At 72.3% G+C, this 83,107-nt stretch carries 80 protein-coding genes and 2 pseudogenes; 28 read left to right on the plus strand and 54 right to left on the minus strand.

From position 1 onward, the window contains the following. From IE321_RS41925 to IE321_RS12665, 8 genes and pseudogenes are all read right to left on the minus strand, one after another. Window positions 1-336 (minus strand): annotated as a pseudogene (locus tag IE321_RS41925) (SCO3242 family prenyltransferase); the annotation flags it as partial. Then, window positions 333-1,451, minus strand: coding sequence for an inositol-3-phosphate synthase (locus IE321_RS12635; RefSeq protein ID WP_190222913.1), 1,119 nt, complete (start codon window positions 1,449-1,451; stop codon window positions 333-335). The pseudogene IE321_RS41925 and the gene IE321_RS12635, both read right to left, overlap by 4 nt. A gap of 375 nt (window positions 1,452-1,826) precedes the next feature. After that, a complete protein-coding gene (locus tag IE321_RS12640; RefSeq protein WP_190222914.1) occupies window positions 1,827-2,834 on the minus strand; it encodes a sugar phosphate isomerase/epimerase family protein in 1,008 nt (335 codons plus the stop codon). A 32-nt stretch (window positions 2,835-2,866) separates the two neighbouring features. Further along, window positions 2,867-4,099 carry a Gfo/Idh/MocA family protein gene (locus IE321_RS12645; RefSeq protein ID WP_190222915.1) on the minus strand — a complete coding sequence of 411 codons (1,233 nt, stop codon included), beginning with the start codon at window positions 4,097-4,099 and terminating at the stop codon, window positions 2,867-2,869. A 79-nt stretch (window positions 4,100-4,178) separates the two neighbouring features. Continuing rightward, a complete protein-coding gene (locus tag IE321_RS12650) occupies window positions 4,179-5,222 on the minus strand; it encodes a substrate-binding domain-containing protein (protein WP_190222916.1) in 1,044 nt (347 codons plus the stop codon). Window positions 5,223-5,321: 99 nt separating this feature from the next. Further along, window positions 5,322-6,356, minus strand: a complete 1,035-nt coding sequence (locus tag IE321_RS12655; protein WP_190222917.1) for an ABC transporter permease — start codon at window positions 6,354-6,356, stop codon at window positions 5,322-5,324. Then, window positions 6,353-7,873 (minus strand): sugar ABC transporter ATP-binding protein, encoded by a 1,521-nt coding sequence (locus tag IE321_RS12660; protein ID WP_190222918.1) that lies wholly within the window; start codon window positions 7,871-7,873, stop codon window positions 6,353-6,355. The genes IE321_RS12655 and IE321_RS12660 overlap by 4 nt, the downstream gene beginning before the upstream one ends. A 319-nt stretch (window positions 7,874-8,192) precedes the next feature. Next, entirely contained in the window at window positions 8,193-9,374 is a 1,182-nt protein-coding gene (locus tag IE321_RS12665; RefSeq protein WP_190222919.1) for an ROK family transcriptional regulator, read from the minus strand. A gap of 282 nt (window positions 9,375-9,656) precedes the next feature. Here IE321_RS12665 and IE321_RS12670 point away from each other — a divergent pair, with 282 nt between their 5' ends. Next, entirely contained in the window at window positions 9,657-11,618 is a 1,962-nt protein-coding gene (locus IE321_RS12670; protein ID WP_190222920.1) for an acyl-CoA dehydrogenase family protein, read from the plus strand. Window positions 11,619-11,695: 77 nt separating this feature from the next. Further along, window positions 11,696-12,679, plus strand: coding sequence for a polyphosphate kinase 2 (gene ppk2, locus IE321_RS12675; protein ID WP_043221721.1), 984 nt, complete (start codon window positions 11,696-11,698; stop codon window positions 12,677-12,679). 46 nt (window positions 12,680-12,725) lie between these two features. Here ppk2 and IE321_RS12680 read toward each other — a convergent pair whose 3' ends face one another. Then, complete coding sequence (locus tag IE321_RS12680) at window positions 12,726-13,496, minus strand: MerR family transcriptional regulator (protein ID WP_190222921.1); 771 nt, start codon at window positions 13,494-13,496, stop codon at window positions 12,726-12,728. A 404-nt stretch (window positions 13,497-13,900) separates the two neighbouring features. Between IE321_RS12680 and IE321_RS12685 the strand changes: the two genes are divergently transcribed. Beyond that, window positions 13,901-15,130, plus strand: coding sequence for a serine hydrolase domain-containing protein (locus IE321_RS12685; RefSeq protein ID WP_190222922.1), 1,230 nt, complete (start codon window positions 13,901-13,903; stop codon window positions 15,128-15,130). 372 nt (window positions 15,131-15,502) lie between these two features. Here IE321_RS12685 and IE321_RS12690 read toward each other — a convergent pair whose 3' ends face one another. After that, window positions 15,503-15,820: a DUF6296 family protein gene (locus IE321_RS12690; RefSeq protein WP_229916379.1), complete on the minus strand. Its 318-nt coding sequence runs from the start codon at window positions 15,818-15,820 to the stop codon at window positions 15,503-15,505. A gap of 203 nt (window positions 15,821-16,023) precedes the next feature. Here IE321_RS12690 and IE321_RS12695 point away from each other — a divergent pair, with 203 nt between their 5' ends. Beyond that, window positions 16,024-16,602 (plus strand): HPP family protein, encoded by a 579-nt coding sequence (locus IE321_RS12695; RefSeq protein WP_190222923.1) that lies wholly within the window; start codon window positions 16,024-16,026, stop codon window positions 16,600-16,602. Between the two features lie 27 nt (window positions 16,603-16,629). Here IE321_RS12695 and IE321_RS12700 read toward each other — a convergent pair whose 3' ends face one another. Continuing rightward, window positions 16,630-17,451, minus strand: a complete 822-nt coding sequence (locus tag IE321_RS12700) for an NAD(P)H-binding protein (RefSeq protein WP_190222924.1) — start codon at window positions 17,449-17,451, stop codon at window positions 16,630-16,632. 87 nt (window positions 17,452-17,538) lie between these two features. On the opposite strand from IE321_RS12700, the gene IE321_RS12705 reads away from it, so the two are divergent. After that, a complete protein-coding gene (locus IE321_RS12705) occupies window positions 17,539-17,958 on the plus strand; it encodes a winged helix-turn-helix transcriptional regulator (RefSeq protein ID WP_043221730.1) in 420 nt (139 codons plus the stop codon). An 11-nt stretch (window positions 17,959-17,969) separates the two neighbouring features. On the opposite strand, the gene IE321_RS12710 is transcribed toward IE321_RS12705, so the two are convergent. Then, window positions 17,970-19,478, minus strand: coding sequence for a right-handed parallel beta-helix repeat-containing protein (locus IE321_RS12710; RefSeq protein WP_190222925.1), 1,509 nt, complete (start codon window positions 19,476-19,478; stop codon window positions 17,970-17,972). 298 nt (window positions 19,479-19,776) lie between these two features. Between IE321_RS12710 and IE321_RS12715 the strand changes: the two genes are divergently transcribed. Continuing rightward, window positions 19,777-20,994, plus strand: a complete 1,218-nt coding sequence (locus IE321_RS12715) for an RNA ligase (RefSeq protein WP_190222926.1) — start codon at window positions 19,777-19,779, stop codon at window positions 20,992-20,994. A 2-nt stretch (window positions 20,995-20,996) separates the two neighbouring features. Beyond that, window positions 20,997-21,911 carry a phosphatase domain-containing protein gene (locus tag IE321_RS12720; protein ID WP_229916381.1) on the plus strand — a complete coding sequence of 305 codons (915 nt, stop codon included), beginning with the start codon at window positions 20,997-20,999 and terminating at the stop codon, window positions 21,909-21,911. A 31-nt stretch (window positions 21,912-21,942) separates the two neighbouring features. Here the strand turns inward: IE321_RS12720 and IE321_RS12725 are convergent, their stop codons facing one another. From IE321_RS12725 to IE321_RS12810, 18 genes are all read right to left on the minus strand, one after another. Further along, window positions 21,943-22,503, minus strand: coding sequence for a dihydrofolate reductase family protein (locus IE321_RS12725; protein ID WP_190222927.1), 561 nt, complete (start codon window positions 22,501-22,503; stop codon window positions 21,943-21,945). 77 nt (window positions 22,504-22,580) lie between these two features. After that, window positions 22,581-23,207 (minus strand): hypothetical protein, encoded by a 627-nt coding sequence (locus tag IE321_RS12730; RefSeq protein WP_190222928.1) that lies wholly within the window; start codon window positions 23,205-23,207, stop codon window positions 22,581-22,583. Between the two features lie 9 nt (window positions 23,208-23,216). Continuing rightward, complete coding sequence (locus tag IE321_RS42815) at window positions 23,217-25,355, minus strand: hypothetical protein (protein WP_190222929.1); 2,139 nt, start codon at window positions 25,353-25,355, stop codon at window positions 23,217-23,219. A gap of 43 nt (window positions 25,356-25,398) precedes the next feature. After that, window positions 25,399-25,989 (minus strand): hypothetical protein, encoded by a 591-nt coding sequence (locus tag IE321_RS12740; protein ID WP_190222930.1) that lies wholly within the window; start codon window positions 25,987-25,989, stop codon window positions 25,399-25,401. After that, window positions 25,982-30,262 (minus strand): LamG domain-containing protein, encoded by a 4,281-nt coding sequence (locus tag IE321_RS12745; RefSeq protein WP_190222931.1) that lies wholly within the window; start codon window positions 30,260-30,262, stop codon window positions 25,982-25,984. The genes IE321_RS12740 and IE321_RS12745 overlap by 8 nt, the downstream gene beginning before the upstream one ends. Further along, window positions 30,259-31,584: a baseplate J/gp47 family protein gene (locus tag IE321_RS12750; protein ID WP_190222932.1), complete on the minus strand. Its 1,326-nt coding sequence runs from the start codon at window positions 31,582-31,584 to the stop codon at window positions 30,259-30,261. The genes IE321_RS12745 and IE321_RS12750 overlap by 4 nt, the downstream gene beginning before the upstream one ends. Beyond that, a complete protein-coding gene (locus tag IE321_RS12755) occupies window positions 31,581-32,285 on the minus strand; it encodes a hypothetical protein (protein WP_190222933.1) in 705 nt (234 codons plus the stop codon). The genes IE321_RS12750 and IE321_RS12755 overlap by 4 nt, the downstream gene beginning before the upstream one ends. Then, window positions 32,285-32,659 carry a hypothetical protein gene (locus IE321_RS12760; RefSeq protein WP_043221745.1) on the minus strand — a complete coding sequence of 125 codons (375 nt, stop codon included), beginning with the start codon at window positions 32,657-32,659 and terminating at the stop codon, window positions 32,285-32,287. Before IE321_RS12760 ends, IE321_RS12755 begins: the two co-directional genes overlap by 1 nt. Further along, window positions 32,659-34,404 carry a hypothetical protein gene (locus tag IE321_RS12765; RefSeq protein ID WP_190222934.1) on the minus strand — a complete coding sequence of 582 codons (1,746 nt, stop codon included), beginning with the start codon at window positions 34,402-34,404 and terminating at the stop codon, window positions 32,659-32,661. Before IE321_RS12765 ends, IE321_RS12760 begins: the two co-directional genes overlap by 1 nt. Further along, window positions 34,395-34,820, minus strand: coding sequence for a hypothetical protein (locus tag IE321_RS12770; RefSeq protein ID WP_043221748.1), 426 nt, complete (start codon window positions 34,818-34,820; stop codon window positions 34,395-34,397). The genes IE321_RS12765 and IE321_RS12770 overlap by 10 nt, the downstream gene beginning before the upstream one ends. Continuing rightward, complete coding sequence (locus IE321_RS12775; protein WP_229916383.1) at window positions 34,817-35,314, minus strand: hypothetical protein; 498 nt, start codon at window positions 35,312-35,314, stop codon at window positions 34,817-34,819. Before IE321_RS12775 ends, IE321_RS12770 begins: the two co-directional genes overlap by 4 nt. Before the next feature lie 34 nt (window positions 35,315-35,348). Further along, a complete protein-coding gene (locus tag IE321_RS12780) occupies window positions 35,349-39,836 on the minus strand; it encodes an AHH domain-containing protein (protein WP_190222935.1) in 4,488 nt (1,495 codons plus the stop codon). Further along, on the minus strand, window positions 39,833-40,036 hold the full coding sequence (locus IE321_RS12785; RefSeq protein WP_043221751.1) for a hypothetical protein: 204 nt from the start codon (window positions 40,034-40,036) through the stop codon (window positions 39,833-39,835). The genes IE321_RS12780 and IE321_RS12785 overlap by 4 nt, the downstream gene beginning before the upstream one ends. Window positions 40,037-40,058: 22 nt before the next feature. Further along, window positions 40,059-40,256: a hypothetical protein gene (locus IE321_RS12790; RefSeq protein ID WP_190222936.1), complete on the minus strand. Its 198-nt coding sequence runs from the start codon at window positions 40,254-40,256 to the stop codon at window positions 40,059-40,061. Between the two features lie 19 nt (window positions 40,257-40,275). Then, the gene (locus IE321_RS12795; RefSeq protein WP_043221754.1) at window positions 40,276-40,671 is read right to left on the minus strand and encodes a hypothetical protein; all 396 of its coding nucleotides are present in this window, start codon (window positions 40,669-40,671) and stop codon (window positions 40,276-40,278) included. A gap of 11 nt (window positions 40,672-40,682) precedes the next feature. Further along, window positions 40,683-41,999, minus strand: a complete 1,317-nt coding sequence (locus IE321_RS12800; RefSeq protein ID WP_190222937.1) for a hypothetical protein — start codon at window positions 41,997-41,999, stop codon at window positions 40,683-40,685. 66 nt (window positions 42,000-42,065) lie between these two features. Then, window positions 42,066-42,821 (minus strand): hypothetical protein, encoded by a 756-nt coding sequence (locus IE321_RS12805; protein ID WP_190222938.1) that lies wholly within the window; start codon window positions 42,819-42,821, stop codon window positions 42,066-42,068. A gap of 72 nt (window positions 42,822-42,893) precedes the next feature. Next, complete coding sequence (locus IE321_RS12810) at window positions 42,894-45,662, minus strand: hypothetical protein (protein WP_190222939.1); 2,769 nt, start codon at window positions 45,660-45,662, stop codon at window positions 42,894-42,896. A gap of 567 nt (window positions 45,663-46,229) precedes the next feature. Here IE321_RS12810 and IE321_RS12815 point away from each other — a divergent pair. Beyond that, on the plus strand, window positions 46,230-47,480 hold the full coding sequence (locus IE321_RS12815; RefSeq protein WP_190222940.1) for an MFS transporter: 1,251 nt from the start codon (window positions 46,230-46,232) through the stop codon (window positions 47,478-47,480). 184 nt (window positions 47,481-47,664) lie between these two features. Then, the gene (locus tag IE321_RS12820) at window positions 47,665-48,195 is read left to right on the plus strand and encodes a TetR/AcrR family transcriptional regulator (RefSeq protein ID WP_268257411.1); all 531 of its coding nucleotides are present in this window, start codon (window positions 47,665-47,667) and stop codon (window positions 48,193-48,195) included. Between the two features lie 74 nt (window positions 48,196-48,269). Here IE321_RS12820 and IE321_RS12825 read toward each other — a convergent pair whose 3' ends face one another. After that, a complete protein-coding gene (locus IE321_RS12825; protein WP_190222941.1) occupies window positions 48,270-48,875 on the minus strand; it encodes a dihydrofolate reductase family protein in 606 nt (201 codons plus the stop codon). 255 nt (window positions 48,876-49,130) lie between these two features. Between IE321_RS12825 and IE321_RS12830 the strand changes: the two genes are divergently transcribed. The 3 genes from IE321_RS12830 to IE321_RS12840 all read left to right on the plus strand — a co-directional run bounded on the left by IE321_RS12830 (window position 49,131) and on the right by IE321_RS12840 (window position 50,602). Then, window positions 49,131-49,517: a hypothetical protein gene (locus IE321_RS12830; RefSeq protein ID WP_190222942.1), complete on the plus strand. Its 387-nt coding sequence runs from the start codon at window positions 49,131-49,133 to the stop codon at window positions 49,515-49,517. Window positions 49,518-49,684: 167 nt separating this feature from the next. Beyond that, window positions 49,685-49,885, plus strand: coding sequence for a hypothetical protein (locus IE321_RS12835; RefSeq protein WP_190222943.1), 201 nt, complete (start codon window positions 49,685-49,687; stop codon window positions 49,883-49,885). A 105-nt stretch (window positions 49,886-49,990) separates the two neighbouring features. Then, window positions 49,991-50,602: an SMI1/KNR4 family protein gene (locus tag IE321_RS12840; protein ID WP_190222944.1), complete on the plus strand. Its 612-nt coding sequence runs from the start codon at window positions 49,991-49,993 to the stop codon at window positions 50,600-50,602. Window positions 50,603-50,668: 66 nt separating this feature from the next. Here IE321_RS12840 and IE321_RS12845 read toward each other — a convergent pair whose 3' ends face one another. The 5 genes from IE321_RS12845 to IE321_RS12865 form a co-directional block, all read right to left on the minus strand. Further along, window positions 50,669-51,226, minus strand: a complete 558-nt coding sequence (locus IE321_RS12845; RefSeq protein ID WP_190222945.1) for a hypothetical protein — start codon at window positions 51,224-51,226, stop codon at window positions 50,669-50,671. Window positions 51,227-51,475: 249 nt separating this feature from the next. Beyond that, window positions 51,476-52,063, minus strand: a complete 588-nt coding sequence (locus IE321_RS12850; RefSeq protein WP_190222946.1) for a 3'-5' exonuclease — start codon at window positions 52,061-52,063, stop codon at window positions 51,476-51,478. A gap of 158 nt (window positions 52,064-52,221) precedes the next feature. Continuing rightward, window positions 52,222-52,701 carry a hypothetical protein gene (locus IE321_RS12855; protein ID WP_190222947.1) on the minus strand — a complete coding sequence of 160 codons (480 nt, stop codon included), beginning with the start codon at window positions 52,699-52,701 and terminating at the stop codon, window positions 52,222-52,224. 115 nt (window positions 52,702-52,816) lie between these two features. Beyond that, on the minus strand, window positions 52,817-54,001 hold the full coding sequence (locus IE321_RS12860; protein WP_190222948.1) for an FG-GAP-like repeat-containing protein: 1,185 nt from the start codon (window positions 53,999-54,001) through the stop codon (window positions 52,817-52,819). A gap of 166 nt (window positions 54,002-54,167) precedes the next feature. Further along, window positions 54,168-54,707, minus strand: coding sequence for a hypothetical protein (locus IE321_RS12865; protein WP_190222949.1), 540 nt, complete (start codon window positions 54,705-54,707; stop codon window positions 54,168-54,170). A gap of 286 nt (window positions 54,708-54,993) precedes the next feature. Here IE321_RS12865 and IE321_RS12870 point away from each other — a divergent pair, with 286 nt between their 5' ends. After that, the gene (locus tag IE321_RS12870; RefSeq protein ID WP_190222950.1) at window positions 54,994-55,257 is read left to right on the plus strand and encodes a hypothetical protein; all 264 of its coding nucleotides are present in this window, start codon (window positions 54,994-54,996) and stop codon (window positions 55,255-55,257) included. A gap of 38 nt (window positions 55,258-55,295) precedes the next feature. Here the strand turns inward: IE321_RS12870 and IE321_RS12875 are convergent, their stop codons facing one another. Then, a complete protein-coding gene (locus IE321_RS12875; RefSeq protein WP_190222951.1) occupies window positions 55,296-55,784 on the minus strand; it encodes a hypothetical protein in 489 nt (162 codons plus the stop codon). Between the two features lie 579 nt (window positions 55,785-56,363). On the opposite strand from IE321_RS12875, the gene IE321_RS12880 reads away from it, so the two are divergent. The 3 genes from IE321_RS12880 to IE321_RS12890 all read left to right on the plus strand — a co-directional run bounded on the left by IE321_RS12880 (window position 56,364) and on the right by IE321_RS12890 (window position 59,330). Further along, window positions 56,364-57,119 carry a hypothetical protein gene (locus IE321_RS12880; RefSeq protein WP_190222952.1) on the plus strand — a complete coding sequence of 252 codons (756 nt, stop codon included), beginning with the start codon at window positions 56,364-56,366 and terminating at the stop codon, window positions 57,117-57,119. 315 nt (window positions 57,120-57,434) lie between these two features. After that, complete coding sequence (locus tag IE321_RS12885) at window positions 57,435-57,908, plus strand: YxiG-like protein (protein WP_190222953.1); 474 nt, start codon at window positions 57,435-57,437, stop codon at window positions 57,906-57,908. 762 nt (window positions 57,909-58,670) lie between these two features. Beyond that, entirely contained in the window at window positions 58,671-59,330 is a 660-nt protein-coding gene (locus IE321_RS12890; RefSeq protein ID WP_190222954.1) for a matrixin family metalloprotease, read from the plus strand. Window positions 59,331-59,482: 152 nt separating this feature from the next. Here IE321_RS12890 and IE321_RS12895 read toward each other — a convergent pair whose 3' ends face one another. From IE321_RS12895 to IE321_RS12910, 4 genes are all read right to left on the minus strand, one after another. Further along, the gene (locus tag IE321_RS12895; RefSeq protein ID WP_190222955.1) at window positions 59,483-60,298 is read right to left on the minus strand and encodes an alpha/beta fold hydrolase; all 816 of its coding nucleotides are present in this window, start codon (window positions 60,296-60,298) and stop codon (window positions 59,483-59,485) included. 81 nt (window positions 60,299-60,379) lie between these two features. Further along, on the minus strand, window positions 60,380-60,793 hold the full coding sequence (locus IE321_RS12900; protein ID WP_190222956.1) for a DUF5958 family protein: 414 nt from the start codon (window positions 60,791-60,793) through the stop codon (window positions 60,380-60,382). 208 nt (window positions 60,794-61,001) lie between these two features. Next, window positions 61,002-61,676 (minus strand): hypothetical protein, encoded by a 675-nt coding sequence (locus tag IE321_RS12905; RefSeq protein WP_190222957.1) that lies wholly within the window; start codon window positions 61,674-61,676, stop codon window positions 61,002-61,004. 138 nt (window positions 61,677-61,814) lie between these two features. Continuing rightward, entirely contained in the window at window positions 61,815-62,417 is a 603-nt protein-coding gene (locus IE321_RS12910) for a TetR/AcrR family transcriptional regulator (RefSeq protein WP_043221938.1), read from the minus strand. A 108-nt stretch (window positions 62,418-62,525) separates the two neighbouring features. On the opposite strand from IE321_RS12910, the gene IE321_RS12915 reads away from it, so the two are divergent. Further along, window positions 62,526-63,383 carry a haloalkane dehalogenase gene (locus tag IE321_RS12915; RefSeq protein WP_190222958.1) on the plus strand — a complete coding sequence of 286 codons (858 nt, stop codon included), beginning with the start codon at window positions 62,526-62,528 and terminating at the stop codon, window positions 63,381-63,383. A gap of 76 nt (window positions 63,384-63,459) precedes the next feature. On the opposite strand, the gene IE321_RS12920 is transcribed toward IE321_RS12915, so the two are convergent. The 3 genes from IE321_RS12920 to IE321_RS12930 all read right to left on the minus strand — a co-directional run bounded on the left by IE321_RS12920 (window position 63,460) and on the right by IE321_RS12930 (window position 66,234). Then, window positions 63,460-63,867 (minus strand): hypothetical protein, encoded by a 408-nt coding sequence (locus IE321_RS12920; RefSeq protein WP_190222959.1) that lies wholly within the window; start codon window positions 63,865-63,867, stop codon window positions 63,460-63,462. A gap of 112 nt (window positions 63,868-63,979) precedes the next feature. Further along, complete coding sequence (locus tag IE321_RS12925) at window positions 63,980-65,473, minus strand: phosphodiester glycosidase family protein (RefSeq protein WP_190222960.1); 1,494 nt, start codon at window positions 65,471-65,473, stop codon at window positions 63,980-63,982. Continuing rightward, a complete protein-coding gene (locus IE321_RS12930; protein ID WP_190222961.1) occupies window positions 65,467-66,234 on the minus strand; it encodes a peptidase inhibitor family I36 protein in 768 nt (255 codons plus the stop codon). The genes IE321_RS12925 and IE321_RS12930 overlap by 7 nt, the downstream gene beginning before the upstream one ends. 233 nt (window positions 66,235-66,467) lie before the next feature. Here IE321_RS12930 and IE321_RS12935 point away from each other — a divergent pair, with 233 nt between their 5' ends. From IE321_RS12935 to IE321_RS12960, 6 genes are all read left to right on the plus strand, one after another. Further along, window positions 66,468-66,815 (plus strand): VOC family protein, encoded by a 348-nt coding sequence (locus tag IE321_RS12935; protein WP_190222962.1) that lies wholly within the window; start codon window positions 66,468-66,470, stop codon window positions 66,813-66,815. 173 nt (window positions 66,816-66,988) lie between these two features. Then, window positions 66,989-67,369, plus strand: coding sequence for an Imm10 family immunity protein (locus IE321_RS12940; protein ID WP_229916387.1), 381 nt, complete (start codon window positions 66,989-66,991; stop codon window positions 67,367-67,369). Between the two features lie 40 nt (window positions 67,370-67,409). After that, the gene (locus tag IE321_RS12945; RefSeq protein ID WP_229916388.1) at window positions 67,410-67,856 is read left to right on the plus strand and encodes a hypothetical protein; all 447 of its coding nucleotides are present in this window, start codon (window positions 67,410-67,412) and stop codon (window positions 67,854-67,856) included. 142 nt (window positions 67,857-67,998) lie between these two features. Beyond that, window positions 67,999-68,628: a class I SAM-dependent methyltransferase gene (locus IE321_RS12950; protein ID WP_190222965.1), complete on the plus strand. Its 630-nt coding sequence runs from the start codon at window positions 67,999-68,001 to the stop codon at window positions 68,626-68,628. A 394-nt stretch (window positions 68,629-69,022) separates the two neighbouring features. Continuing rightward, complete coding sequence (locus tag IE321_RS12955; RefSeq protein ID WP_229916390.1) at window positions 69,023-71,140, plus strand: hypothetical protein; 2,118 nt, start codon at window positions 69,023-69,025, stop codon at window positions 71,138-71,140. A gap of 271 nt (window positions 71,141-71,411) precedes the next feature. Then, the gene (locus IE321_RS12960) at window positions 71,412-72,260 is read left to right on the plus strand and encodes a TauD/TfdA family dioxygenase (RefSeq protein WP_190222966.1); all 849 of its coding nucleotides are present in this window, start codon (window positions 71,412-71,414) and stop codon (window positions 72,258-72,260) included. A 75-nt stretch (window positions 72,261-72,335) separates the two neighbouring features. Here IE321_RS12960 and IE321_RS12965 read toward each other — a convergent pair whose 3' ends face one another. Then, window positions 72,336-73,100, minus strand: a complete 765-nt coding sequence (locus IE321_RS12965; protein ID WP_190222967.1) for a maleylpyruvate isomerase family mycothiol-dependent enzyme — start codon at window positions 73,098-73,100, stop codon at window positions 72,336-72,338. 257 nt (window positions 73,101-73,357) lie between these two features. Between IE321_RS12965 and IE321_RS12970 the strand changes: the two genes are divergently transcribed. Further along, window positions 73,358-73,699 carry a hypothetical protein gene (locus tag IE321_RS12970; RefSeq protein ID WP_190222968.1) on the plus strand — a complete coding sequence of 114 codons (342 nt, stop codon included), beginning with the start codon at window positions 73,358-73,360 and terminating at the stop codon, window positions 73,697-73,699. Between the two features lie 116 nt (window positions 73,700-73,815). Here IE321_RS12970 and IE321_RS42820 read toward each other — a convergent pair whose 3' ends face one another. The 3 genes from IE321_RS42820 to IE321_RS12980 form a co-directional block, all read right to left on the minus strand. Then, complete coding sequence (locus tag IE321_RS42820) at window positions 73,816-73,950, minus strand: hypothetical protein (protein WP_268257410.1); 135 nt, start codon at window positions 73,948-73,950, stop codon at window positions 73,816-73,818. A 147-nt stretch (window positions 73,951-74,097) separates the two neighbouring features. After that, window positions 74,098-74,475: a hypothetical protein gene (locus IE321_RS12975; RefSeq protein WP_190222969.1), complete on the minus strand. Its 378-nt coding sequence runs from the start codon at window positions 74,473-74,475 to the stop codon at window positions 74,098-74,100. A gap of 73 nt (window positions 74,476-74,548) precedes the next feature. Next, on the minus strand, window positions 74,549-76,024 hold the full coding sequence (locus IE321_RS12980; RefSeq protein WP_190222970.1) for an MFS transporter: 1,476 nt from the start codon (window positions 76,022-76,024) through the stop codon (window positions 74,549-74,551). Between the two features lie 151 nt (window positions 76,025-76,175). Here IE321_RS12980 and IE321_RS12985 point away from each other — a divergent pair, with 151 nt between their 5' ends. Next, window positions 76,176-76,742: a TetR/AcrR family transcriptional regulator gene (locus IE321_RS12985; protein ID WP_043221802.1), complete on the plus strand. Its 567-nt coding sequence runs from the start codon at window positions 76,176-76,178 to the stop codon at window positions 76,740-76,742. Window positions 76,743-76,842: 100 nt separating this feature from the next. On the opposite strand, the gene IE321_RS12990 is transcribed toward IE321_RS12985, so the two are convergent. Genes IE321_RS12990 through IE321_RS13000 form a run of 3 tightly spaced genes read right to left on the minus strand, consistent with a single transcriptional unit; the run spans window position 76,843 to window position 77,962 of the window. Next, on the minus strand, window positions 76,843-77,289 hold the full coding sequence (locus IE321_RS12990; RefSeq protein WP_229916392.1) for a hypothetical protein: 447 nt from the start codon (window positions 77,287-77,289) through the stop codon (window positions 76,843-76,845). A gap of 56 nt (window positions 77,290-77,345) precedes the next feature. Next, window positions 77,346-77,723, minus strand: coding sequence for a fic family toxin-antitoxin system, toxin component (locus IE321_RS12995; RefSeq protein WP_190222971.1), 378 nt, complete (start codon window positions 77,721-77,723; stop codon window positions 77,346-77,348). Then, window positions 77,723-77,962 carry a hypothetical protein gene (locus IE321_RS13000; protein WP_190222972.1) on the minus strand — a complete coding sequence of 80 codons (240 nt, stop codon included), beginning with the start codon at window positions 77,960-77,962 and terminating at the stop codon, window positions 77,723-77,725. The genes IE321_RS12995 and IE321_RS13000 overlap by 1 nt, the downstream gene beginning before the upstream one ends. A gap of 154 nt (window positions 77,963-78,116) precedes the next feature. Here IE321_RS13000 and IE321_RS13005 point away from each other — a divergent pair, with 154 nt between their 5' ends. After that, window positions 78,117-78,641, plus strand: coding sequence for a VOC family protein (locus IE321_RS13005; protein ID WP_190222973.1), 525 nt, complete (start codon window positions 78,117-78,119; stop codon window positions 78,639-78,641). Window positions 78,642-78,734: 93 nt separating this feature from the next. On the opposite strand, the gene IE321_RS13010 is transcribed toward IE321_RS13005, so the two are convergent. Next, complete coding sequence (locus tag IE321_RS13010) at window positions 78,735-79,613, minus strand: NAD(P)-dependent oxidoreductase (RefSeq protein ID WP_190222974.1); 879 nt, start codon at window positions 79,611-79,613, stop codon at window positions 78,735-78,737. 139 nt (window positions 79,614-79,752) lie between these two features. Between IE321_RS13010 and IE321_RS13015 the strand changes: the two genes are divergently transcribed. Continuing rightward, window positions 79,753-80,115, plus strand: a complete 363-nt coding sequence (locus IE321_RS13015; protein WP_190222975.1) for a winged helix-turn-helix transcriptional regulator — start codon at window positions 79,753-79,755, stop codon at window positions 80,113-80,115. Window positions 80,116-80,171: 56 nt separating this feature from the next. On the opposite strand, the gene IE321_RS13020 is transcribed toward IE321_RS13015, so the two are convergent. Then, complete coding sequence (locus IE321_RS13020) at window positions 80,172-81,428, minus strand: MFS transporter (protein ID WP_190222976.1); 1,257 nt, start codon at window positions 81,426-81,428, stop codon at window positions 80,172-80,174. Window positions 81,429-81,566: 138 nt separating this feature from the next. On the opposite strand from IE321_RS13020, the gene IE321_RS13025 reads away from it, so the two are divergent. Beyond that, window positions 81,567-82,448: a winged helix-turn-helix transcriptional regulator gene (locus IE321_RS13025; protein ID WP_190222977.1), complete on the plus strand. Its 882-nt coding sequence runs from the start codon at window positions 81,567-81,569 to the stop codon at window positions 82,446-82,448. A gap of 48 nt (window positions 82,449-82,496) precedes the next feature. Here the strand turns inward: IE321_RS13025 and IE321_RS13030 are convergent. Beyond that, window positions 82,497-83,107: pseudogene (locus IE321_RS13030) on the minus strand (long-chain fatty acid--CoA ligase); the annotation flags it as partial.

The following is an 83,107-nucleotide window of genomic DNA, read 5'->3' on the forward strand; positions in this document are numbered from 1 at the left end:
GGAGGGCAGGGGGCGGTGGGGGCGTTCGACGGCGTCCTCCGCGCGGTCGGCCCAGTCGTTGAGGGCCATGCCCGCCTCGTACAGGCAGAGCGACGCGCCGACCGCGTAGGCCGTCCCCCGGCCGGGGCGCAGGCCCGCGGCCGCGGCGCCGGCGAGGGCGTCCCCGGGCACGCTGAACAGCGCCGAGACGCGCAGCAGTTCGGCCCAGGCCCGGGTTCGGCCGCCTGATCCGCGGCCGGACGCGGGGGCGGCGCTCCGGGCGGCTCCGCGGCCGCGTCCCTCCGCGGGCCCGGGCGCGCGCCGCTCGGTGGGGTGCCGGTGGCCGGGGCGCGTCACTTCGCCTCCCGCAGCCGGTCGGCGAACGCCAGCAGTCCGGCGAACTGTTCCGCCAGGCCGGCGGGCCCGCCGTCCGGGTCCTTGAAGTAGAAGCCGAGTTCCGGGAGCGGCCCGGAGATCCCGGCCTCGTGGGCGCGGGCGACCAGGCGGGCGAGGTCGAGGACGAGGGGTGCGGCGAGCGCGGAGTCGCAGCCCTGCCAGATGGTCTGGAGGATCATCCGCGATCCGAGGAAGCCCTCGAAGGCGATGTGGTCCCAGGCGGTCTTCCAGTCGCCGAGCGCGGGGACGTCGTCGATGTGGACCCGGCCCTCCGGCCGGTGGCCGAGGGTGTCCGTGAGGACGCGTTCCTTTCCGGCGTTCTTCGCCGCCGCGGCGGCGGGGTCGGCCAGCGTCGCCCCGTCTCCCCCGCCCAGCAGGTTGGTGCCGGACCAGGCCCGTACCTCCAGGGCCCGCTGGACGAACATCGGGGCGAGTACGGAGCGCAGCAGCGTCTGGCCGGTCTTGCCGTCGCGGCCCGCGTGGCGCAGTCCGGCGGCGGCCGCGGCGGCGGACAGGTCCGGGGTGCGCAGCCCGGTGGACGGGGTGAAGTCGACGTACGGGCAGCCGGCCCGCAGGGCCGCGGCGGCGTAGAGGGAGCTGGGCGGCAGGCGTTCGGCGTCGGGTGCGGGCGGCGGCTCCGTGCAGGAGACGTTGACGACGACCACGCGTGCCAGCGCGTGGCGGGCGCGGAAGGACACGAGGTCGGCGGCGAGGTCGGCGATGAGTGCGGCGTCGGTGCGGCGGTCGTCCGGGAGCGGGCCGCCGGTGCGTATCTCCGCGTCGGCGGCGGCGAGTTCGGTGTGGACGGCGGCGGCGAGCCCGTGCGGGAGGACGCCGGCGCCGGCGAGGAGCTCGGCGCGCTTGGGGAGCGGGCAGGACGCGATGTCGTGGCCGCCGAAGACGAGTGCGTCCAGGGGCGGCAGGCCGGCGTCGGCGAACGCGGAGGTCTCGGTGACCATCCCGGTCGCCGGGTGGAGTCCGGCGCGGACGGCGGCGCATCCGGCGACGGCCGTGGTCGCCACGGAGCCGCGTGCTCCGGCGAACCAGACTCCGGTGCGTGCGTGGGTGTCAGTCACGGGCTGCCTCCTTGCCGGTCGGTGGGTACGGGGGGGGAGGGCTGGGGGTGCGGCGCCCCTGTGGTGCGGGCGGGGCGACGCGGGCCGCCCGGCGGTGAGGGGCGGGGGGCGCTGTGCGGTGCGGGGCCCTCGCTCGCCCCGGAGGGGGTTCCGGGGTGGGCCGGCCGGGGCGGGAGGGGGCTCCCGGGCCTGCTGTGCGGTGGGGGCGAGGGGCCGTGGTGGTGGGGATGTGAGGGACCGTAGCCCCGTTCGTCCGCGACGGAAAGCCCTTGCGCGGCAAAGGGTCGAACTTTCTCCTTCTTGAGGACAAAGCCGGGCGCGGGCAGGCCGGATCGCCCGGTGGCGCTCCTCGCCACCGGGCCCGACCGGGGAGTCCTACCGGTCGCCGCCGGAGAAGGCCGCGTCGAACGAGGCGGCCGGCGGGTCGAAGTCGAACCGCTTCAGATGGGCCAGCGCCTCGGGCGCGCCGGTGAGCCGGTCCATCCCGGCGTCCTCCCACTCGACGGACACGGGCCCCTGGTAGCCGATCGACCGCAGCATGCGGAAGACGTCCTCCCAGGGCACGTCCCCGTGCCCGGCGGACACGAAGTCCCAGCCGCGGCGCGGGTCGCCCCACGGCAGGTGGGAGCCGAGGCGGCCGTTGCGCCCGTCGAGGCGCTTGCGCGCCTCCTTGCAGTCGACGTGGTAGACCCGGTCCCGGAAGTCGTAGAGGAAGCCGACCGGGTCGAGGTCCTGCCAGACGAAGTGGCTGGGGTCGAAGTTGAGGCCGAAGGCCGGCCGGTGGTCCACCGCCTCCAGGGCGCGGCGCGTCGTCCAGTAGTCGTAGGCGATCTCTCCGGGGTGGACCTCGTGGGCGAAGCGGACCCCCTCGGCGTCGAAGACGTCGAGGACGGGGTTCCACCGCTCGGCGAAGTCCTCGTAGCCGCGCTCGACCATGCGCTCCGGCACGGGCGGGAACATGGCCCCCAGGTGCCAGATGGAGGAGCCGGTGAAGCCGACGACGGTGTCGACGCCGAAGGCCGCCGCGGCGCGCGCGGTGTCCCGCATCTCGGCGGCGGCCCGCCGCCGCACGCCCTCCGGTTCGCCGTCGCCCCAGATCCGGGCCGGGAGGATGCCCTGGTGCCGCTCGTCGATCGGATGGTCGCAGACCGCCTGGCCCACCAGGTGGTTCGAGATCGCCCAGCACCTGAGGCCGTACTTGTCGAGCAGCGCGTGCCTGCCCGCCAGGTACGACGGGTCGGCGAGGGCCTTGTCGACCTCGAAGTGGTCGCCCCAACAGGCGAGTTCGAGGCCGTCGAAGCCGAAGTCGCGGGCGAGCCGGCAGACCTCCTCCAGCGGCAGGTCGGCCCACTGGCCGGTGAACAGCGTGAACGGGCGCGGCATGAAGCCTCCAAACGGGGTGCGGACCGGGTCCTCTAGCGGACCTCGGCGGGCACTTCCTGGACGGGTGTGTAGACGGCGTTCTTGCGGGCGCTCTCCTCGACCGCGGCGAGCACCCGCTGCACCCGCAGCCCGTCGGCGAAGGACGGCGACGGGTCGGTGCCGGTGCCGATCGCGACGACCAGGTCACGGGCCTGGTGGGTGAAGGTGTGCTCGTAGCCGAGGGTGTGGCCGGGCGGCCACCACGCCTCCAGGTACGGGTGGTCGGCCTCGGTGACGAGGATCCTCCGGAAGCCCGCCGTGGCGGCCGGCTCGCCGTGGTCGTGGAAGGAGAGTTCGTTGAGCCGCTCCAGGTCGAAGGCGAGCGAGCCGCGTTCCCCGTTGATCTCCAGCCGCAGCTGGTTCTTGCGGCCGGAGGCCATCCGGCTGGCCTCGAAGGCGGCGAGCGCCCCCGAGGCGAGCCGTCCGGTGAAGACGACCGCGTCGTCCACGGTCACCGGCCCGCGCGGGACGACGGCGGCGCCCTGCCCGGACGGCGCCGCGAGGCCGGCCGCCGCCGTCGTGAGCCGGGGCCGTTCCCGTACGAAGGTCTCCGTCTGGGCGGACACCCCGGTGACCGGCTCCCCCGCGAGGTACTGCGCGAGGTCGACGATGTGCGCCCCGAGGTCGCCCAGCGCCCCCGACCCGGCGTGCTCGCGCTCCAGCCGCCAGGTCAGCGGGAAGTCGGGATCGACCAGCCAGTCCTGGAGGTAGCTCACCCGGACGTGACGCAGGGCGCCGAGCCGGCCCTCGGCGATGAGCCGGCGGGCGTACGAAAGGGCGGGGACACGGCGGTAGTTGAAGCCGACCATCGCCACCTGGCCGCGGGCCCGGGCGGCCTCGGCTGCGGTGGCCATGGCCTCGGCCTCGGCCACCGAGTTCGCGAGCGGCTTCTCGCACAGGACGTGTTTGCCCGCCTCCAGCGCCGCGATCGCGATCTCCGCATGGCTGTCCCCCGGGGTGCAGATGTCGACGAGCTGCACGTCGTCCCGGGCGATCAGGGCACGCCAGTCCGTCTCCGCGGCCGCCCAGCCGTGTCGCCGGGCGGCGTCCCGGACGGCGCCCGCGTCCCGGCCCGCGATCGCCGCGAGGACGGGCCGCAGCGGCAGGTCGAACACCCGGCTCACATTGCGCCAGCCCTGTGAGTGCGCGGCGCCCATGAACGCGTACCCCACCATGCCGACGCCGATTCCGGGCGGCGCGGTCGCGTCACTGTCCCACTGTTGCATACGGTTCCTCCTGGTCGGAGAGTCACTGACTCGTCGGTGTGCTGCGCGGCCGGGCGTCCCCCCGGGAGCCCGGATCCGGTCAGTTGAAGCCGGTGGGCAGGTAGTCGTCGACGTTCTCCTTGGTGACGACCGCGGAGTAGAGCGTCAGCGAGGAGGGGATCTCCAGCTCCGCGAGACCGCCCACGCCCTTGCCCTGGCCGAGCGCGCGGGCCAGGTCGATGGCGGACGCGGCCATCGTCGGCGGGTAGAGGACGGTGGCCTTGAGGACACCGGTCCCGGCCTTGATGGCGTCCATCGCCGACTTGGCCCCGGCTCCGCCGACCATCAGGAAGTCGTCACGGCCGGCCTGCGCGATGGCGCGGACGGCGCCGTCGCCCTGGTCGTCGTCGATCTTCCACAGGGCGTCGAAGGCGGGCTGCGCCTGGAGGAGCTGGGCCATCTTGGCCTGGCCCGACTCGACGGTGAAGTCGGCGGCCTGACGGGCGACCTTCGTGATGTTGGGGTAGTTCTTCAGCGCGTCGTCGAAGCCCTGGCTGCGCTGCCGGGTGAGTTCGAGGTTGTCCAGGCCGGCGAGTTCGACGACCTTGGCGTTCGGCTTGTCCTTGAGCTGCTCGCCGATGTAGGTGCCGGCGTTGAGCCCCATGCCGTAGTTGTCGCCACCGATCCAGCAGCGGTACGCCTGCGGGGAGGCGAAGACGCGGTCCAGGTTGACGACGGGGATGCCGGCCCGCATCGCCTGGAGACCGACCTGGGTGAGCGCCTTGCCGTCGGCGGGCAGGATGACGAGGACGTCGACCTTCTTGTTGATGAGGGTCTGCACCTGGCCGATCTGGGCGGCGGTGTCGTTGGAGCCCTCGGTGATCTCCAGGGTGACGTCGGGGTACGTCGCGGCACGGGACTTGGCGTTCTGGTTGATGGCGTTGAGCCAGCCGTGGTCGGCCTGGGGGCCGGCGAAGCCGATGGTGACGGCCTGGCCGGGCTTGTCGGCGGCGGCCGGGGTGCCGCCGGCCGGCTGGGCCTGCTGCTTGGGCTCGTTGCTGGTGCAGGCGGTCAGCAGGGCGCCGGCGGAGACGGCGGCGGAGCCGAACAGAAGTCCTCTGCGGCTGGGGGAGGTTCGGGACATGGCGGATCAACCCTTCGGCTGGGCGGGGCGGGTCGGGTCGGCACGAATCGGTGCGGTCGGCTCGGGCCGTGGGGAGGGGCGGGCCGGTCTGGGGAGGGGTCAGGCGTCGCCGCCGCGCAGGGTGCGGCGCTGGACGAGGACGGCGGCGACGATGATCGCGCCCTTGGCGATCTGCTGCACCGCCGTCTCCAGGTTGTTGAGGGCGAAGATGTTGGTGATCGTCGTGAAGATCAGGACGCCGAGGACGGAGCCGACGATGGTGCCGCGTCCGCCGCTGAGGAGGGTGCCGCCGATGATGGCCGCGGCGATGGCGTCGAGTTCGTACAGGTTGCCGTTGGTGTTCTGGCCGGATCCGGCGAGGACGATCAGCAGGAACGCGGCGATCCCGCAACACAGGCCGGACAGCAGGTACAGGTACAGGCGCTGTCGGCGGACGTCGATGCCCGCGAGCCGGGCCGCTTCCGCGTTGCCGCCGACGGCGACGGTGCGGCGTCCGAAGGTGGTCCGGTTGAGCAGCAGCCATCCGACGACGGTCACGGCGGCGAAGACGAGGACCAGCGGCGGGACCCCGAGGACGTAGGCGTCCTTGACCCCCAGGTCGAGGACCTCGGTCACGGTGACCATCTGGGTCCTGCCGTCCGTGATCTGGAGGGCGAGGCCGCGGGCGGAGGCCAGCATGGCCAGGGTCGCGATGAACGGCACCATGCCGCCGTACGCGATCAGCAGCCCGTTCACGAGACCGCAGCCGACGCCGACGAGCACCGCGGTGAAGAGGATGCCCGCGAAGCCGAACTCCTGGGTGGCCACGGTCGTCGCCCACACCGACGCGAGGGCCACGATCGCGCCGACCGACAGGTCGATGCCGCCGCTGGTGATGACGAACGTCATCCCGACGGTGACGACGCCGATCACCGACGCCTGTGTCAGGACGAGCTGGAGGTTGCTGGTGGCGAGGAAGGAGTCGGGCTGGGTGACGCCGCCGACGACGACGAGCGCGACGAGGACGCCGAGCAGCGACAGGCTGCGCACGTCCCACCGCACCAGCGCCGGTCGGCGGGTGCCCTTCCTGCCGGTGTCGGGAGTGGCGGCGGACGTCGGCGCGTCCTTCCGCGCGGCGGAGGCCGGCTGCGTCATGGCGTCGGGTTCCCTTCCATCACGAGATCGAGTACGCGGTGCTCGTCGAGCTCCCGGGCGGGTGCCGTGTGCACGACGGAGCCCTCGCGGAGCACCAGCACGCGGTCGGCGAGCCCGAGGACCTCGGGAACCTCGCTGGAGACGAGCAGCACCGCCAGTCCTTCGTCGGCCAGTCGGCGTATCACGGCGTAGAGCTCCGCCCGGGCGCCGATGTCGACGCCCCGGGTCGGCTCGTCGAGCAGCAGCAGCTTGCAGCCGCGCAGCAGCCAGCGGGCGAGGACGACCTTCTGCTGGTTGCCGCCGGACAGCGTCCTGATCGCCGCGTCCGGGTCGTCGGGCCGCAGCGACAGCTCGCGCACCGCCCGGTGCGCCGCGGCGCGCTCGGCACGCCGGTCGAGCCAGCCCGCGCGGGAGTAGCGGGAGAGGGTGGAGACCGAGACGTTGCCGCCGACGGACTCCAGCATCAGCAGGGCCTGCGCCTTGCGTTCCTCGGGGGCGAGGCCGATCCCGGCCCGGACGGCGGCGCGGACGCTGCCCGGGCGCAGCGGGACGCCGTCGACCAGGACGCGGCCCGCGTCGGGCCTGCGGGCCCCGTACACCGTCTCCAGGATCTCGCTGCGGCCGGAGCCGAGCAGGCCGGCGAGGCCGACGGTCTCGACGAGCCGCAGTTCGAGGTCGAGCGGGGCGAACTCCCCGTCCCGGGTGAGGCCCTCGACCCTGAGGACGGGGTCGCGGGCGGCCGCGGCGCCGGGGGGACGGTCGGGGAAGACGTGCTCGACGGTGCGGCCGGTCATCAGGGAGACGATGTCGCGGGTCGGGGTGGTGTCCGCGGGCAGGCCGCCGGCGACGGAGCGGCCGTCCTTCAGGACCGTGACCCGGTCGCCGATGCGGCGGATCTCCTCCAGCCGGTGGGAGATGTACACGACGGCGACGCCGTCCGCGGTGAGTTCGCCGACGATCCGGAAGAGGTTGTCGACCTCGTCGGGGTCGAGCGCGGCGGACGGCTCGTCCATGACGATCAGCCGCACCTCGTGGGAGAGGGCGCGGGCCATGGAGACGATCTGCTGCTGGGCGGCGGACAGCTCGCCGACGAGGCGGGCCGGATCGATCTCCGGGTGCCCGAGGCGCTCCAGCAGCCGTCCGGCGGCCGCACGGGCCCGGCCGCCGCGGACGACGAACCCGGCGGAGGTCGGCTCGTTCCCGAGGAACACGTTCTCGGCGACGGACAGCCCCCCGACCAGGTCCAGCTCCTGGTAGATGGTGGCGATCCCGAGCCGCATGGCCGCGATCGGCGAGCTCAGGGAGACCGGCTCGCCGGCCCAGGTGATCTCGCCGTCGTCGGGCCGGTGGGCTCCGGCGAGGACCTTGATCAGGGTGGATTTGCCGGCGCCGTTCTGGCCGAGGAGGCAGTGGACTTCGCCGGCGTGGACTTCGAGGTCCACGCCGTCCAGGGCGCGGACCCCGGGGAACGACTTGGTGATGCGGTTCATCGTGAGCAGCGGTGGGCGTGATGCCATCGGGATCCCCTCGGCGGTGGTGGCCGTGAGCGGGCAGGGCGAAGCGGGACACGGGGCGTGGCGTGGGAGAGGACGGAACGGGGGAAGGGCTCGGGTCCCCGGCGGCCCGGGACGTGGGGGCGCGTGCGGGGTGAGCGGGCATGGCTGACAGCCACGGGACCGTTGCGTGGTGCGGTGGGACGGTGCTGCGGTGAGTGGGCGGTGCGGTGACGCTGTGGGTGCGGTGGTGCTGCCGTGATGCCGGACCGTGCGGTGGTACGTGCTCCGGCGTGCCGCTGCCGGAGGAGTGATGGAGCCGGGCCCGGACGGGCCCGGCGGATCAGGCCGGTGAGAAGACGTGGTCGCTGATGAGACGGGCCGCGCCGATGACTCCGGCAGTGGGTCCCAGCTCGCCCAGCACGATGGGGAGGTTGCGGGTCGCGAGGGGCAGCGACTGGCGGTAGACCTGGGTGCGAACGCTGGCCAGCAGGGTGTGGCCGAGCCCGGTGACCCCGCCGCCGATGACGACGAGTCCCGGGTTGAAGAAGCTGACGAGCCCGGCGATGACCTGGCCCAGCCGCTGTCCGCCCTCGCGGATCAGCTCCAGGGCCACGGTGTCCCCGGCCGCCGCGGCGGCGGAGACGTCCGCGGCGGTCAGCTCCCCCGCCGCCTCCAGCCGCGCGGCGAGCTGCGCCGACCGGCCCGAGCGTGCCGCGTCCTCCGCGTCGCGGGCCAGCGCCGCGCCGCTGAAGTGCGCCTCCAGGCAGCCCAGGTTGCCGCAGGCGCAGGCCCGTCCGTCCGGCTGGACCTGGATGTGCCCGATGTCCCCGGCGCTGCCCGTCGTCCCTCGGTAGACCTGACCGCCGATCACGATGCCGCAGCCGATGCCGGTGCCGATCTTGACGCAGAGGTAGTCGCCGACGGAGCGGGCGACGCCCGCGTGCTGCTCGCCCATCGCCATGAGGTTCACGTCGTTGTCGACCATCACCGGGCAGCCGAGGTCCTGGCTGAGGGCCTCGCGGACGGGGAAGCCGTCCCAGCCGGGCATGATCGGCGGGGCGACGGGCACGCCCTCGGGGAAGCGGACGGGACCGGGCACGCCGATGCCCGCCCCGTCGAACCCCTCCGCGACCCCCGACGCCTTCAGCTTCTCCGCCATGGCGAGCACCCGCTCGAAGACGGCGACGGGGCCTTCGCTGACGTCCATGGGCTGGTTCAGGTGTCCCAGGACCTCCAGCTCGGCGTTGGTGACGGCGACGTCGATCGAGGTGGCCCCGATGTCGACGCCGAGGAAGCGCAGCGCCGGGGCGAGCCGGAGGTTGTGCGAGCGGCGTCCGCCGCGTGAGGCGGCGAGGCCGTCCGCGACGACCAGCCCCGTCTCCAGCAGCCGGTCCACCTCGACCGCCAGCTTGGAACGGGACAGGTCCACCAGATCACCCAGCTGGGCACGGGAGTTGGGGCCTCCGTCGCGCAGCAGGCGCAGCAGGCGCCCCTGGTGCGCGTTCGCGGGTCGAGCGGTCATCCGTCTCACGAATCCCTCCCCTCCCCCGCCTCCGGCTGGGGGCCCGAATGCCTGTCCGCGGCGGCCGATCCGTCGGGCTTTCGAGAGGAACGTAGCAGCGCTCCACCGGCCTGGGAACTACTTGAGCAGGAAACAGGCACGACTTCTTCCACTCCCGGGACAAAGAGTCGCCCCTGCGGAGCCGACGGACGCCGAGTCCCGGCCTGGAGGTGCCGCCGGCTGTGATCACCATCGGCGCCGAGGTCCCGGTATGACCGGGACGCCGCGGGGTAACGGAGGCCCATGGCACCCGATGACACTTCCGCCGCCGCGAGCGGCTCCGTACGGCCCGAGATCGACGTCGAGGCCCTGGCGCGGCTCCTCGACGGGGAGTACGCCGGGGTCCGCGACCTCGTCCGGACCAATCTGGCCGCCCATTCCTCCGTCCTGGAGGACGCCGAGCGGCTCGACAGGGAGGCGTTCCGCGAGCGGGTGCGGGACATCGCGGTCGCGATGGCGGGGACCGGGCAGACCGGGATGGGTTTCCCGGCGGCCCACGGCGGTGGGGACGACATCGGCGCCTCGGTCGCGGCCTTCGAGACCCTCGCGTTCGGGGACCTGTCGGTGCTGGTCAAGGTGGGGGTGCAGTTCGGCCTGTTCGGCGGGGCGATCCTCCAGCTGGGCACCGCCCGCCACCACGACGCCTACCTGTCGGACCTGGTGGCCGGCCGGCTGCTTGGGTGCTTCGCGATGACCGAGACCGGGCACGGGTCCCACGTGCAGGCACTCGGTACGGTCGCCCGCTACGACGCCGCCGCCGGGGAGTTCGTCGTCACGACCGAGGGCGACGCGGCCCGCAAGGACTACATCGGGAACGCCGCCCGTCACGCCGAGCTCGCGGTCGTCTTCGCCCAGCTGGAGGTCGGCGGCGAGGCCCGCGGCGTACACGCCCTGGTCGTACGGCTCCGCTCCGGCGGTGAGGTCGTGGACGGCGTGGAGATCGAGGACGACGGCCTCAAGATGGGCCTGAACGGCGTCGACAACGGCCGCATCCGCTTCCACGGCGTCCGCGTCCCGCGCGAGGCGCTCCTCAACCGCTTCGCCGACGTCACGCCCGAGGGCGACTACGTCAGCACCATCGACAACCCCGACCGCCGCTTCTTCACCATGCTCGGCACGCTCGTGCAGGGCCGGGTCTGCGTCGGCGGCGCGGGCGTGAGCGTGGCGAAGGTCGCGCTCACCCTCGCCGTGAAGTACGCCGTGCGCAGGCGTCAGTTCGAGGCGTCCCCGGGAGCCGGGGAGCGGCTGCTGCTGGACTACGGGCTGCACCAGCGCCGGCTGCTGCCGCTGCTCGCCCGGACGTACGCCCTCCACTTCGCGCAGGACACCGTGCGGGGGCAGCTTCACGACGTCTTCTCCGGCCTCGACGACTCGCCGCAGACGCGCCGGCGTCTGGAGTCACGGGCCGCGGGGACGAAGGCGCTCGGCACGTGGCACGCCACGCGCACCGTGCAGGAGTGCCGGGAGGCGTGCGGCGGCGCGGGGTACCTGGCGGTGAACCGCTTCGCCGCCCTCAAGGCCGACAGCGACGTCTTCACCACCTTCGAGGGCGACAACCACGTCCTGCTCCAGCTCGTGGCGAAGGGCCTGCTCACCGACCACGCCGGCGAGTTCGAGGACCTCGACCAGCTCGGTGTGGTCCGCTACGTCACCGGTCTCGCGGTCGAGACCGTCATCGAGCGGACCTCCGCCCACAAGCTCCTGGAACGGGTCCGCGACCTGCTGCCCGGGGGCGACCAGTGGGACCGGGAGGCCGGGCTGCTGGACTCGGAGTACCAGCTGGCCATGCTGCGCTACCGCGAGGAGCACATGCTCGGCGGCCTGGCCCGGCGCCTGAAGGCCGGCGTCGACAAGGGACGCGATCCCGGTGAGGTGTTCTCGTCGGTGCAGGACCACGTGATCGCGCTCGCCCGCGCGCACATGGAGCGGCTGGTGCTCGAATCGTTCGTCGACGCCTGCGAGGCACTTCCCGTCGACGGCAACAAGGTCGCGCTGGGCCTGCTGTGCGACCTGTACGCCCTGTCGGCGATCGAGGCGGACCGGGCCTGGTTCATGGAGCACGGCCGGCTGACCGTGCAGCGGTCCAAGGCGATCAGCCGCGAGGTGAACGACCTGTGCCGCAGGGTCCGTCCGCTCGCCGTCGACCTGGTCGACGCCTGGCGCGTCCCGCCGCCGCTGCTGCGGGCACCGGACCTGCTGGGGTGAGGGGCTGGTCGGACGGCCCGCGTCCCGTGCCCCTGATGGCGGCCATGCCGGAGCGGATCAGGGGGTAGGCGTGGGGTGTGGACGATCAGGAATCATCGCGGCCGGAGGCCGAGGACCTGCTGGCCGGGCTGAGCGTGGACGACCGGCGGCCCGAGCAGCCCGTCCTGCTGGACTCCTCCGGGAAGCCGATCCGCACCTGGCGGGAGAACTACCCGTACGACCGCAAGCTGCGCCGTGCGGAGTACGAGCGGAGCAAGCGCATCCTGCAGATCGAGCTGCTGAAGCTCCAGCGCTGGGTGAAGGAGACCGGGGCCCGGCTGGTGGTCATCTGCGAGGGCCGGGACGCGGCGGGCAAGGGCGGCACGATCCAGCGGTTCACCGAGCGGCTCAACCCGCGCGGGGCGCGGATCGTGGCGCTGGACAAGCCGACCGAGCGGGAGGCGGGGCAGTGGTACTTCCAGCGGTACGTCGCCCATCTGCCGGCGGCCGGTGAGATCGTCTTCTTCGACCGGTCCTGGTACAACCGGGCCGGTGTGGAGAAGGTGATGGGGTTCTGCACCCCCGAGCAGTACGCGCTGTTCCTGCGGCAGTGTCCCGGCTTCGAGGCGATGCTCGTGGACGACGGGATCCTGCTGGTGAAGTTCTGGTTCTCGGTCTCCCGGGCCGAACAGCGGACCCGTTTCGCGATCCGGCAGGTCGATCCGGTGCGGCAGTGGAAGCTGTCGCCCACCGACCTCGCCTCGCTGGACCGGTGGGACGCGTACACGAGCGCGAAGGTGGAGATGTTCCGGGCCACCGACACCGAGGCCGCGCCGTGGACGGTGGTCAAGAGCAACGACAAGCGGCGCGCGCGGCTGGAGGCCATGCGCAGCCTGCTGTGGCGCGTCGACTACGCCAGCAAGGACGAGGAGGCGGTGGGCTCTCCCGACCCCCTCGTCGTCGGCGCCGCCGACACCCTGCTGGAGGCCGGCGAGCAGCCCACCGACCTCTCCCCCACTCCCCTGACGGGTGCGCACGCCGGTCCGGGTCTGCACCCCGACCGTCCGGAGGGCCGTACCTGACGCAGGCCCGTGCCGGGCCGGCGGCCGTCCGGTCGGCGGCGTCCGGTCAGCTCCGAGGGACGTCGACGCCGGCCGCGCGCAGGTGCGCCGCGATCAGCGCGTTGAGGCGGGCGAGGGCGGGGGCCTCGCGGTGGTGGTCGACCAGGTCGTAGCGGGTGGCGGCGTCGGGCCGGGCGCGGAACTCCGGCGGCGGCTCCAGCAGGGACCGGTCGGCCAGGAGCTTGGCGGCCCAGACCCGGGCGAGTTCGGGGATGCGGGGGTCGGCGGGGTCCCAGGACGCCGCTTCGAGTCCGCGGCGGGTGAGGTCGACGGACTCCGGGTCGTCCAGGGAGCTTTCGAGCCGGGCCAGGAAGCGGTCGAAAATCTCCGGGACGCCCGCCCGGGCGAGGACGAGGGCCTCCCGCTGCGCGGCGACGTAGTCGGGGTCGAAGCCGAGGGCGGTGAGCCGCTCCAGCGCGGCACAGGCCCGGTCGGGCAGCAGGGCGCGGTCCCCGTGGTCGAGCCGGTGCAGCCGGTCGCGGCGGGCGGCCGGGGCCTCGATCTGTTCGGTGAGGCGCCGGTGGACGTCCTGGAGGGTGGCGGCGAAGTGTTCGGGGCCCGCGTCGAGGAGACCGCCGATCTCGGCCAGGGCCACGCCGGCCTCGGCGAGGGTCCGCACGCGCGTCAGGCGGAACAGGTCGGCCGATCCGTAGCGGCGGTAGCCGGAGCCGTCGCGGTCCGGTTCCGCCACCAGGCCGAGCCGGTGGTAGTGCCGGACGGTCTTGATGGTGACGCCGATGAACCCGGCCGCCTGCCCGATCGTGAGTCCCCCTGCCATCGGATCGGTACCCCTCCGTGTCGTCCGACTGTCCTGCGGTCCCGGGTCCGCGGGCGGGCTCGGGCCGCGGGCGCCGGTCTGTTCTCCCTCGCGTTTGGGGTGTCCCGGCCGCGCGTGCTCGCGCTCGCACGGGCGAGGGTAGCGCGCGTCCCGTCGCCTGTTCACGTGCCGCCTCCCTCGGACCGGCCCCGCTGAATCCGTCCGCCTGCCCGCTCGTGCGACCCCGCTGAATCCGTCCCGCCTCCCCACTCGTGCGGCGCCGGTGCCGGCGCCGAACGGCAGCTCCGGGGAACGGTCTTGACCTTGACCCTGGGTCAAGGCCTCAGGCTCCCGGTACGGCCTCCGCTCGGCGGCCGTACCGACCGGATCCGGGCCGCGCGCGGCCCCGAGCGAAGGAGAGACCCATGGCGGCACGGAACGGCGACGGCATCTCGGAAGCGGGACTGCGGCGGCTCCGCGAGGTGCTGGCGCGGCACGTCGAGTCGAAGAGGATCCCCGGGCTCGTCGCCCTGGTCGGTCGCGGCGGGCACACGCACGTCGAGGCGATGGGGACGATGCGCCACGACGGTGGTCCGCCCATGCGGCGGGACACCGTCTTCCGGATGGCGTCCGCCTCCAAGCCGGTGACGATGGCCGCGGCGATGGTCCTGCTCGACGAGTGCCGGCTGCGCCTGGACGACCCGGTCGACCCGTGGCTGCCCGAGCTCGCCGACCGGCGCGTGCTCAAGCGGCCCGACGGCCCCCTCGACGACACCGTGCCCGCGCGGCGGCCGATCACCGTGCGGGACCTGCTGACCTCGACCTTCGGGCTGGGCACGGACTTCGAGCTGCTGGACGCGCCGATCCGGGCCGCGCTGTTCGAGCGCACCGACTACAGCGTCGTGTCCGGCCCCGCGCCCGAGCCGGACGAGTGGATGCGCCGACTGGGCGAGCTGCCGCTGTCGTACCAGCCCGGCGAGCGCTGGCAGTACGACCTGAGCAACGAGGTCGCCGGGGTCCTGGTCTCCCGGGTCGCCGGCGTGCCGCTGGAGACGTTCCTGCGCGAGCGCGTCCTCGGTCCACTGGGCATGCGGGACACGGGGTTCCACGTGCCCCCGGAGAAGATCGACCGGCTGCCGACGCTCTACGGGCCCGACCCGCGGACCGGGGAGTTCCTGGTCTGGGACGAGGCGGCGGGCGGCCGGTGCAGCCGTCCCCCGGCGTTCCAGGGCGCCGGCGGCGGGCTCGTCTCGACGGTCGACGACTACCACGCCTACTTCCGCATGCTGCTCGCGGGCGGCACGCACGACGGCGAGCGGATCCTGTCCCGGTCCGCCGTCGAGCTGATGACCACCAACCGTCTGACGCCCGACCAGCTCGCCGCCCGCACCTCGATGTTCCGCGACATGGCCCACCTCGCGCCCGGCCAGGCACAGCACGGCGGCTGGGGGTTCGGGATGGCGGTGCGCACCCAGCGCGTCGACTACGCGCCCCTCGGCCAGTTCGGCTGGGACGGCGGCAGCGGCACCTCCGCGTACGCCGACCCGCGGAACGGACTGGTCGGGATCCTGCTCACCCAGGTGGGGATGTCCACGCCGGATTCGGCGCGCCTCATCCACGACTTCTGGACCACGCTGTACCAGGCGGTCGACTGAGGGGGCGGATCGCCGGGGCGCCGGAGGTCACGGCCGCGCGCGGCCGCGGGCGTGCTTGGGACCGCCCCGCGCGAGGGGGGGAAGACGCACGGGGCGGTCGCGCCGCGGCCGGCGGCAGGAGGGGAGCGCCGCCGGCGGGCGGGTGAGCGCGGGTGCCGCGCTCACCCGGCGGCTGCCCACGGCTCCCGCCCTTACTCGCCCGGCGGCGGAGAAACCGGAGGGCCGGAGCGGTGCGCCCGCGCGGGGCGGCGGCCCCGCACCGGAAAGGAGGGTGCGGGGCCGCCGGATCGCGACCGGCGGCGGGGTTGCCACCGGCTCGCGATCGAGTGCAGTCCCATGCGCTCACGGCGCGCGTACCCCCGTTTCCCCCGCTCACACCCCTCGATCCGACGGCCGAGGTGCTTCCGGTCGAGCCGCCTTGCCGGAGGGGCCTGAGGGATCTTGGGAATCGGCGGTGTCGGTGGGGGTGAGACGGCGGGCGAGTACGCGCTGGGCCGGATCCTGGTGGCCGCCCGAGGCGAGGATGCGGACCTCGTCCCGGTCGCTGATCTCCGCCCGGATGATGCCGGTGGGGTCCGCGTAGACCGGATGGCCGCCGGGTCCTTTGGAAGAGGTGCGCTCGACGATCGCGACGTCCTGGGCGGAACCCGTGTCGTCGGAGAACACCAGCTCGTATCGGACTGGGTTCATTCCACCCATCCTACGCCGACGGCCGGGACCCGCCCCCGGGCCCGGCAGCCGAGAACCCGCTGGTTAGAGTGGTGCGAGGCCGCGCCGCCGCACCAGGGTCGGGCGCGAGACCGGGCCGACTGTCGACCACAGGGTCCCGGGCGACCGACCGCCCCTCCCCCTCGTCCGGCCCACGGCCGCCTGCCCCGGAAACCCCGCATCACATGAGTACCGACATCGCTCCCCGTCCCGACCCCGCCCCGGCCGTGGGCGCCTCCGCCCCGGGCCCGAACCACGGGCGTCGGCGTCTGGCCCGCATGGCCGGCCGCGCTCCCGCCCGCCCGACGCCCGCGGCCGCCGCGCACAACGTCAGCGCCGCCACCGCGGCTCTGCTCGCGCTCGTCGGGATCGGCGCCGCGCTCCACGAGCCGGTCCTCATACCCCCGCTCGCCGCCAGCGCCGCACTGGTCCACTGCGCCCCCGCGCTCCCCCTGGCACAGCCGCGCAGCGTGGTCGTCGGCCATCTCCTCGGCACCGCCGCCGGATACCTGGTGGCCCTCGTGGCGGACGGCAGCGCGAGGGCCGCCGCCCTGGCCGCCGGGGCGACCCTCGCGCTGACGACCCTCGCCCGGACTCCGCACTCGCCCGCCTGCGCCACGGCCGTCGTCATCGTCCTCCAGGAACCCGCACCGGCCAGGTTCGTCCCCTTGCTGTTCGGCTCCACCGTCCTGCTCGTCCTGACCGCGTACGCCGCGTCCCGGGTGCGCCGCGCGGCGCCGAGGTACCCCGCCTACTGGTGGTGACCCACCGGCGCCCTGCCGACGGAGGGCCTACACGAGGGCTGCCGGTCGCGTGGCCGACGCGACGGCGACGGCCGTCGCCAGGGGGTCGCGGGGCGGGCGGCCGAGAAGGTCCGCGAGGTCGGTGGAGGTGCCGTCCAGGAAGCCGTGCCGGATGCCCGTGGCGATCGAGGAGAGCATCGGCGGCTGGAACGGCAGGAGCGAGGGCGTCTCCTCCAGGAGCCTGCGCCGGTACTCGCCCAGGCCGATGGTGCGGTGCGGGACGCCGAGCCGGTCGGCCACCTGCCCCGCGGTGATCGGCCTGCCGACGAGGTCGTGGACGCGCCCGTCGTGTCCGGTGGGATCCGCCGCGACGGTCGCGGCGGCCTCCGCGAGGTCCTCCCGTACGACCGCCGCCAGGGCACCCTCCCCGAAGGGGGACACCACGGCGCCGTCGGCCCACGTCAGCAGGCCGCCAAAGAGTTCGGCGTACAGGCCGTTGCGCAGGATGGTCCACGGCAGTCCGCTCGCCCGCACCAGGCGCTCGGTGGCACGGTGGGCCGGCGCGAATCCGAGGTGGTCGCCGGCCGTGGTCAGGCTCGTGTAGACGACATGGCCGACGCCGTCGCGGACGGCGGCTTCCAGGACCGCCGCGTGCCGGGCCACGACCCGGTCGTCCTCGGCGTATCCGGCGGAGACCAGGACGAGGGTCGACGCCCCGGTGAGATCGAGGCTCCCGCGGTCGTCGAAGTCCAGGTGCCGCGTCCCCTCGCCCGGCGTGCGGCTGCCGCCGGTCGCGGCGACGCCGCGGGCGCGCAGCGCGGCGAGGGTGGCAGAGCCGAGGTTCCCGTTCGCTCCCGTCACCAGGATCATGTCGATCGAAGCCTTCCGTCGTCGTTCCGTTCGGTCACTACGCTTGATCTTCGATCGCCCGTTCACCGGTCACAAGGAGGCAGTTCGATGTCACCCACGCACACCGCGGTAACCACCCCCGCCGCGCTCGAACCCTGTGGCCGCGAGGACCATCCCGACTGCGGCATCCGCGACCTCCAGGACCGCATCGGCGACAAGTGGTCGGTGTTCGTGATCGTGGAGCTCGCGAGCGGACCGCGCCGCTTCCGCGAACTGCAGCGCGCCGTCGACGGCATCTCCCAGCGCATGCTCACCCTCACCGTGCGCAGGCTCGAACGGGACGGCCTGGTGCTGCGCACGGTGTACCCGACGGTCCCGGCGCAGGTCGACTACCGCCTGACCGAGACCGGAGCCGGGCTCACCCATCTGGTCAAGGCCCTCGCCGACTGGTCCCTCGCCCACCGCGCCGTCATCTCCGACGCGCGCCGCGCGTACGACGAGTCCCACCCCGACCACGACATCCGCTGAGTCAGCGGGGGTTACAGACCCGGGCCGTTGTACGCGCCGCGGTGCGGCTTCGTCGACGTGGAGACCGGGTTCGCCCAGTAGTCACGACCGCCGTTGCCGGTGATGACGGAGCCGTTGTTCAGGGCGGGGGACGTGGCGCGGAGCTTGTAGCCGTCGACGGAGTGGATCGTGTCGCCGCCGGTGCCGGGGTTCACGAACCCCGGGTCGCCGACGATGCCGTTGGCGGTGGGCCGGGGCACGCCCTGGAAGACGTTCCACAGCCAGGTGATGCCGGGGCCGGTGGGGAGTCGGGAGTCGCCGGTGCCCACCCAGATGTTGTTCTCGACGACGCTCTCGTCGGGGAGCGTGATGTCGAACTTCCTGTCCGTGCAGTAGAAGACGTTGTTGTACAGGTGCAGTGCGGAGCGGCCGGCGCTGACGCTGCTCATGCGGCAGTCGTTCTCGGAGATGTTGTAGCGGATGACCTGCTTCGCGGCGCCGATGGTGCCGCACCCGTCGCAGTCGAGGAAGAAGCCGCCGATGTTGTCGCGGCTGAAGTTGTACTGGATCGTGCAGGTGCCGGTGTTGCCCCAGTCGCAGTCGAACGCCTGGCTGTCGGCCACGGACATGCGGGTGATGCCGTGGACGGCGTTCTTCTGGATGGTCGGGTTGTGGTCGCCGAGCACCCAGATCCCGGCGAAGTTGCCGCCGGAGAAGGGGTACACGCCGTTGCCGACGCCGGAGGCGTTGTTGTACTGGATCAGGGGCGCGTCGGCGTAGCTGGCGATGATGCCGTCGCCGCCCACGTCCTTGACGAGGTTGTTCTCGATGAGGACTCCGGTGCCCTTGACGGCCATGGCGCCGACGCGGATCTTCAGGCCGCCGCCGCCCGTGTTGCTGATCCGGTTGTCGTGGACGTGGACGTCGTGGAGCGTGGAGTTCGTACCGCTCGCGCCCGTGACGATGCCGGCGGACTGTACGAAGTCCTCGGTGGTGGGGCTGTTCTTGCTGGTCTGGCCGGCCACCCGGTCGATGACGAGGTTGCCGATGTCGTAGCCCCGGTGGGCCCTTCCGTCGGTGGCGGAGATCCGCAGGCCGGTGCGGCGGGCGAGGGTGGACGCGGGGTTGGTGAGCTTGAGGTCGCTGATGCGCCAGTGGTCCTGGTCGGTCAGGGAGACCGCGTCGGGGGCACCTCCGCCGTCGATCACGGGGAGGGCGCCGGTGCCGTACCGGGTGAGGGTGACGGGGGCGGCGGCGGTGCCGCTGCCCCGCGGGGCGAGGGCGCCGGTACAGGTGGTTCCGGAGGCGAAGGCGAGGGTGTCACCCGGGCCGTACGTCCTGCCGTTGGCCTGCCCGATGCTGTTGAAGGGCGCGGCCTGGCTGCCGTCGCCGGCGGTCGGGCGCGCGCAGTCGACGTAGGTGACGGCCGCTTCGGCCGAGGCGGGCGCGGGGGTGAGGGCGACGGTGCCGCCCAGCGCGAGGAGGGCCGCGGCGAGGCCGCGACCCGTCAACTGCCGTAGGGGGAAGGCTCTGTTGCTCATGGAACGGGTGCCCTTTCTGACGGTCCGGTGCCGCCAGAAGCTAAGCCTGGGAGATGATCGAGTCAATGCGATCCTGTCGATTGATCGAATTTCGATCACAGAGCGGGCGATTGGTCGAACTTCTCCATCACCCCCGGCGCCCCTACCCCATCCGCGGGGGCCGCCGTCGCCGTCCGTCGCCGGGCCCCCGTCACCGGCCCTGAACCGCGCGGCCGCACCCCTCGGCGACCGCTAATTCGCTGGTCGCGGCGGTGCGTGGCGGGGAAGGATGGGGCTCCACGAACCCAGGAGGGAACCCATGAGCCAGGCGTACCTGACTCTCGACGCACTGCTGCCGCCCCAGGAGCTGGCCGCGGCGGTCGAGGCCGGGCATGTGACCCGCAAGTCGCACCCCGAGCTGCCGCTCTCCCTCTACACGTACACGCGCAGCTGTCAGTACGAAGGCATCTGGAACACCGTCACCACCCGCTGCCGCGGACTCGTCGCCGACGACCGCACCGGCCGGATCGTCGCCCTGCCGCTGCCGAAGTTCTTCAACGTCTCCGAGCACGAGTCCGGCCGTCCCTACGCGCCCGCGCTGCCCGCCGAGCCGTTCGAGGTGTACGAGAAGGTCGACGGAAGCCTCGGCCTGGTCTTCCACTACGAGGGCCGCTGGCGGGTCGCGTCCAAGGGGTCCTTCATCAGCACCCAGGCGACCTGGGCGCAGCGCCGGCTCGACGCCGCCGACACCGCGCGGCTCGTGCCCGGGACGACGTACCTGATGGAGATCGTCTACCCGCAGAACCGTATCGTCGTGGACTACGGCGAGCGGCGGGACCTGGTCCTGCTCGCCGCGATCGGCCCCGACGGCACGGAGATCGGCCTCGCCGAGGCCGCGGCGGCGTGGCACGGCGTCGGTTCGGTCGTCACCGTGCACCCGGCGATGCCGCTCGACGCGCTCGTCAAGCTGACCGAGACGAACACCCTTCCCGACGGGGCCGCCGCCACCGGCACGGACGCCGAGGGCTTCGTGCTGCGCTTCGCGTCCGGGATACGGGCCAAGGCCAAGCTCGCCGAGTACGTGCGCCTCCACAAGGTCCTGACGGGCGTGACGGAGCGCGACATCTGGCGCGGGCACGGCATCCAGCGTTTCGCCGGCACGTCCGCCAAGCGCCTCGCCCAGGGCCTGGGCCTGTCGGTCTCGGAGCTCGGGGGCCTCCGCTCGAAGGGCGGCCGTCCCCTGGACGCCCTGCTGGAACAGGTACCGGACGAGTTCGACGCCTGGGTCCGGTCCGTCATCGCGGGACTGGAGGACGCGTTCGCGGCCCGCGAGCGCGCCATCGACGAGGCGTACGCCCGGCTCGCGCCGCTCGCGGCCGACCGGGGCGCGTTCGCCCGCGCCGTGAAGCGGGTGCCCGACCCCGAGCTGCGCTCCGCGCTGTTCCTGCGCCTCGACGACCGCCCCACCGACCTCTTCGTGTGGCGTAGCCTGCGCCCGGAGACCGCCGACCCCTTCACCCACGACGAGGAGAACTGACCGTGCCCGTGGTCCACGTGATGACCGGACTGCCGGCCTCCGGCAAGACGACGGCGGCCCGCGCCCTGCAGGAGCGGTCCGAGGGCCGGATGCGCCGCGTCAACCTCGACGACCTGCGGACGATGCTCGACCTGCCGAGCGGCGACCGCCGTTCGCGCGCCCACGAGCAGACCGTACTCGACATCCAGGACGTCGCGGTCCGCGGCGCCGTCGACGACGGCTTCGACGTCGTCGTCGACAACACCCACCTCACGCCGCACATCCCGCGGCGGCTGAAGGCGGCGCTGACCGGCCGTGAGGCCACCTTCGTCGTGCACGACTTCACCACCGTGCCCACGGACGAGTGCGTCCGCCGCGACGCGGCCCGCGAGCGTCCCGTCGGCGAGGAGATCATCCGCATCCTCGCCCAGAAGCACGCCAAGGCGACCCGCGGCGGCTGGCGGCTCACCGCCGACTGGCTCAACGACCGGCCCGCCGCCACCCCGTACGTCCCGGACCCCACGCTGCCGACGGCCGTCCTGTGCGACATCGACGGCACGCTCGCGCTGCGCGGGGACCGGGGCCCGTACGACTTCAGCCGCTGCGACCTCGACCTGCTCAACGTCTCGGTCCGGGACGCCCTGCGCGCCTTCCGCGGCGCGCACCAGGACCGCGTGGTGCTCCTGTCCGGCCGCAGCGAGGACCACCGCGCCCTGACGGAGGCGTGGCTGGAGCGGTACGAGGTCCCCTACGACGAGCTGTGGATGCGTGCCTCCGACGACGGCCGCTCCGACGACATCGTCAAGGCGGAGCTGTTCGACGCGCACGTCCGCCACCGCTACGCGGTCCGGGTGTCCCTGGACGACCGCGACCGGGTGGTCGCGGTCTGGCGCCGAATGGGTCTCCCCACCTGGCAGGTCAACTACGGCGCCTTCTGATCCGGTCCCGCCCGGCGGGAGCGGCCGGCCGTCAGGCCACGCGGTAGCGGAGGTGGACGACGTTCGACGGGAAGGTGCGGGTCTCGACGAGGGCGAGGTCCACCCGGCGCTCGTGCCGGGGGAAGTACGGGATGCCGCCGCCGACGAGTACCGGGTAGACCATCACCCGGTACTCGTCGATCAGCCCGTCCTCGGCGGCCTCGGCGGCGAGGTGCGCGCCGCCGATCGCGATCTCGCCCTCCCCCGGCTCGGCCCGCAGCCGCTCGATCTCCTCCGCCAGGCCGCCGGAGGCGAGGCGGGCCCGGCCCTCGACCGCCGACAGGGTGCGGGAGAAGACCACCTTCGGGAGCGGCTTCCAGAGCGCGGTCCATTCGCGCGTCGCCTCGTCGAGCCCGGGGTCCTGATCGGCGGTCTCCCAGTACAGCATCGTCTCGTAGAGCCGCCGGCCCAGCAGGTGCACGTCGACCGTCCGGATCTCGTCGATCCAGAACCGGAAGACCTCGTCGTCCGGCGCCGTCCAGTCGAACCCGCCGTCCGGTCCGACGATGTATCCGTCGAGCGACGTACTCATCGCGTAGGTCACCTTGCGCATCCGAAGTCCTCCTCGGTATCGGCCTCGACAGTACGACCGCCGGACGCCTCGGGACTCATCGCGACGCGCGGGAACGGTTACGACTGCTGTTCGTGCCGGGCGAAGGTCGCGCGGAGTTCGGACGCGTCCGCTTCCTTGGCCTTCTCGTCCTCGTACCGGCCCTTCTCGTCCCGGAGCGCCACGAGGGCCTCCGGGGTGAAGTCCCGGCCGAAGCCGTAGACGGCCAGGCAGTAGGCGAAGCCTGACTCGCCGAAGAGGTCCACGTCCTCCTGGCGGCAGTACTCCGCCAGACCGTCGGCCACGTGCCAGCGGGTGCCGTCGTACCAGAAGACGCCACCCGCGTAGTGGATCGTCCGGCCCGTCCCGGGATCCGTGAGGTTCAGCGACTCGTAGTTCTCGGGGCGGTCGCGGACGAGGGCGACCAGGGACTCGGGGACGCCCTCGTAGAAGGACTCCTGGAGCGCGAAGTCGTCCTCGGCGTACAGGTTCAGCTCGGACTCGTGGTCGAAGGTCAGCAGCAGCGCGCGGCCGTCCTCCGCGAAGTACCAGACCGCGGACTGGCCTCCGCCGTCGTTCCAGGCCAGGCGGCGTGCGCCGGGCACCGTCACCGGCTGGACGCCGACGAGGTCGTCCACCACGGCCGCGCGGCGGCGTACTTCCGGCAGGGGGGTCGCCGTCAGGGCGTCCCAGGTCGTGTCACTCATTCCCGCAGGTTATCCGGCACCTCCGACAGGGCCGGATGCCGGACGCGGTGGAGGCTCAGGAGAGCGGGGCCCGCGTCGGTCGTCCCACGGGTCCGGCTCCGCCGGGGCCGCGGCACGGGCGACGAGTGCGGAGAGGGAGAGGTCCACCGGCCGGCCGACGAGGTCGGGGTGGACCAGGAGGCCCTTCTCCTCGGCGGACTTGCTCGGGTCGGCGACGAGCGGGTGGGCCCGTGCCCAGTCGTCGCACCGGACTCCGGTGATCTGCCAGCAGACGTCCAGACCGGCCGCGCCACCCGCGATGTCGAAGCTGTGGTCCGCGAGGGGACGGCTGACGTGCAGGTCGGGGGCCGGCGCGCCGACGGCGGTGAGCTGGTAGCGGAACGACTCGTTCAACGACTCGAACCACTCGGGGAGTTCGATCGTGGCACGGCCGTGCTCGTCCAGGACGGCCGAGCCGTCGTAGACGTTCTTCAGCTCGGAGGACTCGACCGCCGCGTGGACCAGGAAGCGGTCCTCGGGCAGGGTCGGATGGTCGATCCGCATGAGGCTCGCACCGTCGAACACCGTCCCGGTGATCACGACGTCGCCGTCCAGGAAGGCGGCCTGCGACGTGCCCTTCGCGTACAGTCCGGTCGCGCCGCGGGCTTCGACGCCGTTGCCCTGGACGCTCCTGCCGAGGACTCCGGGCCCGAAGGTGACGGTGCCTTCGACGCCCGCCTTCCCGCTGCCGCCCTTGCCGAGCACCCCGACGTTCTCCGTGCTCGAACCGGACAGCCCGGGCCCGCCGCCGCCGGTGCCCTTGACGCCGGGACTCGCGCCGCCGCCCGTGCCGGACACGCCCACGCCCTGACCGCTCGTGCCCGAGACACCGGTGCCCCGCGTGCTCGACGCGGACACCCCCGCACCGCTGACGCTCTCGGCGAGGACAGCCGCTCCGCTGGTGCTGGTGCCCTGGAGGCCGGCGCCATCGGTGCCGGTGCCGAGGACTCCGGGCGCACCCGAGCCACCGGTTCCCGAGACCCCGGCGCCCTGCGCGCTGGTGCCCGACACACCCGGACCCGAGTCGCCGGCTCCCTCGACGCCGGCGTTCGCGCCGCCGCCCTTCCCGGTGACGCCGGCGCCCTGCTCGCTGCTGCCCAGGACACCTGTGCCCCGCGTACTCACACCGCGCACACCCGCGCCGGCCGAGCCGACGCCTTCGACACCGGCGGAGGTCCCTCCCCCGGTCCCGCGCAGACCCACGCCGGTGGCGCTGGTGCCCGAGACGCCGGGGCCGTCGGTGCCCGCGCCCGAGACGCCCGCGCCCTGGCCTCCCCCCTGGCCGGTGACGCCGTCGCCCTTCGTGCTGCTCCCCGAGACGCCGGGGCCGTCGGTGCTCGTGCCCGAGACCCCGGGTCCGGCCGGGGCCTTTCCCTCGACGCCCGCCGCCGTGCCGCCGCCCTGCGCGCGGACGCCCGGACCGGCCGTGCTCGTGCCCGAGAGTCCCGGACCGGCGGTCGCGGTGCCGACGACGCCCGCGCCCGTGGTGCCGCCCGTGCCGGTGACGCCGTCGCCCTGGGCGCTGACCCCCTGGACGCCGGGGCCGGTGACACCGGAGCCCTTGACGCCCGGGCCGGCGCCGGTGACCGAGCCGGAGACGCCGGGTCCGTCGGCGGAGGCCCCGGCCAGTCCCGCGCCGGAACCGGTGCTGGTGCCGGACACGCCCGCGCCGCCGGTGCTCCTGCCCTCCACTCCGGGGCCGTCGCCGCCGGAGCCGGCCACGCCGGGCCGCCCCCGGCCGCCCGTACCGGTCACTCCGGCGGCCTGGTCGCTCACGCCCTCCACGCCGGGCCCCCGGGTTCCCGAGCCGTGGACACCGGCCCCGGTTCCCCTGCTGCGGCCCGCCACCCCGACCCCGCCGGTGCTGAGACCGACGACGCCCGTGCCTCCGCCGACGTTCCGGGCGTGGCCCGCGACCCCGACGCCGCCGGACTGTTCGTGGACCCCGAGCACACCGGCCACCGGATCGTCGGGCGCGTCCGCGCTCCCGCCGCTGCTGCCGATGACGCCGCTGCCGGTCTCGCAGTCCCCCCAGACGCCGAACCGGTGGTCCCCGGGGTCGAAGTCGCTGGGGCCGTCCTGTGCTTCGGGGGGCTTCACGGGTGACATGGTCGTCTCCTCTCCCGGTGTGTCGAACGGGGCACCGGACGGGTCACTCGTAGACGAACTGGACGCAGAACACCTTGACCGGTTTGTTCGGTTCCGCGCTCGTCAGGTCGACCGTCAGGAAGTAGCGGAACGATTCGTTCGCGATCCTCACCTCTTCCGTCGGCTCGGCGGCGACGTCCAGCTTCGTGGAACTGAGGAGGATCTTGGCCCCGCCCCCGGTGTTGTCCGTCTTCCGGGCCTTGAGCGCGACCGTCAGCGTGGCGGAGGCGGACTGGTTCGCCCCGGTCATGAGCAGGGAGCGCACGAGGACGCCGTCCGGCAGCGCGATGTTCATGATGCCGTGGGCCTCGGTCGCGTTCGTCGCCTTCTCGACCATGTCGACAGCCTGCGACCAGGGCTGCAGCTCGGCTCCGGACTCGCTGTAGCGGAACAGGGTGGGAACGAGCGTGAGGTGCTTCGCCGCCGTCCCCAGCACGCCGAGGATCGGGTTGATCTGGTTGTCGGCGAGCCCCGCGAACTCGTCCTCCAGCTGGTGGAACCGGCTGTTGAGGCCGTCCGCTCCCCCCGCCTGGACGCGGTCCTGGTTGTCGATCCAGTCCTTGTGGCTGAACTGGGGGTCGTAGGGCTTAATCATGGCTGCCGTCCTTGCGTAGCCGGATGAAGGGGGACGAGAAGGGATCGGCGACGTGGTAGGTCGGGAAGGTGTACCGGCTCGGCCGGTCCGGTCCCTCAGGGTCGAGGCCGGCCAGGGCCCGCAGGCGGTCGGTGCGGCACTCCACGCCGAGGGGGTGGAACCAGTTGAGGACGTTGAGGATCAGGTCGTACTGCTCCTTGGTGACGGCCGCGCCGGGCTTCGACTCCAGCGTGTCCTTGAGCCGGACCTCGCACTGGTAGGGCCGCAGCCCTTCGGCGGGGAGGTGGCCGGCCCGGATCGTGACCCGGCCCGCCGCGCGGCCGGCGACCGTGCACACCGGGGCGTCCGGGGTCACCGGTTCGGCGGCGCCGTGGCCGTGCCCCACGGACGACCAGGTGAGCACCTCGCCCACGCCGGTGCCCAGCGGGAGTTCGGCGTCGAGCCTCGGGGGGCCGGGCGGGGTCGCGCGGAGGGGCGCGGGGTCGGCGAGGAGCACGGTGCCGCCGTGGCGCGGGGCCATGACCAGGCACGGCGGGTAGGGGGCGCCGGCGGGGCTCGCGGCGAGGGCGGTGCCGCCCCGGCCGGGGCTGAACACCTGCGGGAGGCGGGTGTCGGAGGCGACGTCGACGAGGTGCACCCGACCGGTCGCCGCGGGCGTGTCGCCTTCCGTCGCCACGTACAGCAGCCCGCCGTCGCCGCTGAGGCCGAGCGCCACCGGGGTCGCGCCGGCGGGGAATCCGCCGATGGTCCTCTCCGGGTTCCCGGCCGGCGGCCGGTAGACCCGGAGGACCGCGGCGGCGCCCGGACCCGGTGCGGGGCAGATCACGTACAGCTTCTTCCCGTCCGGGGAGAGGGCGGCGCAGCGGGCCGTCGGGTCGCGGGTGTCGACGTTCTCGCGCAGGGCCAGCGTCGCGCGTTCCACGCGGCACCAGTGGCCGTCGTCGAGGACGGCGTACAGGGAGGGGCCGGCGGCGGCGACCACGAGGGCCTTCGGCACGGCGGGCAGGGGCAGGGGGGTCGCGGCGGCACCGGTCGTGAGGGAGAAGGCGCGCAGGGTCTTGTCGCCGCAGCCGACGTAGAGCCTCTCGGTGTCCGTCGCCAGGGCCGTCGGGAACGGGCAGGCGATCTCCGCGGGAGTGGCGGCGGGTGCCAGGGTCGACGGGTCGAGGACCTCGACGCGGCCGATCCGCTCGTGGGCCACGAAGAGGTGTCCGCCGCCGAAGGCCAGGGCTCCGGGGAAGGGCTTCACCCTGCGGGAGGTGTCCGGACGGATCCGGGGAGCGGGGCGCCCGTCCTCCGCCCCGAGGGCGAAGGAGGTGACCCGGTGGCTGCCCGGCTCGGCGAGGAAGACCCGTGAGCCGTCGGCGGCGAAGCAGGCCGCGGTGGGGTCGGCCGAGGGGGTGACCTCGACCTGGACGGACCGGCCTACGTCCACTTCCGCGGGGCCCTGGTCCCTGACCTCCACGCCGAGTTGCTCGCCGGGGGCGACGGCGACGCGCACGGTCCGTGGGCCGTTCGGGTCGGTGGGCGGCGGCGCGTCGATCCGGATGTGGTCGAAGCCCGCGGCGAAGGCCCGCGCGGCGAGGGCCGGGGCGGTCAGCACGGTGTGGCGCAGGCGCAGGGCCCGGCCCTGGTGGTGGAGGGCGGCGTCGGGGTCGGGTTCCGAGCGGCCGTCCGGGGGCGGTGCGTCCTCGGGCTCCGGGACGTACGACCGGAGGACGTCGAGCGTGCCGGCCGTGTCCGCGAGGAGGTCGAGCAGCCGGTCGAGGGCGTCGGCGGTGACGCGTTGCGTCAGGCGGTCCTCGAGTTCGGGGCCGTACGCGACGGGGCTCGGGGGGTCGGTCAGGTCGTCGGTGCGGACGCGCATCGCGTCCGGGGCGAAGTCGTCGGTGGGCGTGCCCGCCGCGGCCTTCTCGGCGGCGCCGCGGAGGCCGGTGCCGCTGACGCTCTGGCCGGCGGTGAGGGAGTCCTCGGACAGGCCGATCCGGATCCGCCGGGTGCCGCTGCCGACGTGGCCGCGGCGGACGACCTCGACCCGGACGGAGACGTCCCCGGCCGCGCGGGCGTGCAGGACGCCCGGCTCGCGGGGCCGGAGGAGGGCGTCGCCGGCGCCGGAGCGGAGGACGGACCAGCGGATCTCGGCGTCGGCGAAGCGGGACGGGTCGGGTTCCACGCCCAGGACGAGCGCGTCTCCCTCCGTGACGTGCAGCGGGCCCGGGGAATCGTCGCTGGTGGCCGGGACGACGCGGAAGGCCTCGCCGCGCGGCTGAGCGGCGTGGACGTGACCGTCCCTGGTGTGGTGGACCCAGCCGAAGCCGGCCGCGTGGGCGAGTGCTCCGAGCCGTGCGGGGCCGACGGACGGCGGGGCGGCCAGGAGCAGGGCGCGTCCGACTCCGTGCAGGCCCGGGGACGTGGCGTCGTACGCCTTGAGGACGTGGAGCGCGGCGGAAGGCGCCTCGTCCGGATCCGCCGCGGCGTCGTCGGCGAGTCGGCCGAGGAGGGCGTTCAGGGCGTCGGCGACGCCGAGTTGCATCCGGTGGCTGTCCCCGTCGTCCGCGAAGGTCAGTCCGGGCCGGCCCGGGTGGCTGTACAGCCAGGCGGGGTCGAAGTCGGGTTCGTCGCGGGCGGCCGTGCCGACGGCGGCCTCCTCGGACGTGCCGAACGCGCCGTCGGCGGTGACGGACTGGCTCACCGGGAGGCTCGTCGGCAGGACGCGCAGGGCCAGGCCGCCGGTGGCCGCGGTCCCGCTCGGTTCCCGGACCACGAAGGGCTCGTGGTCCTCCGGGGCGACGGCGATCGCTCCGGCCGCCGCGTTCACCGCGTCCTGGAGCCGGTCGGGGGTGGGGAGGAGCCAGCCGTGGAAGATCCGCAGCCGGCGCCGGTACTGCTCGTCGGCCTCGCCGGTGACCGGGGCGAAGGTGTCGCGGGCCGTGGCGGAGATCCGTACCTCCTCGATCAGTCCCGTGTACTGGGCGATGCCGGTCCCGTCTCCCCCTGCCTCTCTTCCCCGGCCCATCACGAGGTCGGCGGAGCTGGTCAGCGCGCCGAGGGGTGCGGTGGTGACACGGCGCGCCAGCTCCTGCCCGTCGACGTGGAGGAGGACCGTGGAGGTGCCGTCCTCGCGGGCGAGCGCGCCCGCGACGTGGTGGAAGGCGCCGTCGCCGAGGTCGCGGTCGGCGAAGAGGTCGACCTCCGTGGTGCCGTCGGAGACGGAGAAGCGGAGGTTGTGGTCGATGCCGCGGAAGGTGCCCACGGTCAGGGCCCAGCCCTCGTCCCCGGGGGAGTCGAGCGTGGCGCGCTTGGCGACCACCGCTCCGGTGGTGGTGACGGCCCGGTCGGGTCGCACGATCGCTTCGACGGTGAACGCGGCGGTGGCCGGGAGGGCGAAGACCGCGGCGTCGTCGACGCCGATGAAGCTCTCGCCCGGCTCGGAGCCGAAGCCGAAGGCGTGGCCGAACCGGCCCGCCCGACCGCTGTGGGCGCCGGTGTTCCTGCCCTGACGGCCGGGTTCTCCGGGTGCGGCGGCGTCGACGACGCTGTCCACCTCGGCGTCGGGATCGGGGATCCCGTCCTCGTCGGCTTCGGGGAAGTCGTCGAGGTGGAAGAGCGCGACCGTCTCCGCGTCCACCGTGTGGGGCCGGGGCGGGAAGCGGGGTGCTCCCAGGTCGAGGCCCAGGAGGTCGAGGCTGACGCCGTGGGCGGTCTCGGTGTTCCGCTGGGCCGTCACGTCCCTGAGGTGGTCGGCGACGCGCTCGTGTTCGGCGCCGATGACCCACAGGAGCTTGGCCAGGTTCCCGAGGAGGGCCGTGACCTCCCAGGTGACGGCCCCGAAGCCGGGGGCGGGTGCGACGGGTGCGAGGCCCTTGAGCTGCAGTTGGTCGGTGATGTCGGCCGCATGGCCGGGGATCGGGACCGTCACGGCGCGTCCGGCCGGGTGGCCCGCCGGAATGTCCGCGTCCACGTGCTCCACGGGCGCGTTCTCGTGCCGGGTGAAGGAGACCCGGACGGTGAGGGGCTCCGTGACGTCCTGCCGGGGGGCCAGCAGGTAGCGCGGGGAGGCGGGCGGTCTGCCGTAGAGGCTCTCGTAGGCGGCGAAGCCGTAAGACGGGATGGGAAGCGTCGGATCGTCGCCGAGCGCGGTGCCGACGGGAACGTCCATGCGTTCCATGCCCCGGTCGTACGTGGCGGGCAGGGCGTCCCGCATGACGGCGAGGGCGCCGCCCGTCAACGGGTCGGGGAAGCGGGGACGGCCGCCGGGCCGGACCGTGCTCATGCGACCACGACCTGGAGGTCGGCCATGGAGGTCTCCACGGAGAAGCGGGCGATCTCGTCGGGAGCGAGGTCCAGGTTCTCGCCCACGGACAGTTCCCGCGCGCCGCCGTAGACGCCGCCCCCGTAGGAGGTCTGCCCGAAGGCGGGGGCGAAGCGGCGCAGCCGCAGGTTGCGCACGTCCACCACGCCCGCCACGGTGCGGGAGCTGAGGACGATGTCGGAGTGGAGCACGCCGTGGCCGAGCCGCAGCCGGTTGACGGAGGCCCGCACGGCGTCGAGGATCGCGCCCTTGACGGCCTCCTCGTCGTGGCCGGCCTCGACGACGAGGGTGGCGCGCATCCCGACGTCGACCTGGTTGGCCGCGAGGACGTCGGGGAAGATCGACACCGGCCGCCACTGGCGTACGACCGCGAGGACCTCGTCGTACACGCCGGAGACGAGCGCCTCACCGCTGTTCCAGGGCCAGCCGGGCTCGGCGGCGACGACGATGTCGAAGAAGTAGGGGGAGCCGGTCTGGCGGTCCCTGGAGAAGGCGCGGCTCCCGTAGCGGAAGGTGCCGAAGGTGCGACGGGTGGCCTCCACCCCGCCGAGCGGGTCGAAGACCGCCGCGTCCCGGACGCCGTTCACGTCGAGCACCTGGGCGAGCAGGGCCTCCTGGGTCCACACGGTGCGGGGGACGCCGAGCAGGCGGGCCCGGTACACGGCGTCGGATTCGCCGATGTCGCCGTCGTGGAAGGACTGTTGCGCGACCGCCTGGACCTCGGCGGCGCCGAGGTCGAGGTTGTACCGGGCCCATTCGGGGTCGAGTCGCAGCCTGGTGCCGGCGGCGATGTTCCCGGTCTCGCCCCGCGTGACGGCCTCGGCCTCGACGGTGGTGCTCCGCCGCTCCGTGGACAGCAGGGCGGTCCGCGTGCTCCGGAAGGCGAGGACGGGCGTGTCGGCCGCGGGCTCGGTCAGGAGGACGGTGCCCTGCGGGAGGGCGTACCGCCGGTCGTCCTCCTCGTTCGCGAGGGTGAGGAAGACGGGACCCCGGGCGCGCAGTTCGCGGCGGCGCAGGCCGAGGTCGCGGCCGAGCAGGGCCAGGCTGGGGCCCTGGGCGGTGGTGACGAAGGTGCCGTAGTACTGGGATTCGAGGGCCCGCCACAGTTCGTGGGTGTCGAAGGCGGCGGCGTCCAGGACCTTGCGCAGGGCGCTGCCCGAGGTGAGGTCGACGTCGTCGCCGAACATGGCTCGCGCGCGGGTCTGCTGGTCGGCGATGATCCGGTCGATGCCTTTGACGACGAATCCGTCCTCGGTGACGCCGAACCGTTCCTCGGAGGTCATGGGGTCCCCCTTGCTCGGAGGGTGACTGTGGTGTTCGCGACGGTGTCGACGATGGCGTAGACCGTGTGGACGCGGGCCGCGTGCGCGGCGGCGACCTCCTTGCGGTGGGTCTCCTCGTCGAGTCCCGGCCGCAGCTCCAGATAGCGCGGGTCGTCGTCGAAGACCACCTCCCGCACGTCGGTGACCCGGAGGTCCGAGCCGAGGCAGCGGACGAGTTCCATCGCGAGGAACTGCTTGCGGGTGGGCAGGTCGTGGGCGTAGGTGCCGATGGCCAGGCGGTCGAAGCCGAACCGGGTGTTGAGCCGGTCGCTGCCGGTCTGGGTGGAGACGCCCAGTTCGAGCGCCTCGACCAGGGCGACGGCGCCGAGGGCGACGACGAGGTCGTGGGAGCGTGCGTCGAGGACGAGGTCCCCGTCGTCGAGGGCGAGGCTCCGGCCGAGGCTCGGGGCGCCCGCGCCCGACGCGTCGCCGGACGGGTACGGGCGCGGGGCGGGGGACGGTTCCGATCCGACCGCCGAGGCGCGGAGGGGGATCGGGAGGGACGGGACGGGGGGCGACGGCGGGGATCCGAGGGCGTGGGCGACGTGCCCGCCGTCGGCGTCCCCGGCCCGACCGCCGGGGCGGTCTTCGAACTGCCCCCCGGCGGATGCTCCGACCCGTCCGCCGGCGGGAGGGTCGTCGTGCGGTGCGCGCGGGGTCATCAGAGGGTCTCCAGCACGTTCTGGCCGGGGTCGGACACCGTCCAGCGGCCGGGCCCGGCCCCGCTCGCGGTGACCCCGGAGGCCGTGGCCAGCAGGACCGGGGTGCCTCCGACGGTCAGTTTCCTCGACCACCCGTCGGGCGTCGCCGGGGTGAGGGCGCAGGGCTGGGGCACCCCGGCGGGGGTGGTCGCGGAGCAGGGGGAGAGCATGCCCGGGGCGGGGGTGGTGGGCGAGCCGAACACCAGGCCGTTCTCCTTGCCCGCGAGGACGACGCCCCTGCCCTTGACGGTGACCCTGGGGTCGCCCGCGGCGAGCGTGAGCCTGCCCTGATGGGTGCACTGGATGACCGCGCCCGCGACGAGTACGAGGGACATCAGCTGATCGCCACCTTTCCCTTGCCGATCGTGAGGGTGGCTCCCCCGGACGTGAGGACCACGTCCTGCTGTCCGCCGTCGACGGTGACCTTGCCTTCGGCGTCGATCGTGACGGTGGTCCCCGACTTGTGGGTGAGCCGGAAGACTTCGGCGGGCCCCGCGGTGGGGCGTTCTCCGACGTCCGAGCAGGCCTTCTCGCCGATCGCGATCGTCAGCCCGATCGCCTCGACGACGCGCAGGCCCTCCGCGGTGATCAGGTCGTTGACGCCCTTGCCCGTCGGCTTGGGCGAGCCGCTGACGGTGAGCTCGGTGGGGAGGCAGAGCCACCAGTCGCCGTCCTTGGCCTTGGGGCGCTCCGTCCGGGGGTCGTTGGGCCACAGGAATCCGGTCACCACGGTGTCGTCGGGGTCGTCCCTGACCTGGTTGAGGAGGGCGCGCATGCCCGGGTACACCGGCACCGTCAGGCCGACGCTGTGCCAGGCGAACGGCGACGCGACGGGCTTGTCGTACCGTTCGCCCCGCTCGCCGGTGACCCGCACGTCCACGCTGGGCGACGCCATGGCCTCGTTGGGCCGCTGGCCGACGAGGACGCTCGCGACCCGCTCGTCCGGCTTGGCCCTGTCGACCTCGCCGACGTCGACCGAGGGGTTGGCGGCGGCGCGCTCCTGGGCCTTGCCGGCGATCAGGTCCGCGACCGAGTGGGGGGTCGCCTTCCGGGCGAGTTCGCTGCGCCGGTGGTTGCCGCCCACGGCGCTGAACTCCACGGCGCGGCCGGCGCAGGTGTATCCGTTCCGGGTGGAGAAGGTGTGGGTCAGCTGGAGGACGCGGAAGCCCACGAGCGGCTTGTCGTAGCCCTCCACTCCGGCGGCGACCATCTGTCCGGCCCTCAGGGAGGGGACGCCGAGCACGGTGAAGTCGAAGAGCTCCACGTCCGCGGGGTCGGAGGGGTCGGTGGTGAGGCTCTGTCTGCCGACCGGTTCCAGGTGGTCGGGTTTGAACTCGGCCAGCCGGGCGACCGTCATCGTCTCGTGGGCGACGAGGCACTCCTCGGCGAGCATCATGGCCTTGAGCAGCGCGTCCTTGGGGATGACCGGGAACCTGCTCCGCTTGGGCGGATCGCTCAGCGTGAGCCCGCACTGGACCGCTCCGTCCTGGACGAGGATCTCGTAGCCGAAGTCGGAGGCCATTCCCTTGAGCAGTTCGAAGGAGTTCTTGCCGGTCCTGCTGATCGGCCGGGCGGGGGCTCCGGGTTCCTCGGGTCCCTTCAGCTCGACCTTGGCGCGCTCGGCGATGTACTTCGCCGCCTCGTAGGGCGTCGCCTCGCGCTTCGCGAGGGTGGCTCGGGGCGGATCGCTGCCCGGCTCGGTGTGGTTGAGGAGCTTGTACGCGGCCTCCTCGACCCCCGAGAGACGCATGGCGAGCGGCGGGAACCGGGTGCTCGACTTGATCGTGTCGACCCTGCCGGACAGGGCCACCTCCCGGCTGGAGGGGTCGTCCAGGTAGCCGAGACGGATGTCGACGGGGATTCCGCCGTCGGGGCCCGGCTTCTTGCCGAGCGCCTCGGTCAGCGTCTTGTGCAGGTCGAGCGGCAGGTCCTCGAAGGTGATGTCGAAGCGTGCCGGTTCACCGATCTCGTACCGGACGACGATCTCGGCGTCGGCCAACGCCGTGCCGCTGAGGACGTCGTTCGAGATCTTCTGCCGCAGTTTCGGGAAGTCGACCTGGTACCAGAGGATCACGCCCATCGCCGTGCCACCCCGATCACGATCCGGGAGCCGTAGTGGCCGCTTCCGTTGAGGTTGCCGCGGGCCACCGTCGCCTCGACTAGCTTGACGGCCAGCGGGCCCGCCTCGTGGACGAGGTCCGGCTCGGGCACGAGTTTGCGCAGGAGGAGGACCCGCGGGCCGTCGGGGCCGGGGCCGGTCACCCGGAGCACCAGGTGACCGGGGGGCAGGGGCTGGAGCCCGGGGTCCATCGGCTGCGGGACCCGGCTCCACACGGCCAGGTCGTACAGCGTCTCGGGCGGATCGTCCTCGCCGCCGTCGAAGTTGGCGTACAGCGCGAAGTCGTACGTGGTCTCGCCCACCGGGCACTGGAAGCCCTGGGGCAGTCCCGCGTCGGGCTCGACGGGCAGTCGGTGGAAGAGCGGTTCGTCGGTCACAGCCCACCTCCCAGCTGCCGGGACGGGGAACGCGTCTTGCTCACGGTGGGGATCGCGACGGAGCCGGCGGCGAGCGCCAGGTCCATCGCTTCCCCGAGGATCGCGGTCAGGCTGGAGCGCGGCACCTGTTCGAGGCTGATGGTGACGTCCAGGGCGTCCCGCTTCTGGTTGCTCTGGGTGAAGCGCAGGCTGGTGATCTGCATGTCGAGGCTGACCGTCATCCCGCAGACCACCGGCAGCCCGGCCACCTTCATCAAGGGCGCCGTGGAGCCCGCCAGCGCCCGCGAGGTGAGCGCCATCGCCTCCAGGCCCTTCTTGGACAGCAGCCGGGTCCTGCCGACGAGTACGGCCTCCACGCTGATCGTCCGGGTCGTCGGCGCCACGAGCTGGGCGAGTCGGCTCCCCGCGATCCTGGCCACCTGGTAGCCCTCGCTGAGGGACAGGCTGGTGACCGTGAACAGCGGCACCGCGCCGATCAGGACGGGAACGTTCACACCGGCCGGCATCGTCCGCGCCTCCCTCGCCCGCTCATCTTCCGTGACCTCCTGGCTCGTGCGCCCGCTTCTTCTTCCGTGCCGGCTTCGTCTCCTCCTCGGCCACGTCGTACAGCGGTTCGCCCCGCACGTCCTCGACGGCTTCGAGGGCGACGCGCGTGGGGGGAGGCGGGGGCTCGACACGAAGGCGGGGTTTGCGGCCGCGGCGCTTGCGCGGCTTCGGGTCGAGACTGATACGGGGACCGGCCGCGGGGGGCGGCTCGGGCTCGGGCTGGGTGGCGATCCGCGAACGCACGGCGGGTTCGGGCGGGGGCACGGGCGCGGGGCCGGGTTCGGTGGCGATCCGCAGGCGGGGTTCCGGTTCCGTCGCGGTCGGAGGCGCCGGGTCGGCCTCCGTGTGGGGGGCCGCCTTGGCCTTTGCTGTGGCCGTTGCTTCGGCCTGCGCTTTCGCCTCCGCTTTCGCCCTCGCCTTGGCCTCCGCTTCGCCCTTGACCTTGGTCTTGACCTTGGCTTTCGCCTCCGTCTTGGTCTTGGCCTGGGTCTTGGCCCTCTCCTTGGCCTGGGCCTTGGCTTGGGCCTTGGCTTGAGCCTTGGCCCTCTCCTCGGCCTTGGCCTCCGCCTTGCCGCCCTCACCCTTCACTTGAGCCTGAGACTCCGCCTTGGCCTTGGGCTCGACCTCAGCCTTGGGCTTCACCTCTGGCTCGGGCTTCACCTCTGCCTTCGGCCGCGCCTCGGGCTTGGCCTTCGCGGTCTCAGGAGGACGAGACTTCGGTACGGCCTCGGCTCCCGCCCCCTCCCTCGCGGCCGCCTTCCCGCGCGCCCTCGGGGCCTTCTTCCTGCGCGGTCCTCCCCGTACCCGTTCCAGCAGTTCGAGCTGCTCGGCGTCGGTGAGCCATTCCAGGTTGTGCCGGTACTTGGCGAACCAGTCGGCGTAGCTCTCGTGGGGTTCTCCCGGGACACGGGGCCAGTGCGCCCCGTGGAGGAGCTCCTCCTTGATCCTGGACATCTCGTGGATCACGCCGTCGGGCCCGTTGTGCTTCCTGGCCTCGACCAGTCGTCTCGTCATCTCCTTGTAGTAGTTGTCCGTGTGCAGCACCTGGTGCCGCGTCCCGGCCTGGGGGATGACGTTCGGGTCCATGGAGGTCTCGGGCAGGTAGACGCCGTTGAGGGGGTCGTCCCTGGCGTCGACACCCGCCCATTCGAGGATGTCCCGCAGGGGCTCGGCGCGACGGTCCGTCGCCGCGGTGGCGTGGTGCGCGGCCTCGTCGGGCACGGCGTACTGGCCGATGCCCTCCATGTTCCGCCTGAGCTCCTTCGAGGGCGATCCGGCCTCCCCCGTCCTCGACCTGAGCTCGTCACGGGCGCTCAGGCTCTGGGCCGGTGCCTCGTCGGGCTCGTGGTGCAGGGCCCTGGCCTCCCGGCCGGCCTTCCCCTCCGCCTCCGCCACGATCTCGGCCACCTGGCCTTCGGTCGTGCCCTGGGCCCTGAGCAGGTCCTCGAACTTCTCCAGGTGCTCCATCGCCTTCGCGGGGTCGGTCTCGGCCATCCGCGCGAGCTGCCGCAGGGCGTTCTTCATCGCCTTCTGGTTCTTGACCTCGTTCTTCGGGAACCGCTCGCGCAGCTCCTTGATCCGTCGCACGACCGGGGCCTGTTCGGCGGCCGTCACCTTGACCCGGGGTGGCTTGACCGGTCGGTCCAGCCGGCGCCACGCCCCCTTCTTGCCCTGGTTGAGCTTGTCGACGAGTTCGGCGAACTCCACGGCCTTGCCGTCGGCGAGGTGCTTCGCGCGGATCTTCTCCAGTCGCGCGAGCATCAGGTCGAAGGCCTCCGCGCTTCCGGCGGAGCGGGCGTGCATCTGCCCCACGACGGTGATCCCGTACTGCCGCACGGCGTCCATGCGTCTTCTGTCCCCGGCCAGCATGGCCAGCAGGTCCGCCTTCACCTGCGCCTGGGAGCCGATCCGGTCGAAGCCGATCTGTTCCAGCGTCTTGGCGAACCGCGCGCCCTCGCCTTCCTGGAGCGCCCCGACGACCTTGGCGACCTCGGCGGTCGTGAAGGCGTCCTTCCCGGTCAGCCGGGCGAAGGTCTGTGCCACTTCGGGTGTGAGACCGCCCGACTTCGCGCCCAGCACCCGCAGCGCCTCCGCCCTCGGCTGGAGGTCGGCGAGCACCGGGCCGAGCTGCGGGTGTTCCCTCAGCGACGCCAGGCTGCTCCCCTTGGGCACCTCGACCTCCTGCAGGACGCGCCCGAGGCGTGCGCCGTCCTCCTCTGGCAGCAGGGTCATCAGCTCCGCCACCGCGTGTTCGTCCTTGAGCCCCTTCAGCACGGCGCTGCCGGCGTGGAGCGCCTCGGCGAGGCGGGTGAAACGCGCGGCGATCCGCTCGCCCTCGAACACCTTGAGCACCTTGAGGAAGCGCAGGGCGGCGACGACCTTCTGGATCTTGACCAGTGCCTCGACGGCGGCCTGGATCTCCGAGATCCAGGTGAGCGCCTCGATGATCACGGCCCACTTGATCCTGGTGAGGAGACGATCGCCGACCCCGAAGAGTTCGGCGCCGCGCAGACCGGCGACGAGCACGGGGCCGATCTTCGCGATCAGGGACTTGAGCTGCCTGGTCGACACCGGGTCGCCGAAGAGGGCCGCGTAGCACATGGTCGCGAGCTTCTGGAGTTCCCAGAGTCCCGAAAGGACCTTCTCGGGCTGGGTCAGCATGACCTTGAGGGATTCGAGCGTGCCCAGCACGAAGCCCATCACCGCCCGGACGGCCTCCTCGATCTCGATCGCCGTCCTGAGTCCGGGCAGGGCGGTCCGCTCCCGCTCGGCGTCCTCGCCCGTCCCGGCCTCGCGTCTCATCGAGAGGTGGAGCGCCTCGGCCACGAAGCCGATGAACTCGCGTACCGTCACGTCCTTCTTGTCGCCGAACTTCTGGCCGACCGCGGTGAGCAGGTCCCAGAGGTCGCTTCCCATGTCGGCGAAGAGCTGCGCGTAGAGGCCGGCTTGGACCAAGCGGGCCCGGACGGCCTGGAGCTGGGCCAGGTCGTCCAGCGAGATCATGATCTGGATGATCGCGTGCCGCTGCTCCTCGAACGTCCACGCCTTGACGAGGATCTCCAGGTACTTCGCCCGCGTCTCCTCGTCCACCAGCGCGAACGTCTTCGCGTTCATGTCGGCCAGCTGCGTGGCGGCCTTCTCCAGGCTCGCCTCGTCCCCGGCGAGGCCGGCGTCCACCAGGCGGTCGAGCTCCTGGAAGGCGAGGATCTTCAGCTCCTCGGCGGAAAGCCAGAACGCGTACTCCAGCTTCCTCGTGCGGATCCACTCCCTGGCCGCTGCCTCACTTCCCCAGAGGCCGACGCGCTCCTTGGTCCACAGCATGTTCACGTAGTAGCGGTGACCGTCCGGGGTGGTGACGACGGGCAGGACGCTGAAGCCGGTGAAGCCGGTGACCTCCTCGTCCTCGAGCTTCCAGTGCCTCACCGCTTCGCCGATGGTCTCGTCGTCGACGGCGGGTGTGGTGGCGACGGCCAGGTAGTAGCTCTCCGCCGTGCCGGCTCCGCCTTCCAGGACGGCGTAGGAGCGGGCGCCGAAGAGGTGGTCGCCGAGTTGGGTCGCGTGGAGGAGGCTGCGCGAGCGCGCGTAGCGTGTCGCCTCACCCAACAGGACGAGCCGGGTGGCGCCGATGACCATCACGGCGCGGCCGTCGACCGGACTCGGTCCCTCGACCACTTCGGTGTGCGGGTCCGACACGACGGTGACGCTCGGCTTCCGTCCCGCGCTCACCTTCGCGGCCTCGCGGGCGCGTTCCAGCTCCGGCTCGGCCGCTGCCGCTTCCTCCGAGGCCACCCAGGCGACCAGGGCGGGGCCGGGGGCGCGTGCCTCGGCTTGGGCCTTCGCCTCCGCGGCCGTGGGGACGGTGGTGACGTCCGTGGTGGCGACGGCCTGGGTGGAGGGGTCCGGGGTGGCTTCCGGGGCGGGAGTCGTGTCGGTGGTGGCTGTGGCACCCGTGGCGGGCGTGGCGGGTGTCCCCGGAGTGTGACCCGTGTCGGGCGTCGGCGCGTCGGGTGCCGAGGCCGGCTCCGTACCGTCTCCTCCGCTCGCGTGGGGTCCGTCGGCCCCTGCCGTCCCGCCCCCTCCCCGCGTCTCCCCGTGCTTCTCCCCCTCTTCCTCGCCATGCCCCGCCGCGCCTTCGCCCCCGTCGTCCGTCTCGGCCACGGCCATGGCCATGGCGAAGTCGAGGTGGGAGCGACCGACCTGTGCGGGGGCGGCCGGCGCCCCGGGGGCCGTACTCGCGCCCGCCGCTGACCACCCCAGCCTCGGGGCTGCGATGTCCGCCCTCTGATCGTCCTTCTCGATCGCCTGGGCGACCGCACGGAGGAGCAGGGCCTCCAGCCGTTCCCGGTAGGCCGGCGGTTCGTCGTCCGCGGTGAACGTGACCGAGGCCGGGAGGTGGAGCCGCCGGTGCGCGACGCCGTGGGCCGCCGTCTCCGCGGCGGTGGCCGGTGCGGTCTCGACGGAGGTCTTCACGGCGCCGCCCGCGTGGGCTCCGGTGCCTCGGCCGGGACGATCTCGGGGTATCCCTCCGCCGCGATCCTCGCCCGCGCGAAGCCCAGGCGTGCGATCAGGGCCTGCTCGACCACCTCTCCCAGGCGTTCCAGGGCGGCGGGCGAGGGGGTGCCCGTGATCCTCACGGTGATGGGGAAGTGACAGGTGATGGTGGTGGGCATGGGAGCGCTCCGGGTCGCGCGGTCAGCTGAGGGCCTCGTGCAGGGCCTCGTAGATCCCCGAGACGAGGTCCTGACGGGTCTCCTCCGCGATGTCTCCCGCCAGGACCACCTCGATGGGGAAGTGGAAGTGGAGTTCCGCCCCCGGACCGGAGACCACGACGGGCTCCGGTCCCACGGCCTCGGGCAGCGTGCCCCGCTGCTCGAACTCCTGGTACGACATGGTGTCCTCCGCGCTCCGGTCAGGTGCTGGGCGTGACTTCCAGGCAGACGCAGTTGAAGGTGGTGGTGGGCACGCCGTCGATGACGATCACGCTCGCGGCGGCCGTGATGTAGCACTCGCTGAACAGGATCTGCTGGAACGTCCAGTCGGTGCCGGAGGACTCCTGGAGTCCGACGTTGAAGCTCTCGTGGGCCAGGGCCATCTCGGTGAGCTTGGCGACCGACGGCCCGATCCCCTTCACCGCCATGGAGAAGGTGAACGCCTTCGGCTGGACGACGTGGGCGACGTTGTCGGCCTCCAGTGAGTGCAGCGGCTGCACCGGGCTGTTGAACGTGGGGTTGAAGGAGTCGATGGGGGTGACCGGCGTGGTGCCGACCATCACCGTCAACCGGGTGTCCCACTTGACCTCGGACATCTCATCGCTCCTTAACCCTTGAGGACCAGCTTGACGGCGATCTGGTGGATCACGCCCGCGTAGACGACGGAGACCTCCATGTCGACGTTCCGCGCGCTCCGCCGGTCGCTGATCCGCTGGAGCTCGTCCGGGGTCAGGGTGGCGCGCACGCGTTCCAGGAGCACCAGGAGCGGGATGTGGATGGCGTAGTCCTCGATCACGCCACGGGTCACCAGCGGCGAGAGCACGCTCTGGACGAGCGTGACGATCGTGCGCAGGCCCGGCCGGTCGATGCGGACGTCGCCGACGGCGCGGATCAGCGCGGCCTTGACGCGGAAACCGACGTCGTCGAGGGTCCGGACGACGTCGACGTACTTCTTGCCGCCGGTCGGGCTGGCGGTCAGTCCCTCGCCCACGTACAGGGCGTGGCCGGGGAGCAGCACGGGGCTCGCCACCCAGTTGATCGAGGCGTCGTAGTAGTTCTGGATCTCGGTGGCCGTGAAGAGGTCGGTCATCTCGATGGAGATCGGCTTGAGCAGGAGGGAGATGTGGGGTTCGTGGCCCGCGATGACGCCGGCCACCGCCGCGGCGACGTCGTCCTCCGACTTGTGGGCGATCAGGACCATCCGGTTGTCGTGGATCGCGCCCTTGTTCAGGGCGATCTGCTTCGCCTGCGTCAGCGTCGGGTCCAGCATGGCGACGCCGATGCGCTCGTTGCCGTCTCCCCCGGTGTTGGAGACCTTGGCGACGTGGTCCGCCAGGAGTGCGACCGGGTGGTTGGTGGCCGGCTGCTCGTTCAGCGGCGTGTTGGCCAGCACCACGATCTGTGCCGGGACGTCCTTGGCCGCGGTGAACGCGGTGGTCCAGACGGGCGTGGTGAAGTCCACGGCGAGGCCCCAGACCACGGTCGGCGGCGGGGTCTGCCGGAAGGCCAGCGAGATGGAGGCGGCGAGGTCGCTGAGGCCGAGACCGGCCACGGGGTCGTCCACCGCGTGAGGGTTCTTCAGGTCCTCGTCGAGGGTCCAGATGAACTTGCCGCCGCCCGCGTCGGCCACGGCCGTGATCGTACGGACCTCGGCCGCGTCCTCCTTCCCGATCACGACCTCCGTCCCGACCGGGAACTTCGCCCCGGCCGAGCAGGTCTTGACGGGGGCCTCGACCTTCTCCACCAGTTTCGTCGTCCCCTTCGGGTACGCCTTCACCGCGTCGTCGGGGTACGTGAACGGCCGGGCGGCCGAGGCGGCGCTCCCGATGGCGCCCTTGCCGATGACGAGGATGTCCCCGAAGGCTCTGGTGGCGGGCGCGAACAGGTCGCTCCTCGCTTGGACCGTGACGTAGTTGTACGGCATCGACTGCTCCTCACCGTGTGCCGCCCGGTCTCCGTGGGCCGGGCGCGGCCGGTGCCCGCCGGGCGTTCAGGGCGCCGTCTCGAAGGCGGCGACGAATCCCTGGGTCGCCAGCAGATCGCCGACCAGTTGCTCGGTCGTCCGTGACGGTTCGTCATCCGTGATGGCGGGGAAGACCGCCAACCACGCGCTGGAAGCGAGCAGGGCGCCGCCGTCGTGGGCCTCGGGCCGCGGGCTCGCCGTGTCGACCGCCCGCTTGGCCTGGCTGAGCCGGCGCAGCGCGTCGGTGAGGTCGAGGCGGTCGAAGAAGAGCGTCGACACCCGCAGGGGCAGGTCGCGGGCCGGCGCTGTCGGATCGAAGGGGGGCGGTTCGTCGTACCGGAGGTCGTAGGGCCGCTGGAACCCGTCCTGGGCTGTGCCCGCGGCCGTCGCCCAGGCCGCCTTCGCGTGGGCGGCGGCGAGGAGGCCGCCGACCGGCGCGGTCTTCACCGTGATCACGGTCTCCAGGGACATGTCGAGCCAGCGCACCGGGGGCGTCGCCGGGATCTCGACGGTGGCCCGGGCCTGTTCGGTCGCGGGGATCGACTTGTCCCACGAGCCGTGGACGGCGGTCGTGGCCTGGACGGCGGTCTGGAACTCGGTGCGGTCGACGCGGACGGACTCGACCGCTCTGATGTCGAGGTGGGCCGGGTCGTAGACGGAGGCCAGCAGAGACTTCACGCGCTCGCGCTCCGGGTCGGTGGCGGGGAGCAGCAGCGCCTTCACGTTCTCCGGCCGTAGGTACCGGAGCATCAGACCGTCGGTGAAGGGGATCGTGGCTGCCATCTCGCTGTCACCTTCTCCAGAGGTACGTCGGGGGCGGGTCGTGTCGGCCGGGCGGTCGGGGCTCCGTCGGTGTCAGCCGTCGTCGAAGGCGGGGAGGCAGTAGGCGCAGCCGTTGTAGCCGTGGGCCAGGGCGAGGTCGATGCGCGGGAACGGCACCTTGCTCGTCTGGTTGATCTTCTCCCAGAAGGGGCAGGTCGAGATGTGCACCTCGTGGGTGTGCCTGTTGCCGAAGAACCATTCGTCCAGGTCCTTGACGGCGGTGATCTCGATCGTCAGGCGTCCGGCCACCTCGTCGTTCTGGAGCTGGGTGGTGACGAGGTCGTACGGCTGGAGGTGCACGGCCTCGTGGGCGAAGTCGATGGTGACGTCGGCGGTCACCTCCTCGACGGCGCCGAGGCGGAAGCCCTTGACGACGCCGATGTCGCCGCCCTTCATCCGCAGGGTGGAGCGGACGTCCCCGGATTCCGTCAGCGCGATGTCACGGAGGGCGGCGGGCGGCCGCACGATCCGGCTGAGGGTCCGGATGGTGATCTGGGTGTCCGGCGGCATGGCCGTGGCGTCGAGTTCCCAGGCGCCGTCCGTGGGCTCCGGCCCGCCGTTGAGCCGGACGCTCATCTTCGTCTGGCCGCCGAGGAGGGAGCTCCTGGGGTAGACGTTGCGCTGGCCGACGTTGTTGTCGAAGCGGACGAGTTTGTCGTGGGCGACCTCCTGTCCCGAGGTGGCGGTGACGGCGGGGTCGTCGGCGCCGTGCACGACCGCGATCAGGCATTCGTGGTCGGGGATGGTCGGCGTCCAGGCGAAGGGGCCGACGCGCACCGAGCCGCCGGCCGGGATCGGCACGTGGATGGTCTCCGTGCCGATCTTCTTGAAGTGGGTGGGCCAGGTCATCCCGGTGCCCGGGTTGCACCGGCGCGTCTCGACGGTGAACGTGTCCGGCAGGGCGTCGTCGGTGCCGCGGTTGTGCACCCGCACGTACAGGTTGCCGGGCCGGTTCGTGATCGGTTCCTGGTGTTCCTCCTGGCCGTCGGGCTCCAGGCGGACCCAGATGTCGGGCGACGTCCAGAACGGGTCGTTGTCGCCGCCGCTGGGCACGGCGCCGGTGTCCCCCAGCCGGTCCGCGATGAACACGTCGATGTCGGGTTTGGCGAAGAGCCCCTGACGGACGAACGCGTTGCGCATCACGTTCTTGTGCAGACCGCCGTGGACGACGGCGTCCGCGGCGATGCAGATGTCGGCCATGTGCACGGCGTTGGCCTTGCTCTGCGGGGTGTCCGCCCCGAGGCGGGGCACCATCGCCAGGAGCACCTTGATCATCTTGTCGCCGGCCAGGAGCCGCGCGCTGTCGTGCTTCGACGACCCGCCCATGCCGAGGTAGCACTGCCACAGCGCCGACGCCAGCATCGAGGTGCGCAGGTCGGCGCTGTAGGTGGCGAAGCCGGCGTCGTCGAAGCGCTGGGTCAGGTCGAGCCGGCGCTCCTTGCTCCACGACTCCGTCTTGTTGTTGTCGTAGGGGAACGTGTCGGTCCGCCGGTTCCCGGCGGGGTTGAACCGGTCGCGGTAGATCCCGGCCATGACGTCGCAGATGCTGTGCTCGTACTCCAGGGCGGTCGTCGCGCCGGGCCGGAGCCACTGCACGACTCCGTGGGTGTACTCGTGCACGATGATGCCGAGGTCGGCGGCCCCGGGAACGAGCTTCATGTCGAAGCGCATCCGCGGCGGGTTCGTCGTGCCGATCCACTCGCTCTTCTCGATGCCCGGCGCCCCTTGCGGGTCGATGTCGACCTTGACCATGCGGGCTTTGAGGTCCGGGTTGCCCAGGCCCCGGAGATAGCGTGCGAAGGAGTCGGTCCAGTAGTAGGCGTTCGCGCCGAGGAACGCGGGGTCCGCCCGGTGGCTGTCGAACTCGAAGGAGGGCGTGGCCGATTCCGGCGGGAGCTGGCCGGACTGGTCCCAGTCGACGCACCGGCACCAGTCTCCGTCGAGACGGAACGTCCCGCCGACGGCGTCCGCGATGTCGGTCTGGACCTCGACGGCGAGGTCCTTCAGCGTCTCCGCGGTCGTCAGGGAGCTCAGCGTGTCGTCGCCAGACATCGTCACCGGGTCGGGCATGTAGACCCTGAGCGTCCCCGTCACGTACCGCCCCGCGAGCTCGATCCAGAGCAGCTTCCCGCTGACGGCGTCCACGACGACCCGGAAGTGCTCGAAGGGACCGGCGGTCTCGACGATCAGGTCGTGGACCAGGTGCAGTCTGCCGTCGGGCCGCCGCCTCCCCTTCCTCAGGAGCGCGACCGGCGCGGTGGGGTGGTCCGCCTCCGGCAGCGGGGGCCTGGACGTGTCCCGCAGGTAGACCAGGTTGTCGCGGACGACGGCTGCCGCCGCGTACCCCTCGCCGAAGGGCGCGAGCGCGGCCTTCTCGACGACGTCGACGGTCCGCGCCTCGCTCACGTCGGGAGCGTCGGAGACGTCGGCCTCCGTCGTGTTCTCGACCTGTACGACGGCCGCCTGTCCCGTGTCGGCGACCATCTGGAGCGTGGCTCCGAGGATGGGCACGTCCTGGTGGAACTGCTGGTAGCGCACGTTGAGCGTCGCCGGGTCCTCGTCCTTCCCGACCTCGCGCAGGTCCGCGCCCACCGTCCCGAGGTCCCCCGCGTGCTCGCGCACGAAGGTGTTGACGGCCCTGCGGGCGGTCGGCGCGCGGAAGAGCGTCGCACCCGGGTCCAGGTACCTGCGCAGGATCCCGTCGGCGCCCCGGTGCTCACCGACCCCCGGGGACAGCCTCAACGGCAGCCCGGGCCGCGGGCCCGGGTCGTTCCTGTGCCTGCGTTCCTCGTTCCGGCCCATGACGTGCTCCTCTGCGCACAGGGATCGGTACCCCCCTGTCAGCCCCCTCGGCGCCCGTCGCCGCCGCCCGGGCACGGCGGCGGGCCGGCCGCGGCGGCACACGGGACGGTGGGGTTCGTCAAAGGACCTCCGAGGGACCGTCGATCCGGGAGGGCGGGACGCGGGGGTGCGTGATCCTCGACGCTCGTCCCCCGCGGGCGACCGCCGTGTGCGCCACGAAGGTGCCGCGGTTCCGCTTGCCGACCATGGCTCCTGCTCCGATCGCCTGTGGCCGCATTCCCTTCACCAGCTTAGACACGCGCACGCGGACCTACCACGCGAGCAGTTCCCCCGCAGCCCGGCCTCGCTGACTCACCGTCACCGACCTGACCGTCCGTTACCGCGTTGACCCTCCGTCACCTCCCTGACTCACCGTCACCCCTCTCCTCGCCCCCTCCCGCGCCCGGGCCGGGCGCGGCTCGATCTTGAATAGACGCAACGTCCAGTCTAGTGTCGGGGAGAGGCGCCGCCCCCTCCGTTCACGGGCCGCGTCGACACGCGCACGGCTCTCGTCGAAAGGCAGGCTCCATGACGTGGAGGACCGACCCCGTCCTGACGGGCGGGCGGAGATCATCGGGAACCCATCGGCTCGGCGTGGCCGCCGTGGCGTTCGCCTTCTGGGTGACGATGGCGGGGACGACGGCTCCGACGGCTCTGTATCCGTTGTACGGGGAACGCTTCGGGTTCTCTCCGACGACGGTGACGGTGATCTTCGCGGTGTACGCGATGGGGGTGGTGGCGGGGCTGCTGGTGTTCGGGCGGGTGTCCGACCAGGTGGGACGGCGCCCCGTGCTGGTGGCGGCGACCCTGCTGGCCGCCGGGGCCGCCGGGGTGTTCCTGGCAGCCGACAGCCTGGGGGCGCTGCTCACGGCCCGGGTGATGTCGGGGTTCGCGGCGGCGCTCGTGACGGGCGCGGCGACCGCCGCGCTCACGGAACTGCTCCCTCCGGGCGGGAGGACGCCGGCCCCGATGGTGGCCCTGGGCGCGAACATGGGCGGGCTCGCCTGCGGGACGTTGCTCGCCGGGGTCCTGGCCGACGGGATGGCGGCCCCGCTGCGGAGCCCGTGGGTCGTGATGCTCGTGTTGTCCGTGCTCGGACTGGTCGGCGTGGCGGTCACACCGGAGACGGCGGCACACCGGTCGGCGCTCACCCTCCGTCCGCAGCCGCTGCGGATCCCCGCGGAGATCCGCGCGGACTTCCTGCGGGCGGCCATGGCCGCCGGGGCTGGCTTCGCCGTGCTGGGCGTGCTGACCGCGGTCTCCGGGCTGTTCCTGGGAACGGTGCTGCACGAGCCCGGCCACGCGCTCGCCGGGGGCGTGGTGTTCACCGCCTTCGCCTGCACCGCGCTCGGCCAGTTGACGGTCCGCCGGTTCCGGCCGGCGACGGCGCTGCCGACGGCCTGCGCGGGGCTGATCGTCGCCGCGGCGCTGATAGCCACGGCGATGGCGACCGGGACCCTCGCGCCCCTGCTGATCGGGGCGGCCGCGAACGGCCTCGCCACCGGGATCGCCCTCGGCCACGGCATCGGGAGCATCGCCGCGCGCAGTGCCCCCGAACACCGCGGCGCGACCGTGTCGACGTTCTTCGCCCTCCTCTACTCGCTGCTCGCCGTCCCCGCGATCGGCGTCGGCGTGCTGATCCGCGCGACGAGCCTGCGGCCGGCCGGCGAGGTGTTCAGCGGCGTGGTCGCGCTGCTCGCCCTCGTCGTCCTGCTGAGCCTGGTCCGCACCCGCGGCCCCGGTCGCCCCGACGTTTCGGGCGGCGACGCGCACCCCTGACCGGGCCGGATCCGTCAGGCCCCGGCGTGCCAGAATCGCCGCAGGTCCACGAGACGAGGAGTGAGCGACCATCAGTGCCGCACGGAAGACCGACGCAGGGTCCGGAACCGAGACCGGGCGCACCCCGTCCGCCGTCGTCAGCCGCACGGGCCCCCGGCGCAGCGAGAGCATCCGGCTCGCGGTACTGAACGCCGCGGACGACCTGCTCGTTGAGCAGGGATTCACGGCGACGACGAGCGAGGGCATCGCGGCCCGGGCCGGCGTCGGCAAGCAGACCATCTACCGGTGGTGGAAGTCGAAGGTCGACATCCTGCTCGACGCCCTCATCGACGACGCCCGGGAGGGCCTCGCCTGGGCCGACCCGGCCGGCACGCCCACCGACGACCTGACGTCCCATCTGCGTCGCGTCGCCGCGTTCTTCCAGGAGCCGGCCGGTCAGGTGCTCCAGGCCCTCCTCGGCCACGCCCAGCTCGACAAGGACACGGCCGTCGCGCTGCGCGAGCGATTCCTGCGGGAGCAGCGCGCCCGGGACGTCGCGGGACTCTCCGCGATCCTCGAACGCCACACGGGCCGACCACCGCGCCCCGAGACCGTCGACGGCCTCGTCGACCTGCTGCTCGGCCCGGTCTCCCACCGGATCCTCGTCCAGGGCGCCCCCGTCGACGAGGACCTCGTCCGGGCGACAGCACGCGCCGTCCTCCAGCCCGCGACCTGACCGGCATCGTACGAACGCCCCGGTCCGACCGCCAGGCCCCGCCGAGCAGCTCTCGTCGACGTCACTCGGGGATGTCACTCGGGGGCGTGCAGCGGCGGGCGGTCGAGCACGCGAGGCTTGTACTCGACCAGCTGGATGCGGCCGTCGAAGGTGCGGTGCTCGATCATCTCCAGGGCGACGTCCGGATAGCCGTCGTAGATGCGTTCCTCACCCGTGGCCCCGGTGATCACCGGGAACATCACGACCCGGAAGCGGTCGACGAGGCCCGCCCGCAGCAGCGACCGGCTCAGACTGAGACTGCCGATCGTGCTGAGGAGCCCCGAGCCGTTCGCCTTCATGGCGCGGACCGCCTCGACCGCGTCCTCGCGGACGAGCGTGGAGTTCGCCCACGTCAGCGGCGCCTCCAGCGAGGAGGAGAACACCACCTTGGCCGCCTGCGTGAGCTCGTCCACGGACGCCTCTTCCTCGGGCCTGAACTCGTCCTGGCCACTCGGGACCTCGCCCGCGGCGAAGCCCGACATCAGGCGGTAGGTGTTCGCTCCCATCAGATAGGTGACCTTGGGCTGCTCACCGAGCCACGCGAGGTACTCCGGCCCCTCAAGGCCCCAGAATCCGGGCCATCCCTCTCCTGACGCGCACCCGTCGAGGGAGGTGATGAAGTCGACGAGAAGTTCCGACACGGCGGTGTCCTTTCCTAGGAGGTCACCAGCTTGGACCGGCCGGAAGCCACAAACTCATCGGCCGCGCCGTGAAACGACGAGACACCCCCTACCGCCGCAGCCGACCGGTCCTCCGCATCCGGATGCGGACACCGAGCCGTTCGCCCCTCCACCGCACGCCGCACCCGCCGAGAGCGAGGCGGCGCTCCTCGCGCGGCCGGCGCCGCCAAGGACCCCTTGGGGAGGCGACAACCGCCGGCCTGGCAGGATCCACTCATGAACGACGCGCCGGTGGGCCCGGTCGAGACGGAGCCGGACCTGGAGTGCCAGATCCATGTCGCCGCTCCTGGCCGCGATCGGTTGATGGAGCGGCTGGCGGCAACCCTGAACGTTCCCCTCGCCCCGGATCACGTCATGTCCTACGGGTGCGTCACGGTGGAGTGGGACCACAACGCCTACGAAGGAACCGGCTCGCGGGTTGATTTCCTGGACTGGCACTCGCTCCTGATGTGCCAACCGAGTCCCGACGCCCCACCGTCCGCTGTCGTCGCGGACGTGGTGACGATCCTGGAAGCGCTCAGGACTGCCGGCTACCGCGCCGTGCCGACGTGCGACTACGAGGACCTCTTGCACGCGACGGACCCCGACAGCCATCCGGCCTGAGGCCGCAGCAGGGCGACGCATGTGCAGCGCAGGTCCTCCGCCCTCGGGGCCCGGGCCTTCCCCTGCCGGGAGCCCACAAGTCGGCTGCGACCACCGCGTCCTGCCCGGGCGTCTCGCGCTCCGGGGACGGGCAGGCCGAATGATCACACTGCCCTACGATCGCGGTCATGATTCTCCCCCTCACCGGTCGTCCTACCTGGAAACACATGGCGGGCGCCCTCGTCCTCGCCACCCTGATATGGACGGTCTGGTACGGCACGCAGCCCGTCTACCCGGGCTGTACCTTCTTCGGCGACTCTTACGAGAAGGCCATCGAAGAAGGTCGGTGCGCTCCGCCGGAATCGAGGTTCAGCACCTGGATGCACTGAACCTTCTTCATGCACGCCGGCAGGAAACCTGACACCGACCACGCCCACGGGCGCTGGCCGCGGCATCGCCGGGTCGCACCCCGGGATCAGCCCCTTCGAGGAACCATGACCGACCACCTGCAAGCCGTGTTCGACATGCTCGGCCCCGGCGAACACCGCTATGCCGATCCTGCCGCGTGGCTCCGCCTGGAGCAGGAGCTCGGCAGAGCGTTCCCTGCGGACTACAAGGCGATCGTCGACGCCTACGCACCCGTCCAACTCAACGGCCACCTCTACCTCTCGTCTCATCCGGCTTGCGCATGGCGGGAGCTGGGCGAGGAGATCCGGTCGACGTCGAAGGTCTGGGCGGAGAGCCTGTGGGAGTCCTACGACCTGGAGCCCGACGAGGATCCCCGCGTGATCTGCAACCGCCCCCAGATCACCTTCGGCACCCCCGACGGGCTCATCCCACTCGCCGGCACGGACCAAGGAGCCGCCATCTTCCTTGCCCCAGAGGTCCACGGATTTCCCGACGGTGTGGTGGTGCAGGGGGAAGAAGGGGAATGGGCCGGCCACGCCATGACCTTCGCCGAGTGGCTGTACCGCTATCTGATCGGCGAGGAGATGGCCGGCTGGGACAGCGCGACTTTTTACCCCGGACCCGTCCGGCTGGAGTACATGCCCACAGCACCGGGGGAACGCACGCGCGTGGCCTACGGCCCCGACCGCGGCAGGTGAGGTCCGCCCCGAGTGCGACGCCCCCAAGCCTCCCGGCAGACGCTTCCATGGTTCCGGCGAGCCCCTTCAGAACCGCTGTGCGGGTCCGATGACCGTGAGTCCTACCTGCGCGGCGAGCCAGTGGGCGTAGGGCTCCCTTCTCTGGCGGCCGTCGAACACCGCGCTGCGGACGTGGACGAGGACGGTGTGGTCATCGACGCGTTCGTCCGCGTAGCGGCTGCGGGTGTTGAAGAGGAGTGTGACTTCAGCGTGCTTGGACTCGCCGTGGAGTCCGACCTCGGGCGCGTCCGGCCACTCCAGCGAATCCCAGTGGATCTCGCCCATGGTGGGGCCGATCGCCGCGGTGAAGGCGTCCTCGATGCTGCCGACCGGCAGGTCCCCCACTTCCCATTCCACCGGCAGCCGCCCCTCGAACGCCGCCGTCTCCACCGGTAGGCCGCTCGCCGGGACACCGATGGCCAGAGGGGGCTGGTCCTCGAACGGCACCCCTTCGAATTCCTCGATCTCGGACGCCCCGCGGAACCAACCCATGGGCATGGCCTTCGCCAAGCGCCGCACCTCGGCGACGGAGGAAAGCTCCGCGTACGCGGAGACCTCGGAATACTCGCGGCGGCCGAACTCCATGAGACGGCGCGCGGTACTCAGAGCCAGCGCTGGATCGGGACTGCAGAAGACGGGGTAGGCAACGTCATTGGACATGCCGGGACTGTGCCATGCCTGTAGTCACAGGACATCACATTTTCCACGGGCCTCCTACGGCTGGGCAGGCCGCGAGACGCGGTAGAGCTCCTTGAGCGCTCGGGAAGGCGCGTAGGTGGTCGAGATCGGAACACACGCCTTGCCCTCGAAGCGCGCCTCGACGAGCAGGCGAGGCTAGACGGCGGTGGCCGTGCCCGGCCATGCCCCGCGGCCCACCAGATCGAGAACGAGTGCGGCGATGTTCCACGCGTCGTCCTCTCCGCGGTGGTGGCGTCCCTCGAGCGGCAGTCCGGCTATGCGCAGAGCCTGGTCCATGCCGGGTTTCTTGCGCAGCCCGTAGGCCGCGGTGAATACGGCCTTGGCGTTGGTGTGGGTGCGCTCGGTCGGATAGCCGAACGGAAAGGCCACCCCGTCGGCCTGACTCTGCCGAGCGAACTGCCGGCGGTCGTACTCGCCCCAGCTCGCCCAGGGGCGCTCCCCGGCCTCGTGCTCCTCGACGAGGATCCGGCACGCCTCGGCGAAGGAGACGCCCCGTTCCACCTCGGCTTGCGTCAGTCCGGTCAGTTCACTGCAGAAGCCGCTCACCCTCGACCGGACAGGGCGGACCAGGACACGATGCCGGGACACCCGGCGTCCTGCCGAAACGTCCACGACGGTGAGACCGATCTCGATGATCTCGTTCACCGAGCCGGGCGGCGGCTGCCCGTCCCAGCAGGTGGCTTCCACATCAATGACGTTCAGCAGGGAGGAATCGCGGCGCATGGGGCCGAGGGTAGGGATGATCGCCCGGTTCCGCCCCTCGATTTCCGCACGTCCACGCCGTCGCCGCCGACACCGACTTCGTCGGCGCGAACCTCACGCCTCGATCCGGACCGGATCCCTCTCTGCGTCAACCCCCGAAGGACTTCAGACGCCGACCGTTATGAGGCGGCTGAGTTCTGCCGAACGAGCCTTATGTCGAGGGAACAGGGAATCTCGATGTCGTCCGAGAGGCACAGGGATGATCCCTCGTCGATGGCGTTGAGGTTGATCAGGCAGGTGCCTTGCTCCACCCCCTCGAAGGAGAGGTTCACCGTGTCTCCTTCGACGTATTTGTCCAGAGCGGAAGAGGTTTCCGGGCTGTCCGGGTCAGAGCCCCAGAACGCCCACCTGCCGGCTCCTTCACCCTGCGGACAGCCATCCCAGGAGGAGAGGGATCCCCAGTCGAATCCGGAAGCCGTGAACCGATGGTCTACCTGAAGTCTCACCGTCTCACCGTTCTTTCCCTCCCATGCTCCGATCACCGATTCCACACCGACTCGGGACAGTTTCTCGGATCCGGAACACGACGTCACACAAGCGGCGATGGCCATCACCGAGGTCAGAACGAGGAGTCGCTTCTTCCACTGCATGTCTGTCACTGCCTTTCACCCCTTCACGGGGACGCGGCCTCGTCCGCCGGGCCCGCGTCCTCGGGGCCCGGCGGCGCCACGCCGTCCCGGGCAGGTGGCCCGGGACGGTCGTTCAGGGGGCGGATCAGAAGGTGCCGGCGCCTTCCAGGGCCCACCAGGAGTAGTTGCCGTCGTCGACCTTGCGGAGGCCGCCGCCGGCGAGCCCCTGGTACTGGTAGAGCGCGCCGTTGTCGGCCGCCTGCAGATCGGGGCGTCCGTCGCCGGTGGTGTCGCCGACGCCGAGGAAGTGGTACATGGAGTTCCAGCCGCCGGAGCCGATGAGCTTGCGCGCACCGAGGGTCCGCGTCGAGGTGCCGGGGTAGAGCCACAGCTTGCCGGTGGACTTCTCGACGGCGAGGAGGTCGGCGCGGCCGTCGCCGGACATGTCGCCGACGCCGACGAGGGCGTTCAGACCGTTCCAGCCGCCTGCGCCGACGAGCCGACGGGCTCCGAGTCCTCCGGAAGCCGTGCCGGGGTAGAGCCAGAGCTTGCCGGTGGACTTCTCGACGGCGAGGAGGTCGGAGCGGCCGTCACCCGACAGGTCACCGAACGCGGCGAGCCGCCCCAGGGAGTTCCAGCCGCCGGTCCCGATGAGCTTGCGCGCGCCGAGCCCTCCGCTGCCGGTGCCCTTGTACAGCCACAGCTTGCCGGTGGACTTCTCACGGGCGATGACGTCCTCGCGGCCGTCCCGGCTGAAGTCCCCGTGCCGCACGACGGCGTCGAACGCCTTCCAGCCGCCGCTGCCGACCAAGCGGCCTGTGCCGTCGCCGGACATGAACCACAGACGCCCCGCCTCGTCCCGCAGAATCGCGTCCGCGCACCGGTCGCCGTTCAGGTCCCCGAATCCGGCCGCCTTGGGTGAGACGGCCGTCTTCCAGTACGGATACGCCTTCCCCTCGCACTCGCGCAGCGTGGGAACGAGCTTGATGGAGCTGATCCCGGTACTGCCGCCGCTGGTCGCGTAGACCTGGGCGGGAGAGTCCCACGAGTAGCCCTCCGTGTAGTTCGGCCGGCCGAAGAAGCAGGCGTACGAGCCCGTGCGGTTCATCCGGGTCCGGATCTTGTTGTCCCAGTTCCCCAGTGTGGCGGCGCTCGTCCTGGTCTTGAACATCGAGCCCGTGCCGTCGTCGTTCGCCCAGGCGCAGAAGTAGCCCTGGGGGCAGTCGCTGATCGCCGCCCGGGCGGGCGCGACGCCGGCCCCGAGCGCCAGCGATGTGAGCCCCAGTGTCGTGGCCATGGCGGCCACGCGCCGACGCGGAGTCGTACGCATAGAGTCCCCTCCCTTACGCGGCACGAAGAGCGAGCGTGACGTGCCGCGCCAGGAAGATATCCCGGGCTCGCGGGCAACCGGTCAAGGGCCCCGGCCGTGGCGCCCGGCGCTCCCGGATCCGCCGGGCGTCAGTAGCGGGTGCTGTCGTACCGGCGCAGTCGCGCGGTCACGGCCCTCTCGGTGCGCCCAACGCGTCGGCGATCTCCTTCTCGCTGTGTTTCCTGGTCGCGCGGCGGGTGGCGTAGCAGCCGTCGATGTCGACGATCGTGTCGAGTTCGCCCACGATGCGCAGGGCGGTGAGCGGGTCGCCGTCCGTGGTCCTGTCGAGGTGCTCGCGGATCCGGGAGATCAGCCGGGCGACGTCCTCGGGGACGGGTACGGCGGCGGCGTTGATCTGGCGGGTGTGGTGCTCCCAGTCCTTCTCCGGGCCGGAGGTGTCGTAGCGGTACGGCTCACGGTCCGGCACCCTCTTCCAGTCGATCGGGTACGTGGTCTCGCCGTACCAGCCACACGCACACGCCGCGCGCATCCGGTCCGCGAACGGCCTGCGGCCAGATCCGTCGTAGAACCACCAGTCCGTGAAGCTCGGCACGTGCGCCCCACTGCCCATGTCGATGTAGACCGGTCCGGGGACGGTGCCGTCCTCCAGCAGCACCCCGACCTTTCCCGTATGTCCTTCCGCGCCGTCCGGCTCCCACTCCCACATGTCCCGGCCTCCTCTCGTTCACTGCGCCAGTACCCGGCCGCCGCCCATCGGCCGGCGGCCCTCGCGTCCACGGTGGCGGACCGCACAGGACCACCGCAGGTGAACGCCCGCACAATCCACCGCCGAGCGGCAACCATCCCGTCGGTTGAGTTGAACCTGCGGCCGCACACCGGAGTGCCCGCATGCCGACGGCGCTCCGATGTCGGCCGCTACGGCGGTGATCGCCCACGGAAGGCTCTTCGGGCGCTTCGCCTGCCCATGCCTGGTTCGCAAGTATGTTCTGACCGTGGAGAGCGAGCAGATCATCATCGAACTCACCCCGGATGAGGCGCTGGTCCTGTCGGACTGGCTTGAGCGGGTGCAGATGACAGACCTCAGTCGTCTCGTCGACGACGAAGCGGTGTGGGCTCCGATCCACAGGGTGGCGGGGACGCTGGACAAGTCCCTCCCCGAAATCTTCGCGGCGGACTACGCGGAGCGTCTGGACGCGGCGCGGGGCAGACTGCGTCCGCTCGGTGACGACTCAGGCGAGGGAGACGGTGCCGGCTGACCCGCGACAGCGTGCGAAGCCCGTGCTTGGGTTGACCCTCAGGTGTCGTAGAGACCGTCCCAGGGAGCGGAGAACCCCAGGCCGTCGGGGTAGAGCTCCGCCCAGTCGTCGTCACCTTCGCCGTCCTCGTGGCGCTCAGCGACCAGGCCGAAGATCACACCGCCGACGGTCAACCGGAACGGACGGATCGCGATGTCCCCGTACTCGCGCCGGGAAAGGCCGTCGAGAAGCGCTGCCATCCGCGCCTCGGCCCGAGAGGCGACGGAGTCCACGTCGTAAGGCCGTCGCTGCTGCTCGGCCCACGTGCCTGCGCACCAGATATCCGAGTCGGCGTGATGGCCCTCGGAGTCGAAACGGTGGAGCACGACGTAGAGCCGCTTGCTCTCCTCCCACCCCTCCCCATGCCTGAACCCGTCTGGAAAGGCGTAGGTGATCGAGGCGAAGAACCGACCTTCCGCATACCGCCCGATCGTTTGGGTGCGGTAGTCAGGTTCGTGGGCGATCGGGATGATCTCCGAGACTGCCATGGCGAAACCATAGACGTAGGCCGGGAAGGGCCTGGTCCAGCGGCGAGGCCGGGGCAGTGGGCAGAGATCGCGCACCCGCGGACACCTTCAGCGGAGACTGTGCGGTTTCCTCGCGCATCACCCAAGCGTGCCGGAAGCCCGGCCCCGGCGGCCCCCACCTCCTGGACCAGACCCACGCCATCGCCGACTGCCGGGTGAGCCGGACCGCCGACGGAGGCACCCACGTCGTGGTGTTCGGCGAGGTCCTCGGGGTCACCACCGCCCCCTCCTGCTCTACGGACGCCGGACACCGCGTGTTCCGCGCCCCGGCGGGGGCTGCCCGGGCGGGAGGAGGACTCGACGTCACGGCGGGCGCTCCACGGCACGACGTCGCGCTCGCGCGGCGATCGCCGCGGATGGCCGTAGTCAGAGCCCTTGCGGCCGTGCTGTTCGGCGGGGCGCCACCGCCACGAGGACGATCGCCGCCAGGACGACGGGAGTCCGGGAGGCGCGGGCCCGAAAACGCCACCGCGCCGACACCCTGAACGGGCCCGCCGCAATCACGTGGCAGGGGGACCCCGTTTCCGCGATCATGGTTCGATGAGCACGAGCCCGGACCATCTCCGTTTGAGCATCGCGTGCCCTCCACCCGACGAGGGCGTCGTGCAGGTCCGCCCGATCGTCAATGGCCGGGATCTTTTGGACGAGATGGTCCCCGTTGGTGTGGGGGGATCCGGCTACGTGGGAGTGCAACCCAGGTATCTGCTCGGTCACGACGGGCCGTTGCAGGCCGCCTCGGCACCTCACGAGGTGCGACTCGCGCTGTCCGGGTGCGGTGTGGAGGAATGCTGTGGCGCGCTGTACGTGACGGTCGCGCGCAGCGGGGAGCACGTCGTCTGGGCGGGCTGGCGCGACCCGGCCCGACAGGACCTCGTCCTGCCGGAGCTCCGGTTCACCGCAGGTCCGTACGAGGCCGAGGTGCTGCGAGCGGGGAAGGACCGCGGTGGGGAGTGGCGGGGAGGAGTGGTGGCGGAACTGCTGGAGGCCGGGCTGAGGAGACGTGAGGAATGGCTCCGCAGGTGGGACTGCGAGTTGGAGGGCGTGTGGGCCTCTCGTACGGACCCCGCTCGCATCCATGTCGTCCTGTGGCATCCCCGTGACCGGGCGGACCCGGATCTCCCGTGGCTCCAGTTCGGCATGACCCTCCCGATCTCCGCCGATGCCGCGTCGGCCCAAGCCGAACGCTTCGAAGCGCAGTTGATCGCAGGCGATCCCCGTGCCACCGCCGAGGTGTGGGGAGGCTCGCATGACGCCGAGCGACTGGGTTACCCGTGGCCGCCTGCCGACCCGTTGTAGATCTCCATCGTCGTATGCAGGGCGACCGTCGGCAGGCGCAGTCCTACCCGCCCCAGGGGAGCGGTCCGCAGGCAGGCGGGCCTCGGCGGGACAGCAGAAGCCGTTCACGCGTCCGTACGAGCGCGGACCACCAGCCTCTCCCCCACCGCTCACCGGGGGCGAGGTGCGGAAGAAACGTGGAAGCGTCAGCGGCCCGTTCACGAAGAGCAGGGTCATGAGGGCCAGCCGAAGGGTGAGCAGGTCACCCTGGACCTTTCCAGGGTGACGTCCGCGGCGGCTGCGCCCAACCCTTTTGAAGTCAGGGAGAAGAGCGGCATGGATACCGCCGTACTTGAGCAGATGCTGGACGCGGCCTTCGATCACGCTGTCGTGCACCACGGGTACACCACCTACATGCGCGACTACGAGGTCATCGTCTACGCGACGGCCGACCCCCGCACGGACGTGGCGCCGTCCCATCTGCGGTATCTCTTCCGGTACTGCGTCGAGGCCCGTTGTGAGACGTCCGTGCCGGCGGAGACCTGGCGGGGCTCCTTGGACGACCGGCTCATCGACCACGAAACCGGCGTTGACCTCGACGGATACGTCTGGGGCGTGAAGTGGCACAGCCTGTACCCGGGAGCCGAGCTCCTTCCGGAGTCCGAGGCGACCCGCCGCTGGTCGAAGGCCCTCGGGATCGACTTTCACGAGGTGCGCATCGCGACGAACGCACACAACCTGACCTTGCTCTTCTCAGACCTTCAGGTGAGCGAAGTGCCTGTCGGGTACACCCCGTTCGTCGCGGAGTAGGGAAGCTCTCCGTTGAGCGAAGTGCCTGTCGGTTACACCCCGTTCGTCGCGGAGCAGGGACGCTGTCCGTAGCCGAGCCGACGGGTGTCCGGCAGCCGCCGAGGCCGAGGCTCAACGCATGGCGGCATCACGTCCGTCAGGGGCCCGGATCGGTGCCCGCGAGCGTGGGGGAAGCGGGACGGAGGTGCTGGTGAGTTCGCCTTCGTAGAAGGCGTAGGGCAGAACTGGACACATCGAGGCCCGTGGGGTGACGAGGGTGGGCGGCCTCTGGCGGAGGCGGAGTTCTTGGTCTGAGCCCCCTCTACCAGCGGCTTCGCCTGCCTGTGAGACCCACCGGCAAACCCGGCAGCCTGGCGGGAGGGTCCTCCCTGGCCCCGGGGTGGCCGGCCGAGCCTTGGGGGGTTCCGCTTGTGGCGCTTCGCGCAGGGCCGCTGACCGTCTGCCCCGTTCCATCGGGCGCGGCAGCAGGCGCATCACCGGCATCACGCGCACCTCGGTCCACTCTGCGGCCGATCGCCCGAAAATGGAGTCCCCACCCTGACGCACGCATGCCAGCCTCCTCCTTGCGGCGCCGTGCATTCGATCGCGGACGCGGTCGGGGGCGTCCGAATTGGGGGGACACGCGTGTTCCGAGCAACCAGATCCATGGTCGGGCTAGCCGGCCTCATCCTGATGCTGACGGGGCTTTCGGTGCCACAGGCTGCCGCCGGTCCGTCGCGCGGCGCAGAACCCAAGACCGCTGTCGCCCAGCACGACGAAGCGGTGTACGTCGTGCAGGAACGGGCGGACGGCACCGTCCACACCTCCATCTACGAGCCCGCCGCGGGCGTCACGCCCGATGAGCTGCGGGCATCGCTGCGGCGCCAGGGCGTCCGCGCCGTGCAGGACGCGGAGCCGACAGCCGCAGCCGGCATCGGGACGCTCGGGTGTTCCCCGGTCGTCGGGACCGCGTCCGCGCTGTGCGGCGCCAAGTGGTCCTACGGGGCCTACAACGACCCGCAGGTGTACTTCCTCGACCACACCAGCGACAGCTGGCCGGTGAGCGACGCACAGGTCGACTGGTACCAGTCGCCCGGCATCGACGCCTACTACCGCTGGTACACGGCCGGCTGCCCCAGCGGCCGGCACTGCGTGCACACCTACAGCGGCAGCTACGGGACCGACTGGTACGGCCAGACCTCGTACACCACCTCGGGTGGGTACTTCGTGGACGGTTCCGTCGTCGTGCGGCTCAACGACCAGGTGACGCCGAACACCTACGCGGCGCGGCGCAGCGTCGCGTGCCACGAGATGGGCCACGCGCTGGGGCTGGATCACAACGGGTCGACCAACAGCTGCATGTCGGTTCCCGAATTCCCGCAGCACCCGTCGTCCCAGGACTATTCGGTGCTGAACCTGCTCTACCCGAAGGCCGGCACCTGACGGACCCGGCGTGCCGCCCCCGGTCCGGCACCGGGCCGGGGGCGGCACCGTGCGGGTCGGTGAGCGCTCGTCGTCATCGCTCCGAGGTGGCCGGGTGCAGGCTCGGAGCCGGTCGTGGGTGGCGGTGGCGAAGCGGGCCTGCGGGGGCCGGGTCAGCCCTGGGGTTTCACCTGGGTGTCGAGGAAGTCCAGCAGCGCGGCGTTGAAGCGGTCGGGCTGTTCGGCGCCGGGCAGGTGACCGGCGCCGTCGATGACGGCCAGGACGGCGTGAGGGACGAGGCCGTGGATCGCCTCGGCGTCCGCGACGGGGGTGTAGACGTCGTCCGCCCCTACGACGATCAGTACCGGCTCCTGGACGGCGGGCAACGTGGCGCGGTAGTCGCGGCGTTCGGCCCGTCCGCGGAGCGCCGCGGCGGCACCGCGGGGGTCGGTGGCACGCATCATGGCCAGGACCCGCTCGGCGACCCGCGGCATCGCGGCGACGTTGTACGCGGCGAGCATCTTGTCGATCACCTCGTCCGCGTAGCCGTCCATCCCCTCGGCGAGGAGCCTGTCGGCCAAGCGGTTCCGGAAGTCCTTCCCCTCGTCGGTCTCGGCGGGGGCCGACGTGTCGGACAGGACGAGGGCGCGGACCCGCCCGCGGTGGCGGTGGTGGAACTCCATGGCGATCTGGCCGCCCATGGAGACGCCGCCCACGACCGCGCGATCGATGTCCAGATGGTCGAGGAGCGCCGCGAGGTCATCGGCGAAGTCGGAGAGGAGGACCTGACCGGGGGTGACGCCACTGTCGCCGTACCCGCGCAGGTCGGGGGTGACGACCCGATGTCCGGCGGCGGCCAGGGCCGCGACCTGGGGTTCCCACAGGCTGCGGTTGAACGGGTGGCCATGGATCAGCAGGACCGGCGGTCCGGTCGTCGGCCCGACATCGTCGTAGCCGAGGGTGACGCCACGGAGGGCAAGAGTGTGCATGGCGGGCACCCTAACTCCGCCGTCACCAGGCACGCATGGGTGTTTCGCCGGATGGCTGCGGTCTCCGTGAAACGCGCGGGTTCAGCCGTACCGGGCCTCGGTCCGAGCCGGCAGTCGGTGCCACCAGTGACCGCAGCCGCCCGCGCAGGAGCGCTCGCGGCGCCGCTCGTCGGCCACCGCGAGGACCGCGACCAGGAGCCGGAACGACTTGCGTCGTTCGTCGAGGGGCGTGAGAGCGGCGATCTTTCGCAACTGCACGTCGATCCGACCGCGTGAGACCAGCACCGCGGGCGTATGCGTCGGACGCAGTCCGGATCGGCGAATGCTCTCGTCCGCGTCCTCGGTGAGCGCCCTCGCCTGGATGCAGTGATGACGCAGGGACAGCAGTACCTCGGACTGCTCCTCGGCGCCGAGGGCGTCGAACCACGCGATGCCCTCGGACATCGGGCGCAGCCCCTGCGCGAGTTCGTTGAGCCGGACGTCCCTTGTGTGCACGACTGCTCCTGGGAGATCGGGTGGCCTCGGCCGGGCGACGCCGGCGCGGGACAGGGTCAGGTCCAGTCTGGCGCGGGGCAGGGTCAGGGCTGGTCTGGCGTGGGGCGCGGAAGGCCGGCGCAGCCTCGGTGCTCGTGCCGTCGGAGCCGCCACCGCCGCCGACCCGCGACGTTCCGTCCTCGCCCCCACGACCGCGCCCGCGGGTGACTCACGCCGTCTGGCGGACCTCCCCGTACCAGCGCCACTTCTCCAGGCGCTCCCGGTCGGGCAGTTCGCCCCGCCCGGTGGCCCACAACAACGTCGGCCACGGTGCTTCGTCGTTCGGCGCCTGCGGGAAGAGCCGTTCGAGCACCGGTGCGCAGAGCTCGTCGGGGGCGGTGAAGCCGATGCCGAGGCCGGCTGCGATGTCGTACGTGTGAACCAGGGTCTCGACGATGCCCATCGCCGCGAAACCAGCCGGGTCCGAGGCGCCGAAGCAGTGGTGGGCCCGGGCCGACGGCGGGGTCGTGCGGGTCAGGGAGACCTGCATCGCGCCACACGCCTCCAGGACCGTCAGCAGCCCGGACGGGCCCGGCTCCCGATCGGCGTGGAGGGTGTTCACGGGGCCTCCGGGGCGCCGGTGGCGCATATCGAAGGGGACGTGGGTGCCGGCCGGCAGGCGGGGCGTCGCGATCTGCATGCCGTAGAAGAACAGGTCGTCAGCCAGGTGCTCGGTCGTTTCCCAGCACGTCCACTCCAGCGAACCGGCCGTCGCCTCCCACGCCTTCGCCTCCGAGGGAGCCGACCTCAGTGTGGCGAGGGCGAGTCGCACCGCCCGGTCCAGAGCGTCCGCCCAGGCGTCGTTCGTCCGCGGGGTCGAGCCGTCATGATCCTCGTATGTCATCCGGGCACGGTAACGCGCGCGTCCCGTCGCCGCATCGCAGTTCCGGTCACGTCCCTGGACGTCCGGCACGCCGGGATGAACGGCCGTCCGAGCGTCCCCTCCGCGCCGCCCGTCCGGGAAGGGCCGGGCAGGGCCGGGCTACGCCGAGGCCGAGCCGCGCAGGTACGCGGTCAGAATGGGTCGGGGCGAGGCGGTTTCGTCGATGGCGGTCCGGTGGAACACCAACGAGTCGGTCAGGGCGATCAGTTCCTCGACGCGTGCGTCCGAGGCGGGGAGTCCGGCACCGGCGAGGGCCTGCGCCGTGACGTGCCGGGTGAGGGCGTGCACGGTGGAGTCCGCGGTGAGACGTGCGCGCACCTGCGGCTCGTCATCGAGTTCGAGGATCAGCGCGTAGCGGGCCCTCATGTCGTCCCGGCGGGACGCGAGGGTCTCGACCAGCCCGGCGATCAGCGCGGCGAGCTCGTCCACGTCGATCCGGCGCGGGCTCTCGAACCTCGCGTTCAGGGTCGCCGCGAGCGCTTCGGCATCGGCCTTCGAGCGCGCGGCCAGCGCGTCGACGATGAGCTCGACGAGGGCCTGCCGCGTCTTCGCGTGGTAGGACGTCGACCCCTGCGGGATGCCCGCCTCGCGGTCGACGGCGCGGTGCGTCAGGGCGCGCACACCGTCACGGGCGATGACGCGGATCCCGCTGTCGGCGATCGCCTCTCGCCGTTGGTTTCCACTCGCCGCATGCGTAGACACCACTCGATGCTACAGGTGTAGAGTCCTCGGCGCAGAGTCCTCTACATCTGTAGTGGATCCGGGGAGTGCGTCTCCACCGATCCGGCGCAGAACCGAAGGAGAGCAACAGTGATCGACTTCGTTCCCGATCCGGCCCTGTATCCCTTCGACTCACGATGGTTCGACTCGTCCGCCGGGCGGGTCCACTACATCGACGAGGGAACGGGTCCACCCCTCGTGTTCTGCCACGGCTCCCCCACCTGGAGCTTCCTCTACCGCCACCTCGTGCGGGCCCTTCGTGGCCGGTTTCGGTGCATCGCCGTCGACCACCTGGGCTTCGGACTCTCCGAGCGCCCGGCCGACTTCGGCTACACCGTCTCCGAACACACGACGGTCACCGGTGAGCTGATCGACCACCTGCGGCTCGACGGCTTCCTCCTGATGGGACAGGACTGGGGCGGCCCCATCGGACTCGGCGCGGCCACCACGCGGGCGGATCGCGTCAAGGGAATCGTGCTGGGCAACACCGCGTTCTGGCCCGTCACGCAGCCGGCGAACCTGGCCTTCGGCGTGATCATGAGCAGCCCTCCCCTGCAGCGGCGCATCCTCGAACGGAACCTGCTCGTCGAGCGGTTCCTGCTCGGCCGGCCCGGGCCCACCCTGACCCCGGCCGAGGCCGATCACTACCGCGCGGTCCAGCCCACGAAGGAGGCCCGCCGCGGGCTCGCGGTCATGCCCCGGGAGATCCGCGCCGCCCGCCCGCTCCTGGAGAAACTCGCCGCCGACGTACCCGCCCACCTCGGCACCAAGCCGACACTAGCCGTCTGGGGCATGCGGGACATGGTGTTCCGGCCGCGAGCGTGCCTCCCGAGGATGCGCTCCGCCTTCACCGAACTCGAGGTCGTGGAACTCCGCCGGGCCGGACACTTCATCCAGGAGGACGCACCCGATCAGATAGCTGCGGCGATCATCGAACGCTTCCGCTGAGATGCCCACGGGCTTCTCTGACGGGGCGACCACCACGCCGGCCCGGGGGCGCCGTCCCGGTCGGCGTGGGTGGGGGTCAGGCGCGGGCCGAGAAGCTCGCGATGCGGTCGGTGGCGTCGGAGTTGTCGTAGACCTCGATGAGGACGTTCTCGCCTTCCGCGAAGTCGAAGTCGACCACGTGCGGGTTCTGGGCACCCGTCGCGCAGAAGACGGCCGACCAGCCGTGGGGCGCGGTCCGGAGGCGGACGTACACCGTGTCGCCGTCGGCGGCGGTGTCGTGGATCCAGAGCTTCTCGCCGTTCGGGTGGAACTCCACCTTCGAGACGAGCGTGCCCCCGTTCCGCAGCTCGGCCTTGAGCACCTCGCCGTCCGCGTCCTTCTCGAAGCAGGTGTCGTCCACGGAGTCGTACAGGTAGCAGCCGCCACTGGCCGGCGTGATCGCGAGGGTTCCGCTGAGCCTGTCGCAGCGGAGTGGCGCACCCATGTGAACGGTCCTCCGTACCGCTCCACCTGCTGACGGCGCCGCTGTCGTGGGGCCCTCACGACGGCGCGGCCGCTCCGGGGAGGGACCCGGAGCGGCCGTCGGGCCGCGGGCGTCAGTTGCCGGCGGCCGGCAGGCCGTGGCCGCCGCGGCCCGCGTACACGGCGTCGTAGACGGGCCGTTCGACCCCGCCCGCGTCCGAGAGGACGTTCTTCACCTGCCCGTCGACGACGAACGTGGTGGAACCGCCGCCGTCGAGGTCGAGCGCCTCGACGGCGCCGAGGTCCTCCATGATCTTCGCGAGGTCGTAGATCGGGACACCGCGGCGCAGCCCTTCGTCCCGGGCGGTGACGGACACCAGGAGGGTGCGTCCGTACCCGTCCGCGCCGATGGCGGTGCGCGGGTCGTGCGCGGTGTTGTCGGTCGGTTCGGCCACGACCCTGCCGTGCCGCATCAGGTCGTAGGTGCCGTTGACGACGTCGATCGACGGGTACGCGGGGTCGAGCCGCAGGTCGACGTCATCGGTCGGGTCCTCGGCGACGCCCAGGTCCGTGGCGCGCTGCGTGTACGTGAGCTTCGCGCCCACCGTGGCGTGGTCCCGCAGCCACCGCGCGCCGCCGTCGGTCGACGAGTCGTCGCCGATGCCCTGGAGGACCATGCCTCCCGGAGGGATGCCCATCCCGCCGCGCGGGGACTTCACCGCCGTGACACGGCCCGAGGCGTCGACGGCGACCTCGAAGCCGTCGGCGTCGTCCGCGGCCACGAAGGGGGTGTGCCGGGGTTCCGGCGTCTTCTGCCCGTAGGCGGGGGTGAAGACCACGATCTCGCTGTAGTCCTGGTAGTAGGGACCGCCCTTGATGACCTTGCCGTACTGGTCGAGCCGCTGGACCTCGCCGTTCGCGTCGGTCGTGTACGGGAGGGACCTGTCGCCGGCCTCCTGCGGGCAGAACGGGATCCAGCCCGGGTACCGGTTCACGGCGTCGACGACGCGCGTGACGTCGTCGGCGGTGTCCGCGGTGTTCCGGTCTGACGAGATGCCCAGCGTCGTCGTGATCTTGGTGAAGTGCGGCCGGCCGTGCTGGAGGACTACGGAGTTCTGCCCCTTCAGACAGGCGGCGCCCTGCACCACGTCCTCCTGGACCGAGGTCACCATCGGGACCGACCGCTCCTCGGGGATGCTCTTGCCGGTCGTGTCGTCCTCGTCCTTGGTGGAGAGGGAGTATCCGCCGTTCACACCGACGTAGGGCGCGTCCTTCGCGGTGGTCCCGACGGTGGCGAGCATCGCGGTGGTGGGCTCCTTCACGCTCGCCGCGGCCCCCACCGTGCTGTCGAGGGAAATCGCCCCGAGGTCCGGGTCGATGACGGCCACGCGGACGACGATCTCGGAGGACTCGCTGGAGTACGTGGTCCGCTCGATGCCGTCCGCCACGGTGAGGTGATGGGCCGTCAGGGTGTCCAGGACCGACGGGACGGTGTTGTCGGCGGGGTCGGCGACCGCCGCGCTCTGGGTCAGGGCCAGGGTCACCAGGACGACGGGAACGGCCGCGAGGCGGCGTGCGCGGGTGCGGGTGCGGGCGGTGGGGTTCATGGCGCGGTGCACGGTCAGCACTTCCCTTCCGCGTCGGCGAGCTTGTGGGAGCTGACGGACGACCGGTAGTCGGCGGGCAGGGTCGTCTCCTCGCCGGGCAGGACGACGAAGGCCCGGTACGCGACGCCGCCGGTCTGCCAGGTCCCGGAGTATCCGGGATCCCGGTAGAAGCAGGCGGTCTTGTGCGAGCGGTTGGCGACGGACACCAGCTTGTCGTCCCAGGTCACGCCGTAGTCCCTGTTGCCCAGGACGCCGTCGGGAAGGACCTCGGTCTGGCTCGTGACGCCTCCGACCCCACGCCCGCTGGGGCCCTGGAAGATGCACACCCGACCGGCGTCGCAACGGTCGAACCCGGTCCGGCAGAGCGACTTCGACGGGGCGAACTTGTGCGACGCCACCGTCACCTTCGGCAGCCCGTCGGCGCCCTTGGCCAGGTCGCCGCCGGTGTGCCCGGGCAGCACGGCCTGGATGTCCGTCCCGCCGTACGCCGGGTCGTCGTAGAGACACGTCCAGGAGGCGGTGTTGTTGCGGAACGACAGGAAGGTCCGGTCCTTCAGGGTCGCGACCGTGCCGTAGTCGAGCACGGGGCCGTCCTGCGGCGCGAGCGAGACCATCTCGCCCGCACCGCCGGCCTGCGTGTACAGACAGAACGTCTTCTCCGGACAGTCGGTGTACGCCGCCTGCGCCGGTCCGGCCTGCCACCACACCAGGCAGGCGGCCAGGAGAACGGCGGCCAGCCCGGCGACGGTCAGGCGGCCTGGTGAACTCTTGATCATGTGCATGGTCATGAACTCTAGAGAACACCGCGCCGACCTTGATCAACTTTGCCGAATCCCGGTCATCAGGGGCTTCTGCCGCGACGGCGTGAGGGCGCACCGAGCCGGACCACCCGCGGGCGCGCGGGGAGCAGCGGGGAGCAGTCGATGCCGGGCGTGTTGCGAAAGCGGGAGCGGTGGCAGGTGTGGCGTAGTAATCCTGGAGAGCCGCAGGACACGCCTTGCCCCTTGGAGGTCTCATGGCCGTTCGCCGTGTCGTACCCAATGTCCAGTCGTCGGACGTACAGGAGAGCCGGGAGTTCTACGGCCTGCTGGGGTTCGAAGAGGTCATGAACCACGGCTGGATCATGACCATGGGCTCCCCCTCCAGCCCGACGGCCCAGGTCAGCTTCATGGCCGCCGACAAGACCGCCCCCGTCACGCCCGACCTGAGCGTCGAGGTGGAGGACGTGGACGCGGTGTACGCGGTCATGCGCGACAACGGCGCGGAGATCGTCCACCCCCTGCAGGACGAGGAGTGGGGAGTGCGCCGCTTCTTCGTCCGTGACCCCAACGGGCAAGTGGTCAACGTGCTGGGCCACCGCTGACGATCCGCGCGGGCGGACGTGCGGGCCGGGCGGGCGGATGTGCGGGCCGCGCGGGCGGAGACCGGGACGACACAGATGGACCTGGGTGGGGTGCACTGGAGGCACTGGGTGCGCTGCGCTCACTGTGCGCCTGATAGAACCGGCCTATGGCATTCAGATTCACAGCCCGTGCGGTGGCCGCCGAGGTCGATGTCGACGGCGAGACGCAGGTCGGCGTGGCGGAGGAGGACGAGGGCTTCTTCCTGTTGTTCACGCGTGCTGTCGGCGGGCCCTCCCCACAGGGCGGCGCGCCCGTCCCGGACACGTACGCCGTGATGACTCCGGACGCGTGCACGGCCTATGGCTGCGTTCGTGAGGTGGCCCTGACGGACAGCCTCCTCACGGTGACGCTGGACCCCGAGTGCCTGGACGACCTGGAGTTGGAGGACGCGACGATCGAGGCGGTGCTCGACGTGCCGGCGGAGAGCGTCGAGGAGTTGCGCGGGGTCCTGACGCAGGTACTGACCTCCGGACGCGCGGAGTCTCGGCCTCGGCTCATCGGTTTCACGGGCTGAGCGATCCGCCTGAAGCGGGCTGTCGGTGAGGAGGGGGTCCATGGACCGGAGCGAGGACCAGATCTTGGCCGAGGAGCTTGCCGCTCTCGGCGCGGTGGGTGCGGGCGGTGGCCGCCTGGTGCGGATGGTCGCCCACGTGATGCGGAAGAACGTCCATGAGATCGAACTGCTCGTCCCCATGCCTTTCGCCGAAACGGTGCAGCGCGTCTCCGGTGTGCTCGGCAGGGCGGGCCGCGTCCTGGAGAGCGCCCCGGTTCGCCCGGACGCGGACGCGACCGTGCGCATCGTCGCCGGAGGCGGTGTCGGCGGTCTGAATCCCGTGGTGGTCACCGCGCGCGTACGGAAGGCCGGTGAGGACGGTTCGGAGATCCGGCTTCGTGCCGCCGCCAAGGAAGGTCTGATCAGGCAGCGGGCCGGGGAGAAGACCGCCGTCCGTCTCGCCGCCCGGTTGAGCGCGGCGACCGGAGCGGAGAGGGCAGGTGGGTGAGCTCCCGGCCCCAGCGACCATGGCCAGGACGGGCATCCTCGTCCGCCGCGGCAGTGGGGCGCTCCCACCACTCCCCCCGCCGAGTCCGTCCCCTCCCCTCTGTCACGAGATCGATCATCAGACCGGTTATAGAGTCCCGCCTGTGGCGAATCATCAGGACGAGACGAGGACGGCCTACGACGGAGTCGTCGAGCTGTACGCATCGCTGTTCGCGAACCGGCTGGAGTCACAGCCGTTCGCCCGGGCCATGATCGGCACCTTCGCCGAACTGGTGCGCGCGACGGGCAACCCGCGGGCCGTGGACGTCGGCTGCGGGCCCGGCCATCTGACAGCGATGCTCAACGAACTGGGCCTGGACGCCTTCGGACTCGACCTCTCCCCCGGCATGATCGACCACGCCCGGCGGGCCCACCCGGAGCTGCGCTTCCAGGAGGCCCGGATGGAGTCCCTGCCGGTCGAGGACGGCGCGCTCGGCGGCGTACTCGCCCACTACTCGATGATCCACACGCCTCCGGACGAACTGCCGGAGCTGCTCGCCGAGCAGGTACGCGTCCTGGCGCCGGGTGGCCTGTTCCTGGTCTCCTTCTTCGGAACCGACGGACCGGAGCCGGTTCGCTTCGACCACAAGGTGACACCGGCCTACAGCTGGCCCGCGGACCACCTCGCCGACCTGCTGACCGACGCCGGCCTCACCCCCTTCGCGCGACTGCTCCACGACCCCGCCTCCGAACGGGGCTTCCTCGACGCCCACTTGCTGGCCCGCCGTCCCTAGGCGCGCCCCTGATCGGCCGGTAGCAGCGGCTCGATCCGACCCGATCAGGGGTGGACCCGTCGGGAAATCAGCGGGTTCTGGCCGGACTGCCGCTGATACGGAAACGGTCCGCACCCGTTCGGCACCGTCCTCACCCTGCCCGAACCCTTCGGGCTCGATCTCGACACCAGCGACCTCAGCTGATCAGAGCACGAGAAGTGCCGGAAGGCTCCTCGACGGCATCCCGCTGCTCCGGCCTCACCGGACGCGTGGAGGGCGGGGCAGTCCCGACCTTCCAGATATCCGGGGCCGACGTCCGCGTCCGGAGCGTGATCCGTGTGTGACAGGGTGAGCGGTCGGTGAGTACGGGAAGGCGAGTCGCCGTCCCTGAGAACGAGGGTTCAGGGAGCGGTACGTGAGGAAGTCCGGTGGCGGCCCGGTGGAGCGTTCGGACCTGGCTCTGGTGTCGGAGTGGTGGCGGGGGCTCGGGGGTGAGGGCTTCGTCGTGCTGCCGCCTCCGAACCGTGGCCGGTACACGCAGTCGGACGGTCACGAGGACGCGGCCGAGCTGGTGGCGCGTCGCGGTCTCGAGGGGCCCGTCTCGTTCGCGTACTGGCACTGGCAGTCGCACGGACGGGCCTTCGACCGGGCCGGCGCGCTGAAGGGCGAACTGCTGCTGCACTGGGGCGGCGAGCACGCGGTCGTCGCCGCCGGGCTCGGGGACGGACCGGCCGGGTTCCGCGTCGTCGACGGCGGGCCGCGGGGCGCGTTCGTCCTGGACCTGGTCACGCGGCGGGACGCGGCGGGCCTGCCCGATCCCGCAGACCGTGCCGGGGTGCGGCAGTTCCTCGACGCGCTCGACGCTCCCGTGGACCGCGGCGCCCCCTCCCTCCGGTACCGGCCGCTGTCCGCCGGCGAGTCGGCCTGGCTGCACGAGCGGCTCGACGGACCCCTGGACCTCGCCGCCGTCACCCGCTGCGCGGTGGCGCTGGAGCGGCGGAACGGGCTCACTCCCGAGGAGGCCCGGCGACTTCTGGACGCGTGGCGAGCGGAGTACGCGGGGCGGCCCGAGAAGTGGACCGGCTGGCGGGAGCTGCTGCACGCGCTGCTGCGCCACGAGTGCGAGGCCGCGTGGGAGACGGTCGCCGCCCTCGGCCCGGCCGCCGCGAGCGTCGTCGCCGAGGTGCCGTCCGCGCGCGGCCTGGACGTCGTGCGGGCCTGGGCGCTCGCGGGAGAAGCCACGGCCGTCTCCGCGTGGCTGGCGTCCCACCGGGCCCTGCACGAGCCGGACACGGTACGGGCCGTGGTCGCTCTCGCGGGAGAGATCGCCGCCGAGAACGCGCCGGAGAGCGCCCTGCGCGGCCTGTGCATCGCGCTGCTCGGGGCCGTCACCCGGGACTGGCGGCGGGAGACGGGCGCGGGGGCGCTCGCCGGACGGTCCTACGCGGACCTCGCGGCGGTCCGCCTCGCCACCGACGAACGGCTGCCGCGCGCCCTCCGCGTCCTCGTCGCTGCACACGTCCGCGAGCGGGTGGAACTCGTACGCGAACAGCTCCAGGAGCCGGGATTCTCCCTCGCCGACGTAGGTGCGGGCGTGGACGGCGGTGCCGGTTCCGGCTCCGGGTCCGGTTCCGGTGTCACGGCGGTCGTCACCGACCAGGCGGCCGCACGGGCCGCGCTCGATCGGTACGAGGCAGCGGCGGACGGGCTCCTGTCCGGCACCGGGCCCGACCTCACCGCGTACGAGGGCACGCTGAGCCGGGTGTGGGAGCGCTACCGGACGCTCACGGACGCGGACGAACGCTGGCTGCGGGAACGGATCGCCGACCCGGCCACCGGCCTCCAGGGGCTCGGCTTCTGCCTGGAACTGCTCTACGCCCACGGCCTCGCGGGCCCGGCGGAGGTCGACGCACTGGTGCCGCGCCGGTGGAAGGACCTCACCAAGAAGTACCGGACGACGTACACCGAATGGCGCCATCCCCTCGTCACCCTGACCTGTCTCGCGCTCGACCTGGGGCATCCGGCCTCGACCCGGCTGGTCGCCTGGTGGGAGGGGCCGCGGCCGGTCTGGAAGGACGAGCTGCGGCTGCTCACGCGCCTGGGCGCGCCGGACGAGGCCAAGGCGGCCGAGCTGTGGGAGTTCGTGGCCTCCGGCGCTCACGACGTGGGCCACCTGATGACCTGGGTACTGCTCCGGGCCCGGCTGGACGGGGAACACCCACTGGCCGTGGCCGACCGGCTGCTCGGCACCCCGGGGATCCGCGAACACACCCTGCACCAGGTCCTCATCGGCGTGGCCGACCCCGGTCAGCCGCTCTGGCACTACGCCCTGGACGTCCGCAGCCGGGGCTGGTGGCGGCGCGCGGTGGAGGTGGCCGAGCACCCCGGTCTCTCCCCCGAGGCCCGCGCGGTGGGCCTGCGGGCGGCCCGGGGGCATCACCTCGTCAGGTACCCGGACCAGCTGAACCCCGTACCGACCCGGGCGGAGCGCGCCGCGGCCCTGGAGTGGGTCGAGCGGCACCACGACCAGTGAGGGCGGCGAAGGACGGGGGTGGGAGTGCGAAAGGCCGTACGTCCTCGGGGTGAACGTACGCGATACCGGCAGCGGGGACCGATCGTGGTGGGTGCTGGTGCCCCTGCACGGCCCGGTCGGAGGGGTCGGGATCGGCCCGGGGGTCCGCCGCGCAACTCGTCGTCCCCGTCCCGCCGTGACCCGCCCGTTTGAACGGGCTCTCCGGGCGCCAGGCTCCGTAGGGACGCCTGACGGAGCCCGGCGTCCGCCCGCGCGCGTGAGGAGGCACATCGTGGACGGACCGAGCCCTGCCCTCGAACCCCGGGCGTGGACCCCGGCGACCCTCCGCACGGAGGAGTGGCTGCTGACCGCACCGGCCTCGGGTACCACCGCCCCCGCGACCGCGGTCGACGCCATGCTCCATCGCGGCCCCGGCTTCGCGGTGCTGCGCGGCGTGGACCTCGACGGCCGCGACGACCGGGAATGCGTCGGCCGGTGCGCCGACCTCGTCGCGCTGCTGCGGGGCCCCGTCGGCGGCCGCCTCCACCGTTCGGCCAACGAGCTCCTCACCGCTGCCACCGCCCCGGCCGTCCACCCGAGCGGGCCGGGCACACCCGGGGCGGAGCGCTCACCCGAGGGGGACCTCCTCACCCTCCCGCCGCACATGGACCGGGGCGAAGGCCCGACCCCGCCGCACGTCCTCGCGCTGCTCTGCGTCCGGCCGGCCGCCGAGGGCGGCGCGTCCCTCCTCGCCGCGGGCACCACCGTCCACAACCGCCTCCTCGCCGAAGACCCGGCGGCGCTGCGCGAGTTGTACGGTGACTTCCGCTTCGGCCGCGGCGCCGGGTTCGACCGCGTGCGGCCGGTCTTCCGCCGCGACGACGACACCCTCGGCGTCCACTACAACCGCTACTGGATCGACCGGGGCCAGGACGAGACCGGTACGCCGCACCCGCCCGCCCGGCGCCACGCCCTCGACTCCATGGACCGCCTCCTCGCCGACCCCGGCACCGTCCTGCGCCTCCCCCTGCGCCGCGGCGACCTGCTCCTCGTCAACAACGACGCCGTCCTGCACGGCAGAACCCCCTTCCAGGACACCGACACGACCCGCCGCCGCTACGCACGCGTCTGGGCCGACTGACGCCCCCCGCGGGCGACACCGGGCAGGTCGGGCCGCTCGTGCGCGCCGCGTCACCGCGTGCCGTGCCGGTCGGACTCAGCCCCAGTCCTGCAGCTGCCGGAGCAGGCCGGCGTCGCCCTCCGTCCGCAGTGGGCCGGCCGGGATGCGCATGTACATGAGCAGGGCCATCTCGCTCGCCGTGCCGTAGACGGCGGCGGTGGGCTTGCTGCCGGCGGCCTCCGCCGCGGTGAGGCGGGTGAAGCGGGAACCGGTGGCGTCCACCGTCTGGCGCCAGGAGCCGGCCTCGGCCGCGTGGTAGTCCATGGTGGCGGGCTCGCCCGGCCACGGGACCGTGCCGGTGCAGACGGTGGCGAGGAACTCCTCGATGGCGTCGGCCGCCTCGGCCGTCGGCAGCTCCTGCGGGGTACCGGAGGCCAGCTGGGCGTCGTAGGTGTGGATCAGCGACTCCGGGACGCGGCGGCGGGCCACGGCGGCCACCGTGTGCGGCGAGGCCAGCGGCTCCCACCAGGCCCAGCAACCCCGGTCCGGGCCGGCCTCGCGGAGAGCGGTGAGCAGCTGCTCCGTCGAGTCGGCCAGCCAGGCGATGAGGGCCTCGCGTTCCCTGGGCGCCGCCAGCCCGTCCTTGCTCGGCCGCTCGTCGCCCGGCGCGGTGTTCAGCACGATGTAGGCCCAGAAGCGGTCCCCCTCACTGAGGTGGTTCGCCAGGTCGTACAGCGTCCAGCCCGGGCAGGACGGGACGTCGGCGTCGAGGTCGGGGGCCGCGGCGACGGCGGCGCGAAACGCGGCGGACCGTTCGTCGATCATCCGCAGCAGGGCGGGGAAGGAGAGATGCTCAGACACGCGGACCTTCTATCACCCGGACCGGGACTCTCGCACTCGATTAAGATCGCACAGCACGCCTGCGGGCGGTGATCGCCTCGGACCCGGGATCGCTCCCGAGACCGCACCGTAGGGTGACTCGTCGAGATCTCCGCTTCGAAAGAAGAGTCATGCCCCGCAAGACGGCGGCTGCCCTCCGGCTGGACGCTGTCTGCCGGTCGCACCTTCGGGAACACCCGCGCCGGTCTTCGCCTTTCTCAGCCTCTACGCGTCGTCAGGTGGCCCGGTTCGAGGCCGAACGCGGTCTGCCCGTCCTGGCGCTCGAGCAGGCCGTCCGTTGCTGGCGGGGCTTCGTGCGGCGTCCGGGACGGCCGCTGTATCTTCCCGCTCCGCATCTGCCCGGCTTCGACATCTGGGACGACCGCATGCTGATCGAGTGGGCCATCGGCGCCCTCGGCAGGCGAGCGGGCCGGGAGGTCGCGCCGGCCGTCGAGGGCGCCGACGCCGCGTTCCTGGCACGTACCCTGCCCGACCCGCACGCTCCGGACGGCTGGCCGTGGTGGCGTCGCAGGTGCCAGGACCTGGGCGACCTCATGCACGTTCCCTCGCAGGCGGCCTGATCGCGCCTGGGGGCTGGACCCTGACGGGCCGTCCCTCCGACTCCGGTGGAAGCGCCGCTCTTCCGCGAGCGGGGATTCCGCTCGCGGAAGAGAGGGGTGACCGTGGTGCTGTGGGGTCAGCAGCGCTTGAGGGCTCCGCTGTTGGACAGGTTGCCGTCGTAGATCCAGCCGTTGATCTGCGTGCCGTCGATCCGGGCGTGGGTCCAGGGGGTGCAGCCGGGACCGCCGGTGCGGCGGGCCGTCTGACACACCGTGACGCCAAGGGGAGGCTCGGGACGCGATACGTGAACCGCTGGGGTGACACCTCAGGTCCCGCACCGCACCAGGGCGGCCGAGTCGAGCAGGCGGCGGCTGACCGGGACTGACGGGCGGGGCCGGGCCGGGGCTTCGGGCTCGGTTCAGAGAGTGAGGCAGATCGGCCCATAGGTGCCGCAGAAGTGGCAGTCACAGGTGGTCAGGGAGTTCGCCTCGCAATGGGCCGTCGGCCAGAAGCGGGACGCACAAGGACCCGGGTCGAGCGGCGTCTCATCGGGCGGCACCGTCCGGTCGCATTCGATGCAGCGGACGGCCGCAGGTACACCGGAGTCCCTCAGGCGTCGGGCCACGGCGACGACCGCGCCGAGCGAGGAGTCCTCCAGAACGGTCGCGGGGGTGTTGCCCAGGAGGAGTTTGCTCCGCCACAGGCTGAGTCCGGTCACCGCCGCGACGGCTCGCAAGGCCTGCGGCCCTCCGTCTCCGGACTCCGTCACCTGTACGGCGAACGCCGGGGCCTCCATGGTCGGGTCTCCCTCCGCGGCGAAACGGTCGGCTTGAGTATGTCGACGGGTCGAGCCCTCGGCCCACCGCTTTTCACCCTCGGTCGCCCTGCACCGGAGCGTCCCCGAAGGCCGGGGCCTCCCTCGGGAGCGCACGTGCCGCCTCCGTCGGAGACGGTGCCGTGGGATGGGACCCGGTCAGCCAGAGGCCGGTGACGGCGGCGGTGACCAGGGTGACGGCTCCGGCCGCGAAGAAGGCGTTGTCGATGCCCGTCTCGAAGGAGGCGCCGCCGGCCTGGCGCGAGCGGACGATGGCTCCGAGCACCGCCACGCCGAGCACCGCGCCGATCTGGCGGGTGGTGCTGCTGACGCCGGAGGCGAGGCCGCCTTCCTGCGGGGTGACGGACTGGATGGCGGCGCCGGTCAGCGGGGACAGGGTCAGGGCGAAGCCGACGCCGACGGCCGCCAGGCGCCACCAGACGTTTCCGTACGCGGTGTCGGCCTGCACCGTGCCCAGCGTCAGCAGGCCCAGGCCGGCCAGGGCCAGGCCGCTGGTGGCCACGACGCGGAAGCCGTGTCGGGCGGCGAGCCGGCCCGCGTACGGGCTGACGAGCACCATGGCGAGGGTGACGGGGAGGGTCTGCAGGCCGGCGCGCAGGATCGAGCTGCCCTGGACGTACACGAAGAACTGGGAGAAGAAGAACGACGAGCCCATGAGCGCGAACCCCACCACGGTCATGGCGGCGTTGGACACGGTGAACAGGCGCTGCCGGAACAGCCGCAGGGGCAGCATCGGTGCGGAGCTGCGTGCTTCGACGACGACGAAGGCGGCGAGGAGGACCGCCGCGGCGGTGAAGCTTCCCAGGATGACCGGTGAGGTCCAGCCGACGGCGCCGCCCTCGATGAGCCCGTAGGCGAGTGCTCCCACCGCGAGGACGGACAGGACCGTCCCCGGGATGTCGATCGCGGGGGCGTTCGGGTTGCGGGACTCGTCGAGGTGGCGCCCGCCGACCAGCAGCAGGATCGCGCCGATGGGCAGATTGACCAGGAAGATGGCGGGCCAGCCGAACGCCTCGGTCAGCACGCCGCCGGCCACGGGGCCGGCCGCCAGGCCGATGCCGCTGATGCCGGCCCACAGTCCGATCGCCTTGACGCGTTCCTGCGGGACCGGGTGGGCGGAGGCGAGCAGGGCCAGCGAGGCCGGGCTGAGGGCCGCCGCGCCGACGCCCTGGAGCATCCGGCCGGCGACCAGCCATCCGGCCGAGGGCGCGAGGCTGCACAGCACCGACGCGACGGTGAAGACCGTCACGCCCGCCAGGTACACGCGTTTGCGTCCGAACCGGTCGGCGAAGATGCCGCCGGACAGCAGGAGCATGGCGACCAGGAGCACGTACGCGTCGACGATCCATTGCAGGCCGGTCAGTTGCGTGTGCAGTCGGTGCTGCATGTCGGGCAGCGCCGCTCCGACGATCGTGTTGTCGAGCAGGACCATGAACTGGCCGAGGCAGGTCACGGTCAGCAGAACGGCCCGGCTCCTTCGCGTGCCTGCCGTCGGAAGCGATGCGGTCATGAAAGGTCCCCCTCGATCGGTGGGTGCGCCCCGGCTCGGTCGACGCGGGTGGCGGGACGGCCGAAGCTTTAAAGCAGCCATCGACTGCGTTAGGAGACTGTAGGGAGGGTGGACACGTAAACGCAAGTCTCAGCTGCGTTAAAGTGGGGGGATGAATGAGCGACAGCCAGTCAGGCGGCCCGGCGGGCGCAGTGCCCGCGTCGCCGCGGAGGTGCACCAGGCCGTCACCGCCCTGATCAGCGAGCGCGGGTACGGCAACTTCACCGTCGGCGAGGTAGCGGCCCGCGCGGGCGTGGCCGACAGCAGCGTCTACCGCAGGTGGGGCAACCTGGAGGCCCTGCTGTCCGAGGTGGCGCTCACCCGCCTCAACGCGCGGTCGCCGATGCCCGACACCGGCAGCCTCGCCGGCGACCTGCGGACGTACGCGGCCAACGTGGCGCGCGAGATCACCGGGCCCGACGGTCTGGCAGTGGTGCGCCTGGCCGTCGCCCTGTCGAGCGGGGGTCAGTCGGGCGAGCGGGCCGGTGACGACATCCGCGACGAGCGCATGCGGCAGCTGCAGTCCATGCTCGATCGCGCCCGCGAGCGCGGCGAGGACGCACCCGACGCGCTCGGCGTGCTGGACCACGTCCTGGCCCCGATGTACATCCGGGTCCTCTTCGGGATCGTCCCGCTCACCCCGGAATACGTCGACGGGCTGGTGGACCGGTTGCTGTGACCCGGTCCGGCCCCCGAACCGACCACCTGGCGGGCCCCGGCCCGCCCCCTGGCCCGCCGGCGCTTCCCGTCCGCGCGGGGAGGCGGACGGGAAGCGGGGGTCAGTTCGTCGCGTCCCACTCGTCGGCCGTCATGGGCCGCGCGTCCGGGTAGTGGCGTCGGATCTCGCTCAGGACCCAGGCGTCGGCCGTTCGGACGTCCCAGCTGGAGCTGTCGAACTCCCGCAGCGTGATCCTGAGTTCGTCTCCCGCGTAGCCCTCGAAGTCCGCGTCGATCGCCTGCAGATGGGGCGCGTCCATGGCCAGCAGCTCCAGGGTGGGGATGCCCGCGCCCTCCGACTCCTTCGCCATCCGCGCGAACGCGACGTGCGGCTGTTCGTCGGGGAGCCGGGCCTTCCAGGTGAGGCCGAGGCCGTAGCCGCCCAGTCGCACCAGGAGTTCGGCCAGGGTGACGTAGTGCCCACCGGGCGCGTCGGCCGCGTGCGGGGCGCTGTCCCGCCAGGCCGCGAAGGTGACCATCCGCATCGGGGGCGGTGGGGTTTCGGTCATGGGCTCGGCGCCTCGCTTCACTGTCGGGGGCTCGGAATCCGTCGACGGCCGGATGATCACGTGGCCGTGGGCCAGGTGCGCAGCAGGGCGGCGATCCTCGGGGCGGTGCAGGCGGGGTCCCTCAGCAGGTCGCGCAGGGCGACGGCGTCCTGCCGGGCGGGCCTGACCGGGATCCCGGAGGCCTCCAGATACATCACGCCCGTCGCGGCGGCCACGGCCAGGTTGGAGCGTTCGAGCCAGCGGCAGCGGCCGAGGACGTGCACCAGAGCGGCGGCGCGGGCGTACGGCCCGTCGTAGACGGGCCGGTCCAGCAGCTCGGCCCGGTGGGCGGCGACCGCGGCCACCGGGACGCCGTAGTCCTCGGGGGCCGGGTCGCCGGCTCCCGCGAGCTCCGCGACCCCCAGGATCCAGGGGACGTCGATGTGCAGGTCCATTACGCGGCGCGCGCCCCAGGGGTGCCGCCATCCGCGTCCTCGGCCTCGTCGAAGACGTCCTGGTGCTCGGCGAGGAACCGCTTCGCGGCGTCGAGACCCCGCTGCCGCAGGCCTTCCGTGTCCTCGTACACGAGGACGGCGATGTAGTCGCCGAGGCTCATCCCCCGGTCCCTGGCGCGCGCCTCCGCCAACTGCTTGATCTCGCTGTCGACGCGCGCACCCAGCTGTGTCTTCGCCATACCGGGATGGTAACAGCTGTTACCACACCACGCCGCGATCGGTGCAGCGCACACCGGTCCGTACCCTCGCACCCGATCCATCTAGGTCCCACCCTGTCCTAGTGGGCCCGTACGGTCGGTGTATCACGAGGAACCGGACGAGGGGACGAGACCGATGAACCACAGCGCACCCGAGGGTTACACCAGCGTCGCACCGTGGGTGGTCACCGACGACACCGGCGCCCTGCTCGACTTCGTCACCGCCGCGTTCGGCGGCGTGGAACTCGCACGGGTGGCGGTCGAGGACGGCACCATCGGGCACGGCGAGATCCGCATCGGCGACACCGTCGTCCAGGCCTTCGACCGACGGCCCGACTGGCCGGCGACGCCCTCGCTGCTGCGGGTCTACGTGCCGGACGCGGACGCGGCGACGGCGGCCGCGGTCCTGCACGGGGCGGAGGTGATCACCGAGGTCGCGGACAGCGCGTGGGGGGACCGCGGCGGGCGGGTGCGGGACCCGTTCGGCAACATCTGGTGGGTGACGAGCCGGGTCGAGGACGTCGCACCGGACGTGGCCTGGGAGCGCATGTCCGAACCGAAGTACGCCGAGGCGATGCGCACGGCCCAGGAGACGCTGGACATGGCGCTGAGCGGTCGGAGCTCCGGGGTGGCGAGCGCCCCGCTGCGCCCGGGGCGGTGAGGTCGGACCGGACGGCTCGCCGCCGGGTGTCCGGGCGGCCGGAGAACCGGACCGCCCCCGGTCGGGCAGTCGGCCGGCGGGCCGGACAGCCGGTCACGCCGCAGGGTGCTTGAGGCTCTCGATGATCCGCGCGAAGCCCTCCGTCCCGTGCCCGGCGTCCACCTGACGCTGGATGAGCCGCTGGACCATGGCGATCGGCTCGGCGCTCACCCCCTGCTCCTCGCTCGCCTCGACGAACAGCCGGAGGTTGGAGAACTCCAGGCTCTGCTGCCCCGGAACCCGGTAGTCCCCGCCGTCGATGACCTCGGCGTACCCCGCGAGCGCTCCGGTCATGGCGGTCAGCCACGGGGCGGCCATCTCCGCGAACCGGCCCGCAGACACCCCGGCCGGGGCGAGCAGGGCGGCACCGTGCATGAACCCGGCGAACATCACGTACATCGACGAGAGCAGCGCGAGGTCGTACAGGGACGCCAGCCCCGCGTCCTCGCCGTAGTAGGTGCTGGTCGCCCAGAGGTCGAGCAGCGCCGCGTGCTCGCGGAACACCTCTTCCGAGCCGCTGTACAGGATCGAGGCCCCCGGCAGGCCGATCATGGAGGGCACCGCCATGATGCCTCCGTCCAGATGGGCGATGCCCGCCCCCGCGGCCCAGGCGGCCAGTTCCCGCGCCTGCTCGGGCTTGGTCGTGGTCACGTTGATCAGGGTGCGCCCGGCCAGGTCGGCCACGAGCGGGTCGAGCACCTCGTGCACCGAGTCGTGGTCGAAGAGGCAGACGATCACCAGCCGGCTCGCCCGGACCGCTTCGGCGGCGGAGGCCGCCTCCGTCGCTCCTCGCGCGACCAGCTCCTCCGCCCTCCCCTTCGAGCGGTTCCACACCGTGGTCCGCAGTCCTGCCTTCACCAGGACCCCGGCGAGCGCGCCGCCCACCGCACCGAGCCCGAGAACGCTCACGTGGGTGTCGTGGTCCTGTGCCATGTCGCCGCTCCGTCACGTCGTTCGTAGAGATTCGTTGACGGCTCAATCCTCGCCAGGTTCCGTAGAGTTGGCGAGTACGGACTATTTAGTGCGGTACTCACCGGAAGGTAAGTGCCGCCCGGGCGACACGGAGGCGCGCATGGGGACGTCGGCACGGCAGGGGCCCTACTTCTGCGGGATCGACGCGGCGATGGACGTCGTCACCGGCAAGTGGAAGTCCCTGATCCTCTGGGAACTGCACGAGCACGGCACGCGCCGCTTCGCCGAGCTGCGGCGCGGGCTCCCCGGCGTCAGCGAGAAGATGCTCGTCCAGCACCTGCGGGAGATGGAGGAGGACGGCCTCGTGCACCGCGAGGTCCACCCCGTGGTGCCGCCGAAGGTCGAGTACTCGCTCACGGGGCACGGCCTCTCCCTCAACACCGCCCTGGCGTCACTGGCGGCGTGGGGGCAGGAGCGGATCCAGCGGATCGGCGCGGAGAAGGTCACGCACGAGGTCGTGTGAGCCGACGGCCGGGCGGCGCTCCGGACCTCCTCGTCCGCGCGCCGCCGAGCGGGACCTCAGGCGAGGTCGCGGTGGCGGCCCACCCCGGTGGAGAGGAGGTAGAGCGGGGGCAGGAAGGCGCCGGCGCAGACGATCCACAGGGCGGTGTGGGCACCGGTGTGGGTGGCGAGGAGACCGGCGGTGAGGGCGCCGAGCGGCATCGCGCCCCAGGAGACGAAGCGAACCGTGGCCATCACGCGGGACAGCAGCTCCGGGGGCGACTGGGTCTGCCGGTAGGTGCGGGTGGTGATCGAGCCGATGACGGTGCCGAAGGCGAAGCCGGCGTTGCCGAGGGCGAACCAGTACGCGTCCCCCGCCGACGTGGTCAGCGGGGCGAGCAGGAGCAGCGCGCCGCCGGCCAGGTCTGCGGCGATGATGCCCCATGCGGTGCCGAGGCGCGTGGTCACCCGGACCGCGACGGCGGCGCCGGCGAGCGCGCCGACCCCGTCCATCGCCAGCACGAGGCCGAGCTGGACGGCGTCGAGGCCGGCCTCGCGGACCAGGTAGAGGGGGGTGAGGGCGACGAGTGCCGCGTTGAGGAAGTTGGCGGCGGTCGCCCAGATCATGCAGGGCCGCATGACGGGGTGCTTGGTCACGTACCGCAAGCCCTCGCGCATCAGCCGGAGCGCGCTCTCGCCGGTGCGGGGCGCGGGGCGGCTCTCGGGGAGGGTGCGCAGGAGGACGGCGGAGGCCAGGTAGCTGGCGGCATCCACGACGAGGGCGCCGACGGGGCCGGTCGCGCCGATCAGGACGCCGCCGAGGGAGGGGCCGCCGGTGTCGTTGACGGCGTGGGTGCCGGACATGACGCTGTTGCGGGCGGCCAGCTGCCGGGCCGGGACGACGGCGGGCAGGAAGGTCGAGTTGCCGATGTCGAACAGCACCGTCGCCGCGCCGGTGACGAGCGCCGCGCACAGCAGGTGCGCGTAGGTGAGGCTGTCGAGCCACCACGCGAGCGGCAGCGAGCCGAGCGCCGCGAACCGTACGAGGTCGAGGGCGACCTGGAGCCGGCGGAGCGGTACGCGCTGCGCGACGACGCCCGCCGGAAGGCTCAGCAGCAGCCAGGAGACCTGGCCGGCGGCGGCGAGCAGGGCGACCTCGAAGGCGGTGGCGTCGAGGACGGTGAGGGCGACGAGCGGCAGGGCGAGGGCGGTGACGGCGGTGCCCGCGCCGCTGACGGTCGCGGCGCCCCAGTAGCGCCAGAAGACGCCCGGCGGCGAGGTCTCCTGCTCGTCGTCGCGCCGGTCCTGCTCCTGGATCACTCGTGCCCCGCTCATACGGCACCCACCCCCCGGGATTGGTCAGTCTCTTTTGGGAACTCACTCGTTCCAGGTGAGTTTCTATCGGGAACCGACCCCATGGCGCAAGATGGTCCCGATGAGCGCCGCGGTGCGCGGAGGAGTGGAGACGCTGTGATGAGGTCGGTGCCCGAGCGGGACGCGGCCTGCGCGATCGCGCAGGCCGCGGCGGTGGTCGGCGACTGGTGGAGCCTGCTCCTGATCCGGGAGACCGCGCGCGGACACCACCGGTTCGACGCGCTCCAGGAGGAGCTGGGCATCTCCCGGAAGGTGCTCACCGAGCGCCTGGCGCACCTGGTGGAGACGGGGGTCCTGGAGAAGGTCCCGTACCAGGACCGGCCGGTGCGGCACGAGTACCGGCTGACGGAGAGCGGCCGGGGACTGCTGCCGGTGCTGCTGTCGATGCAGGACTGGGCGGACCGCTGGGTCTTCGGCGACGGCTCGCTCAGCGGCACCGCCGACGAGGCGGGCACGGAGGCGCGGCGCGTCGCGGGACTGACGGGCGAGCGGCTGCCGCGCCTGGAACTGCCCGGCCACCGGGACGGCCTGCCGGTGGATCCGGTGGCCGACGCCACCGCCACCGTGCTGTTCTGCTATCCGGCGACCGGGAGCCCGGGCCCGCTGCCGGACGGCTGGGCGGGCATCCCCGGCACCGTCGGCTGCACCTTGGAGAACCGGCTCTTCCGGGACGCGTACGAGGACTTCCTCGCGGCGGGCGCGGAGGTGCGCGGCGTGAGCACCCAACGCCCGGACGAGCAGCGGGTGTTCGCCGTCGAGGAGGGCATCCCCTTCACCCTCCTCTCGGACGTCGACCTGTACCTGGCCGCCGCCCTGCGCCTGCCCACCTTCCGTGCCGGGCAGCTGCTGCGGTTGAAGCGTGCCGTCCTGGTGGTGGACCGCGACCGCACGGTGCGGCACGCGCGCTTCCCGGTGTCGGACATCCCGGCGGCGGTGGGCGAGGCGCTGGCTCAGGTACGGCGCCTGGCGGCGGAGGGCTGACGGCGGGTCTCGGGCTTCACGGACGCCCTCGCGCACGCCGGGAAGGCGTCAGGCTTCGCGGGCGCCCTCGTACATGGCCTCGACGAGATCGGCGTACGTGCGCTCGACGACGGGGCGCTTGACCTTGAGGCTGGGGGTGAGTTCGCCGTGCTCGACGTCGAGGTCGCGGGGCAGGACGGCGAACTTCTTGAGGGTCTGCCAGCGCTGGAGGTCGTCGTTGACGCGGCGGACGAAGCCCTCGACGAGGGCGTGGACCTCCGGGGAGGTGACGACGTCGGCGTAGGGGCGGCCGGCGAGGCCGTTCGTGGCGGCCCAGGGCATGATCACGCTCTCGTCGAGGGTGATCAGGGCGGTGCAGTAGTTGCGGGCGTCGCCGATGACCAGGATGTTGCTGACGAAGGGGCAGAGGGCCTTGAACCGGCCTTCGATCTCGCTGGGGGCCACGTACTTGCCGCCGGAGGTCTTGATGAGGTCCTTCTTGCGGTCGGTGATCCGGACGTAGCCGTCCTTGTCGATCTCGCCGATGTCCCCGGTGCGGTACCAGCCGTCGCGGGCCAGGACGTCGGCGGTCTTGTCGGGGAGGTTGTGGTAGCCGCGCATCAGACCGGGGCCGCGGAGCAGGATCTCGCCGTCGTCGGCGATGCGGACCTCGGTGCCGG

This window comes from Streptomyces hydrogenans (genome assembly GCF_014656075.1).
In the GTDB taxonomy this organism is placed as follows: Bacteria; Actinomycetota; Actinomycetes; order Streptomycetales; family Streptomycetaceae; genus Streptomyces; species Streptomyces hydrogenans.

Excerpts from the sequence above, each read along its gene's own strand:
- IE321_RS12640 (WP_190222914.1), bottom strand. The coding sequence starts at position 2,834 with ATGCCGCGCCCGTTCACGCTGTTCACCGGCCAGTGGGCCGACCTGCCG.
- IE321_RS12645 (WP_190222915.1), bottom strand. The coding sequence starts at position 4,099 with ATGCAACAGTGGGACAGTGACGCGACCGCGCCGCCCGGAATCGGCGTC.
- IE321_RS12650 (WP_190222916.1), bottom strand. The coding sequence starts at position 5,222 with ATGTCCCGAACCTCCCCCAGCCGCAGAGGACTTCTGTTCGGCTCCGCC.
- IE321_RS12655 (WP_190222917.1), bottom strand. The coding sequence starts at position 6,356 with ATGACGCAGCCGGCCTCCGCCGCGCGGAAGGACGCGCCGACGTCCGCC.
- IE321_RS12660 (WP_190222918.1), bottom strand. The coding sequence starts at position 7,873 with ATGGCATCACGCCCACCGCTGCTCACGATGAACCGCATCACCAAGTCG.
- IE321_RS12665 (WP_190222919.1), bottom strand. The coding sequence starts at position 9,374 with ATGACCGCTCGACCCGCGAACGCGCACCAGGGGCGCCTGCTGCGCCTG.
- IE321_RS12670 (WP_190222920.1), top strand. The coding sequence starts at position 9,657 with ATGGCACCCGATGACACTTCCGCCGCCGCGAGCGGCTCCGTACGGCCC.
- IE321_RS12680 (WP_190222921.1), bottom strand. The coding sequence starts at position 13,496 with ATGGCAGGGGGACTCACGATCGGGCAGGCGGCCGGGTTCATCGGCGTC.
- IE321_RS12685 (WP_190222922.1), top strand. The coding sequence starts at position 13,901 with ATGGCGGCACGGAACGGCGACGGCATCTCGGAAGCGGGACTGCGGCGG.
- IE321_RS12690 (WP_229916379.1), bottom strand. The coding sequence starts at position 15,820 with ATGAACCCAGTCCGATACGAGCTGGTGTTCTCCGACGACACGGGTTCC.
- IE321_RS12695 (WP_190222923.1), top strand. The coding sequence starts at position 16,024 with ATGAGTACCGACATCGCTCCCCGTCCCGACCCCGCCCCGGCCGTGGGC.
- IE321_RS12700 (WP_190222924.1), bottom strand. The coding sequence starts at position 17,451 with ATGATCCTGGTGACGGGAGCGAACGGGAACCTCGGCTCTGCCACCCTC.
- IE321_RS12705 (WP_043221730.1), top strand. The coding sequence starts at position 17,539 with ATGTCACCCACGCACACCGCGGTAACCACCCCCGCCGCGCTCGAACCC.
- IE321_RS12710 (WP_190222925.1), bottom strand. The coding sequence starts at position 19,478 with ATGAGCAACAGAGCCTTCCCCCTACGGCAGTTGACGGGTCGCGGCCTC.
- IE321_RS12715 (WP_190222926.1), top strand. The coding sequence starts at position 19,777 with ATGAGCCAGGCGTACCTGACTCTCGACGCACTGCTGCCGCCCCAGGAG.
- IE321_RS12725 (WP_190222927.1), bottom strand. The coding sequence starts at position 22,503 with ATGCGCAAGGTGACCTACGCGATGAGTACGTCGCTCGACGGATACATC.
- IE321_RS12730 (WP_190222928.1), bottom strand. The coding sequence starts at position 23,207 with ATGAGTGACACGACCTGGGACGCCCTGACGGCGACCCCCCTGCCGGAA.
- IE321_RS42815 (WP_190222929.1), bottom strand. The coding sequence starts at position 25,355 with ATGTCACCCGTGAAGCCCCCCGAAGCACAGGACGGCCCCAGCGACTTC.
- IE321_RS12740 (WP_190222930.1), bottom strand. The coding sequence starts at position 25,989 with ATGATTAAGCCCTACGACCCCCAGTTCAGCCACAAGGACTGGATCGAC.
- IE321_RS12745 (WP_190222931.1), bottom strand. The coding sequence starts at position 30,262 with ATGAGCACGGTCCGGCCCGGCGGCCGTCCCCGCTTCCCCGACCCGTTG.
- IE321_RS12750 (WP_190222932.1), bottom strand. The coding sequence starts at position 31,584 with ATGACCTCCGAGGAACGGTTCGGCGTCACCGAGGACGGATTCGTCGTC.
- IE321_RS12755 (WP_190222933.1), bottom strand. The coding sequence starts at position 32,285 with ATGACCCCGCGCGCACCGCACGACGACCCTCCCGCCGGCGGACGGGTC.
- IE321_RS12760 (WP_043221745.1), bottom strand. The coding sequence starts at position 32,659 with ATGTCCCTCGTACTCGTCGCGGGCGCGGTCATCCAGTGCACCCATCAG.
- IE321_RS12765 (WP_190222934.1), bottom strand. The coding sequence starts at position 34,404 with ATGGGCGTGATCCTCTGGTACCAGGTCGACTTCCCGAAACTGCGGCAG.
- IE321_RS12785 (WP_043221751.1), bottom strand. The coding sequence starts at position 40,036 with ATGCCCACCACCATCACCTGTCACTTCCCCATCACCGTGAGGATCACG.
- IE321_RS12790 (WP_190222936.1), bottom strand. The coding sequence starts at position 40,256 with ATGTCGTACCAGGAGTTCGAGCAGCGGGGCACGCTGCCCGAGGCCGTG.
- IE321_RS12795 (WP_043221754.1), bottom strand. The coding sequence starts at position 40,671 with ATGTCCGAGGTCAAGTGGGACACCCGGTTGACGGTGATGGTCGGCACC.
- IE321_RS12800 (WP_190222937.1), bottom strand. The coding sequence starts at position 41,999 with ATGCCGTACAACTACGTCACGGTCCAAGCGAGGAGCGACCTGTTCGCG.
- IE321_RS12805 (WP_190222938.1), bottom strand. The coding sequence starts at position 42,821 with ATGGCAGCCACGATCCCCTTCACCGACGGTCTGATGCTCCGGTACCTA.
- IE321_RS12810 (WP_190222939.1), bottom strand. The coding sequence starts at position 45,662 with ATGGGCCGGAACGAGGAACGCAGGCACAGGAACGACCCGGGCCCGCGG.
- IE321_RS12815 (WP_190222940.1), top strand. The coding sequence starts at position 46,230 with ATGACGTGGAGGACCGACCCCGTCCTGACGGGCGGGCGGAGATCATCG.
- IE321_RS12830 (WP_190222942.1), top strand. The coding sequence starts at position 49,131 with ATGAACGACGCGCCGGTGGGCCCGGTCGAGACGGAGCCGGACCTGGAG.
- IE321_RS12835 (WP_190222943.1), top strand. The coding sequence starts at position 49,685 with ATGATTCTCCCCCTCACCGGTCGTCCTACCTGGAAACACATGGCGGGC.
- IE321_RS12840 (WP_190222944.1), top strand. The coding sequence starts at position 49,991 with ATGACCGACCACCTGCAAGCCGTGTTCGACATGCTCGGCCCCGGCGAA.
- IE321_RS12845 (WP_190222945.1), bottom strand. The coding sequence starts at position 51,226 with ATGGAGTTCGGCCGCCGCGAGTATTCCGAGGTCTCCGCGTACGCGGAG.
- IE321_RS12850 (WP_190222946.1), bottom strand. The coding sequence starts at position 52,063 with ATGCGCCGCGATTCCTCCCTGCTGAACGTCATTGATGTGGAAGCCACC.
- IE321_RS12860 (WP_190222948.1), bottom strand. The coding sequence starts at position 54,001 with ATGCGTACGACTCCGCGTCGGCGCGTGGCCGCCATGGCCACGACACTG.
- IE321_RS12865 (WP_190222949.1), bottom strand. The coding sequence starts at position 54,707 with ATGTGGGAGTGGGAGCCGGACGGCGCGGAAGGACATACGGGAAAGGTC.
- IE321_RS12875 (WP_190222951.1), bottom strand. The coding sequence starts at position 55,784 with ATGGCAGTCTCGGAGATCATCCCGATCGCCCACGAACCTGACTACCGC.
- IE321_RS12880 (WP_190222952.1), top strand. The coding sequence starts at position 56,364 with ATGAGCACGAGCCCGGACCATCTCCGTTTGAGCATCGCGTGCCCTCCA.
- IE321_RS12885 (WP_190222953.1), top strand. The coding sequence starts at position 57,435 with ATGGATACCGCCGTACTTGAGCAGATGCTGGACGCGGCCTTCGATCAC.
- IE321_RS12895 (WP_190222955.1), bottom strand. The coding sequence starts at position 60,298 with ATGCACACTCTTGCCCTCCGTGGCGTCACCCTCGGCTACGACGATGTC.
- IE321_RS12905 (WP_190222957.1), bottom strand. The coding sequence starts at position 61,676 with ATGACATACGAGGATCATGACGGCTCGACCCCGCGGACGAACGACGCC.
- IE321_RS12920 (WP_190222959.1), bottom strand. The coding sequence starts at position 63,867 with ATGGGTGCGCCACTCCGCTGCGACAGGCTCAGCGGAACCCTCGCGATC.
- IE321_RS12930 (WP_190222961.1), bottom strand. The coding sequence starts at position 66,234 with ATGCACATGATCAAGAGTTCACCAGGCCGCCTGACCGTCGCCGGGCTG.
- IE321_RS12935 (WP_190222962.1), top strand. The coding sequence starts at position 66,468 with ATGGCCGTTCGCCGTGTCGTACCCAATGTCCAGTCGTCGGACGTACAG.
- IE321_RS12945 (WP_229916388.1), top strand. The coding sequence starts at position 67,410 with ATGGACCGGAGCGAGGACCAGATCTTGGCCGAGGAGCTTGCCGCTCTC.
- IE321_RS12975 (WP_190222969.1), bottom strand. The coding sequence starts at position 74,475 with ATGGAGGCCCCGGCGTTCGCCGTACAGGTGACGGAGTCCGGAGACGGA.
- IE321_RS12980 (WP_190222970.1), bottom strand. The coding sequence starts at position 76,024 with ATGACCGCATCGCTTCCGACGGCAGGCACGCGAAGGAGCCGGGCCGTT.
- IE321_RS12985 (WP_043221802.1), top strand. The coding sequence starts at position 76,176 with ATGAATGAGCGACAGCCAGTCAGGCGGCCCGGCGGGCGCAGTGCCCGC.
- IE321_RS12990 (WP_229916392.1), bottom strand. The coding sequence starts at position 77,289 with ATGACCGAAACCCCACCGCCCCCGATGCGGATGGTCACCTTCGCGGCC.
- IE321_RS12995 (WP_190222971.1), bottom strand. The coding sequence starts at position 77,723 with ATGGACCTGCACATCGACGTCCCCTGGATCCTGGGGGTCGCGGAGCTC.
- IE321_RS13000 (WP_190222972.1), bottom strand. The coding sequence starts at position 77,962 with ATGGCGAAGACACAGCTGGGTGCGCGCGTCGACAGCGAGATCAAGCAG.
- IE321_RS13005 (WP_190222973.1), top strand. The coding sequence starts at position 78,117 with ATGAACCACAGCGCACCCGAGGGTTACACCAGCGTCGCACCGTGGGTG.
- IE321_RS13010 (WP_190222974.1), bottom strand. The coding sequence starts at position 79,613 with ATGGCACAGGACCACGACACCCACGTGAGCGTTCTCGGGCTCGGTGCG.
- IE321_RS13015 (WP_190222975.1), top strand. The coding sequence starts at position 79,753 with ATGGGGACGTCGGCACGGCAGGGGCCCTACTTCTGCGGGATCGACGCG.
- IE321_RS13020 (WP_190222976.1), bottom strand. The coding sequence starts at position 81,428 with ATGAGCGGGGCACGAGTGATCCAGGAGCAGGACCGGCGCGACGACGAG.
- IE321_RS13025 (WP_190222977.1), top strand. The coding sequence starts at position 81,567 with ATGAGGTCGGTGCCCGAGCGGGACGCGGCCTGCGCGATCGCGCAGGCC.